We start from the raw sequence: 115343 nt of genomic DNA, 5'->3' as shown, positions 1-115343 counted from the left end.
TTGTCTATTCCTGTTAGTTTTATGTTTGCTGTAAATTCTTGTTGTGAAGAATCTATCCACTTAGCCTGTATAATTCTATATGCATAATTAGATTGTAAAGATATGGCATTTGGGCAATTTTTTGTGTGCACTTTAATACCTTCATTTACACTAATAAAACCAAATACATCATCACCAGGTATAGGGTTACAACATTGTGATAGCTTATACTTTAGTTTTTCTTCTTCTTTACCAAACACTAACTGGTCATACTTTGCAGTAATCTCTTCTTTATCTATATTGTCTGGAGCCGTATTTCTTCTAATTCTATTTTTAAAGAAACTAATAAAGGCGTTGCTATAAGATGATGCAAATTCTTTTATTTGGTTATTATCTATAGATCCAGTGGCAATTCTGTAAAATAAATCTAAGCTGGTTCTTAGTTTAAAATGATACACCATTTTGTTAATGGTATCTTCATTAAAACTAATTTTTTGCGATTTTAATTTACGACGTAAAATTTCTTTGCCTTCTTCTGCAATTTCTTTTTTCTCTTCTCTTAAAGAAGATTTAATTTTAGATCTTGCACGTGCCGTTGTTGCATAGTCTAACCAACTTTGGTTGGGTTTACTTTTTTCTGATGTAATAACCTCTACTTGGTCTCCACTATGCAAAATAGTATTTAAAGGTACAAGCTTACCATTTACTTTTGTTCCTCTGGTTTTTAATCCAATTTCTGAGTGTATATGAAAAGCAAAATCTAAAGATGTAGCACCTTTTGGTAAGGATTTTAAATCTCCTTGAGGTGTAAAAACAAATATTTCTTTAGAGTACAGGTTTAGTTTAAACTCTTCAACAAAATCTACTGCATTTGTATTTGCATTTTCTAATGCTTCTTGTAGTCTGTTTAACCAAACTTCTATACCTTGTTCCTTTTGGTCTCCGTGTTTGTATTTAAAGTGTGCAGCATAACCTTTTTCTGCAATTTCATGCATACGCTCACTACGTATTTGCACCTCTACCCATTTGGCATCTGGCCCCATAACGGTAATGTGCAAGGCTTCATAACCTGTAGATTTAGGAGAAGATATCCAATCTCGTAAACGTACGGGGTTAGGAGTAAAATTGTCTGTTACTACAGAGTAAATTTTCCACGCTAAAAACTTTTCATTTGCTTTATCTGATTTGTAAATAATACGAATAGCAAACTTGTCATAAATTTCATCAAAAGGCACATTTTGTACTTTCATTTTTCTACGAATAGAAAAAATAGACTTCATACGGCCTTTAATGGTGTAATTTAACCCTTCTTTATCTAAAGAGTCTTGTATGGTATGTGAGAAAGAGTCAATGTACTCTTGTTGCTCTTCTTTAGTTTCTTCAATTTTATCCTGAATGTCATTATAGACTTCGGGCTCAGTATACTTTAAACTTAAATCTTCAAGTTCTGTTTTTATGTTGTAAAGCCCAATTCTGTGTGCAAGAGGCGCATAAATATAAAGTGTTTCAGAAGCTATTTTTAACTGTTTATGCTCTGGCATAGAATCCATAGTGAGCATATTGTGGTAACGGTCTGCTATTTTAATAATAATAACCCTAACATCATCATTTAAGGTTAAAAGCATTTTTCTAAAATTTTCTGCCTGTTGGGATACATTCATATCCTTTTTTAGGTGAGCAATTTTGGTTAAGCCATCTACAATTTTAGCTACAGTTTCACCAAACAAACGCTCTATATCTGCCAGAGTATATTCTGTGTCTTCTACAACATCATGTAGTAGGGCAGAGGCAATAGATACAGCATCTAACCCTATTTCTGAAGCTACAATTCTTGCAACAGCTATTGGATGAAAAATATAGGCTTCACCAGATTTTCTGCGCTGATCTTTATGTGCGTCTACAGCAATTTCAAAAGCAGATCTAATGAGTTTTTTATCTTCATCAGAAAGTGTTAAGTAACTAACGCGCAGTAATTCTTTATACTGGCGTGTAATTTCTTTGTTTTCTTTTTCTATTTCAGCTTCTGTCATATAAACTAAAATTACATTAAACTTTGGTAATAATCAACAAAAATTATTTTTTTAAATTGTTAATTCTGTCAATTAGAGTAGGGTGAGAATAGTTCATAAAAACATATGCTGGGTGGGGCGTAAGGTTGCTTAAGCTTGTTTTTGACAACTTTTTTAATGATGTAATTAATGGCATTGAAGCGTATGTTTTTTTAGCATAATCATCTGCTTGGTATTCAAACTTTCTAGATAAGTAGTTCATTATTAAGCTTGTAGTTTCTGATATAGGACTGTACAATATGCCAAAACCTATTAAAGCAGCATGAAAACTAGGTACGGTTACACCAATTGCTAAAGAAATACTAGGTGTATTTATAAAAATTGATAAAATGTACAATGTTAAACCAGTAAGTAAAATTGAAGCAGTTAAATTAAATAAAATATGCTTGCGTTTGTAATGCCCAACCTCATGCGCTAAAACGGCAATTATCTCCTCTTCGTCTAAATCTTTAACAAGCGTGTCATACAACGTAACTCTTTTTTGTTTTCCAAAACCAGAGAAATATGCGTTAGCTTTGGTAGATCTTTTAGAACCATCTATTATAAAAATATTTTGGAGTTCAAAACCAACTTTTTGAGCGTATTCTTCAATTTTAGTTTTAAGACTACCATTTTCTAAAGGCGTTTGTTTGTTAAAAAGGGGTACAATTAACTTGCTGTAAAACATATTCATGAAAATTGAAATAATAGAAATTGCCACCCAAGCATATATCCAAAAATTTGTACCAGCCCAGTTGTAAAACCAAATAACTAATGCTAAAAGAGCACCGCCAATAATGGCAGTTAAAAACCAACTCTTAATTAGGTCTAAAAAAAATAACTTTTTAGTAGTTTTATTAAACCCAAATTTTTCTTCTATTACAAAGGTGCTGTAGTAAGATAAGGGTACATTTAAAATACTGTTGCCTATCATTATAATACCAAAAAAAATAATAGCAACTAAAATAGGATTGTCTGTTATGCTACGCGCAAAATTATCTACCCAAGCAAACCCTCCAAAAATTAAAAACGACAGTGTTAGTAGTACAGAAAAACTACCAGAAAATACACCAAATCTATAGTTTGCAGTTTTGTAACGCTGAGATTTAATGTACTCTTCTTCATTAAAAATGCCGTTTAGCTCCTGTGGTATAGCTTCTTTAAATTTTTTAGCGTTTAAATAATCTACAGCAGCATCTATTACAAATTGCAGTATAATAATGCTTAGTATTACATAAAAAAGAATACTCATAAATATAGTTATTGGTGGTGGTTTGGTTTTGTAAAAATAGTAAATACTAACTTCTTTGTCGTTTTGCTTCAAAAATAACTACAGCAGCAGCTACAGAAACGTTCATGGAGTCTATTTGGCCTTCCATAGGAATTATAATATTTTGGTTAGAGTTGCTTAACCACTCTTTAGATAAACCTGTTGCCTCTGTACCCACTACAATGGCAGATCCGCTGGTATAATCTACAGTTGTATATATTTTTGAAGCGGTTAGCGCAGCACAATACGTAGCAATATTATGTTCTTTTAAGTACGCTATAATTTCAGACGTTGTACCCGTTGCAATTTTAGTAGTAAAAACGCAACCTACGCTAGAACGTATAATATTAGGATTATAAAGGTCTGTCTTAGGATTGGCAATAATAACAGCATCTAAATTTGCAGCATCTGCTGTACGCAATAACGCACCAATATTACCTGGTTTTTCTGGAGCTTCTGCTATTAAAATTAGAGGTTTTTTTGAGCTTAGTTGTAAGTTGTTTATAGTATGATTTTTACTTTTTACAAGTGCTACTACACCTTCTGTAGTAGCTCTGTATGCTATTTTTTGGTACACATCTAAGTTAACCTCTATAACATTTGTAGTGCTATTATTTTTAATTAAGTCTGTAATAGCCTGCTCAGAAATTAAATCTTTACAAAAAAACAAGGTTTCAATACTATAGTTTCCTTTTAAAGCAAGTTGTAACTCTCTGGCACCTTCTAGCACAAAAAGATTACTTTTTTTACGCTCTCTAGACTTGTCTTTTAGTACTAAAGTTTTTTTAATTAGCGGATTTTGTAAGCTTGTTATTTGTTTAAATGTATTCATTACAACAAAAGTAATGTAATATTGTAAATTATAGATTAGCATTACGACGAATTGTAAATTATAACTAATAAATTAAATTTTTTAAAAAATGAAGTATTTAGCATTGGCCTTATTTTCTGTTTTAATTGTTTCTTGCAAACAAGAAAAAAAACAAACTACAACAGAAAAAGCTGAGACAAAGGAAATATTAGAAGTAAAAATTAACGCTTACCCTAATGAGTTGCAACAAGTTTTTGATGCTCACGGAGGTATAAGTGCTTGGAAAAATATGAAAAGTTTGGTTTTTGACATTCCTAAACCAGATGCTAGAGAAACACATATTATAAACTTACACACAAGAGAAGATAAAATAGTTACCCCAAAACATACTATTGGGCATAACGGCTCTAAAACTTGGTTGTTAGATACTGAAGGAGAATTTAAAGGCGATGCTGTTTTTTACCATAACCTTATGTTTTACTTTTATGCAATGCCTTTTGTTTTAGGTGATGATGGTATTGTTTACGGTGAAACAGAACCTGTAGTTTATGAGGGGAAAAGTTATCCTGGAGTAAAAATTAGTTACAACCCTGGCGTAGGAGCATCTTATAAAGATTTATACTTTATACATTTTGATCCGGATACAAAGCAAATGGCTTGGTTAGGTTATAGCGTTAGTTACAGAAGCGGAGAAGTTAGTAATAAGTACAGTTGGATACATTATAATGATTGGGCTACTGTAAATGGTTTATTGTTACCAAAGTCTATTACGTGGCACAATGTAAAAGAAGGTGTTATTAAAGATGCAAGAAATACAGTTACATTTGAAAATATTGAGATTAGTAAAGAGGCAAAGCCATCATCATTTTTTGCTAAGCCAGAAGCTGCAGTTTTTGTAGAGGGTAAAATACAGGAATAAGTTACTGTAACGCACAAAATAAAAAAGCCTCCAAAACATATGTTTTGGAGGCTTTTATTTCTAAGTAGACAAAAGTATTACTCTCCTCTATTATATTTACCCATATATCTTTTATACAATTCTGTTTGGTGTGTTTCTAAAGACACATCTCTACCGTCTATAAAAGCTTTTTGTAGTTTATTAGTACGCATTTCTAAGGCATCTCCTTCAGAAATAAATAAAGTAGCACTTTTGCCAACAGCCAACGTACCGTGTGTATCATCAATTCCTAAAATTTTAGCTGTATTACTAGTAATTAATTGCAAAGCAGCTTCTTTTTCCATACCGTAAGCTACAGCTTGACCAGCGTAAAAAGGTAAGTTTCTGTTCTGGAAATTTGCTTCACCATTATTTTGTATACCAACCAGCAATCCGCCTTCTGTTAATAGCTTAGCCATTTTATATGGTAAGTCATAATCATCATCATTATTACTTGGTAAATTATGCATTGCTCTTACTAAAACAGGAATATTGTGTTTTTTTAGAAAGTCTGTAATTTTATAGGCATTATATCCGCCAACTAAAACAACATTTTTAATGTCATTTTCTTTTAAAGTTGTTACAGCGTCTATAATTTCTTTTTCACCATCTGCATACACATATAATTTTTGTTCTCCAGAAAAAAGTCCTTCCATAGCAGCAAACTCTTGATGAAAAGGTTTGGCTGTGGTTTCATTATAAGCTTTAGCGTTTACAATAAAATCTACCACATTAGAAATGTCTTTTTTGTAATTTTTATTTGGTTGTAAACCTCTTGGTTCACCTAGCCACCAACGGCCTCTTCTGTATGAGTTTGGCCAGTGTAAATGTATACCGTCATCGGTTTTTACAGCAGCATCTTCCCAGTTCCAAGCATCTAATTGTACTACAGAAGATGTACCAGGTATAACACCACCTCTTGGAGCTATTTGTGCCATAAGTACACCATTAGGGCGCATACTCTCTATTACTTTAGATTCTGAGTTATAAGCAATTAAACTTCTTACGTGTGGTATCATTCCACCAATTTCTGCTTGGTCATCACTAGCTCTTACAGCATCTACTTCTACCAGACCTAAAACCGTACATGCGGCAATAAAACCAGGGTATACATGTTTTCCTTTAGCATTAATAACCTTTCCTTTACGAGCAATTCTCATTTTAGCATCTCCTACAAAGGTAATTTTACCACCTTCAAACATAATAAGAGAGTTTTCTATAACTGTACCGTCACCTAAGTGGGCAACTGCACCCTCTATGGTAATGGCTTCTTTTTGTGGGCTAGCTGGTGTTTGTTGTGCAAACCCATTTGCGGTAAAGCAAAATACTAGCAGTATGTATATAATTCTTTTCATTTCTGTTATTTTATATGTTGTCTATTAGGTTTACCACTCAGCATCCATAGTATCACAATGGAACTTAGGTTTTTGTTTCTTAATAGGCTTTTGTGTTGGTTTGCCACCTTCTTTTTCTTCAAGCATCATTGTAATAAGCTTGTTTCTTTCGTTTTTAATAGCAGTTCTTTGTTGTTTGTCTTTTTCTAAATCAAAATATACAACACCTTCTATTAATGTTTTTTCTGCTTTTGCATAAACAGATAGTGGATGGTTGTTCCAAAGCACTAAATCTGCATCTTTACCTTCTTTAATACTACCTACACGATTGTCTAGGTGTAATAATTTAGCAGGATTAATAGTTACCATTTTCCAAGCCTCAAGCTCTGTCATATCTCCGTATTTAACAGTTTTGGCAGCTTCTTGGTTTAACCTTCTAGACATTTCTGCATCATCACTGTTAATAGCAACAGTAACACCTTGACTTTGCATTATAGCTGCATTGTATGGTATAGCATCATTAACCTCATACTTGTAAGCCCACCAATCGCTAAATGTAGATGCTCCAACCCCGTGTTCTTTCATTTTATCTGCAACCTTGTAACCTTCTAAAATATGTGTAAAAGTGTTTACTTTAAAGTTGAACTTTTCTGCAACTTTCATTAACATATTAATTTCTGACTGTACGTAAGAGTGGCAACTAATAAAACGTTCTCCGTTAATTATTTCTGCAATTACTTCCATTTCTTCATCATAACGGTATGGTTCACCACTTTTTTTCTTTTCGTCATATTCCTTACCACGTTGAAAGTAATCTATAAACATTTGTTCTACACCCATTCTTGTTTGAGGAAAACGAGAACGACTGCCCCAGTTGCTTTGTTTTACATTTTCACCTAAAGCAAATTTTATAAATTTAGGAGAATTATCGTAAATCATTTCATCTGCACTTTCTCCCCACTTTAACTTTAATAAAGCAGAACGCCCTCCAATAGGGTTAGCAGAACCGTGTAATAATTGTATAGTTGTTACACCACCAGCAAGATTGCGGTAAATGTCTACATCTTCGTTATCTACTACATCTTCCATTTTTACTTCTGCAGAAGAGTTTTGCCCGCCTTCATTAATACTTAAGCCTGCAATATGTGAGTGCTCATCTATAATACCAGCTGTTAAATGCTTACCAGTTGCATCTATAACTGTTGCTCCACCTGCACTTAAGTTGGTACCTATTTTTACAATTTTACCCTTTTTTACAAGTACATCTGTATTTTTTAAAATACCAGCATCTTCACTTGTCCAAACTGTAGCGTTTTTAAACAATATGTTTTCTTGTTTTGGTTTGTTTGCGTAACCATAACCAACGTTAGGGTAGGTAACCGGCATTAAATCTGGTGTAGTAGTTTCTTTTTTGTTTTTCTCTTTTTTATCTACATCTCCTGTTTTTGTAGCAACAAAAGTAGATTCAGTTCCGTTTGGTAATACTAATTTACCGCTAATATTGTTAGAGTTAGGGGTAACAATACCCGTCATTCTATATCTTTTTTCTCCTTTATTAGTGGCAAAGGCAAGATCTATCCAATTCTCTTTATATGAGAATTTAGACTTAATAGTGGTAGAGTCTTGTTTTAAAGTAGCAGAAGGTTTATCTGTAGCCCCTTTAATTTCTAACTTATAAGTTGTGCCATCTACAGCTAAATTATAGGTTCCATTTATGTCTTTAACATCTTTATCTGTTATTACATTTTTTTGTCCTTGAACCCAGTTTTCGTAAAGTGTAGTGTTTTTGTCAAAAACATCACCAGAAGTAATTAAAAAGTTTGCGTAGCTGCCACTTTTAAGAGAACCTATTTGGTTAGATTTACCAAGTATTTGCGCAGGTACAGTTGTTAAAGCCTCTAGAGCTTTTGTTTTTGGTAAACCGTATGCAATAGCTTTTAATAATTTACTTTTAAAAGCAGCAGGAGATTTAAGGTCATACGTAGTAAACGTAAAAGGAACACTGTTATCTGCAAGTACTTTTGGGTTAGAAGGTGCTTGGTTCCAACGTCTCATATCTGCTAAAGAAACATTATCTGCTTGGTATGGGTTAGATACATCATAAGCATCTGGAAAGTTAATAGGTACAATGTAAGTAGCATTTGTAGCTTTAATATCTGCAATGCTCTCATACTCATTACCACCAGCTAAAATTACATATTGTATATTGTTTGCGTCTCCTATTTTATCTGCTCTTAAAGCGTGACCCTTATCACCAGCTTCAAAAATTTGAACCAAACCTTTATTTTTATTTAAAGCTTCTAAAGACAAATCTTTTGTGTCACTATTGCCATTTGCATACCAAGCAGCATCAGAATACATTTGCCTTAGTAAAGCCAAAGAACCCATTAATGAAGAAGGGTAAGATTGTTTTTTTATGGCGCTTCTAGTTAAAGAAAAATATTGTGCAGATTTGTCATCTAAAATACGATCGCTATTTGTACCATCATCATTTAAAGTAACAAGTATACCTGTACCACGAGCAATACCATCTTGTATATGAGAGTTTACAACACCAAAACCTGCTTTTTGGTATTCAGCAGCTTTTTTAGCATCAAACTTAAAAACAGATATAGCATTATTTTCTGGCATTATATGGTCATTCCAATAATAACCGTGTCTTGTAGCTTCATACTGTGTAGATCTACCGCCAGATGCTTTAGGCTTTTTTACACCAAAGTCTGAGTAAATATCTATAAACGAAGGGTAAATAGATTTTCCTTTTAGGTTTACAGTTACTGTATTTTTAGGTACAGTAACACTTTTACCTACTTGTACTACTTTTCCGTTTTTAATAAGTAGAGTTCCGTTTTCTACAACTTGTGTAGGAGTAACAAATATTTTAGCATTTGTAAAGGCGGTGTAATTGTTGTTTTTAGATTTTACACCAGTGTTTGTAGGGAAATAATCCTGTGCAAACACGGTAGCACTTGCCAAAAATAGGGCAAGCGATAGGAGTCGTATTCTCATATCGGTTTCTTTTTGAGTTGATTAGTAAATTAGTCTGTCTAAAGATATGTAAACAGGCATTTGAAAATCGTAATAAAATGTTAAAATTACTGTGCGTACGTATGTAAATGTACCGCTATTCTATAGATCTTAATATTTTATAATGGGTGTTTTTGATGGTAGGCAACCAATAATGTTACAATTCTGCTGTAGCTTTTCATACCATCTGTTTGGTTGTTTGCTTTTAAAAAAGTGCTGTAAACAGATTTTAAAACAGGCTCCATAGGGTTTTCATAATTACCCCAAAAAGTACTTAATTCTTGATAGTTTTTTTTAACTCCAACATTTAAATTACTATAAAGTTGATTAAATAATTCTGGATTATTGTATCTAATATCACTTAAACAATAGCTTAATGCGTATGAGTAGGCAGCATATTTAAAGTAAATATCTGTATTGTTAGCAGTTACCAAATACCCAATAAAATTGGTTTCATTTTCTGCAGAATATCCAATTTGGTGTCCGGCTTCATGACCTGCAATTACAGGATACCTGTACAGTGGAATTTTACCATTTACCTGAGCTTCATTAGTAAAAGGGTTAAGGTAGCCACCGTAACCTGCATAGCTTAAACCTGTACTATATAAAGAGGTTTTTAAGCTAGGTGTTTGATAATTTAAAAATGGGTATTTTTTTTGTAATTCTGTGTACCCTACGGTTGTTAAATCATAAATCTCTGCTTTGTTATAGGGCATAACAACAGCTTTAGTACTGTCTTCTGTAATAGTTTTATGTATGGTATTTGTTTTTTCTATTAACCTAGAAACAAAAGATTCTAATTCTGCTAAAGAATGATTCTCTTTAATTTGTAATGTTTTGTATAGTGGTTCTCTGTAGTAGTTTAACCCCCAACAAAAATGAAAAGTAAAATAAGCAATAGATAAAACTACCAGAATATTTCTTAAAAAAATGAGAGGTTTTTGCTTTATATATTTTCTTTTTTTAATAACGTATTTAAGAGCAAATATAATTAATGCAGCGTATAAAATATCGCCAACAGAAAATGGTATCCAACCTAATAAATACCTAAAAAACTTAGAAGTGTATTGGTACAAACCATTACTGTAATATTTTTCAATAAATGAAGGATAGTTGGCCAACCATTTTACCAATACTATTTGTATAGGCAACAAAAGAGCAATACCATTTTTTAATTTTGACTTCATTACATCAAAAATAAACAATACAAGACATATAATCGTTTTCTATTATGTAATTTTGAGGCCTAGAAAATAAAAAGAAATGAGTAAAGATATAAGAGAGTTAGAACCAAAAGCAGTTTGGAACAAATTTGCAGACTTAAATGCAGTACCAAGACCTTCTAAAAAAGAAGAACGTGTTATACAGTTTATGTTAGATTTTGGCGCTTCTTTACAATTAGAAACTTTAAAAGATGAGGTTGGTAATGTTATTATTAGAAAGCCAGCAACACCAGGTTTAGAAAATAAAAAAATGGTTACGTTGCAGTCTCATTTAGATATGGTACACCAAAAAAATAACGATACTGTTTTTGATTTTGATACTCAAGGCATACAAATGTACATAGATGGTGACTGGGTTAGAGCTCAAGGAACTACGTTAGGAGCCGATAACGGTATGGGTGTTGCTACAATAATGGCTTTGTTAGAAAGCACAGATATACCACACCCTGCTTTAGAAGCTTTATTTACTATTGATGAAGAAACAGGAATGACTGGTGCTATGGGGTTAAAAGGTGGCGTTTTGCAAGGCGATATCCTTTTAAATTTAGACACAGAAGAAGATGATGAGATTGATATAGGTTGTGCAGGAGGTGTAGATATTACTGCAAGAAGAATTTATGAATTAGAGCCTGTGCAGGCAAACTTTACAGGATATAAAGTAACTGTTAAAGGATTAAATGGTGGTCATAGTGGTATGGATATACACCGTGGTTTGGGCAATGCTAATAAAATAATGAATAGGCTGCTTTATAACATAAGCTTACATACTGATTTGGCCATTTCTGAGATTGATGGTGGTAGTTTGCGTAATGCAATACCAAGAGAAAGCAATGCTATTGTTGCTGTAAAAGTTACAGATGAGTTTTTGGCTAATTTTGAAAAGTTGGTAAATACTATTAAATCTGAATTGAAAGTTACGGAGCCAAATTTAATTATCTCTTTAACAGAGGTTGCCTTGCCAGAAAATGTTATGGAAAAAGAGGCTCAACAAAAAATGTTACGTGGTATTTACACAGCACATAACGGTGTGTATGCAATGAGTGCTAGTATGGCAGATTTGGTAGAGACATCTAACAACATAGCAAGAGTTATAGTTAAAGACGGAGCAATAAAAATAGGATGCCTAACTAGGTCTTCTGTAAACTCTGGAAAAATGGATTTAGCTAACGCATTAAAGTCTGCTTTTGAATTAGCAGATTTTAAGGTAGACTTTAGTGGTGAATATCCAGGATGGAATCCTAATCCAGATTCGGCTATTTTAAAAGTGTTAAGTGCACAGTATAAAACCGTTTTTGGTACAGATGCAAAGGTGGTGGCTTGCCATGCTGGTTTAGAGTGTGGTATTTTAGGTCAGAATTACCCAGATATGGATATGATTAGTTTTGGGCCAACTATAAAAGGAGCTCACTCACCAGATGAACGTGTTAGTATTTCTTCTGTACAAAAGTTTTGGAAATTTACTTTAGAAGTGCTAAAAAATAGTCCGGCTTAAAGCATTATATAACTTTATAAAAAAAAATCCCCGTTTGAAAACATCAAATGGGGATTTTTAGTATTAAGGTTTTATTTAAAAAGTAGGATTCTTTTCTATTAATTCTGTTCGTACTAATTTTCCAGATTCCGTTACTTGATCTAAGCTCCAATTACCATTGCCACTAGCTCCAGGAGTTAATGCCGCAGATTTTTCGTTTTTATCTGCTATAGACCAATTACACCATGATATTTTGTTATCGTCTAAAAATTTCCACCAAGCTTTACTCTCTGCAGTGTCTACATACCCATCACCAGTGTATTCTGTTGTGCCATATTCTGTAACAAAAATAGCCAAGTTGTTGTCTATGGCTTGTTTGGCAATATCTCTTAAATATTGCTTGTGACTAGCTGCATAGTAATGAAGAGTATACGCTACGTTGGCATCATTAATTTCATTGCCAATTACTTCATCAACACGTTGAGACCATACTCTAGTACCACAAACTACAATATTGTCTGGGTCATACTTTCTAATTTCTTTAATAACAGCTTCATGGTATGGCTTAAGTGTGTTGTTCCATGAAACACCATCTAAAGGTTCGTTGTAAATTTCGTAGATAATGTTAGGCTTGTCTCCGTATTTTTGGGCAACTTCTGCAAAAAAACTTTTTGCTTCACTTAGGTGATTTTCTGCGTGGTGACTGTGCCAATCTACAATAACATAAATACCTTGTTCTATAGCGGCATCTATAACTGTAAATATTTTAGCTTTTTCTCTTTCTGGGTTGCTTAGGTAACCATCATTATCTTCTACAGCCATAGCTGCTCTTACAATGGTAACGTTCCAATCCTCTTTTAGCCATGATACGGTGCCTGTTGTGTAGTATTGTGGCATCCATTGGCTCCAAAATAAAGACATACCACGTAATTGTATTGCGTTGTCATTTTTGTCTACAATTTTACTTCCTTTAATGCGTAGTTGTCCGTACGCATCTACAACAGTTTTTGCAGTGTTGTTACTGTTGTTTTCATCTTCATTGGTGTTTTCTTCTTCTTTAGTTTCTTCGTTATTATCATTAATTGCATCTATTAGGTCGTTAGATGAATTGTCACAAGATAAAAAAGATAAAAAAAATACGAGTAATACTGTTTTTAATGCAAATGTTTTCATAGCGTTTTTTATTATTAAAGGTTTACTTGGGGAGAATTATTTGTAGTAAATGTATTACAAATAAAAAAGACTGCCAAAAGCAGTCTTTTAATTTATTGAAACTTTTTTGTTAAGAAACGTGTAGTTTATTGAATACCAGTGATTTCTACATCAAAAATTAAATCGGCGTTTGGAGGTATTGGTCCGCCTCCTTGTTCTCCGTAACCTAAGTGAGGTGGAATAAACAAACGAACTTTATCGCCAACTCTCATACGTAATAGCCCTTCTTTAAAACCAGCAGTTAATCTAGACTCTGGACTGTATTCCATTGGGTATGGGCTTAAATCGTTACCGTGCATTTTGTAAATAATATCATATTTTCCAAACTCTTTAGCAACGTCTTCCATTGTGGTATCAAACAAAGTGCCATTGCTTAACCAACCAGCATAGTTTACCAAAGCTTTTTGTCCAATTTTTGGTTTTTTACCAGTACCTTCTTTTAAAACAAGCACTTTTAAGCCAGAAGGTAAAGTTTCTGCTTTTTTAATTTGCTCGGCAGTTTCTGCAGCAAAAGCAGCTTCTGTTTTTTTAGCTTCTTCAGCTAAAGCAAGTTGTCTTTTTTCTTCTTCTTTTTCTTCTTCAAAGTAAGCTGTCATTACTTTAATTGCATCAAACTTTTTAGCCTCTTTACCTTTTTTTACTATTTCTATGGTAGAGATAACAACATCTTCTATAGGTCTGTTTTTTGCAGCTACTTTTACATTTGCAATAGAGTCTACAACTTCTAAACCTTTAACAACTTCACCAAAAACAGAATGACATCCAACTCTAGGATTATCACAATTTTTTAAATTACCAAACTCATCTAAACCATCTAAGAAAGGAGTAGGAGCGTGAGTAATAAAAAACTGGCTGCCATTAGTTTTGGGTCCAGAGTTAGCCATAGATATAATACCTTTTTTTGTGTGACGAAGAGAATCGTTAAACTCGTCTTTAAATTTATAACCAGGGTTACCCATACCTGTTCCTGTTGGATCTCCACCCTGAATCATAAAATCTTTCATTACTCTATGAAAAATAATACCATCGTAGTATTTTTTACCTTTGTATTCTTCACTAACAAACGGACTTTTACCTTCTGCTAAAGAAACAAAATTAGCAACAGTAACTGGTGCTAAATTGTACTCTAACTTTACTAGCATATCTCCTTTATTGGTTTTTATATCTGCATACAACCCATCTTCTAAGTCTGCATATTGTCCAGATTTACAGCCTACCATTGCAGATACAGCTATTAATAAGATTAAAAAACTTTTTTTCATTTTTACTTTTTTAGTTGATTTTTAATTTAGAATACTATCTTTTTCTACTTTTAATATAGATACTACTGCTTTTAAAGGTATGTTGGTTCCTATTTTATTATCGTCTCCGTGGTAGCCGTAGCCTAAAGAAGAAGGAAATAAAAAGGTAGCAGTCTCATTTTCTTTTAAGAGTTTTACACTTGTACGTAGGCCTAAAAATAGTTCTTGCTTGTCTACTTTATATTGTATGGTCCCAATTTCATTAAAACCATAAATAGTATCATTATTAAGGTCTAATAAACTATAACGCATAGTAACCAAATCATCTGGTTTTATGGTTTGTGTTTGCTCTTGGTTTTTTTTATTGTAAAAATACCAAGCTCCATTTGTGCCACTTGTGTAGTTGTGGGCAGTATCTTTTTTTATTATTCGTTGTATAATTGCTTCTTCTTCTGCAAGTAGTAATTTATTTCGTTTTATAGATTGTTTTATGTAACTACCTGTTTTTACTTCTATAGGTCTTCTTGGTTCTGGACCATCACAACTTATAAAGCAAAGTATTAGTGCTAAGTATATAACTTTTTTCATCCTTTTAATTGATCTTTATAACTGTCTAACAAAGCAACAAATTTTGCTGTGGTTTCTTCTAAAGAAACATTGCTTTTACCACCAGCAGCATTGTCGTGCCCGCCACCTTCAAAATGCGCTCTTGCAAATTCGTTTACAGAAAAATTGCCTTGAGATCTAAATGATATTTTTATAATTCCTTCATCTTTATTTTCAATAAAAATAACAGCAAAAATAATATTGTCTAAAGTAAGTCCGTAATTAACTATACCCTCTGTATCTCCTTTTTTAAATTCATTTTCATCTAACTCTTCTTGGCTAAGTGTAATGTATGCAGTATGGTAATCTTCTAGTATAACCATATTTTTTAGGGCACAACCTAAAATATGTAATCTACTAGGAGAATTGGTGTCAAACACCTTATTGTGTATAGCCATATTTTCTGCTCCTTTATCAATTAAATCTGCAACTACGCGGTGTGTTCTGCTTGTTGTAGATGAGTATTTAAAAGATCCAGTATCTGTCATTATACCAGTATACAAGCAGTTTGCTATTTTACTTGTAATTTTGCTAGTGTCTTGTTCAATGGCTTCAATAAAATTATATACCATTTCACAAGTAGAACTCATATGCACATCAGAATATGTAACTTTTGCGTAGTCTGATGGTGCTTGGTGATGATCTATCATAATAAAGGTACCTTCTGCAGCTTCTAAGGTTTCTTGCATAAAACCAACCCTAGATAAATGATTAAAATCTAGTGTAAAAATTATACTAGCTTCTGTAATATATTTTTCAGCTACTTCTTTGTCATTTTCAAAAATGATAATTTCTTCTTGTCCTGGCATCCATTTTAAAAACTTAGGAAAGTCATTAGGAGCTATTACAACTGCTTGTTGTCCTTTGTTTTTAAGGTAATGCATTAGTCCTAAGGTAGAACCTATGGCGTCACCATCTGGATTTTTGTGTGGTATTATAACTATTTTGTGTGGTGAGCTAAGTAAGGACTTCACCGTTTTACTATCTTCTTTATTCATATGCACCAAAGATAGTGTTTTTAGTAAATGCTCAAAATACCGGTAGCTTTTTATAACTGCCAATCTTATGTTTTGGTTAATACCTTATGTAATGCTTTAGTATGTGAAAAAATAGTCTTAAAATTGTTACTTAAACTATAATTTTAATATTTTGAAGAAAACTATTTTTGTACTTGGTTTATTGGTTGCTTTTAGCGCATGTAAAACAGTAAAACCTGTAGAAACTACTGTAACTACAGAAACTAAGCCAGATTTTACCATTGCTTTTGGATCTTGTAACAAACATGATGAGGTAAACCCTTTGTGGGATGATGTTTTAGCAGCCAATCCTAATTTGTGGATTTGGGGAGGAGATAATATTTATGCAGATACAGATAATATGCAGCAGTTAAGAGCTATATATGCAGCTCAAGACAATGTGCCTGGTTACAAAAAGTTAAAAGAAACTGTACCAGTAATTGGTACTTGGGATGATCATGATTATGGTTTAAATGACGGTGGAGTAGAGTTTAAGGCTAAAAAAGAAAGTGAACAAGAGTTTTTAGACTTTATGGATGTTGCTAAAGATAGTCCGCGTAGACAAAGAGAAGGTGTTTATGCAGTACATAATTACAACTTGCCAAAAGCAAAAGTAAAGGTATTAGTTTTAGATACGCGCTATTTTAGAACAGCACTAACACCAGCTACAGACAACAAAAGGCGTGTGCAACCAAATGTTTACGGAGAAGGAACTATTTTAGGAGAAGAGCAATGGAAATGGTTAACAGAAGAGCTAAATAATTCTGAAGCAGATTTTAATATTTTAATTAGTAGTGTACAATATTTATCTAACAAGCACGGTTTTGAAGGATGGGGAAATTTTCCGCATGAGGTAGACAAACTTAAAAAACTTTTAGTAAAAACTAAGGCTAAAGGCGCAATGATATTATCTGGAGACCGACATATATCTGAGTTTTCTGTAGACACAGTAAAAGATTTAAATTATCCGCTGGTAGATTTTACAAGTAGTGGGTTAACACATACTTACACTGGTTTTTCTGGAGAAGAAAATCCATACAGGGTAGGAGAAGTTGTTTTTGTTAAGAGTTTTGGTTTGTTAAATTTTGATTTTGACACTAAAACAGTAAACTTTAAAATGATAGGTGATAATGGTAAGGTGCTAGGAGAATTAAAACAAACCTACTAAGCAGCTTAATATCATTAACCTAACAATCTATTAACAGTTGCTTTACAAGCTTTTAAACTAATTTGTTGCGTGTTATATTAAAAGCATTATTTTTGCAAAAAATTTAAAAGACGATGATTACAAACAGAACTTTTACAATGATTAAGCCAGACGGTGTAGAAAATGGTCACATTGGTGGTATTTTAGAAAAAATTACATCTGCAGGTTTTAAAATTGTAGCTATGAAATATACGCAGTTAAGCAAAAGAGATGCAGAAGCATTTTATGCTGTACATAGCGAGCGTCCGTTTTTTGGAGAGTTAGTAGAATTTATGACAAGAGGTCCTATTGTTGCTGCTATCTTAGAAAAAGATAACGCTGTTGAAGATTTTAGAGCTCTTATTGGTGCAACTAACCCAGCAGAAGCTGCAGAAGGTACTATTCGTAAATTATATGCAACTTCTATAGGAGAAAATGCAGTTCACGGATCTGATAGTGATGAGAATGCTGCTATTGAAGGAGCTTTCCATTTTTCTGGAAGAGAAATTTTCTAGATATATACCAAAACATAAAAAAACCATCAAGTTTTTGCTTGATGGTTTTTTTTATGTTTTAAAATGAAAAGTATTTAACGTAGTACTAATTTTTTTACCACTTCTTTTCCTAAATCTTCATTTATCATTTTAATAATTTTTGAATTGCCGTGACTTAATTCTTCTCTTAATACAGAAGAACTTAGAGATACGTACAAAGTGCCATTACGTAATTCTACAGCAGTAGTATAATTATTTACACCAGGTCCCATAAGGTTTTTCCAAGCAGCACGTGTATCTACACCGTCTATACCACGGTCTAATCTATTTTCTTTTATAAAATCTTGTAAAAGATCTCCTAATTGCAGATTTTCTTTTTTGCGTTTTGCCATTATTGCTCTATTTGTATAGGTTGGTAGCGTTTGTAAACGTATGTAATTTGCTCTGTATCCTTAACTGTAAAAGAGTTTTTGGTAAGGCTTAATAACTCTTCTTCTCTTTCTGTAAGGTTATTGCTGTATGTTATGGTAAAGGTACTTTGTTTTTGTGTAATAGTAACTTTATCTACATCTTTATTTGTGGTAAAAGTGCCTCCAATTTTTGGCTGTACTTTTGTTCTAAATCCTTTTTGGTTATTAATTTCAAAAAAATCTATAATAGGGCTTGCTTTATACTCTTTGCTTCTGCCATCAGCAAAAAAAACTTGAGTAATTTCCCAGTAGCCATTAAGCAAGTGTATATCTTCTTTTTTTACAGTAGATGAGTTGCTACAGGCTATAAATAGTATTGTTAAACATATAATTGCTAGCTTTTTCATTGTTAAAGTTTCTTGTTTAAAGGATGTACAGTGACTTGGAAAATGCAAATTTAAGTATAAAATAACGGCAACTTTTAATGTTATTTTGTTTTATGAATATAAAATATAAACTGTAAGTATAACTAGTTATATTTTAAATATTTTGTAACTCTGGTGTATATTTTTTACCACATTTTCAGTTCGGTCTGCGTGCGTATCACTAATAAAAATTTGTCCAAAATTATCGTCATCTACTAAAGATACAATTTGTGCTACGCGGTTTTCATCTAACTTGTCAAAAATATCGTCTAACAATAGAATAGGAGTTGTTTTTGCTTGCGCTTTAATAAAGTTAAATTGAGCCAGTTTTAAGGCTATTAAAAAGGATTTTTGCTGCCCTTGGCTACCAAATTTCTTTACAGGGTAATTGTTAATTTCAAAAGACAAATCATCTTTATGAGTACCAACTGTAGTGTATTGCACAGCCCTATCTTTTTCTAAACTTTCATTAAATAATTGCAGTAAATCTTTGTCTAGTAGCTTGCTGTTGTATGTAATTGTTACATCTTCTTTTCCGCCAGATATTGCAGCATATTGTTCTTTAAAAATAGGAATAAATTCATTTAAAAATGCAACACGTTCTTTGTGTATAATTGTACCATATTCTTGTAATTGCTCATTATAAACACTTAGTGTAGTTTTGTCAAAAGTATGGTTTACAGCAAAGTATTTTAAAAGAGAATTACGTTGTAAAAGTATTTTATTATATTTTAAAAGAGCAGTTAAATATTCTTTATTAGATTGAGATATTACACCGTCTATAAACTTACGTCTTGTGTCACTACCTTCTAAAATAAGGTCGCGGTCTGCCGGAGAAATAATTACCAACGGTAAAAAACCAATATGGTCAGAAAACTTATCATATGCCTTACCATTTTTTTTAATAACCTTTTTAGCACCTTTTTTTAAACTGCAAATAATTTTTTCTTCCCTATCGTTTTTAAAAAACAATCCATCAACAACAAAAAAATCTTCACCGTGTTTTATATTTTGTGACGCAATAGGATTAAAGTAACTTTTGCCAAAAGATAAATGGTAAATAGCATCTAAAATATTTGTTTTTCCTACGCCATTACTGCCAACAAAGCAGTTTATTTTAGCGTCAAAATCAAATTCTTTAGAGTCAAAATTTTTATAATTTACAAGCGATAATTTCTTTAAAAGCATTCTGTTTTTGGCAAGTTTTATTTTAAAAATATAAGAGAAGTCGCAAATTATTGAAAAATAACGAATAAATAAGGTTTTAGATTTCAATAAAAACTTTATTTTTGCGCGATTAATAAAATTAACTATGGCTACATATAAAAAGCGAGGATACAAACCAAAGACTAAAGAAGAAGAAGTAGAAATACAAGAACAAGATAGTACAACTGCAGAGGTTTTTAATACTTTAGATGAAAGTGCGTCCAAATCTGAGGAGTGGGTTGCAAAAAATCAAAAAGCAATTTTAGGCGTTATAGGTGTTATTGCTGTTGGAGTTTTAGCTTATTTAGCTTATGTTAATTTTGTTCAAAATCCTAAAATTAACGATGCTAATAACGAAATGTACTACCCACAACAGTATTTAGACCAAGCGTTAAATGATGCATCTGCGAATAAAGATTCTTTATTAACTTTAGCCTTAAACGGGTCTGAAGGTAAATACGGATTTTTAGATATTATAAAAAATTACGGTGGTACACCAACTGCTAACCTAGCAAATTACTCTGCTGGTATGGCTTACTTAAATTTAAAAAACTACCAAGAGGCTATTAATCATTTAGAAGATTTTAGTACTAGTAATGTTACTTTAGGAGCTTTAGCTAAAGGTGGTATAGGTGATGCTTTTATGCAGTTAAACCAAACTGAAGATGCTTTAGAGTATTATGAAAAAGCAGTTGCTCAGGGAGATAACGATTTTACAACTCCAAGATATTTATACAAAGCTGGTGTTGCAGCATTAGAGTTAGGTGAAAAAGATAAGGCATTAAAGTACTTTGAGAGAGTGAAAAATGAATTTTCTACTTCTTTAGAGGCTTCAACAATTGATGCATTTATAGGAAAAGCTAAATAACATAGATATGGCTACGGCTAATAAAAATTTATCAGTATACGATAAAACTTCTATCCCAAACGCGAAAGATTTTCGGTTTGGGATTGTTGTTTCAGAATGGAACACAGAAGTTACAGAAGGGCTATATAATGGAGCTATAGAAGCTCTTTTAGATTGCGGAGCTGTAAAAGAAAGCATTGTAAGATGGGATGTTCCCGGGAGTTTTGAACTTACTTACGGTAGTAAAAAAATGATTGCAACTAAAAAAGTAGATGCAGTTATAGCTATTGGTAGTGTTATACAAGGAGAAACTAAACATTTTGATTTTGTATGTAGTGCAACAGCACAGGGTATAAAAGACCTAAATGTTTTAACAGATACACCTGTTATTTTTTGTGTACTTACAGACAATAACTTGCAACAAGCAATAGACCGTAGTGGAGGTAAACACGGTAATAAAGGAACAGAAGCTGCAATAGCAGCAATAAAAATGGCTGCTTTAGGAAACTAATACTGCCAAATACACTTATTAAATACTCTTAAAAAGTCTTTTAAATAAGATTTTTTAAGAGTATTTTTTTATACATCTTTTTTGTTTTTATGTTAATTTGACTTGTTAACAAGTTTTGGCATAGTATCTGTGCTATTTTTTGTGTTTTTAAGTACCTTTGAAAATCTAGTTATTATGGGAAAATTTACAAGATTACGGAAAAATAAGTCGTACGACTATAAGCCTCGTTACTATGATGATAAAGGTGAGGGTAACCCGTATAAAATTCAGCACAAACTAGATAAATACCGTACAACTGTTGGCCCAAAACAAGGATTAAAAAGTAAGTTTGGAAACGCTTTTTCTGATCTGCGTAAAGAGGGAGACAGAAATATGAAAATACGAATGGCAATTATAATAGCTGTTTTGGTTTTCGCTTTTTTATACATTATAGACTTTGATCTTTCAATATTCTCCATAAAATAATGGCAGATATCATAAAACTTTTACCGGACCACGTTGCAAACCAAATTGCAGCGGGTGAAGTTGTTCAGCGACCAGCTTCTGTAGTTAAAGAACTACTAGAAAATGCAATTGATGCAGGAGCAACTAGCATAAAATTAATAATTAAAGATGGTGGTAAATCTCTAATACAAGTTGTAGATAACGGTATTGGTATGAGTGCTACAGATGCAAGACTTAGTTTTGAGCGCCACGCAACATCTAAAATACAAAGCGCAGAAGATTTGTTTAATCTAAACACAAAAGGGTTTAGAGGAGAAGCTTTAGCTTCTATTGCAGCAATAGCACGTGTAGATTTGCAAACAAAAACTGCCAACGAAGAAATTGGAACTGCTATAGAAATTGAGGGTAGTGAAATTAAATCTCAAGAGGTAGTAGCTACGCCACAAGGAACTTCTTTGGCTGTTAAGCACTTATTTTTTAATATTCCTGCACGTAGAAATTTTTTAAAGTCAGACGCCGTAGAATTACGCCATATTACAGATGAGTTTCATAGAGTAGCTTTAGCTCACCCATCTATAGCATTTAATTACTACAATAACGGCAGTGAACTTTTTAACTTGCCAGAATCTAATTTTAGACAAAGAATAGTAAATATTTTTGGAAAAAAGTCTAATGAGAAATTGGTTCCTGTTAATGAGGATACACAAGTTGTAAAAGTTTCTGGTTTTATATGTAAGTCTGAGTTTGCTAAAAAGAGTAGAGGTGAACAATACTTTTTTGTAAATAACAGGTTTATAAAAAGTCATTATCTTCATTATGCAGTACTTGCTGCTTTTGAAGGCTTAATTAAACCTGGGACTCATCCTGGTTATTTTTTAAATTTAGAGGTAGATCCTTCATCAATAGATATAAATATACACCCAACTAAAACAGAGGTGAAGTTTGATGATGAACAAACGTTGTATGCTATTTTAAGGTCTACTATAAAACATAGTTTGGGGCAATTTAATGTTGCGCCTACTTTAGATTTTGATCATGATAGTAATTTGCAAACACCATACGAGTATAAAAATAAAAATGCTGTTTTACCAAAGGTAACCGTAGATTCAACTTTTAATCCGTTTGCAGAAGAAACCAAGCCAACAACCGCTAGCAATAGCCCTTCGGCGTCTTCAAGTTCTTTTTCATCTTACAAAAAGCCTAGTCCGCAAAGTTGGGAGAGTCTTTATGTAGAAACGCCCAATACAGAGGTAAAATCTACTGGTTTTGAAGGAGTAAGTTTTGAGTCTGAAGTAAGTGCAAAGTCTATTTTTGATGATACAGAAGATGATTTAGATACTTCTGCAATTACTTTTCAGTTAAAAAGAAAGTATATTGTAACTACCATAAAATCTGGTATGGTTGTTATAGACCAAGGAAGAGCCCACCAACGTGTGCTGTACGAGAAGTTTTTAAGAACAGTTACTTTAAATGAAGGTTTAAGTCAGCAGCTACTTTTTCCTATACAATTGTCATTTTCTTTAGCAGAAATTGATATTTTAAAAGATATAAAAGACAATTTAACTACTATGGGTTTTGTTTTTGGACAAATAAATGAAAATATAGTAGAAATAAATGGTATTCCGCCAATGGTTGCAGAAGCAGAGGTAGATACTATTTTTGATGAATTAATGGCAGATTGCCAACAAAATGTTGGTGCAGATGGTTTTTCACAAGCAGATATTTTAAGTAAAGCTTTGTGTAAATCTTTGGCTGTTAAAACAGGAGACGTTCTAGATAAATTATCTCAGGCTGCGTTGGTAAACGATTTGTTTGCTTGTACAGAGTCTATGGTTAGCCCGTTTAACAAACCAATTTATGTTACCATCACAGAAAACGATATTGATAAAAAATTTATGTAATGGGTAGACTTACAGATGTTATAAAACATTTAATAATAATAAATGTTATTTTCTTTTTAGCAACACAAACATTAGGAGACCAAATGTACCAATGGTTTTCTTTGTGGTTTCCAGAAAATGAAAATTTTCAGCTATGGCAGTTAGTATCACATATGTTTATGCACGGTGGTTTTATGCATATAGCATTTAATATGTATGCTTTATATGCTTTTGGTACACCTTTAGAGCAAATGTGGGGTAAAAACAAGTTCTTATTCTTTTACTTTTCTGCAGGTATTGGTGCGGCGTTAATACATACAGGTGTTAACTATTTTTACTTTAACCAAGGTTTAGATGCCATTGTAAACTCTGGTGTTTCTAAAGAGCAAGTAATGGGTATTGTTGCTGAAGGAAAATATATGCCAGATTGGTATAACGTAGCATCTAAAAGTACAATAGATAATTTTTTAAGCGCATATAACACGCCTGCTGTAGGTGCTTCTGGTGCTATTTATGGTATTTTAGTTGCTTTTGGTATGATGTTCCCTAATGCAGAATTAATGATGATATTTTTACCTATACCTATAAAAGCTAAGTACTTTATTCCTGTTTTAATTGGTATAGATTTGTTTTCAGGCTTAACAGGCTATTCTTTATTTGGTGGAGGTATTGCACATTTTGCACATATAGGTGGTGCTATATTTGGTTTTATAATGATGTGGTACTGGAAAAAAAATCAGTTTAATAACAATCGCTGGAATTAAAAATGAACGGAGATTTAAAATATCAATACGCAAGATTAAATATTGCTGAAAAATTAATAGCTATTAATGTTGTTATTTTTCTACTTAATTTAATATTGGTTAATCTTTTTAGATTGCCCAACATTGTAAACTGGTTTAATTTGCCAGAAAATATTGGTGATTTTATTCTGCAACCTTGGTCTATAGTAACTTATTCTTTTTTTCATAGTGGTTTTGGTCATATTTTTTGGAATATGCTAATGCTATACTTTTTTGGAAGAACATTTTTAAATTTATTTGATGCTAAAAAGTTTTTAAATGTATACTTTTTAGGCGTAATAGTAGGCGGGTTTCTGTTTATGATAGGCTATAATACAATACCTGCTTTGCTAAATCAGAATGGAGTATTAATAGGTGCTTCTGCAGGCGTAACTGCAATTTTAATTTATGTATGTACTTATTTGCCAAACCAAACTGTACGTTTACTAATTATAGATTTAAAATTATGGCATTTAGGTGTTATTATTGTTGTTTTAGATTTGTTAAGGTTGTCTAATGGGCAAAATGTAGGAGGTATGCTGAGTCACTTAGGTGGTGCAGCATTAGGTTATTTTTACGCCAAGCAACTTATGAATGGCAAAGATATAGGAGCTGGTTTTGGTAGGTTTATGGATAGCATAGCAAATTTATTTAGGAGAGATAAAAAAGCGCCTATGAAAACGGTTTATAAAAGCGCAAAACCTAAGTCTAAAACTACTGGCTCTACCACAGCTAACGTTGACCGTAAAAAAGCAGATAAACAGCGTAAAATTGATGCTATTTTAGATAAAATTAGCAAATCTGGATACGAGAGTTTATCTAAAGAAGAAAAAGATTTTTTATTTATAGCAGGTAAAGAGGACTAGTGAAAAAGCAATCTTTTTTTAACAGATTTGTGTTTGTTCTCAATTATTTGTTTGCATTACTGCTTTGTATCTCTTATTTAGCACCATATGTTTCGGTCAAAATTCTTCCATTTTTATCAGTTTTTAGTTTGTCATTGCCTTTGTTGGTCTTGGTAAATATTCTTTTTTGCTTGTATTGGCTATTGGCTAAAAATAAAAGAATTTTACTTTCTGCACTTGTACTTTTTTTAGGCTATTTTTTAGTAGATTCATTTATAAAATTTAATTTTTCTACAGAAAAGAATAATGAAACTAGTTTAACTGTAATGACTTACAATACTAGAGGATTTAATAAATATGAATGGTCTAGTGATAAGGCTTTGGGAGATAAAATTATTGACTTTGTACTGAAAGAAGACCCAGACATTATTTGTATACAAGAGTTTAGTAGGGTTCGCTACCACCAATTGAAGCACAGGTATAAATACAATTATGTTGCACCCGGATTTTATGTAAATAAAGTAAACCAAGCTATATATTCTAAATACCCAATACTAAACACAGGTGAGTTGCCATTTAAGCTTACAAACAACATTGCTAGTTTTGCAGATATAGCTTATAAGAACGATACAATAAGGGTTTATAATTTGCACTTAGAGTCTTTAAAGGTTGTGCCAGATATGGAGACAATTTCTAATGAAGAGTCTTCTAAATTATACGGTAGAATTACAAAGTCTTTTAAAAAGCAGCAAGACCAAGCCAAAATTGTACAAGAGCATATAAAGGGAAACCCATATAAAACTATTGTTTGCGGGGATTTTAATAACAATCAATACTCTAATGTGTACAGAACAATTAAGGGAGATTTACTAGATACTTTTAATGAAAAAGGATCTGCTTATGGCAGAACTTATAATTTTAAATATTACCCAGTTCGTATAGATTTTATTTTGGCGAGCAAAGAGTTTGAAGTTATCGCACATAAAAATTATGATAATAAATTATCAGACCATTTTCCTGTAATGGCTAGTTTTAATTTAAGAATTAATAAATAAGCAGTCTACAAAATCTGCAAGCATATGTAGTAATAATGCTATGCCAAAAATTCTTGTTTTCTTAAAAAATAATAAAGAAATATATATACCCATTGCCCAATAAGTATGTAATGGATGAAAGTTAATGCTGCATCTATTGGCTTCAAAAATAGGTGTGGCAAGTAAGTGGTCTAAATCTATTAAAATAGCAGCTAAAAGTATTATAATAGCCCTTAAGCGTTGCTCTTTGTAAAAGAAATAACCAATTACAATAGGCGCTATAAAATGTATACCATAATGTAAGCAGAATCTAAGCATTTTTAAATGCTATATTATGGTTTTGTAAATAGGTCAATGCATTTGTTCCTTCATTAAACAATAAATCTAATATGCTACAGTTTTCTATAAAACCATTACGATCATTAAATACCTGAAAATAATTTTCTTGCTTAAAGTCTATTTTATTTTTAGATGATATTAAAAAGCGCCCATCTATATAGTCTTTAGGTTCTTTTTCAAAAGTAGTAGTTTTCTCTTGTGGCATATCAATTTGCAAACAATCACAAATTAGAGCAGTGGTTTCTAAATTTAGATCTAGTAAAAAGTTATGTTTTTTTTCATAAAACGGAGCAATTTCGTCTTCATAAAACTCAAAAAAAGCAGATGTTCTGTAGGCTGTTTCTAAGGTTCTCCAATGTTGTCTTTGCCAAGCATAATCATTTTCTACCCTTACATCTTTGTATTTTTGCTTGCCTTTATCTTTGCCAACGTGTTTTATAGGTATGTTTAGCATATGTTTGCCTACATCTGCAGAAATATAAGACCTATTTCTAAAGGTTTGTTTTTGGTAATTATCATTTACTTCCCAACATACATTGTTGTTTGCTATAGCAACAAAATTTGCAATATTTAAAAAATATCCAGGATGAAGTAAAACAGACATTATATTTATATGTTAAAGCAATTAAAGGTGAGTATATAAGTAAATCTACATCTTCACCTTTGGTAATTTTTATTTAGTGTGTTGTTAACTGGTTTTCTTTTTCTTTTTTCTAAAATAGTCAAAAGGAAAATACGCTACTAATATTAGTAAAAAGTACTTTAAATAAGAAACTGGTTCTCCAGAGCCACCAACAGTGGTAAAAAAACGGTTCCAACGAGGTTTCCAGTTTGCAAAACCATCATTAATACCATCTATACTCATCCAAATAAATACCGGTTTACCTACAATATGGTTTTCTGGCACAAAGCCCCAGTATCTACTATCTTCAGATTGGTGTCTGTTATCACCCATCATCCAAAAATAATCTTGTTTAAAAGTATACTTATCTGCTACACTACCGTTTATAGTGATTTGGTTGCCAGCTTGTGCAAGAGTATTGCCTTCATACTCTGTTATTATTTTTTTGTAAAGCGGCAAGTTTTTAGCGTTCAAGTTAATTGTAGCACCAGCTTTAGGAATGTAAATAGGTCCTAAGTTATCTTCTGTTCCTGCTAAATTAGCATTTTGTGGAAATATTTTTGTTGATGGCTTTTTAAAGCTAAATTTAGTAATACTTTCTACAGCTGTTAATTTCTGAATCTTTTTAGCTTCTGCCTCAGTAAGGTTAAAAAGGTTCATATTTCTTACGTCTTCAGCTTTTAAATAGTTTTTTATTTTATCACTTGCAAAACTTCCTGTGTAATAGACATAAGCAGAATCTTGTTTAATTTCATCTAAACTTGTGCCTTTTTCCATTAGTTCTGGCACATTGTTTTTTTGTAAAACCTCTTTAGGTATGCGTATGGTATAGCCAGTAAAGTTTTTTCTACCTAAAGCGTTAAGTACATTGTTGTCTAATGCATTTTTGGTAGTTACTACATGAAAAAACATAGGTTTAGCTCTATCTGGCAAAATTGTTTTTTCTCCGTTAATATGTACATAACCATCTACAACAGAGATAGTGTCGCCTGGTACGCCAACGCAACGTTTAACGTAGTTAGATTTTTTGTCTATTGGTTTTCTTACTCCCTTTTCTTTTACAAAAAATTGCCTTACTGTATCTGCTGGCCAGCTAAAAACAACAATATCATTTCTTTTTATCTTTTGAAAACCAGGTAATCTAAAATATGGTAATTGTGGTTTGTTTAAGTATGATTTTAATCCTACAATTGGTAATGTATCATGTACCATAGGAGCGGCAACTGTAGTCATAGGTGTGCGTGCCCCGTAATGAAACTTACTTACAAACAGAAAATCGCCAACTAAAAGCGTTTTTTCTAATGAAGATGTAGGGATTACGTATGGTTGTATAAAATAAGTGTGTACAAAAGTTGCAGCAACAATAGCAAACACAATAGAGCTTACCCATTCTCCCAATCCTGTAGTAGGGTGTAGGCTTCTGTCTTCTATGTATTTAACATCTAATGCGTAGTTTACGTAATAAATATAAAACCCAAGTGTTAGTATCACCAACCAAGTATCTACTAAGCTATTTTTACCATAACTTCTTATGGTTTCAACCCATATAACAGGAAACATTAAAAGGTTAATTATAGGTATAAATAGAAGAATAACCCACCATTTTGGTCTTCTAATAATTTGCATTAAAACAATAGCATTGTATACTGGTACTGCAGCTTCCCAAGCTTTTCTGCCTGCTTTTACATATAATTTCCAAGTTCCTAAAAAGTGTATTACTTGTATAATTAGGATAAAAATGATCCACTGAGTTATATTCATTTTTTTATTTTATGGTTTAAAACCTATTGTTGTTTTAAAAGTTAATATTTAAAACTAAATTATTTTTTGCAAAACCGTAAACTTACGGTCGATTTTTAACTTTTAATTAAGCTCCAGAACATCTTTCATAGAAAAAACACCAGTTTTACCTACAATCCACTCAGCAGCTATAACAGCGCCAAGAGCAAAACCTTCTCTGTTGTGTGCAGTATGTGTAATATCTATACTATCTACTTTACTGTTGTAGCTTACAGTATGTGTACCTGGTACTTCAGGTATTCTTTTTGCTACAATGGGTATATGATTTTCATCAGCGTTATTAAGTTGCCAGCCTTTGTGTTTAGAGTGTTCTAATACGCCCTCAGCAAGTGTAATTGCCGTTCCGCTAGGGGCATCTAATTTTTTTGTGTGATGAATTTCTTCCATAGTAACATTGTACTGCTCTAAAGACTTCATCATTTTAGCTAAGTAGCTATTTAATTCAAAAAAGATATTAACGCCTAAGCTAAAGTTAGATGCATAAATAAAAGCACCTTGCTTTTGCTTGCATAACGTAACAGCTTCATCATACCTGTTTAACCATCCAGTAGTACCAGATATAATAGGAGTGTTATTGTTTATACATTTTTCAATATTGCTAAAAGCAGCATCTGGTAAGCTAAAGTCTATAGCAACATCTATATTAGAAAAGTCTATTTCTTTAGTGTCTGCATCAATTTTAGCAACAATAGTATGGTTTCTATTAATGGCTATTTGTTCTATCATTTTCCCCATTCTTCCGTAACCGAACAAAGCTATATTCATACTTAAAATTTTATTTGTAGAGCAAAACCATAATTAGGATCTGCTGTAATAGTGTTGTATTCTAAATAAGGTTTAATATTAAAGCTAAGGTTGTCATCAACATTAAACTGTCTTAAATGTGCTTTTACATTGGCTTCAATAATATTTAAAGCATAAAGTCCAATTGTAATTAGTAGTGATAAATCTCTGTCTTCTTGGTAGCGTTCTTGTGCTCTTTGTAAATCATCATCATCTAACCTTGGGTTTCCTGGGTCAATTTCTTGCCCATTAAAGGCATAAAACTCATCATCCATAAAACCAGCTTTTCTTCTTTTAAAAGCATCTCTGGTTCTGTTGTATTGCTTGTTGTTAAAACTGTATGCATATACACCAGTACCTATTGCAGCGTAGACCAAAGGAACTTTCCAAACGTCTCCGTTGTAAACTTGTCCTAAACCTGGTAATATGGCAGAATAAAAAGCTGCTTTACTTGGTTCTAGAGGGTCTATTCTTTGATTTTTACTTATAAAAGCTTCATCTACAAGTACACCTTTACCTTTTAAATCTTGCGCAATAGAATCTTTCTCTTGCTTAGGTTTTTCAAGATCTTGAGACCAACCTAAAGCAACAAAAAAACTAAAAAATAGTATAGTAGTTAGGTTTTTAAGCACCAGTAATTAATTTTTTTAATCGATCAAAATCCTCTGCAGAAGTAAACGAAATTGTAATTTTTCCTTTTCCTTTTTCTGTAGCAGTTACGGCTACTTTGGTGGCTAAATGTTTTTCTATTTTAGCAGAGCCTTCTTTTACAAAATCTGGAGATTTAGTAGTTTTTTTTGCAGTAGGTTTTGCAGACTTACCACCTTCTTGGTGTTCTTTTACAGCTTTTTCAGTTTCTCTTACAGATAAATTATTGGCTACAATTTTCTCGTACAAATCTATCTGATCAGATTTTTTCTCAACATTTATTAATGCTCTACCGTGGCCCATACTAACAAAACCATCTCTAATTCCGGTTTGTATAATAGGATCTAATTTTAAAAGACGTAAATAGTTTGTTATGGTAGATCTTTTTTTACCAACACGCTCACTCATTTTTTCTTGAGTAAGTTGTATTTCGTCTATTAATCTTTGGTAGGATAATGCAATCTCTATAGGATCTAAGTCTTGCCTTTGGATATTTTCTACCAAAGCCATTTCTAAGGATTCTTGGTCGTTAGCAATTCTTATGTATGCAGGTATTGTTTCTAAACCAAGTAGTTTAGAAGCTCTAAATCTACGTTCACCAGAAACAAGTTGGTACTTGTTAAATTCTAATTTACGTACAGTAATAGGCTGTATAACACCTAGTTCTTTTATAGATGTAGAAAGTTCTACTAAAGCTTCTTCATTAAAATGAGATCTTGGCTGAAAAGGGTTAACTTCTATTAAATCTAAATCTAATTCAATTATATTACCAACAACCTTGTCTGCATTTTTATCATCAGCAGAATTAATATCATTTTCAGGATCTTTAAGTAAGGCAGATAAACCTCTACCAAGAGCCTGTTTTTTTGTTGCTTTCGCCATTATACTTTCTCCTTATTTTTTTTCATTATTTCGTTTGCCAAATTTAAGTAATTGGCAGCACCTTTACTACTGGCATCATACTTAATAATGCTTTCACCGTAACTAGGAGCTTCACTTAATCTAACATTTCTTTGTATAATAGTATCAAAAACCATTTCGGAGAAATGTTTTTTAACTTCTTCTACTACTTGGTTAGATAATCTTAATCTAGAGTCAAACATTGTAAGTAGTAAACCTTCAATATCTAATTCTGGATTATGAATTTTTTGCACACTTTTAATAGTATTTAACAATTTACCAAGTCCTTCTAATGCAAAATACTCACATTGTATTGGAATTACAACAGAGTCAGACGCTGTTAGTGCATTTAGCGTTAAAAGTCCTAAGGAAGGAGCACAATCTATAAGAATATAGTCGTACTTATCTTTAAGTTCACCAATTGCTTTGCGCATCATATACTCCCGTTGTTCCTTGTCTACTAATTCTATCTCAATTGCAACTAAGTCAATATGAGACGGAATTAAATCTACATTAGGAGATGTGGTAGACATAATTGTTTCAGAAGCAGATTTGGTGTGCTCTAACAATTCATACGTACCAACTTCAACACTTTCAACATCTATACCTAAGCCAGAAGTTGCGTTTGCTTGGGGATCTGCATCTATTAGCAGTACTTTTTTCTCTAGTACGCCTAAAGAAGCTGCAAGATTAACAGAGGTGGTTGTTTTTCCAACTCCACCTTTTTGGTTAGCTATGGCTATTATTTTGCCCATTGTCATAGTAAGTTTAGTGAGGCTAAAAATACACTTTTTTACGACTATATAAAACCGAAGTTGTTAATAGTTTGTAAATAAAAAGCAGCTATACACAGCTGTTTTTGTTTTTATAGCGCCAAAATTACGGTTAAATATTAATTTTTTAACTCATTTTCAGCGCATTTTATTTTAAAACAAGGGCAAAAAATTATGCCATTAAAATTTCTAAAATTTGAATAGCTGCATCACTAATTTTTGTTCCAGGTCCAAAAACAGCAACAGCTCCTGCGTCAAACAAAAACTGGTAATCTTGTTTAGGCACTACACCACCAACAATTACCATTATATCTTCTCTGCCGTGTTTTTTAAGTTCTTTAATAACTGCAGGTACAAGAGTTTTATGACCAGCAGCTAATGAAGAAACACCTAATATATGTACATCATTTTCTACGGCTTGTTTGGCAGCTTCTTCTGGTGTTTGGAAAAGTGGACCTATATCTACATCAAAACCTAAGTCTGCGTAACCAGTAGCAACTACTTTTGCACCACGGTCATGACCATCTTGTCCCATTTTAGCAACCATAATTCTTGGTCTTCTTCCTTCGGTTTCAGCAAAAGCATCTGCCATTGTTAAAGCTTTTTTAAAGCTTTCATCGTTTTTAATTTCTTTAGAATACACGCCTGTAAATGATTGTATTTTTGCTTTGTGTCTGCCATAAACTTTTTCTAAAGCATCACTAATTTCTCCTAATGTTGCTCTGTGTTTAGCAGCTTCTACAGCTAAAGCTAGTAAATTTTTATTAGGTTCTTTACTAGTAGTGTTATTTTTACTTTGTTGGGCAGCTTTAGTTAAATTTTCTAAAGCTTGCGTAACTAACTTAGCATTTCTGGTGCTTTTAATTTGTGAAAGTCTCTCTACTTGTTGCTTGCGTACTTGCTCATTATCTACCTCTAAAATGTGTAAATCATCTTCGTTCTCTAATTGGTATTTATTTACACCAACAATTACATCTTCATTACTATCTATACGAGCTTGTTTTTTTGCAGCGGCTTCTTCTATTCTCATTTTAGGTATACCAGCCTCTATAGCTTTGGTCATACCCCCTAATTCTTCCACCTCTTCAATTAGTGTCCAAGCTTTTTGTGCAATTTCTTCAGTAAGTTTTTCTACATAATAACTACCAGCCCAAGGATCTACAGTTTTTGTAATTTTAGTTTCTTCTTGCAAGTAAATTTGTGTGTTACGTGCAATTCTAGCCGAAAAATCTGTTGGTAGAGCAATTGCTTCATCCAAAGCATTGGTGTGTAAACTTTGCGTACCTCCAAAGGTAGCAGCGGCAGCTTCTATTGTGGTTCTGGCAACATTGTTAAATGGGTCTTGCTCTGTTAAGCTCCAACCACTAGTTTGGCAATGTGTACGTAATGCTAAAGATTTTTGATTTTTTGGGTTAAATTGCTTTACCAGTTTAGCCCATAGCATACGGCCAGCACGTAGTTTTGCAACTTCCATAAAATGGTTCATTCCTATAGCCCAAAAGAAAGATAGGCGAGGAGCAAAACTATCTATATCCATACCAGTTTTTAGTCCGGTTTTAATATATTCTAAACCATCTGCTAAGGTATAAGCAAGTTCTATATCTGCTGTTGCACCAGCCTCTTGCATATGGTAGCCAGAGATACTTATACTGTTAAATTTAGGCATAAACTGGCTAGTGTACTCAAAAATATCTGCAATAATTTGCATAGATGGTGTAGGTGGGTAAATGTATGTATTACGCACCATAAACTCTTTTAGAATATCATTTTGTATAGTACCTGCTAATTGGTCTAACGCAACACCTTGTTCTTGTGCAGCAACAATATAAAACGCTAAAATGGGCAAAACAGCACCATTCATAGTCATAGAAACCGACATTTTATCTAGCGGAATACCACCAAATAAAATTTTCATATCCTCTACAGAGTCAATGGCAACGCCAGCTTTACCAACATCTCCAACTACACGTTCGTGGTCACTATCATACCCTCTATGCGTAGGTAAATCAAAAGCAACAGATAACCCTTTTTGGCCAGCAGCTAAATTACGTCTGTAAAAAGCATTACTCTCTTCTGCAGTAGAAAAACCAGCATATTGCCTTATTGTCCATGGTCTACGCACATACATAGTAGAGTATGGGCCCCGTAAGTTTGGAGCCAAACCAGCAGCAAAGTTTAAATGTTCTACGCCTTTTAAATCTTGTTTAGTGTATGTTTTTTTTACAGGAATACCTTCTGCAGTGTTAAAAATTGAAGTATCAGATTTTTTAGCACTGTTATCTATATTTAGTTCTAAGTGTTGTAAATCTTTTCTACTCATCTTTTAATCTGTTTTGTTCTAGGCTTTCTGCCAATCTCTTTTCAATAATTGGTTCTATTAAAGTTTTACGTGCATTTGTTTTTACAAAAGGGTATAACTCTAAGTCTTCCTTAATTTTGTCTTCCTTATTTTGATATTTATTGGTGCCAACCAAAACTTCTTTTTCTGTATTAAAAAGTTCTTGTTCTTTAGCGGCACTTTCTTTTATTTTTTTCTGTATTTGATGAGATTTTAAGTTTGATAAAAACCCGCCTGTTGCTTCTACAGATTTAAAAAGTTCTAACGCTTTTTCTGCTAATTGATGCGTTAGAGACTCTATATAATATGCACCATCTGCAGGGTTGTTTACCACATCTAAATAACTTTCCTTTTTTAAAATAAGTAATTGGTTACGTGCAATACGTTCTCCAAACTCATTATCTTTATGGTAAATAGCATCATAAGCTAAGTTGTAAATTGTATTTGCACCACCCATACTTGCTGCCATACATTCTGTAGTTGTACGTAGCATATTTACATTATAATCGTACAACGTTTTATTTCGTTTACTAGGCAGAGCTAAAATAGTACAGTCTGCATTTGTGTTGTATTCTGCAGTTAGTGTTTTCCATAATAAACGTAAAGCTCTAAGTTTTGCTATTTCAAAAAAGTAGTTGCCAGATACGCTTACAGTAAATGTTATATTAGGAATGGTACTGTTTTTAAAATGATTTAAGTACTCATTTGCGTGTGCCATTGCATAAGCTAGCTGTTGTACCATTGTTGCGCCTGCATTTTGGTATGTGCTAACGTTTACACCTATAGTATTTTTAGTGCTGGTAATTGCAGCAATTTTATCTAGTTCTTGGTGATCTTTAGCAAGGCTGTGAAACCAGTTTCCAGAGCTAGCTAAATTACCAATAATATCTATATTGTAATGTACGGTTACAGATTGGTCTTTGGTAAATGCATCAATTTTGCTAATATATTCTGATGATAAAAACTGAAAGAAAAAATAAACCGTTCTGTTTTTAAGATCAATGTTTTTTAAAAGCACATCAATCTTAATACTATCATTTGGTATGGTAAAAATTAAATCTTCTGCACCTCTGTCTAATACATCTAAGGCTTTTTTGTTTGAAGCATTTTCATTTTGCACAAAAATAGCCTGACCAATATTCCAATCTGGAGTATTAATATTTGTAGTTTTTCCGTCTAAATCATCTATGTTATAAAACGGCTTAACTTTAATATCTTCTGGAGATTTCCAAACTAGTGTGTTGTTATAGTCAGCACCTTTTAAATCTACCTGAATTTTTTGTTTCCATTCCTTGGTAGTCACTTCAGAAAAATCATTAAATAATTTTGTTTTACTCATCTTCTTTAGTTTTTATGCTGTCTTGGTATTCTATTAAATAAATTTCTTCATCTTTCTTTTTAAGAAAGTATTGTTCACGAGCAAATTTCTCTAACTCTTTAGGGTCGCTTAGTTTTTCAATAATTTTTTTATCCCTTGCTATCTCATCCTTTAAGTATTCTTTTTGCTTTTCTAAACTTTCAATTTGGTTTTGCAATTCGTTGTGGATAAAGAGCGAGTTTGTATCAAAAAAAATCATCCAAATAACAAAAACGGTGAGTACTAGCACATACATATTTGTAGCTATACCAAACCATTTTTTATTTCTAAGCTTTTTAAATATCATCTAAAAGTTACACTAATTTTTCGTTTATAATGGTACGTACAATATCTATAGCAACTGTATTGTGTTTGTTGTTAGGTATAATAATATCTGCATACTCTTTACTAGGTTCTATAAACTCTGCATGCATTGGTTTAATAGTGCTTTGGTATTTTTCTAGAGTTTCATCTAAATTCCAGCCACGTTCATTAACATCTCTTTTTATACGTCTAATTAAGCGCTCATCAGAATCTGCGTGTACAAAAATCTTAATATCCATCATTTTTCTAATTTCAGGATCTGTCATAATTAAAATACCCTCTACAATTACTACTTTTCTAGGCTCTGTAGGCACAGTTTCTGCTGTTCTGTTACACTCTAAAAAAGAATATACAGGCTGTTGTATTGTATTACCTTGTCTTAATTCTTCTAAATGTTGCTTTAATAATTTAAAGTCTATAGAAAGCGGGTGGTCAAAATTTGTTTTTCTTCTTTCTTCTAATGGTAAATGAGAAAGATCATTGTAGTAAGAGTCTTGAGAAATTACGCATACTTCATCATCTGGTAATTCATTAATAATCTGGTTTACAACAGTTGTTTTTCCGCAACCAGTACCACCAGCTATCCCAATTATTAACATAAATTTATTTTTTTTTGTCAAAAATACAATTTTGCAATTATATATTTTTGATTATTACGTTTAGTATTGATTTTATTACGTTAAACGCACTTACTTTAACTTAAAATTTAATGTTGTTAGCCTGTTATTTTAAAGCAAGTAAGTTATTTTTGCAGGATGCAAAAAAACTCTTCAAAAAAACAGTTTGAATTTGTAGCCTTAATGGCATCGTTAATGTCTATTGTGGCTTTAGCAATAGATGCTTTGTTACCTGCAATTTCTTATATAGGAGAAGCTATAAATAGTGTTGACCCCACAAAAAATCAGATGTTAATTACAATGATATTTTTGGGTTTAGGTGTTGGTCAATTGTTTTTTGGACCGCTATCAGACAGTTATGGTAGAAAACCAATAGTGTATACAGGATTTACCATATTTACTGTAGCTAGTATTGTTTGCGTAAATGCAACATCTTTAGAGGTTATGATAGTTGGCCGTATTTTTCAAGGAATAGGGTTGTCTGCACCCAGAACTATTACAATTTCTATAATTAGAGATATGTACAAAGGAGATTATATGGCAAAAATAATGTCTTTTGTAACGGCCTTTTTTATTTTAGTTCCTGTTGTAGCGCCAGCGGTTGGAAAAACTGTATTAAATATGTACAATTGGCAAGCTATATTTTATGTGCAATTATTTTTTGCTTTAATTGTATCTATTTGGTTTTGGAAAAGACAAAAAGAAACGCTTAAGCCAGAATTTAAAATTCCGTTTACGTGGTCTATTTTTTTAGATGGATTAAAGGAGTTTGTAAAATATAAGGAAACTATTGCTTTTACATTAATATCTGGATTAATTACTGGAGCCTTTTTGGTTTATTTAAGTGCGGCTCAACATATTTTTGAAGATCAGTTTAACTTGGTAAATGAGTTTCCGTATATATTTGCTGGTTTGGCAGTATCTATAGGTTCTGCAACTTTTTTAAATGGTACATTGGTATTACGCTTTGGAATGCGAAGATTAATTTTTATTGCACTGAGTTTGTTTTGTGTAATAAGTATAACATATTCTATTTTATTTTGGGGTGCAGCAAACCCACCTTTACCAATTTTAATAGGCTTTTTAGCAATACAGTTTTTTTGTTTAGGGTTTATTTGGGGTAACTCTAGATCGGTAGCAATGGAGCCTATTGGGCATATTGCAGGTGTTGGTGCTGCTATAAATGGTTTTGTGTCTACTTTAATATCTATACCAATAGCAACCCTAATAGGTAGTTATGTGCATACAACAGTATTACCTTTGTTTGTAGGTTTAGCTGTTTGTGGTAGTTTATCTCTTTTTATATTTATGCTTATTAAAAAAACAAGAACAGCTGCTTTGTCTAAATAAGTTTTACTGCGGAATATATATTACACCACAACTAGAATCTTTTTTAGCACCAGTAACAGAGGCTAATGCATTTGGTTGCTCTAAATGACGCAATACTCCCATAAAAGCGAAAATTAATGCTTCTTTAAATTCTATTACAGTTTTAGATGTGGTATCTATTGTAAAACTAGTTCCTAATTTACTTTTTAAAGTATTCATTAAAAAGCCATTTAAAGCGCCGCCTCCAGTAACTAATAATGTGTTATTTTTTTTTGTAGATGCAGCCAACAAATCATTAGAAATGCTACTACATATATGCTGTATTAAAGTGTGTAAAATATTTTCTGTTGTGTCTTTAGTGTTTTCTAAAACAGGAATAATTTCTTTTTTAAACCACTCATATCCTGTAGATTTTGGGTAAGGTAGTTTGTAGTAAGTTAGGTTATTTAAAGTATAAAATAACTCCTTATTTAAAACACCACTTTTACCGAGTTCCCCATTTTTGTCGTAAGCTAAATTTATTTTATTGGTAATATAGTTTAAGGCCATATTAGCTATGCCTATATCATAAGCTACTCTTTTATTGTTTTGTTGAAATGATACATTGCTAATACCTCCTAGGTTAAGACAAAAATCATATTCAGAAAATAAATGCATATCGCCAATTGGCACTAACGGAGCACCTTGTCCGCCAAGGGCAACATCATTACTTCTAAAATCACAAATAGTTTTTATGCCGCAGACATTTGCCAAATGTTGTCCAGATCCAATTTGTAAAGTAAAACCCTTTTCTGGTTTATGGTGTGTAGTATGTCCGTGACTAGCAATAAAGTCTACTTGTAAATTATAGTCTTTAATAAATAAATTTACCTGTTCCCCTAGCCAAGAGCCATAAAAGTTATGCAGCTCTGTAAACTCTGGAACAGCTAAATTTATAGCATTTTTTAATTGCGCTTTAAATTGAGGCGTATAATCTACACTTTTTGTGTTTAGGATTTTAAATTCCCAATCTTTATCCTTTATTAAAAACTGACAATACGCAAGGTCTAAACCATCTAAAGACGTGCCAGACATTAACCCTATTACGTTGTATGTATGCATAAATTAATCTATTGAAACGGATAGTTTTCCTTTAGCATTTACCTTTTCTAAAAAATGTTCTGCAGCATATTCCTGAAAAACAGGAAAGTCTTGGTATGCAACTATTATATTTTTAGCATTACTAGTATCTATTGTAGTTAGTACATAAGGGTTACCAAATACATATAGTATTACATTTTTAGTAGCCATTAAATTGGTTAATAACTGTAATTCATTATCAGAAATTCCAAAGTTATTTTTAGGTTTAATACTTGGCGGATATAAAGCTACAACTATATTTTCTTCAGTTTTTACAGCATCTTTTATTTTAGATACTGTAGTTTTGGTTGTGTTGTAGCTAGTAAATTTTAATTCTTCTTTTATCGTATTAAAAAAAAGATTCTCTTTATTACTAGTTATCTCAATACCAGCAAATCCATCAGACTTAAAATTAGTAATCGTATTGGTATCACCTTTAACAGCAGTTAAACTTTCTGCAGCTAATTTTGTGTTTAAACTTTTTGAAGTGTAATACTCTTTAGACGGACTAACAATAGTATTCATTGCTTTTTCTTTAAGCTGCCACACTCTTTTAAAGCTTTCTTCAATTTGTTGCTCTGTGGCATTTTTTAAAATAGTAGCAATACCTTCTTTAGTATTTTCTGCAAAACATAGTACATCATTACCAGCATCAAAGGCAATCCACTCCAATTCTCCTTTGGTAGGGTATAGTTTAGATACACTACGCATATTTAAGGCGTCAGAAATTACTACATTATTAAAATTCATTTCTCCTCTTAAAAGTCCTTTTATTGTTTTTTTAGATAGGGTAGTAGGTGTATTTTTTTCTTCGGTTAGTGAAGGTACAGCCAAATGGCCTATCATTACGCTTTCTATTCCGTTATTTATAAGTTGCTGAAAAGGGTATAACTCATTTGCTAATAAAGCTTCTTTGGACTTATTTATTACAGGCAATCCAATGTGCGAGTCAGTAGCTGTGTCTCCGTGACCTGGAAAGTGTTTAAGACAGCTAATAATACCTTGGCTTTGCATACCATTAACAAAAGCAATGGCATTTTTAGTTACTAGTTCTTTGTTTTCTCCAAAAGACCTATAGCCAATTACCGGATTTTTAGGATTGTTATTAATGTCTACAACTGGAGCCAAGTTCCAATGTACACCAGCATCTTTACAATCTTTAGCAATGTTTTTGCCAACTTCATATATCAGAGAATCTTTATTCTGCATTGCGCCAAGTGTAATAGCATAAGGGTATTGCGGAGTATTGTCTACACGCATTGCCAATCCCCATTCTGCATCAATAGCAATTAGCAAAGGATATTTAGCAGCTTTTTGGTATCTTTTTATTAAAGATTTTAATCTGTTTAAACTAAGTGTGTCGCTTTTATTTTGTGCGTCGTTGTTAGCAGCTGCGCTAGTTCTACTTTTAAAAAAGCAAAGCGCACCAATGTTTTGGTCTTTTATAAGTTGTTCTAGTTTTACAATTTCTTCTTCAGTGTCGTTAATATAAGCAGCAGGCATAAAAAGTTGTCCAATTTTTTCTGCTGTTGTAAGTTGTTTTGTAGCTGCTGCATAAGCTTCTATTACGTGTAAACTTTTTGGTTTTTCATTTTGGGTAATAGCTGTTTTTTTAGGTGTATTGTTGCAGCTGATAAATAAAATTAATACAAGAAAAAAAGAAATTTTGTTGGTTTTTAAGTCAAATAAAATTTTAGGGTAATTAAGCATAATGTAATAATGTAAGTTGTTATGCTAAAATAGGTTTTTTATAGGTTGATATTAAATCGACTTTTAAAAAAACTAATTAAAAAAGATAAAAAGGGTTAAATTTGATAAAAATTTAGAATAACAACCACACATATTACATGTTAGACTACACTAAAGTTACCGAAACTTCATCAAACTATACAGATTTAGAATTAATGAATACTAGTACCATTTTAACTAGTATGAATAATGAAGACAAAAAAATTGCAGATGCTGTTGCATTATGTATTCCTGAGATTACAAAACTGGTAGATGCATTAACAGAACGCTTTAATAAGGGAGGGCGTTTATTTTATATAGGTGCAGGAACTAGTGGAAGGTTGGGTATTTTAGATGCTTCTGAAATACCGCCAACTTTTGGATTGCCACACACCAAAGTTATAGGTATAATAGCGGGTGGCGACACAGCAATTAGATTGCCGGTAGAAAATGCAGAGGATAATAAAGAGCAAGCTTGGAAAGATTTACAAGCTTACGGTATTAACCAGAATGATACCGTTGTGGGTATTGCGGCATCTGGTACAACACCTTATGTAATAGGTGGCGTAACAAGAGCTAAGGAAAACGGATTGTTAACAGCTTGTATTACTAATAACCCAGGCTCACCACTAACAAAAGCCGTAGAAATTGCAATTGCGGTTATGGTAGGTCCTGAGTTTGTAACTGGTAGCACACGTATGAAAAGTGGAACATCACAAAAATTGGTGCTTAATATGATTTCTACAGCATTAATGATAAAAATAGGTAGGGTTAAAGGAAACAAAATGGTAAATATGCAGCTTAGTAATGATAAGTTGGTAGACCGTGGAGCTCGTTATGTAGTTGAAGAGTTAAATATTCCTTACACAGAAGCTGAAACTTTACTTAAAAAGTACGGATCAGTAAAAAAAGCAGTAGAGTCTTATAAAAAATAATCATTTATAATTTATTTTTTAATATTATAAATGAAAAAGGTGCATTTGCATTACGTTTTATAATTTTAGTAGCAATACATCAAAAAAACAATAAGTTTAAAAACACAGTAACACATTATAAATATATGGGTTACTGTGTTTTTTGTTTTACTTATGTTGTAAATAAAACAAAATATAGTGGTTTAGGTTCTTTGTTTTTTAGGTTGTAAAGTTAAAAAATGTTCTTATTTTTGTAGTTAATTACTTACTGTTTAAAGTTGTGTTATATGGCGTTAACTGTTGTATAATGTACTTTTATAGATTAAATACATAAAATAGGACACTATTTTACATTTTTTGACGTTAATATAGACCTAAGAGTTATAATGATTTAAAAATACAGTTTTTACAAAATTACTCTAAAGTTTATAGCAATTCCCCAAGTTGCCATAATCTTTACAAAAATTGACTTAACCTATGCAACCAAGTAAAAGAAAACTTGCGTTATGTGCTATGCTATTAGTTTTTGGCTTTATAGTATGCACTACCGCTATTGCTAATCCTAAAGTATACGGCTTTATAACAGACGTAATTACTTTTGACGATGCTTTATTTAAAGCATTAACATTGGAGGAGAAAAAAGAAACTCCTGCCAAAGAAAAAGTTAACCTCATATCACCAACAAAGAAAAAAACGGTTAAAGCCAATACGTTGGCAACGCCTGTAATGTTTGCAACTATTATTAATGGAGCAAACGAAGAGAGTACTTGTCCGGATGATGGTAGTACACTTGCAAAATTTTTCTTGTGTGGTACAGGAGATGATAGAACAGTATCATTAAGTACTTCAGGTAGTACTTATGTATGGCAAAAATTGGGGTCTGGTTGTTCATTTGTTGGTTCAGATGATTGTCCTACATACAACAGTGCTTGTAGTGGAGATTGGGTAACAGTAGGTAATGATCCTACGTATTTGTTAGACGCCAGTAATACAGGTGTAGAAGGTGAATATAGAGTGCGCGTAGACTCTGGTGTTTACTATCACTTTAGAGTAACATCTAACCCTTTAGACCCTCAAATTACATCAAAAAATATTATATGTGGTAACCCAGGAAATATAGAGGTTACTAATGTGCCAGCAGGATATGAATATAGTTTAAATTCTGCTTCAGGGCCTTTTCAAGATAGCCCTTCTTTTGATATTACAACACCTGGTAACTACCAAGTGTTTGCTCAGTTAAAAAATGCACCAGCTACTTCTTGTATTTTTCCATCAGAAATAGTAACAATTACTGAGGAGTCTATGACAGTAGATGTTACAAAAACAGATATTATTTGTAGTGGAGAAAAAGGAAATATTGGTGTGTCAGTTTCTGGAGCTACTGGTTTTTACAGTTACAGACTTTTAAAAAATGGTGTAACATTAGATACTTTTGGACCTAGTGCAAATACAAGTCATACTTTTAACAACTTAGGACCAGGAACATATTCTGTTCAGGTAGAAACTAACGACTGTGATGTAACTGTAACAGAAATTGCAGGAGACCCTATTACTATTGGTAATGGTTTAGCGCCTATAGAGGCTACAGCTTTTGCAACCGACAGTTTTGGTTGTGGCGCAACAAGTGTAGATGTTACTTTAGATGTGTCTGGAGGAACCTCTCCTTACCGTTATAGTTTAGATGGCGGAGCAACTTATAGTACTACTTTTGCTAGTTCGGTTGTTTTTGCTGTTAGCTCTGCAGGTACCTATAATATTTTGGTAGAAGATGTTAATGGTTGTACAAAAGACGCTGCTGTAGAAGTACAAAATATACCACCTCCTGTATTTAATGTAACAGCAGAAGATGCCAATTGTGGTGGCGCAAATAATGGAAGGTTAACAATTAATGTAACAAATAGTAATGGGTACGCTTTAGAATATAGTAATGATAATGGTGTAACTTTTCAAAACAGTAATGTATTTTCTAGTTTGGCTCCAGGATCTTATGATGTTGTAGTAAGGTATCAACAAGATACTTTTGTGTGTACAACAGCACCAGTATCAGAAAGTATAGGAACTCCTTCATCAATATCATCATCTACATCAATAACAGCACAACCAAGTTGTGGAAATGAAAATGGAGGAGAAATTACATTTACACCTGCAACTGGTGGTACAGGCCCTTATGAGTATAGTATAGGTTCTGGTTTTGTAACTGGTACTACTGTTTTTCCTGGTTTATCTCAGGGAAGTACATATACACCACAAGTTAGAGATGCTAACGGTTGTGTAGAGACGCTACCAGATGTAACTTTTGCAGCATTAAACAAGCCTACAGATATAGATTTTACGGTATCTAGCATAGACTGTGGAACTGGTACAGCAACTGTTAGTTTAGCAGTAATAGGTGGTGGAACAATAACAGATTATGAAATTATTGCACCAAGCTCTGTATCTAATGGGACAAATAATGTTTTTACAGGTTTAGGAATAGGAAGTTACACTTTTAGAGTAACAGATGCAGGCGGATGTTCTTACACAGAAAGTTTTGCTATTAATGATATTAGTTCTATAAAAGTTACTGCACAATTACAAGACAACGTTACTTGTGTGGGAGATTCTGATGGTCGTGGTCGCTTTGTTGTAGATGGTTTTGCATCTACTTATCGTTATCAAATAGATGCAAATCCTGTGGTAACAGGTCAATCAGACAACTTTATAAGTGTTAGTGGTTTAGCTGCGGGTAGTTATACAATAACGGTTACAGATGAAGAAACTAATTGTGTAGAGACAGCAACACTTACTATTAGTGAGCCATCTGCACCATTAACAATGGCACCTACACTTACACCAATGAGTTGTGCTAATAATAATAGAGGTTCTATTACTGCAAACGCCACTGGTGGTTGGGGTAGTTATAGCTATACTTTAGAAAGACCAGGAGCTTTGTCTGATATAGGTCCAAGAAATAATTCTAATTTCACAGGCTTAAGTCAAGAAGGAGATTATGTTTTAATAGTTGAAGACAGTGAAGGATGCTCTTCAAGTTATAACTTTACATTAACAGCATTAAGTTCACCAACATTAACGATAGATACTAGCGCGTCAGATTTTTGTTTTGATAGTACAGATGCGGCAACTATAAATGTAACAGCTTCTGGAGGTGATGGTAATTATGAATATAGAGTAAATGGTGGTGCTTGGTTTGCAGGTACTGCAAATGAATCTATACCTGCACCAGGTCCAGGTAGCTACCAAATACAAGTTAGAGACGGTAATGGTTGTACAGATTTAGTAGGCAGAAATATTAGACCAGAAATGACTACAACTGTAGCCATACAAAAAGAGTTAACGTGTAGTTTAGTTCCAGGAGACGGAGATGCAGAAATAAGAGTAAATGTATCTAGCGGAAACACACCATATCAAACTTATGAGGTAAGTTTTAATGGATCAGCATATAGTCCTGCTGTAGGTTTTACAGGTTCTTCATTTGTTTATACAGCAGCTGTAGATGGTACATATCAGTTTAGAATAACAGACAATGAAACTTGTACGGTAGAAACAAACGTAATTACACTTAGTCCTACAGAGACTATTGCGGCAACGGCTAATGTAACAGATCCTACTTGTGGAGACGATGCTACAGGTAGTGTGGAGTTGGTTCCAGATACTACGGTTGGTGTTCCTCCTTATCAATATAGTTCAGATAATGTAACATTTACAAACCAACCTGTATTTAGTAACTTATCTCCTGGTAGTTATACATACTACGTAAGAGATAGTAGAGGTTGTGATGTAGCAGTTCCTTTTACAGTTGGTCCTGCAACACCTGGAGTAGATGCTACAGTAGATTTTGTAGGTCCTACTTGCGGTGTAACACCTGCAGACGGAGAAATAAATGTAACAGCAGTGTCTAACGGTACAGCTCCTTACACTTATACTTTATTAGATACAGCAGGTAATGTATTAGCAACTGTAGGTCCTACGGCAGCAACTACAGCAAATTTCCCCGGTTTAGCAGAAGGAGATTATGTAGTAGAAACTAGAGATGCTAGCACTTGTGAAGATAGAGATGTAATTAATTTAAGGCAAAATAATTTAACTATAACACCAATTCCAACAATAGGTCCAGATTGTTCTACGGCTTTTACTTTTCTTGTAGATATTGCAGGTGGTACAGCACCTTATTTAATTGGTTTGGTAGGAGAAACATTGGTGTCTCCTAATGTAGATGCAGATACGCATGATTTTACAGGGCAGGTTGAGTATGGAATAACATATTTTGTAGAGGTTTTAGATGCAGCTGGTTGTACTCATATTCAGCAAATAGATCCTATTCCTACATTAAACCCATTAACAGTAGATGCAACATCATCTGCGGCTTCTTGTGCCACTCCAGATGATGCAGATGTAGATTACACAGTAGACGGTTTACCTAATGGTTCAGATATTATAATTAGTTTAACAGATACAGATACTGGAGCTATAATTAGTGGTCCAACTACAGTAAATAATGTGACTTTTCCTTATACAGGTACTTTTACAAACTTACCTATAGGAAATTATCAGGTAATAGTTACAGAAGATACTGGTGTTGCAAATTATTGTAATGCAAGTGCCTTGGTTTCAATAACAAATGATAACCCAACACCAGTTGTGGAGCGTAATACAAATGCAACCTGTTTAAATCCAAACGGACAATTAGTTTTACGTGGAGTAGGTGGGTCACCAGCATATAATTTTGGAGTAGTGCCAACAGGAGATCCTGCGCCAACTCTTACAACAAATAATATATACGATTTACCTCCTGGAACTTATGATGTTTATATAGAAGATAGTAAAGGTTGTACGTCTTTATTAACTGGAGTAGTAATAGGTACGGATCCAGCCTTGGCAGATCCATTAGTAGATGTAACTAACCAATGTTTTGCTGTAGCAAATTATACTATAGATGTTACTTCGCCTTTAACAACACCAGGCGGACCAGAAACTACGTTTCAATATGATATTGGTAATGGTTTTCAAGATAGTCCAAACTTTACAGTACCTAATGCAGGTACATATACTGTAACGGTTCGTGATGGTAATGGTTGTACAAGTAGTACGGTTGTAGAAGTGTTTGATTTCTTCTCAATATCTGCAAGTGCATCATCACAACCATCATGTAATAATGCAGACGGTATAGTAGAAGTAGAAACTACAGGTGGTAGTGGTAATTTTAGGTATGAATTAGATGATGGCACAACCACTACAACTCATGAACCAACAGACACAGATCCTGAAATTTTTACAGGTTTAGCTCCTGGTAGCTATACTATAACAGTAACAGATTTAGATTCTAATACAACTCCATTATGTTCAGATATTACCACGGTAGATATTATTACAGTAAATACACCAATAATAGATGCTACTGTTGTAGAAAATGTTTCTTGTAACGGAGCAGATGATGGTAGTATTACCGTTGAGTTAGACCCTGCTTCTGCTACAGATGCACCTTTTGAATATAATATTTATGTAGGTACTAGCACAACACCATTACAATCTATAGAAGATGCAACTTTTGAAAACCTTGAACCTGGAACTTACCAAGTAGAGGTAGTGTCAGACAGAGGATGTGCTGTAAGATCAGATGATATTATTGTAGATGAGCCAACAGTTTTAGAAGTAACGCCGGTTGCTCCTGATTTTACATGTAATCCTTCTGCAAACTCATTTAGTACAACAACTATTACTATTTATACAGATGATAACGGAGATGGTACAGGAACTGATACAGGTAATAGTAACTACAGCTACAGTTTAAATGATGGTACTCCTTTTTATGATGGTACTAACTTTCAATCTTCTAATACTTTTGAAATTATAGATAGAGGAGTAGACCAAACTATAGATGTTATTGTAAGAGACGGTAAGGGCTGTGAAACAACAGAGACTATTACAATAGCTACGCCAACAGACTTAACTTTTAACTTTAATATGTTAAATCCTATTACTTGTGATGCCACAGGTTCTGGAGCCTCGGCAGGTCAATTAGAAATTATTGTAGACCAAGGTCCAGGTAATTATGAAGTACAAGTGTTACCATTAGGATCTCAGCCAGCTCAATTTTCTAGCGGATCAGATCGTGTTGTTTGGGATGTTACTGTACCAGGAGATTATATTTTTGCAGTAAGAGATATAGATAGTGGTACCTGTTTGTTTGTAACACCAACAGCTACAGTGCCAGATTTTAATGTTATAAATGCCATAATTAATGAAGTTAAACCTGTTTCTTGCTTTGGAGCAAGTGATGGTGAAATAAGTATAGAGGTAAACGATTATAATGGAGCTTATAATTATGAGGTATTTTTAGTAGATAATACAGGAACAGAAGTTACTACAGGTGTTACAGGATCTTTTGATACTACAGCACCAATAGCAACACCAGAAATTATTACGGGCTTACCTGCAGGTAACTTAATTGTTAGGGTAGAAGCTTTAGAATCTCCTTTTTGTGATACAGCTAGTAATACTGCGCCAGTTAGGTCTCCAGACAGAGCATTAACTACTATGGCAGAGCAAACAGCTTACGTTACTTGTCAGGTTCCAGGATTAGGAGAAATTACAGCAACATCAGACGGTGGTTGGGGTACTTATGAGTATCAGTTAGAAAAAGAAACAGCAACACCAGGCACATATACAGTAGAGGTAGCTTATGGCTCTTCTCCAATATTTAGTAACCTATCTGAAGGAAATTATAGAGTAAGCAGTAGAGATGCTGGTGGTTGTATTGTTTTTGATGATATTACACTGAGTTTACCAGTTGCTATTAATGCAGATATAGAAATTGTACAACCATTACTTTGTCCTGGAGCAAATGATGGTGTAATTAGAGCTTTTAACGTAACAGGAGGTGAAGATTTAGATGGTGATGGTGAAGAGTATTTATTTCAATTAAATAGGTTAGATAGTTCTGGTGCAATTACAAATACAAGTGGACTACAAGAATCTGCTACCTTTCCTAATTTACCTTCGGGGTATTATACAATTACTGTTTTTGACGGTTGGGATTGTAGCTTTACTACGCCACAAATTTATATTGTAGACCCAGAACCTGTAGAGGCAGAGTTAGTAGAAATTACACCTCCTGGTTGTGGAGACTTAGGAAGAATAGGACTTAGTGTTACAAACCCAGTTGCTGGTATGGAGTATTTTTATAGAAGATCTGGAACAACAGACGCTTTTGTAAGCTTTGGAGGTCCAGATGTTACATCTGTTACCATTACTATTCCAGATATTGACGCAGACCCAGGACCATTTCAATATGATGTTCAAAATGGAAATGGTTGTCCAGAACAGCAATCTAATGAAGTTGGTTTAGATAAAGCACTTCCTTTAGTTGTGGCATTAGATTTAGTAGATGCAGAAATTAAATGTCAGGGTGAAGCAACAGCTATAATAAGGTCTGAAGCTTTTGGAGGAATAGGAAACTACAATTATACACTAGTTAATAACGATTTAGGTGGTGTGCCAACAGCACCAACTGCAGCAGACATTGTTAGACCAGAGCAGTCTTCTGGAGTATTTAGAAACTTAAGTCCTGGTACATACTATGTATATGCAACTAGTGGAGGATGTTCTGCAATATCTGATATTATTGAAATAGAACCAAAAATACCATTAGAGGTTATTATGTCTGAGGCAAACCCAGTAAGTTGTACGGGAGATTTTGATGGTAGTATTAGAATTGAAGCAAGAGGAGGTACAGGCCAAATTAAGTTCTCTATATCAGATACTTTAAGTGAGTTTTTTGTAGGTGATGAAGATCCAAACACAATTACTTTTGAAGACTTAGCACCAGGTACATATTCTGTTTTAATACAAGATGAGGTTGGTTGTAGTATTTTAAGAGAAATAACAGTTGAAGAACCAGAGGTATTAGTTGTTGCAGATGTAGATACTACACCAGAGTTGTGTATTAATGCTGCAGATGGTACAGCTACACTTTCTATATCTGGGGGAACACCTTTTGTAGACCCAGTTACTGGAGATGAGTATTATGAGACAAGTTTGAACTCTGCTGATCCAGCTGATTTTGTAAGAAACGATGATTTATTCTTTGATAATTTAGCAGGAGGCGAAACTTATGTTGTCTTTATTAGAGATGCTAATTTGTGTGATACTAACGCTGTAATTAATATAGATTATGGTGTAGATTTAACAGCAACACCAATAATAGAGTATGGTTGTAGTGGTATATTCCCTTTTAGTACAGTTACTATAGATATGGCAGATAGCAGTGTAATGTCTAATTTAATGTTTTCTTTAGATGTAGATGATATTGCAATGGCAACTACACAAAATGTCTTTGGAGATTTAGAGCCAGATACAATGCATACGGTATATATTTACCACAGTAATGGTTGTTCTACTTCTGTAGACTTTACTTTAGATGCTTATGATCCGTTAACTCTTTCAGCAATAAAAACAGGACCTAATGAAATAACTGCTTTAGCGCAGGGCGGATATGGAGGTTATACTTATTTTTTCCAAGGAAACTCTCAAGGAGATAATTCAATTTATCAGCTAAATGAAGATGAAACTGTTACCGTACGTGTAGAAGATGCACAAGGTTGTGTAGCTGAGGTTAAGTTAGAGTTTGAGTTTACTGGTAAAATAGACATACCTAATTTCTTTACACCTAATGGAGATAATGAAAATGATAGATGGGCACCTAAAAACAGAGAGTTTTTTCCAGACATAGAAATTATCATTTATGATAGGTATGGTAGAGTTGTAGCAAGGTTAGATGATGTTACATCTTGGGATGGTACTTATGAAGGTAACGAAGTGCCAACAGGAGATTATTGGTATGTAGTTAATGCTAATGATAAGGAGAAACAACGTTATGTTGGACACTTTACACTATACAGATAGTAAAAAAAAAGGCGCTTTTTAGCGCCTTTTTTAGTTAATAGAATCAAAAGTATTGGGTAATTTTGTACCTAAAGTTACTTACTGGTATGAATGAGGAGAGATTAAATACGGCATCACATGCAATAGGTGCTGTTTTTGGGTTAGTTGGTTTATTTGTGTTATTGTATTTTAATACTAATAAAACTACGTTTGCTTTTTTTAGCTTAGTAGTATATGCAGTGTCAGTAATAATGTTGTATACCGCATCAACTTTATACCACGCAGCTACAACAAAGGCTTTAAAAGAAAAATACAGAATTCTAGATCACAGTAGTATCTATGTTCTAATAGCAGGCACTTATACACCAGTGGCTCTAATAACGTTAGAGAATGGTAATGGCTGGCTTATTTTTTGGGTAGTTTGGGGTATAGCCATTGTGGGCATTATTCTAAAACTATTTTTTACAGGTAGGTTTGAGGCTTTGTCATTATTACTTTATTTAGCAATGGGTTGGCTTATAGTTTTAGACTATTCTAGTTTAGTTGCAAACGTAAGTTCGTTGGCGTTAAACTTATTGTTTTTAGGAGGAGTATTTTATACAGTAGGAATTGTATTTTACGCAATACGCAAAATACCTTACAATCATTTTATTTGGCACCTGTTTGTTTTGGCAGGTAGTGTGGCACACTTTTTCTTTATATTAACGCTAATTTAGTCTGTTTTATCCTTTAATAATGTCGCTATAATCTTCAAAAAAAGCTTCAAACTTTTGCATATTTTCATTTAAGAAAACCATTGTCTCTTGCCAAGTGTTTTTGTTGTGTATGCTAACATTTTCTTTAATCACATAAATTCTAGAAATTTCTTTTTTGTTATCTAAAATGTAAGCGTCTGTAAAAATAGCATCAGGTAAAAAATCTGTAGTAATAATAGATTTTAAGGAAGATAATTTTTCCCAAGTATCTATCTGCTTTTCTAAATCATTATGCTCTAAATCTAAAGTTACCATTGCAGTTTTTTTATCAAAATAAAACTTAAAAGATAAATTTTTAATTCCTGTATTGTAAAGTGTCCATTTCCTAGGAAACGATTTTCCAAAAGAAATCCAGAACTCTTCACGCAATTTTTTAGATTCTTCTCTGCTAAACATATCTTAGATAAAATAAGCAATAGCTATACCAAAAATGATAACTAATAACTTTCTTAAGTTAAACTTATGACCTTCTGAGCTTTCAAACAAAATAACTGTAGAAATATGTAGTAAAACTCCAATAACCAATGCTGTAATTTGTATATGGTACGTCTTTAAAAAAGTTAAATTGGAACTTAATAAACTACCTAATGGTGTCATAAACGCAAATAGCGTAATAAATAATACCGCCTGTGCTAGTTTAATTTTAGAATTAAGTAAAAAAATACTTAAAATTATAGCAATAGGAATTTTATGAACCAATATGCCATACACAAAGTTATGATTGTGGTGGTGACCAAGTGGCATACCTTCTAATAATGAATGTATAGATAAACTAATAAAAAGCATCCAAGGTAAATTAACACTATCTATATTAAGGTGCACGTGACCGTGTTCTGCTCCTTTAGAGAAAAACTCTAAAAATATTTGCAACAAAATACCAAGCATTATAAATACACCAACTTGTTTAGGGTCTCCGTGTTCGTATACCTCAGGAAAAAGTTCAAAAACTGTTATAGCTAATAAAAAAGCCCCACTAAAAGCAAGTAGTAACTTAAATATTTCTTTATTTTTTGGTTTGGTAACGTAGACAAAAATAAAACTAAGCAATACCCCAAGAATAGGTAATATATAAATCATAAATAAATTGGTGTTACACAATTTTGCAGACAAAATGTAATAAGGGGCAAAATTAATGTATTTTTGCGTATTCTTTAAGATACCTATGGATAATTATAAAATGATAGCCAAAACCTTATTTGGTTTTGAAGAGATTTTAGCAAAAGAACTACGCAATTTAGGCGCAGTAAATGTAAAAGAAGGCGTACGTTGTGTCTTTTTTGAAGGAGATAAAGGTTTTATGTACAAAGCAAATTTATGCTTGCGTACAGCTATTAAAATTATAAAACCTGTAACTTCTTTTAAGGTGTATAATGAGCAAGATTTATACAGGAAAATGTATGCTATAGATTGGGGAGAGTTTTTAACTACAGATACTACTTTTGCTATAGATACTACCATTAAGTCTGATATGTTTACGCACTCCTTATACGTGTCTCAAAAAGTTAAAGATGCCATTGTAGATAAATTTAGAGATACAGAAGGCGAAAGACCTAATGTAGATGTTAAATTCCCAGATGTACGTTTTAATATACATATACAGAATGATACTTGTAATGTAGCTTTAGATTCATCAGGTAGATCTTTGCACCAACGTGGTTACAGAACAGCAACCAATATTGCGCCAATAAATGAAGTTTTAGCAGCTGGTTGTCTGTTATTAAGTGGTTGGGATGGTCAGTGCGATTTTATAGATCCTATGTGTGGTAGTGGTACTTTTTTAACTGAAGCTGCTATGATTGCTTGTAATATACCAGCTAACATAAATAGAAAAGAGTTTGCTTTTGAAAAATGGTCTGATTTTGACGAGGATTTGTTTGATAAAATTGTAGACAGTAGCTTAAATAAAACAAGAGATTTTCATTTTAAAATAAAGGGGTTTGATAAAGCACCTTCTGCTGTACGTAAAGCTCAAGATAATGTAGAAAATGCTAATTTAGATGATTATATAACTGTTGAGCGTAAAAACTTTTTTGATACAGAAAAAGAGGTAGACGGTCATTTACATATGGTGTTTAACCCGCCTTACGGGGAACGACTAAATATAGAAATGGAAGAATTTTATGCAAGTATAGGAGACACTTTAAAGCAAAAATACCCAGGTACAGATGCTTGGTTTATAACTTCTAATCTTGAAGCATTAAAACACGTAGGTCTACGTCCGTCTAGAAAAATAAAAGTGTTTAACAGTCACTTAGAATCTAGGCTTGTGAAATATGTAATGTATGAGGGAAGTAAAAAAGCTAAGTTTAATAAAGATAGGGAGTAACCTACTAAAATATAATATTAGTAAAAGGGAGCAATAAACAGTGTTTATTGCTCCCTTTTACTAATAAAAAAGACTGTTTTTTTAGTTAGTATATTACTATCTTTTGGGTTTTAGGCCTTCTTCAGGTTTTGGCTTTTCTTGCTCTTCTAAAGGTTCTTTTTTCTTCTTTTTAGCTCTTTTATATAAAGGTATTAAATAGCTTAAGCTGTAATTATATCCTGTGCCAAAATTACTACCTTCAGTAGTTTTATTAAAGCCAGGAATCCAAATATTTGCAAAACCATCTGCTGTTTTGTTACTTAGTAAATACCCCAAACGAACACTAGCACCCAAATATAAATTTTTAAATATCTCTACTTTAGTACCTAAAACAAACTCTAACCAAGATGCATTTAAACCATCAAACTCAGATAAGTTTTCTGTGCCAGGTAAAAAATCATCTTGCCAATACCTATTACTATCGTAAATTTGGTAACTGTTTATTTTGTGTTTAAATGTGCTATACGCGTATCTACCACCAATGTATATAGAATTGTTCATACCATACCAATTATCATATACATTTAAATCTACACCTAATTTTAAGTAACTACCCGTAGTGGTAAAATTAAAATTGTCCTCATCTCTGGTATTTTCTTCGTTACCAAGTTCTGCTGCAACGTATAGGTTTTGAGATAATCTATAATCCCCTGTAATTTCTAAACCCTTGTAATCTTCTCTGTAGAAATTCTGGGCAAGCCTATTTAAGTCAACACCCAAACGTATACCGTATGGTTGCTCATAAACAAGCGTATCCTTTTTGTTTAAGTCAATGGTTTTACTCTGCGCAAAGCCATTAAAAACAAAACTAAAAATACAAATACTAGTGATAAATTTTAACATGTGTTACGGCTATGTTTTCTACTGTGGTTTCTACTACTTCTACGTTTTTAATCCAATTTTCTGCATCTGCAGTAAGTGTACTAGTTAATTCATTATAATGAATAACATAACCGCAGGCTCTAGAAATATATACTTCATTGGTTGCATAATTAAATGTTACGGTATCTGTATTACCAGTTTCGTCTCCATCTTCATTATCAGCAGAGTTAGAAATTAAATTATAGGTTGTGGTGGTTTCATTTGCACGCAAAGGAATACTAATGGTTGTTAAGTTGGTTCTGTCTATGCTATCTTCATTATCAAAAGGAGAATCTTGTCCCTCACCAACAATTCTAAGTTTAGTAACTGCTTTTTCAGTTTCTTCTTCAGCTTCAAAATCATAAAAATTTACAATTAACAAAGCAGTGTCACCATCTACGCAAATATCATCTTTTTCACAAGATGTAAAGCCTGTAAACAGAAGAATTGCAGCTAATATTCCTATTTTTTTCATCAATATATAGTTTGATTTCTTTTTAATTTGGAACAATTATTATGCCCTCTTTTTCAAAAGTACAACATTTTCTACGTGATGCGTTTGCGGAAACATATCTACAGCTTGCAGTCTTGTAATCTCATACATATCATTCATTAATTCCAAATCTCTTGCTTGTGTAGCACTGTTGCAACTTACGTAAACCACTTTGTTGGGAGCAATAGCTAAAATTTGCTCAACTACATCTTTGTGCATTCCTTCTCTTGGTGGATCTGTAATAATTACGTCTGGTGTACCGTTTTGAGCAATAAACTCTGGATTAAAAATCTTTTTCATATCACCAGCATAAAAAACAGTATTATCTATTTTATTATGCTTAGCATTTGCTTTAGCATCTTCAATAGCTTCTGGTACAGCCTCTATACCAACAACCTTTTTAGCTTTTTTAGAGACAAATTGAGCAATAGTCCCTGTACCGGTATATAAATCATATACTAGTTCATCACCGCTAAGTTCTGCAAAATCTCTAGTAATTTTATACAACTCATATGCTTGTTCTGAGTTAGTTTGATAAAAAGACTTTGGGTTTATTTTAAATTGAAGACCTTCCATTTCTTCAAAAATATGATCTCTACCAGCAAAACAAACAATGTCTTGATCGTAAATAGTATCATTTTGTTTTTGATTAATTACATACAATAAGGCAGTAATTTCAGGGAAAGTAGTAGCCAAGTGATTTAAAAGTGCTTCTCTATTTTCTTTATGATCATCAAAAAACTGAATAAGTACCATAATTTCTCCCGTAGAAGAAGTACGTATCATTAAGGTACGTAATTCACCAGTGTGGTGTCTAGGGTTAAAAAATGTCATATTATTTTTGGTAGCAAATTCCTTAGTTTCTAACCTAATTGCGTTAGATGGGTCTGCTTGTAAATGACATTTTTTAATGTCTAAAATTTTATCCCACATTCCAGGAATATGAAACCCTAAAGCATTACGATCTTCAATTTCCTTATCTGATTTTACTTCATCTAATGTTAACCATCTGCTATCAGAAAAAGAAAACTCCATTTTATTGCGATAAAAATATTGTTTTTCTGACCCTAAAATAGGAGTAATGGCAGGTAATTGTAAGTGTCCAATTCTGGTTAAATTATTTTCTACCTCTTTTTGCTTGTAAAACAATTGATGTTCATAGCCCATATGTTGCCACTTGCAACCACCACAAACGCCAAAATGTTCGCACTGTGGTTCTGTTCTTTTATCAGATAAGGTATGGTAATTTATGGCAGTACCTTCAAAATAAGCCTTTCTTTTTTTTGTGGTTTGTACATCTACAACATCACCAGGCACGGCGTTATTTAAAAAAATTACACGTCCGTCAGGAGCTTTTCCTATAGTTTTTCCTTTTGCACCAGCATCTACTACTTCTACATTCTCAAAAACTACTCTTTTTGTTTTTCTTCGCATAGCGCAAAAATAGTAGAATTATTTGTTATATAAATACTTGCTTATTATTAATTATGAATAAAATTGAGGCTAAATTTAGTTTGATAATTTTAATGTTATTTTGATAAATTATAAATTATAGAGGAATTAATTATTAATGTCTTAAATTTTTTATGCTCCAATAGCAATTTGTAATTTGCAAAATATTAAAAAATAAGGTTGATTTCTCTCCTTTAAGCAGGAATCGTTTAAGTTTTATATTTAAAAGAATTAGATTATGTCAATTATTCAAGGATCGGCATCTGCAGACGCAATTGCATTAGAAGAAAAGCACGGAGCTCACAATTACCACCCTTTACCTGTTGTATTAAACAAAGGAGAAGGTGTGTATGTGTGGGATGTGGAAGGTAAAAAATATTACGATTTTTTATCTGCTTATTCTGCAGTAAATCAAGGTCATTGTCACCCAAAAATTGTAGGTGCAATGGTAAACCAAGCACAAACATTAACACTTACCTCTAGAGCATTTTATAATGATATGCTAGGTAAGTTTGAAAAATTTGCAACAGAAACATTTAACTACGATAAGTTATTACCAATGAATACAGGTGCAGAAGCTGTAGAAACTGCACTAAAATTATGTAGAAAATGGGCATATGAAGTAAAAGGTATTCCTGAGAATGAAGCAGAGATTATTGTTTGTGAAAACAACTTTCACGGACGTACAACCACTATAATTTCATTTTCTAACGACCCTGTTGCTCGTAAAAACTTTGGCCCATACACTAGTGGTTTTATTAAAATTGAATATGATAATTTAGTTGCTCTTGAGGCTGCTCTAGAAAACAACAAAAACGTTGCAGGCTTTTTAGTAGAACCAATACAGGGTGAAGCTGGAGTTTATGTGCCAAGTGAAGGGTATTTAGCAGCAGCTAAAGCTTTGTGTAAAAAACACAATGTTTTATTTATAGCAGACGAAGTACAAACGGGTATTGCACGTACAGGTCGTTTATTAGCTACATGTGGTAATTGTACTTGTGCAGATAAAAATTGCTCTGGAACTCCTGAGGTTAAAGCAGACATTTTAATACTAGGGAAAGCATTGTCTGGTGGTTCTTATCCAGTTTCTGGTGTTTTGGCTAATAATGATATTATGAACGTTATTACTCCTGGTAACCACGGTAGTACATTTGGTGGTAACCCTGTAGCAGCTGCAATTGGTATTGCTGCTTTAGAGGTTGTTAGAGATGAAAAACTGGCAGAAAACGCTCAGGTTTTAGGTGAGTTGTTTAGAGAAGAATTAGGGAAATTTATAGAAACTAGCGATTTAGTTACGTTGGTAAGAGGTAAGGGCTTATTAAATGCTATTATAATTAATGATACAGAAGATAGTTCTACTGCTTGGGATATTTGTATGGCATTAAAAGAAAATGGTTTACTAGCTAAGCCAACACATGGTAACATTATTAGGTTTGCACCACCATTGGTAATGACTAAAGAACAGTTGTTAGAGTGTGTTGCTATTATTACAAAAACTTTAAGCGAGTTTAAAAAGTAATAGTCACTTTTAAATAATAAAATAGAATTAAAGCACGGCTTTTTCTGTGATGGTTAACGTCATAGAAGCCGTGCTTAATTTAGCGTTAACACCAATAGGAAACGTAAAATTTGCAGGTATATGGCCAAAAGACATACCGTATACCGCAGGTATATTTAAAGGCTCTAACCTATCTTTAATAACTTCTTTTAACGTAAATGTTTTTGTTTTTTGTGTTGTTTCACAACCTGCAAAAACTCCTAAAACTAATCCTGCTGCATTTTTAAAAGTTTTACCTTCTATTAATTGCGTTAACATACGGTCTATACGGTAAGGAGATTCTTCTACATCTTCAATACACACAATTTTATTAGTAAAATCTATTTCATGTGGTGTACCAATTAAGGCATTAATTAAAGTTAAGCTTCCGCCAACCAAAATACCTTCTGCATTTCCTGTTGTAATAACATATCTATTATACTCTGTATTTTCTTTTTGCTCTTCAGTTAAGTCAGAATTATGAATTACAACACTTTTTTTAGGGTTAATAACTAGTTGTTCTAGCATAGAAATTCCGTATTCATTATCTAGTGTAGTGCCAACAGGTCCGTGAAAACCAACCAAGCCAGTTTCTATATAAAAACCGTTTAGTAAGGTTGTAATATCACTAAAACCAATAAAAACCTTAGGGTTATTTTTAATGATTTTATAATCTATCAATTGCATAATGCGTGTGCATCCATAACCGCCACGCGCACATAATATACCATCTATATTCGGGTTTGCAAACATTTCATTAAGGTCTGCGGCTCTTTCTGCATCTGTATTACTAAAATATCCGTAATTACCAATAATACGTTCTGTGTGGTATGGTATAAACCCCATTTTACGTAGTGTAGTTTTGGCATGTTCTAATCCTTCTGAAGAAACCGCATATCCAGGTGCAACTAAACCAATTGTATCTCCCTTTTTTAACTGTTTTCCTTTTAGTAAATTGTTATTTTTAGGAGTATAGCTAGTATTGCTAATGGTAATAGGTAGCAAGCTTGTTGCAGCAGTACCTAATGCAGTTGTAATAAATTTTCTTCGTTTAAGCATAGTAGCGTAGTCTAATTTTAGAACTAATATACACTTTTTAAGGTTTTACAGCAGAACCATCTTTTTTTGTTCTTTTTAACTGGCGTTTAATTTTTTTTATCGCAGATTCAATAGATTTTTCTGGTTCTATAATATTATATTCTCCCCAAAAATTAGGGTCTGAAAATCCAACAGCTTCATCACCTAGAATAATAGACATTTTAACTTTGTCTTTACCTTTAGGTAAAACATTACTTGTGTTTTTCTCCCAATCTGTAACTGCCATTTCACAACTCATACTATAAACTGAGTTAAATAAACGGCTATCCCAATCAATTTTAAATTCTAAAATAGCACTACTGTAGCTGTAATACCATTTGTTATTTTTTTCTCTGTAATCTACCCGGTAAGCAACATCTGTTGGCCATACTTTAGCTCTATTAGGCTTTTTGCGCACAAAAAGTTTAGCAGCCTTTTGTTTGTCTATAATATTTAAAGAATAAATAGCACTGGTAAGTATTTTTTTCTCTGCATCTATATATAATTTTCCTTTGTATAGCGGTTGGTTGGTATTGCTATTTTGTTTAAAACTGATAACGTAAATTAACTTGTTGTTTATACGGGTAGTGTGGTCAAAACTAAAATCATAAAAGGGTAAAACATCTAAGCCAAAAATATATTGCGGATACTTCATTACATCAACATATAATGCATTAAATGGGCCACCTTGTAATTTTAAAGCAAGGGTATCCATTTTAGAGTAGTTGGTGCTTTTCCTTGTTTTGTAGAGCTCAACAACATCTTTACGAGAGTTAGAGTATGGAGCTTTATAAATGTTAACTACAGCTTCAGAAAGCGATATGTTTTTTCTTCTTTTTTTAATGCTTTCTCTATAAAAAGCTGTCATTACTGTAGGGTCTTCAAAATAATTTTCACCTCTTTTTTTTAGGGTTTCTAAAACCAATGCTTTTGGATCTTTAGGAGCAGAAATATTTATTTCGCTTAGAGCAGTAACTGTTATGTCTAAAAATATTTTATTGTTGCCAGATTTTTTTAATGTTCTTAAGTCTATTTTTTTTGTTTTATATCCTAAAAAAGACACAACCAAATCACCTGTAGATATTTCATTAGGAACTTTTAAAGAAAACTTACCTTCAGCATTACTAATACTACTAATATTAGAGCCGGCTATAGATAAAGTAGCAAAAACAAGAGGTTTTTTAGAGTCGCTATCTAAAATTTCTCCTTTATATTGATTAAATTCCTGAGCGTTTACAGTTGGTAATCCTAAAAAAAGAAACATAAAACAGAAAAGAAAAGAGTAAAAGACCGACAATTTTATGGGTTTAGTATGTGCGAGTATCATAGCAAAAGTTTTTTAAGTGAGTTAGTTATATACAATCAGAGTCTTTTAAATATACGTTTTTTTAACATATATTAAGGTTTTTTTAGCAATGATTTATCATAATCTATGTCTAAAATAAGAGGGAAACTTACAAATGAATGCTTAGTTTTATCGTTTTTTTTACACAGTTTTTTATATATAATAGATAAGCAAAGAGTTTTATCTTTGCATACATATAATCGTATTTATGAAAGTCAGCAATATTCCGTACCACAAAACAGGTTACTTCTCTAGTTTAATGTGCGATTATTTAGAAGAGAAGAAAGAGTTACAATCTTTTTACAACAGATTTCCCAACTTAGAGAATTTTAAATTACAGATTGAAGAAAAGTCTAAAAATTTTCCTGATAGAAATAGAGAGGTACTAGCAAATGCATTAGTTAACCAGTATGCAAACATTACTGCATCAGAAAAAACTAAAACAAATATATCTTTATTAAAAGAACAAAATACATTTACGGTAGTAACTGGTCACCAGCTAAATTTGTTTACTGGCCCCTTGTATTTCTTATATAAAATAATATCTACAATTAATTTAACCGAGGAGTTAAAAAGGACGTATCCAGAACAAAATTTTGTTCCTGTGTATTGGATGGCAACAGAGGATCATGATTTTGATGAAATTAACTACTTTAACTTTAAGGGGAAAAAGATACAGTGGAATAAAAATGCATCTGGCGGAGTAGGAAGGTTAAATACAGAAGGTTTAGACCAAGTGTTTAATGCTTTTTCTAGTACTATTGGTGGAGGTAAAACAGCAGAAGAGTTAAAAACTTTATTTACAGAAGCTTATTTAAGCCACACTAATTTAACAGCAGCAACACGGTATTTAGCAAATGAACTTTTTACCAGCTACGGTTTAGTTATTGTAGACGGAGATGATAAGGAGTTAAAAAAATTACAAATACCTTATGTTAAAGAAGACCTATTAAACCATACAGGATTTTCTAAGGTAGAAGAAACAAATGCAAGACTTAGTGCAGTTTCTGATAATTATAAAATACAGGTAAACCCAAGAGAAATTAATTATTTTTATTTGGTTGATGATGTAAGAGAACGAATTATTAAAAAAGATGATTTATACCTTATTAATAATACAGAAATAACATTTACTGAAGAAGCTATTTTAAAAGAGCTAAATGAGTTTCCAGAGCGTTTTTCTCCAAATGTTGTTGGTAGGCCACTTTTTCAAGAAATTATATTGCCAAACCTTTGTTACATAGGTGGTGGTGGAGAATTGGCATATTGGTTAGAACTTAAAACATATTTTGAGAGTCAGAATGTAACTTTTCCAATGTTATTGCTGCGTAATTCTGCTTTGCTAATAACAGAAAAGCAATCAGAAAAACTAAATAAACTAAACGTAAGTATTGAAGACTTGTTTTTAAAACAAAATAGTTTAGTAAATAAAAAAATAAGAGAAATATCTAACATAGATATAGATTTTACACCTCAAAAAAAACACCTAGAAGAGCAGTTTAAGCAGTTGTACACGCTTGCAGAGCAAACAGATAAAACTTTTTTAGGAGCAGTAAAGGCTCAAGAAGTAAAACAAAAAAAAGGATTACAAGCTTTAGAAGATAGGTTGTTGCAAGCACAAAAACGCAAGTTAAAAGACCATGTTATACGTTTAACAGATATTCAAAATCAGCTTTTTCCTAACAAGTCTTTACAAGAAAGAAATCAAAACTTTTCTGAGCCCTACTTAGAGTTTGGACCAAGTTTAATTTCTAATTTAATAGCAACTTTAAAGCCTTTAGACGGCAACTTTTTAATATTAGAATTATAAATTAAATGCACAAGATAGATTTAGGTTTAGTAGAAATGACAATGGATGTAATGAAATACGCCATTGATAGAATATCTGCAACTGAACGAGGAGTAGGAAAACCAGTTAAAGCTAAAGAATTAAAGGACTTGGTTGGTGAAACTATTACTAATAAAGGTATAGGCGGTGAAAATGCATTTAATTTATGGAAGAAACATTTGGCTAATGCAAATGTGCAAATAGACCATCCTAGGCATTTAGCGTTTGTACCAGCATCACCAACTAGAGCGGCTGTAATGTTTGATTTGGTTACTTCTGCATCTAGTATACACGGAGCTTACTGGATGGAAGGTGCAGGTGGTATTTTTTGTGAAAACGAAGCAATGAAATGGATTGTTTCTTTAACAGGTATGCCAGAAGGCGCTTTTGGTGTTTTTACAAGTGGTGGTACGGCAGCAAACTTATCTGCATTGGTTACAGCAAGAGAGCATTTTAGAGAAAAAGAAGAAAACAGAGGAAAAAAAGGCTTAATTATAGCATCAATTGGTGCACACTCGTCTGTAAAGGCAATGGCCAAAGTTATAGACGTAGATATTCTTTTAGTAGATTCTGAAGAAAGTTTACATCAATCAGAATTAGAAGAAACAATTGCTGGTTTATCTGTAGAAGAGCGTAACAGACTATTTGCAGTAGTTGCAACTGGAGGCACAACAAATGCTGGTATTATAGATGATTTAAGTGGTATAGCTAACGTATGTAAAAAAGAAAACTTATGGTATCACGTAGATGCAGCTTATGGTGGTGGTGCTTTAGTTGCAGATTCTGTTAGGCATTTGTTTAATGGTATAGAACAAGCAGATAGTATTACCATAGATCCGCACAAGTGGATGTTTTCTCCGTATGATTGTGGAGCGGTGCTTTACAAGGATATGCAGTTGGCTAAAAATGCACACTCACAACAAGGCTCCTATCTAGATATTTTTAAGGATGAAGGAGCTCATGGTTTTAATCCAACAGATTACCAAATACAGTTAACACGCAGAGTAAGAGGACTTCCTTTATGGTTTTCATTAGCAATGCACGGTACAGATAGGTATGAAGAAGCTGTGGAACGCGGATTAGAACTTGCCCAAATAGCAGGTAAAATGATAGAAGCACACCCAGATTTAGAATTGGTAAGAGAGCCAAGTTTGTCTTGTGTCTTGTACAGAAGAAAAGGGTGGAAACCAGAGGATTATACACATTGGACATACGAGAATCACAAAAAAGGATTTGCTTTAGTAACACCAACAAAATATAAATTAGGTAATACTTATGAAACTGTTTCTAGGTTTTGTTTTATTAATCCGGATACTACAGAAAAAGACATTGAACAAATCTTAAAAACAATGGAGTAAAATTTCAATAGTTTCGTTTAGCTTTTTTATAATTAAATATTACTTTTGCGCATGCAACATGACAAGGTATTAATTTTAGACTTCGGATCGCAGTACACACAACTTATTGCGCGTAGAGTTAGAGAGCTTAACATCTATTCCGAGATTCATCCATTCAACAAAATTCCAACAAACTTAGAAGAGTACAAGGCGGTTATCTTATCAGGTAGTCCTATGTCTGTACGTTCAGATGATGCTTTTCATCCTGACTTAAAAGGTATTAGAGGAGAAAAACCAATGCTAGCAGTGTGTTATGGCGCACAATACTTAGCACATTTTTCTGGTGGCGAGGTAGCCCCTTCTAACACAAGAGAATACGGTAGAGCAAACTTAAGTTTTGTAAAAGAAAATGAAACTTTTCTTAAAAACATAAGCGCAGGTAGCCAAGTTTGGATGAGTCATAGTGATACTATTAAATCTCTACCAACAAACGGAACATTGCTTGCAAGTACGCATGATGTACAAAATGCAGCATATAAAATAGAAGGTGAAACTACATATGCAATACAATTTCATCCAGAGGTTTACCACTCTACAGATGGTAAACAATTATTAGAAAACTTTTTGGTAGACATAGCAAATGTTAATCCAGATTGGACACCTAATGCTTTTGTAGAAGAAACAGTAGAAGCGCTACAGCAAAAAATTGGAGATGATAAGGTTGTTTTAGGTTTATCTGGAGGGGTAGATTCTTCTGTAGCAGCAATGTTATTGCATAAAGCCATAGGAAAAAACTTATACTGTATATTTGTAAATAACGGTTTATTACGTAAAAATGAGTTTACAGATGTATTAGAGCAGTACAAAGGTATGGGCTTAAATGTAAAAGGTGTAGACGCTTCGGCACGCTTTTTGGATGCATTATCTGGGTTAAGCGATCCAGAACAAAAGCGCAAAGCTATTGGTCGTGTATTTATAGAGGTTTTTGATGATGAAGCTCATCAAATACAAGGAGTAAGCTGGTTAGCACAAGGTACAATTTATCCAGATGTTATAGAAAGTGTTTCTGCAACAGGAGGACCAAGTGCAACAATAAAAAGTCACCATAATGTAGGAGGCTTGCCAGATTTTATGAAACTTAAAATAGTAGAACCATTAAAAGCTTTGTTTAAAGATGAAGTAAGGAGAGTAGGAGCCTCTATGGGTATGGCAAAAGACCTTTTAGGGCGTCATCCTTTTCCAGGACCTGGACTTGCAATTCGTATTTTGGGTGATATAACACCAGAAAAAGTAGCTATTTTACAAGAGGTAGATGCTGTATTTATAGGAGAACTTAAAAAAAGTGGCCTATATGATAAGGTTTGGCAGGCCGGAGCCATACTTTTACCCGTAAATAGTGTAGGAGTTATGGGAGATGAGCGTACCTATGAAAAATGTGTAGCTTTACGTGCTGTAGAAAGTACAGATGGTATGACCGCTGATTGGGTTAACTTACCATATGAGTTTTTACAAAAAGTGTCTAACAATATAATAAATAAAGTAAAAGGTGTAAATAGAGTAGTTTATGATATTAGCTCTAAGCCACCTGCAACTATAGAATGGGAATAATTATGAATAGTAAATTTTTTAAAACAGTTCTTTCTTTTTTGTTTATCCTTTTGGTTACAGCCAATTCTTATGCACAAAAGTATAAGACACACCCTGTAAAAAGAGGAGAGTCTCTAGAGAGTATATCTAAAACATATAACGTATCTATAGAGGATATTTTGGTCTATAATAAAGAGATTAAAAAAGGGCAAAAACTGACTCCTAATACTATATTAATTGTTCCGTTAGATAAAAAAATGGCAGCTGTAACGGCTTCCTTGTCAGGTGATAAACCTGTAACGGTTACTCAGGTTAAGCAAGAGAAACCAATTCGTTTTATAGAACATAAAGCTAAGAAACGAGAAACTTTATACAGTCTTGCTAAACAGTACAATGTTACAGAAGATGACATTAAAAGATATAACAAACAATTATATGCAGAGCAATTAAAAAAAGGAACTGTTTTAAAAATACCTGTTTATAAAAAAGAGGTTGTAGATACTTCTGTAACTACAACAACTAATTCTTTTTCTGAGGTTTATGAAGATACTCCTTATAAGTTTACAAATTATAAAGTTAAAAAAAGAGAAACATTATATGGTATTTCTAAACAATTTAAAGTTTCTCAGGATCAGATAAAAAAGTACAATACAAGTTTGTATTCTGATGATGTAAAGAAAGGGATGATATTAAGAATTCCTCACTTTAAAAAGGTAGAAATTAAAGAGGTTGTTTTAAAGTCCTATATAGTAAAAGCTAAGGAAACACGCTGGAGTATAGCAAATAAGTATGGTATTACTGTAGATAGCTTGTTGCTACTAAATCCAGATTTACCAAAATCTTCTAATTATTTAGCAGAAGGGCAAGAGCTTAAAATACCAGAGAAAAATATAGTTGTTAGAGATAGCTTGGTTAAAACTGGTTCAGAAAAAGTGCCAGATTTTATAACCTATACTGTACCTGCAAAAATGAATTTTTATAGGTTAGAAAAGGCTTATGGTGTTACAGAAGAAAAAATAAAAGAGATTAATCCTCTAGTAAAGGAAAAAGGGCTTCAAGAAGGAATGAATATAAAAATTCCAACTTTAAAAGGTCAGTCTTCGTCAGATACACAAGTTGTAAATTCAGAAAACTTTATATTTTACGTAGTTCGTCAGGGGCAAGGAGAAATGTCTTTGTCTAGAGATTTAGGAGTATCATTTAGTGAGCTAATAGCATTTAATCCAGCTTTAAAAGATGGTATTAAATCTGGTATGGTTTTAAAGCTACCTAAATCTAGAAGTACCAACTTTACAGTTAAAAACTCTTTAATTTTACCAAAAATTAATTTAGTAGATAGTATAAATGTTGCGGTAAGACCAAAAGTTATGGTTTTATTACCTTTTAGATTAGACAAAATAGATGTAAATAATTCCTCTATAGCTAAAAAGGATATTGATAAAAGACTCGACACTAAAATTAGTTTAGGTTTTTACTCTGGTATGCAATTGGCATTAGAAACAATTAAGAAAAAAGGAGTTTCTGTAGATGTTACTGCCTTTGACACACAGTCTACTAAAAGTGTAGATAGAGTTAAAGAAATTTTAGCACAAGAAAATATTGCGAATTATGGAGCTATTATTGGTCCTTTAGATCCGCAATCTATACAAGAGGTAGCTAAAAAAACTGCAGGTTTACAAATACCTGTTGTGTCTCCTAACTTAACAGAGCAACAAATAGGATTTGGTAATACGTTTTACACTTTGCCATCTAATGAGGTTTTAAGAGCTAAAATTTTAGACTATGTTTCTAGTATTTATACCAATCAGAATATAGTAATTATAGCAGACTCTAAACATAAGGAAGCCTCTGATGCTATTATGGCAAAGTTTCCTAAGGCCAAAAAGGTTAGCTTAATTAAAGACTTAACTATTAATATAAATAAGTTAAAATATTTATTGTCTAAAAAGGTAGATAATTTTGTTTTTGTAGAGACTAGTAATTTGGCACTTTCTAAGCACGCCACATCTGTTGTAAACTCTTTAAATGCTAAGGATACAAAAGTTAGAATGTTTACCACAGACCTAAATAAAGCTTTTGATAGAGATGATGTAGATAACTTACTTTTATCTAATTTAAACTTTACATACCCATCTGTAAATAAAGAAATTACTGATGAAGAGTTTAATAAAATGTACAGATTTAAATTTGGAGCAAATCCAGATAAATACGCAGCAAGAGGTTTTGATATTATGTATGATGTATTGTTAAAACTAGCTTATAAAAATGATTTGTTTGAGGTATCTAAAATAGTAGGAGAAACAGAGTATATTGCTAATAAGTTTAATTATGTAAACAAGCAAAATGCAGGGTTTACTAATACAGCTGTTTATATTATGCAGTATAATGATATGAAAATTGAAGAAGTAGAAAAAGTAGTACCTAAAGTATAATTGGTATGTCTTTCTTTAAAAAAATAGTTTTTTTACTATGTGTGTTTTTAGTTGCTAAAGGCATTGCACAAACTGAAGAAACTATTGTTTGGAGACCAAATTTAAAACTAAATTGGTCTAATTTTAAAGATAAAGCACCAATTAATAATAGAGCGGCAGCTATAACAGCTAGTGGTATCACTTATAAGTATACCACATATTTTGATAAAAAAAAGGGCAATAGATTCACATATGAAGTTGTTGCCCTTTTTTACCCAAATAAATCTTGGTATAAACCAGAGTTATGTACAGATATCACCTTAAGTCATGAGCAATTACATTTTGATATTGCAGAGATTTACGCGCGTAAAATGAGACTTAGCTTAAGTAAAATTAAACCTTCTAAACATACCAGAAATCAGGTGAAAGATATTTATACCGCTATTAATAAAGAATTAAATGCTTATCAGGATTTGTATGACTCAGAAACAAATTACTCTAGAGATATAGAAAAACAGCTTTTATGGCAAACAAAAGTTAAAAAACAACTTCAGTTAAAATAATTTAGATAATAAAAAAGCGACACCCAGTGTCGCTTTTTTATTTTTATCTTATTGCTTAGCTAATGTAATTACCAATGTCCCTTTAGTGTCTAAATCTACACCTCCAGTTGTTACAATCCTATTTACTTCGGTTTGTATAACAAGAGTTTCATCAGTTAAGCTAATTACTCTATAAGTTCCGTTTACAGTGTCATTAGCGTCAAGTTTTAGAGTGTCATTTTCTAATGACCAATCACCAGAACTTAGCGGACTTTCAGATGTTATGGTTTCTGTATAATCAGTTCCTAAAAACGAGAAATTAATTACAGTAGTGTATTCACCTGTGCTAATAATTGTATTAGGGTTTTCTGTAAATGTAGCTGTAGAGTTTTCGTTAGTAGAATTTGCTGTATATTCTAGCGGATAGGTTTGGTTATTAACAACAGTAGTGGCTGTACCATTATCAATAGTAGCACTCACCAATACCCAAGTACCAAGCAAAGGAGATTTTACTTCTGCTTCATCTGCAATTAATGGGTTTGTGCCTGCATTTACTTCATCAATATTAATTATTCCGTCAGCATCACAGTCTAAGTTGTTCCAAGTTTCACTAGTGTCAACTGTTTGACTAGCGAGTAAAAAAGAGCAGTTGCTTAAAGGGTCTGTACTATTGGTTAATTCTGTTCCATCAATTACACCATCCCCATCTGTATCAACAATTAAAGGATTTGTTTTGTTTGCTTTTTCTTCTCCATCCGTTATTCCATCATTATCTGTATCCTCGTTATTTGGATCTGTACCATTTGCTATTTCCTCTTCGTCACTTATACCATCGTTATCTGTATCTAGTATTATAATATCTTCAGTTTGCTCTACCAACTTATATAGTTGTTCACTATCATTGTTGGTACAGGCAAAAAGCATCATAGAAAAAATACATAAGGCAATTACTTTTTTCATAGTTTTACGGTGTTAAAGTTGTTTTATGGTAAGAAAAAAAATGTATGTTGTTGTTAATGTTGTATTTACGTCATAAAATTACTTTTAGACTTTTTAATTATGTTAAAAAACGATAACCAAAAACTTATAGAATTGGCTCATTACAGAATGCCATTTGGTAAATACAAAGGAAGGTATTTGGTAAACCTACCAGAACCATATTTGGTATGGTTTAATCAAAAGGGTTTTCCTGACGGAAAACTAGGTGTTTTGTTAAAATCTATGCTAGAAATTAAAATAAACGGATTGGAAGATATCATTCTAAAAATTCAGAAAGATTTTCCTAAAGAATAGACTGCTTTTGTAATAGCAATTTGCTATTTTTGCTTGCGTTAAGAAAACAACCTAACGCTACATGGCAAACACTAAGTACATATTTGTAACCGGAGGGGTTACATCATCTCTAGGAAAAGGAATTATAGCAGCATCTTTGGCTAAATTATTACAAGCTAGAGGTTACAGAACTACCATTCAAAAATTGGATCCTTACATTAATGTAGATCCAGGAACATTAAACCCTTATGAACACGGAGAATGCTACGTTACTGACGATGGTGCAGAAACGGATTTAGACCTTGGGCATTATGAACGTTTTTTAAACGTAAGAACTTCACAAGCTAATAATGTTACTACTGGTAGAATTTACCAAAGTGTTATAGAAAAAGAACGTAGAGGAGAGTTTTTAGGTAAAACAGTACAAGTAGTTCCTCATATTACCAATGAAATTAAAGAACGTATACAAATACTTGGTAAAAGCGGAGATTACGATATTGTAATAACAGAAATTGGTGGTACTGTTGGTGATATAGAATCTTTGCCATACATAGAAGCAGTTAGGCAATTACTATGGGAGCTAGGAGATAATAATGGTATTGTAATACATTTAACATTAGTACCATACTTGTCTGCTGCTGGTGAATTAAAAACTAAACCAACTCAGCACTCTGTTAAAACATTAATGGAAAGTGGTATTAAGGCAGATATTTTAGTTTGTAGAACAGAACACCAAATCTCTGATGAAATAAAGCATAAGTTAGCATTGTTTTGTAATGTAAAAAGAGAGGCGGTAATACAATCTATAGACGCATCTACTATTTATGATGTGCCTTTACTAATGCAACAAGAAGGTTTAGATACTGTTGTTTTAGAACGATTAGCATTGTCTGATACAGAAAAGCCAGATTTAACTACCTGGAATCAGTTTTTAGAACGTCATAAAAATCCAAAAAATCAAGTTACAATTGGTTTAATTGGTAAGTATGTAGAATTGCAAGATTCTTATAAATCTATTTTAGAAGCTTTTATACACGCAGGAGCAGAAAATGAGGTAAAAGTTGAAGTAAAATCTATACACTCTGAGCATATTTTAGGTAAAAATATGGCAGAAGAATTAAAGGGGTTAGATGGTATTTTAGTAGCACCTGGTTTTGGGGAAAGAGGTATAGAAGGTAAAATTGAAGCTGTACAATATGCAAGAGAAAACAAAATACCATTTTTAGGTATATGTTTAGGTATGCAAATGGCAGTTATAGAATTTTCTAGAAATGTTTTAGGGTTAGCAGACGCTAACTCTAAAGAAATGGATGAAAAAACACCAAACCCTGTTATTAACTTAATGGAAGAGCAAAAAACAGTAGTTAACAAAGGTGGTACTATGCGTTTAGGTACTTGGGCTTGCCATTTAGAAGATAATAGCCTTGTTAAAAATGTATATAGTGGTAAGGCAGATATATCTGAACGTCACAGACACAGGTATGAGTTTAATAATAAATACAAAGACCAAATAACAGCTGCTGGCTTACAAGCTTCTGGTATTAATAAAGATACAGGTCTTGTAGAAATTGTAGAGCTGCCTAAAGATATTCACCCTTGGTTTATTGGTGTACAATATCACCCAGAATATAAAAGTACAGTTGCAAATCCTCATCCTTTATTTGTTGGCTTTGTAAAAGCTGCTCTTGAGCATAAAAAACAATAAAAAAGTGCCACTTTGGCATAAAGTGTACATTTGGACATATATTTGCAAATTGTAATTTATTATTAACATAACTAGATTTATAGTGTTTGCTATAAAATCTTTGACATATTAGAATGGAAGAAAAGAAATTTGATGCAAAAACCTTAATTGGGTTTTTACTAATTTTTGGATTGTTTGTTTTATGGTTTAATACCACACAACCAACTGCCGAGGAACTAGAAGCACAGAAAAAAGAACAACAAAAAACTGAAGCTGCCACAGTAGATAACAAGCAAGAAAAAGAAACTACTGCTCAAGAACCAGTTTTAAATTTATCAGATTCTACAGCGGTTGCTAATTACAAAAGTAAAATAGGAGCTTTTGGGTATACACCAGCTTTAGAAGGAACAACTGTTTTAGAAAACAATGTTCTTTATTTAAGAATTAGTAACAAAGGAGGACAAATTGTAGAGGCAAAGATGAAAAACTTTGTTACTTATGATTCACTTCCTGTACACTTAGTAAAAGACAATAACGCAAGTTTCGGATTAACTTTTTCTACATCAGATAATAGAGTTTTAGATACAAAAGATCTATATTTTGAACCGTCAATCTCTAAAAATGGTAATAATACCGTGCTTTCTATGAAAGCTAAAGTATCTGCTACAGACTTTTTAGAATACAGATATGAGATTAAACCAGATGAATACTTGTTAGATTTTAATATTCGTTCTCAAGGTTTAAACGGAGTATTAAACAGCGCTGCACCAATTGCTTTAGTCTGGAAGCAAAAAGGAATTAGACACAGTAAAAGTGCTACATATGAAAATAGATATACCCGTTTAACATACAACCATGATGATGGTAATATTAGTAAATTATCAGAAAGCAGTGATGATGAAGAAGAAGAGGTAGATGTTAAATGGTTGTCTTACAGGCAACATTTCTTTAGCTCTATATTAGCTACAGATAAACATTTTGAAACAGCTAAATTAAGTTCTGTAAACTTAGTTGAAGATGATACACCAGAAACAAAATTTACTAAAGAGAATACAGCTGTATTACCTTTAAAAGCAGATGCCGGTGAACTATCTTATAATATGAACCTGTATTATGGGCCAACAGATATTAAAGAACTATCTAAATACAAAGAGCTAGGTTTAGAGGACTCTATACCTTACGGTTGGGGAATATTTGGTTTTATAAATAGATATGTGTTTACGCCAGCTTATACTTTTTTAAGTAGCTTTTTACCTTACGGTATTGCAATTATTGTAATGACAATTTTGGTGCGTTTATTAATGTCGCCAGTAACCTACAAGTCGTACTTATCACAAGCAAAAATGAAGGTTTTAAAGCCAGAGATTGCAGAATTAGGAGAGAAGTACAAAGACAATCCAATGAAAAAGCAACAAGAAACTATGAAGCTTTATAATAAAGCAGGGGCAAGCCCAATGAGTGGTTGTTTACCAGCTTTATTACAATTGCCAGTTTTTTATGCCTTGTTTATGTTTTTTCCAACCTCTTTTGCGTTGCGTCAAAAACCATTTTTATGGGCAGACGATTTATCATCTTATGATATTATAGCAGAATTACCATTTCACATTCCATTGTACGGGGATCACGTTAGTTTATTTCCAATATTAGCATCTATTGCCATCTTCTTTTATATGATGATGACATCTGGACAAAATATGCAACAGCAGCCAGGTATGCCTAATATGAAATTTATTCTTTACCTATCTCCATTAATGATGTTGATATTCTTTAATAGTTACGCAAGTGGACTTAGTTTGTACTACTTTGTATCTAACTTAATTACAATATTTATTATGTTGGCAATTAAGAAGTTTATTATAGATGAAGATAAAATACACGCTAAAATTCAGGAAAATAAAAAGAAACCTAAGAAAGAAAATAAGTTTCAGAAGAAAATGCGTGAAATGATGGAGCAAGCAGAAGAGCAAAAAAAGAATAGATAATAGTCTTTTTTAAATTATATTAAAAATCCTGCTTCAGTTTTGAAGCAGGATTTTTTTGTTATGTATTCTTTAAATAAAAAAAAGCTCCTATTTCTAGGAGCTTTTAAGCACTAAGTAGGTTAAACTTAGTAACATTTGGGACTCCAAAGATGCAACCTATTAAAAGGTTAAAAAATGTTTAGTTGTAAAAGCTGCATTTTTGTATGTTAAGCAGAGTCATTTTGTTGTTAAGTTTTCGACTAAGTTTTTAGTCCGTTTTTAATCGGTTTTAAATATCGATAAACGGTATATTTCTTTATGAAAAATTAAAGATTTATGGGTGTTAATAGAAATACAAAGCATTTTAGATTTTTGTATTTTTGCAATTCAGATTATAAAAAATGAAAAAAGTAGTAGTAGGACTTTCAGGAGGTGTAGATTCTAGCGTTACAGCTTATCTTTTAAAAGAACAAGGTTATGATGTTATAGGGCTTTTTATGAAAAATTGGCACGATGATTCTGTTACCATTTCTAATGAATGTCCTTGGTTAGAGGATAGTAATGATGCACTAATAGTTGCAGAGAAATTAGGTATTCCTTTTCAAACAGTAGATTTAAGTGCAGAATATAAAGAACGCATTGTAGACTATATGTTTAATGAGTATGAAAAAGGAAGAACACCAAATCCAGATGTACTTTGTAACAGAGAAATTAAGTTTGATGTGTTTATGAAGATTGCAATGCAATTAGGGGCAGATTATGTAGCTACAGGACATTACTGTAGAAAAACTTCTTTTATAAATGAAGAAGGTAAAGAAATTCATCAACTTTTAGCTGGTAAAGATGGTAATAAAGATCAATCGTATTTTTTATGTCAACTTTCACAAGAACAACTGTCTAAAACGTTGTTTCCTATTGGAGATTTACTAAAGCCAGAAGTACGAAAAATTGCAGCAGATAATGATTTAATTACAGCAGATAAAAAAGACTCTCAAGGACTTTGTTTTATAGGTAAAGTGCGTTTGCCAGATTTTCTTCAGCAAAAACTAAAACCAAAACAAGGTGTAATTGTAGAGGTTTCATCTTCATTAGAACAATACAACAATGCAATACCAGAATTTGCAACCAAAGAAGATGAATTAGCTTTTTACGCAACAAAACCGGTTTATAATTTAAATGATGGTAAAGTTGTAGGAGAACACCAAGGTGCACATTACTTTACCAAAGGACAACGTAAAGGTTTAGCTGTTGGTGGTACCAAGGAACCTTTGTTTGTTATAGAGACAGATGTAGATGAAAATGTAATATATACAGGGCAAGGTAAAAAGCATCCTGGGTTATACCGTAAAACACTTTTTGTATCTAATGAAGAGTTACATTGGGTACGTACAGATATGGCTTTAGAGGTAGATGAAACTATGGAAGTTATGGCACGTATACGTTACAGGCAAGCTTTACAAAAAGCAACATTGTATAAAGTAGATACTGGATTGTATGTAGATTTTAAAGAAGAGCAATCTGCAATGACAGAAGGTCAATTTGTTGCTTGGCATATTGGAGATGAGCTAATAGGCTCTGGGGTAATATCATAATTATAAAAGTTGAAAAAAATAAATATGCAAAACAGAATAACATCATTATTTAATATTGAATACCCTATAATACAAGCAGGAATGATATGGGCTAGTGGTTGGAAATTAGCTTCAGCTGTTTCTAATGCTGGTGGCTTAGGAATAATTGGTGCGGGTTCTATGTACCCAGATGTTTTAAAAGAGCATATTTTAAAATGCCAAAAAGCTACAGATAAACCTTTTGCAGTAAATGTGCCAATGTTATACCCTAACGTAGAAGAAATAATGAAAATTATTGTAGACCTAGGTGTTAAAATAGTTTTTACTTCTGCTGGTAATCCTAAAACTTGGACAAGCTTTTTAAAAGAAAATGGTGTTACGGTAGTACACGTTGTTAGTAGTTTAAAATTTGCATTAAAGTCTGAGGCAGCCGGAGTAGATGCTGTTGTTGCAGAGGGTTTTGAGGCAGGCGGACATAACGGTAGAGATGAAACTACTACTTTAGCCTTAATACCAGCAGTTAAAGAGCAGCTAAAAATACCATTAATTGCTGCTGGTGGTATAGCAACGGGTAAAGCAATGTTAGCGGTTATGATTTTAGGTGCAGATGCAGTGCAAATTGGAAGCAGATTTGTGGCTAGTGAAGAGGCGTCATCTCATCAACTATTTAAAGAAAAAGTTGTAGATGCTAAAGAAGGAGATACTCAATTAACTTTAAAAGAATTGGCTCCAGTACGTTTATTAAAAAACAAATTTTTTAATGAGGTGCAAAATGCATATAGTAACGGAGCTACACCAGAAGATTTAAAAACCTTGTTAGGTAGGGCAAGAGCTAAAAGAGGAATGTTTGAAGGAGATATGGAAGATGGCGAGTTAGAAATAGGCCAGGTTGCGGCTATTATACATAAAATTATGCCTGCAGCTGACATTGTAAAAGAAATAGTAACCGAGTTTAACTTGGCAAAAACACAAATGGCTAACTTGTAATTAATAGTGTAAAGATTTAAAATAGATAAAGGCATCTAGTAGTCTACTACCATACCAAGAAAAATATTCGCCGTCTACCAACTCAACAGTTGTAGATGGCATTATTTTTTTTATTTCATCTATATGATTTCTTTTAAAAGGATACGGCTCAGATGATAATAAAATAGAGTCTGGTTTTAATTCTTTTAAAGCATCTAAGGTTGTTTCTGGATACCGTAAGCTATCACTAAAAACATTATCATAGTTATTAAGTGTAAGCATATGATTTATAAAAGTATTTTTGCCTGCAGCCATAAATGGTTCTTTCCAAATTAAGTAAGCTACTTTTTTACGTGGTTTGTCTTTTATAAAATCTTTAAAGGTATTTGCTTCATTTCTTATAGTGCTAACAATTTTTGTGGCACTAAACATTTTATTAAAAATTGTGCCATATTGCATTATTAGCTCTAAAGAATCTTCTAAATCATTAATATTAGATACGTGTACAGGGTAAAGTTTTTCTAGCGCTTCTACTATTTCTTTTGTGTTTTCTTCTTTATTACACAAAATTATGTCTGGTTTTGCAGCTTCAATTTTAGCTAAAGATATTTTTTTTGTGCCGCCAACCACTTTTTTAGACATACGTAAGTGTTTAGGGTGTACACAAAATTTAGTTACCCCAACAATATATTCTTCTAGACCTAAATCTACCAATAATTCTGTTTGTGAGGGAACTAAAGAAACAATACGTAATGGCTTTTTAGGGCAATTAATTTGCCTTCCCATTTGGTCTATAATCTGTTGCATAAAAGCAAATATACCTTAAAAATTAGGGGATGTCATTATATATCATCAGGAAACAAGAAAAAGCTTTTAAGTATGTCTTTAAGTCCGTCTGGTGTTAGTGGTTTACTTTTAAAATCGTTAATTTGTGTAAAGCTTAAGGCTCTTTCTTTATCATCAGGATTTAATGATGTTGTAAGCATTACTATAACGGTTTCTGCCATTTGGTTTTCTTCAAGCTTTTTGTATTCTTGTAAAAACTCCCACCCATTCATTATAGGCATATTAATATCTAATAAAATTAAACTAGGCTGTGGATATTTACCATCAGTCTCTGTTTTTAGATAATTTATTGCTTCTTCACCATTGGTTTTTACAATGATATTATCTGTACAGTTAACTTTTTTAATGACCATTTTATGCAAAAAATTAGTTGCATCATCATCATCTATTAACAATATACTTTTTAGCTTGTTCATTTTTGTTTTTTAATAGTAAATTTAAATTCGCTTCCCTTATTAGGTTCAGATATTACCCATATTCTGCCTTCATGCATTAATACAATTTTTAAGCAATGAGCAAGTCCTATTCCTACACCATCATAAATGTCTTTAGAATGTAAGCGTTGAAACATAGAAAATATTTTATCCTGATGCTTTTTTTCTATGCCAATGCCATTATCTTTTACACTAAACTCCCAATATTCTCCAATATCTTTTCCTTGTATTTCTACTACAGGTGCGTTTCCTTTTTTTTGAAACTTAATTGCATTGCCAATTAAATTTTGAAAAAGAATACGTAATTCTGTTTTTTGCCCATAAATTTTTGGTAACTTTTTATGTTTAATAGTGGCATTTATATCGTTTAAATTAGGCTGTATTTCTGCAATAATATTTTTTACAAGTTTGTTGGTTTTTACTTTGGTAACATTATTTTTTACTCCAATTCTAGAGTAATCAAAAACGGCTTTAATAAGTAGGCTCATTCTTGTGGTAGCTTGTCTAATAAAATTAAGATATGTTTTACCATTTTCGTCTAACTTATCTGCATATTCTTCTTTAAACAGTTGTGTGAAATTTAGTAATGTACGTAGTGGTTCTTGTAAATCATGAGAAGCAATAAATGCAAACTGTTCTAGTTCTTTATTTTTTTGACTAACAACATAATGGGCATTTTTTAAGGCTGTAACTCTTATTTGCTCTTTTTTATGGGCCGAAATATAATCTAGCATAATACCAATAAAAGGTATAGCGTAGGATATTGCCTTTAAGGTGTGTGCAATGTTAAAATTAGAATCATGTAAATTCTCAGATCCAAAGGCCATATACATTTGTGTAGCAATTGCGGGTATCATACTCCATAAGAGTGTGTTAGAAAAAACACTATTTTCTTTTTTATTTAACTTCGGAAATAAGTAAATAGCCATAAATAAGAAAAGAATAAGCGAAATTAAATCATACGGTCTTGTTACAAAACTGTTATGAAATGTTGTAATTGGTAAGGACTTGCTAGATGCTACAAAGTACATAGTTAAATATGCTAAAAGCACAAAAAATAAGGATACTAGTAAAACAAAACGTCTTCCTCTTTTAGGAATCATTCTTTTTTCTTTTATAAGAAAAATGCTTGCTCCAATAATTAAAATAACACTATTAAAAATTCTTGAGAGTGCCCAAGTAAAGGGTAAAAAGTTATCGTTAGTAGATGCAGAGTCTATTATATTTACAGCAGCTAATGCATGAAAACCATCAATAAAACCAGCACAAAGTAGTGCGGCACCAATTATAGGAGTTGTAGGGTTGTTGGTTATTCGGTATTGTATAAAGGCTAAAATTGCAGTAGATACAGCAATACAAATAGCTGTCCATTCTAAAATTAAGTGAGTAAAAGTACCTCTTAAATGGGTTAAAATTAAATTTTGAGACGCATCATCTAAGACAACTTTATCTCCACTGGCATCTAAAACTACGTTTATACTTCCAAAATTAACTCCAGCTAGCTGAAGAATAAAAGGAATAATACATATAACCAGTAGTGTTACAACTAAAGTTTTAGAGAACTTTAGTTCTTTTGTTATGGGGGGAGTTTTCATATGTAAATAAATACCTACACTAAAAATAAGTAATAATAGTAAGGTATTAAGTGTTTTTATAACTTATTTTTTTATAAAATAAGTTTAGCGGTTATAATTCTTTAATATAATTATTAACTATTTCTAAAGCTTTTTCAGCCTCATCATTATGTACATATAAATCTTGCTCTCCAGGTATAGCTGAAGCAAAACCAGCTAGTCTTCCTGATTCTGACTCATCTTTAACAACGCCTTCAATATTTATTTGTAGCAGCTTTTCTAAAATAGCCTTTACGTTAAATTGGTTTCCGCTATATATTTTTTTGTAGTTAGTTTTTAACATAGGTTTTAGTTCAGGTTTAAAATATATAATATACGGAAAAATAAAGAATTTTTATTTTAAAACCTGTCTTTGTAGTATTTTTTTTAGACCAAACTTGTAAGTGTTTCTTTTACAGTGGTCTGTTTTGTAATATAAGAGGTGCTAGGCAATGTTTTTAGACTAATTGTCTACTATTTTAGGAAGTATAAAGCATTTGTAAATAACATTTTATTATAAAAGTCCTCTCGCCTTAATTTCTAAATATTTATTAATAGTATTAATTGTTAGTTCCTCTGGCTTGGTAAGTATAGTTTGTATGCCATATTGCTGCAGTTCTTTCTGCATTAATTTTTTATCCATACTAAATTTTTCTGCAATAGTTTTGTGGTAAATACCTTGTAAGTCATCAGCACTAGTATTTATGAGTTCTTCTAGCTCGGTATTTTCAAAAAACACAACAACTAAAACGTGCTTTTTGGCAATGGCAAGTAAAAAAGGTAGTTGCCTACGCATAGCTGTAATGTGCTCAAAATTTGTGTAAAGCAGTAATAAACTTCTGTGATTTACTTTTCTTTTAATATGCGCGTAAAGCAATCCAAAATCTGAGTCTGTGTACTCTGTAGAAATATTGTAAAGCTTTTCTAGGATAGAGTTTAAATAGGTTGGTTTTTGTACAGCAGGTAAAAAAGTCTCTATGTTTTTAGAGAATGATATCATCCCAGTTTTATCATTTTTTTTAAGAGCTACATTAGAAAATGCGAGTGTACTATTTATAGCATAATCTAACAGTTTTAGACCATTAAATGGCATTTTCATTACTCTGCCAGTGTCTATAACAGAATAAATTGGTTGCGATTTTTCATCTTGGTATTGGTTTACCATTAACTGGTTACTTTTTGCTGTAGCTTTCCAATTTATGGTTCTAAAGTCGTCTCCTGGAACGTACTCTTTAATTTGTTCAAACTCTTGGGTATGTCCAATACGTCTAATTTTTTTCATTCCAAATTCAGATAATTTATTGCTAATAGCTAAAAAATCATATTTCTGCATTTGTATAATAGACGGGTAAACAGGTACCATTTGGTTTTTTAAATACAAGAACCTACGTTTTACTATGCGTAGGGGAGTAGAGACATAAATATTTAAATTACCAAAATAATATTCTCCACGTTCTACAGGTCTAACTGTATATTCAAAAATTTTAGGTTCTTTTTTAGTAAGTATGGTGTTGTATTTAAAATCTCTTTTTTGAAATTGAATAGGTAATTCCTCTACTACAGTGATACCAGTTTTAAAATCGTATGTGCTTATAAATTCCATAACAATAGGGTTATGGTCACTGTTTGATAATTTTTGAGGCAAGCTTCTGCTGGCTTTTACACTATTTTTTGTAGCGTAAAGTAAAACAATATCAAACAAAAACATTGCTAATAAAACCATAGTACAAATCCACGCAATAGGGTATAGCCATTTGTACCAGTATGATGTCATAAACATTGCTGCTAGTATGGCTAGGTACCAAAAAAAGGTATTGTGTATGTAAAACGATTTTAAAAAGCGCATGTAGTATTATCTAGGTATTTCTACAGATTCAATTATCATATGCACAACACTTTCTGTTGTCATACCTTCCATTTCGCGTTCTGGAGTTAAAATTACTCTGTGGTTTAGCACAGGCTCTAACGCCTTTTTTACATCTTCTGGAGTAACAAAATCTCTACCGTTAATAGCAGCAAAAGCTTTAGCGGCGTTTAAGGTAGCTAAAGAGGCTCTAGGAGAACCACCAAGGTATAGGTGTGGGTGGTTACGAGTTTTTGAAATTATCTCTGCTATGTAACGCAGAATTTTAGCTTCTACAATTACATCTTGTATGTTTTTTTTATACTCTTTAAGTTTAGTAGGAGAAAGTATATCATTAATTAATGTTTGTGGCTTAGCTCCTTTACGTTCATGATGAGTTGTAATTATTTTTATTTCTTCTTCTAAGGTTGGGTACTCTACTTTTATTTTAAACAAAAAACGGTCTAATTGTGCCTCTGGTAATGCGTATGTGCCTTCTTGTTCTATAGGGTTTTGGGTGGCTAAAACCATAAACGGAGCTTCCATTTTGTATGTTTTGCCATCCATAGTAACTTGTGTTTCTTCCATAATTTCAAACAAAGCGGCTTGTGTTTTAGCAGGAGCTCTGTTTATTTCATCAATTAAAATAATGTTAGAGAAAATGGGCCCTTTTTTAAATTCAAACTCAGAAGATTTAACGTTAAAAATAGAAGTACCTAAAATATCACTAGGCATAAGATCTGGAGTAAACTGTATACGACTAAAATCTGTTTTTAAAGTTTTAGCAAATAATTTAGCAGTAACTGTTTTTGCAATCCCAGGGACACCTTCAATTAACACGTGGCCATCTACTAAAAGCGAAACAATTAACAACTCTACAAAACGGTCTTGACCAATAATTACTTTAGCCAGCTCTTGTTTAATACCTGTTACGGCATTTTTTAAATCTTCTAGAGGTATTCTATTATCAAAATTGATATCGTTATTTGCTTCCATTTGCTTTGTCTTTAAATTGTTCTATTTTTTTATCTAATGCTAACAGCTCGTCATTAGTTATGCTGTGTTTATTCATAAGATTATCTAAAAAAAGAAATAAATTTTTAATTTCTTCCTTTGTATGAAAACTTCTGGCAGAGACTGTATTGTAAAAATCATCATTCTTTTCTAAAGTATTTACATGAAATTTAGATCGTACAAAATCCATAAAAAAGTTAATCTTATGTTCCGCAATTTCTTTTTGCCTATTTTTTTGATAATACATATCTGCTATAGTACGTGTAAACGCCAAAGTCTGATTTTTTAAAGGGGTAACCACAGGTATAGCTCGTTGTTTTCTTTTTCCTTCAAAAAACACATAAAATAAAGCACCAATTAGGGCTATGTAATAGGCCCATTTTAATTCTTTAGCACTTAAAAATATGCGCATTGGTGAAGTGTAAAATGTTTTGCCCGTTTTATGATGATTATCTACATACACATTTTTAGTAGTATCTATATAAGCCAATAAAGAAGATGTAAAGTCTGTATTATTTTTATTCTCTAAAATAAAATAATTGGTAAATGCATAAGGAAAATGATTTAAAATAATAGTTCCGTCACCGTAATTCTGTTTTATAATATTTGCATTTTTTATAGATATGGTTTCAAAATTATCTATAACTCCTAATACTTTGGTATTTAATGTGTCTATTTTAGAAAAATAAGTTACATCAGATTTTTTACTAAACACTATAGGTTTATCACTTTTTAAAGAAGGATTAACCAACTGCATATAAAAGTGATGATTTATATCATTTGTATAAAGTGTTTTAGTGCTAAAATTAAGCTCATCTTTTAAAGCGTGACTAAAACTAGAGCCAGCTAAGTATAGTGTATTTCCTTTGGCGGTCCACTCTAAAAGTTTTTTAACTTCACTTTTGTCTATATCTAGGGTGTTGTTTATTAAAACATAAGTGCCAGAAATATTGTTGTTTTTATTTAAAAAAATATAAGGAGGTTCTTGCACTGCGGTTATTTTATCACCTAATCTTTTTTCTAAAATATCATTAAAAACCTTTGTTCCAAATGGTATTTTATGGTGTGTAGTAAAAGAAGGAAACCAATTAACTTCTTTTGGTTTATTGTATTCCAAAGCTAAGTAAGTAACAAATGTTACTACTAAAATTATTATATATGATTTTCCTTTTTTTATCACTTTTTGGTAATACTATTTTGTAGTTTAATAAACTCAGCAGCTGCTTTATTGTATTTTGTTTCGTCTATTGCAAAATCTCCATACCAAATATAATCATATAACCTAGTTATAGTTACAAAAGGTTTAGCGTAAGTAGAGTTGCTTAATTCTTTTTGGTAATCGTCATTAGTTTTTTGTAATTGCCAGTCTATAAGATCTTTTTCACTCATTATTTTTAAGATATACAAGTAGTAATATCTAATTGCTAACCTGTAGTTTTTATCTTCTAATGCATTTTTTATTAACTGCTGAATATCTTCATTTTTTATAATGTTTTCTTCTTCAGATAAGGTAACAGCGCTCTTGTTCTTTTTAGATAAGCTTATGCTGTTCATATTTGTTTTTAAAAAGAATAGTACAGCAACTACAATTAAAATAACCAGTAGTAAATATGGTAATAGCCCTAAAAAAGCAGACAAATAGCCAACAGCTTTTTCACCTCCAAATAGCCATTGAAAAAAGCGCAACCAGTAAGAGTATAACCAAGTTTTAAATTTTTCCCACCAAGAGTTATCTGCTTTTTCTAAGGTGTAATTATAGCTAGAGTCATCTTTATAGGATTGTAAGTCTTCTTCTGTAATTTTCTGTACAGGCATAGAAGCATCATCATACTCTACATTGGTAGAGTCTTGAAAACTGTACGCAGATATAGAAAAAGTAATGCAAATAAGTAAAGAAAAAAGAAGCTTTTGCATATTAAAGATTGGTAGAATTACCTAAATTTTGAATACGCTCCATTGTTCCAGTTAAATTTTTTCTTTCGTTTAAATCAAAATATATAAAAGCGCCAGCAACAACAGTTATAATACTTAATAGGTATTGAAATAAAGCCGTTATAGTATTTATGGCTATTCCTATTGGGTCTATTAAAGTGTCTCCCATATTACTAGGATCTATTTCTGCAGAAAACACACCCATTTTTGCATACATATAAATTGCAGACGGTACACTAAATGCGTAACCTGCTACGGCAACAACAATACCAACAACAAGCATAGTGGCAAATGTTATCCACCAATAATCTTTAATTAAACTAAAACTATAGCTAAAAGCATCACCAACAGGTTTTTTATTAAAAATTAAAATACTAAAAGATAGGGTTAGTGGTACATACAAATATATTCCAGGTATTAAACAAAGCATTAAACCAAGACCCACACAAATACCTACTAAAAATGCTAATCCTATAAACTTCCAAAAAGTACTATATACTTCAGATTTTATCTGATCAAAATTAATAACTCCGTTGTTTTCTACATAATTTTTTATATAGTGTAAGGTAACGGACTGTGCCATTGCATAAGCTGCTCCCATAGATAAAATAAATACCAATGCTGCAACAAAAACCATTAAAACGTTAGTTACTTCATTAGAGCTTTCAATATTAAAATTCATTAGTCCTCCCACGGTATAAGCATAAAAGGCATTGCAAATTAAAAATATAACTAAATAAGGGCCGGCTATTTTAAAAAAGGTATTAAAAAATGGTTTTAACTGAGTTCTTAAAAAAGCAAAAGTATCTCCCAGAATCTCACCTAAGTCTCTTTTCTTTTTAAACTCTACATAATTATTGTTCTGCATGGTTGGTTTTTTTGTGTAATAAATAAGGGTAAATAACGTAATAATATAAAATTAAAGCTAACGAGCTTGTAATAATTAATATTGCAAGCCAGTCTGGCATTTCTGTATGTCTGGTTACAAAGCCTTCTAAAAAGCCAGCAATGATAAAGAATGGTACTGTAGATAACATTATTTTTAATCCGTTTACAGTGCCTCGTTTAAAAGATTCTAACCTTGTATATGTCCCAGGAAAAAGAATTCCTTTAGCTAAAACAAGTCCGGCGCAACCAGCAATTATAATTACAGATATCTCTATAGTCCCGTGTATCCAAATGGTACGTGCAGACTCCCATAGCAGGCCTTTTTCATAAAACATATATTGGAAACTGCCTAACATAATGCCATTTTGCATCATAATAAACAAAGAACCTATACCAAGTAAAATACCATAAATAAAAGCCATTATAGCAACTTTTATATTGTTAATAGTAATGCCTAAAAACATTTTAAATTCACTTTGTTGTTTGTAAACAGCCATAGGGTCATCATTAGCAATATTTTCTAAAGTCATATTTACATATCCATCACCTAAAAATGACCTAACAAAATCACCATCATTAGCTGCAGAGAAAACTCCTACTGCGCAAAAAAATGTAAAAACAAGAAATGCAATTAGCAATTCACGACGATTATGATAAAATAATGTAGGAAATTCTGTTTTCCAAAAGCTGATTATTCTGTTTTTTGGTTCTTTTTTGGTCTTATATATCTTTTGGTGTGCCTCTGAAGCCAAAGAATTTAAAAAAAATGCGGTGTTGCTACCAGGGTAGAAAGTCTTAGCATAGCTAAGGTGATCGGTAATTTCAATATACAAATCAGACAATTTGTTTGGGTCAATTTCCGTTTTCTTTGCCAGGACACTTTCAAAAGTAGTCCATTTGTCTTTATTTTGCTTTACAAAGGCAGCTTCGCGCATTGGCTTTTAAGATTTGTACCAAAGAAACTAAAATATGAACGAAATTCAAATAGAAACTGCTCAAAATATTAGCATTCATCAAAATGCTGCACATTTGGGTGATAGGATGCTAGCCTATATTATAGATAGCATTGTTATTTTTGTTTATACGTTATTAATGATTCTTTTACTGGTATATATGAACATTACTTTTGAAGATATGTGGCATTTGTATTTAATTGTAACATTGCCAGCTTTCTTCTATTATTTGTTGTTAGAGTATTTTATGAATGGCTCTACAGTTGGTAAAAAAATAATGTCTATAAGAGTTGTAAAACTAGATGGCTCTACACCAAATTTTTCTAGTTATTTTATACGTTGGATTATGCGTATTGTAGATGTGTTAATGTCTTCAGGAGGTGTTGCGGTACTTACAATATTGTTAAGAGGTAACGGACAGCGATTGGGAGATATAGCAGCAGGGACTACAGTAATTACTGAAAAGAAAAAGGTAAAGCTGCAAGATACTATGGTAGCTAACTTACCAGATACTTATAGACCTAGTTACCCACAAGTAACCGTTTTTAAAGATGCAGAAATGCAAACCATTAAAGAGCTGTTTAGCTCTGCAAAACGCAATGGAGACCATAATGTTATTGTTTCATTATCAAAAAAAATAAAAGAAGTAACCAATATAACAACCCAAGAGAAGCCTATAGATTTTGTAGCAACTGTTATAAAAGATTACATTTACTACACACAAGAATTATAGCGTATGTTTTATTTGGTTATAGATATTTTAGGAACCATAGCGTTTGCAATATCTGGTGTGTTGGTAGCAATGGATAAAAAACTAGATCCTTTTGGAGTTTTTATAGTTGCTTTTGTAACAGCGGTAGGTGGTGGTACTTTAAGAGATTTATTATTAGGTAATACACCAGTTACTTGGTTATTACAACCCATTTATATTTACACTATTTTAATAACAGTTGTGTTGTCTATATTGTTTAGGAAGCAATTAAAATACTTAAGAACATCTTTATTTTTGTTTGATACTATTGGTATTGGTTTGTACACATTAGCAGGTGTAGAAAAAGGTTTAGACGCAGATTTATTACCCGTAATGTGTATTGTAGTAGGTACAATAACAGCTTGTTTTGGAGGTGTTATAAGAGATATTTTGTGTAATGAAATACCTGTAATATTTAGAAAAGAGGTATACGCCACGGCTTGTATAATAGGGGCAAGCAGTTACTTTTTTTTAATAAAGTTACCCATAAAACCCAACTACATTTATGTAGTTTGCATTTTAATTGTAATAACGGTGCGTTTGTTGGCTGTTAAGTTTAAAATTGCCTTACCAACAATATACCCTCCGGTAGAAAGCAAAAAGTAGTTACTTTACAACCTCGGCTTTAATAATAAAAATGTTTTGCTTAGGCCAATCGCCTTCATCTACAGGTTGTCTGTTAATTAAATCTACCACATCCATACCTTTTATAACTTTTCCAAAAGGAGTATAATCTTTATCTAAATGGTAAGACCCAGGCTTAGTAACAACAATAAAAAACTCATAAGGAGAAGCTAACTTATGTGGGTTGTCATTTTCACTACTAGGCATAGATATAACACCTCTATGGTGTTTGTGTCCTTTTTTTGTATCTGGAGGCAATAAATACCTGCCAATTTCACCTCTTTTTTTAGCGGTTTTTCTGTTGTCAGCATTACCGCCTTGAATAATAAAATTTTTAACTACTCTGTGAAAATAGGTGTCGTTAAAATATCCTTTTTTAGTTAGGTAAATAAAATTTGCCTTGTGGTAGGGTACATTATCAAAAAGTTGTAATGTAAAACTACCAAGGTTGGTTGTAATTTTTACTTTATCTTCTTTTAATGTTTTGTTGTATTCATAAAAAAAAGGAATAGCATTTTCTTCTGTAAGTACAAATTTTTCTTCTTTTTTAGTAACTTTAGAACTGTCTACTGCAACAGTATCATTTTTAACTTTAGTCTGTTTAACTTTTTGTTTGGGTTTGGGTGTATTGTTGCAACCAGTAGTTAAAATTAATAGTAATAGTATAGCGTAAGATAGTATCTTTGTATTCATGAATTTTGATGATTTTACCAAAAGAATTTCAAAAATAAAGAATCTTCCATTATTAGGTGAAGAATCACATAACAAAATGGCTCCGTCTATTAGAATTGATGAGCTAAGTAGAATGAAAAACCAACGCGATAAAGCACGTAAGGCAGCTGTTATGGCATTATTTTATCCTACAAAGGAAAATAGTACTAATTTGCTGTTAATGTTACGTAAAACTTACAAGGGTGTACATTCCAATCAGGTTGGTTTTCCTGGAGGGAAAGTAGAGAAAGAAGATGAGAATTTGTTGCATACTGCTTTAAGAGAAACTTATGAAGAAGTTGGTGTGCCTCAAAATAAAGTTCAGGTTATGGGCAAATTGTCTTCAATTTATATACCTCCAAGTAATTTTGAAGTTCAGCCTTACATTGGTGTGTATCCTAACCCTACGCCTTTTGTAATACAGGAGTCAGAGGTAGAGCATTTGGTAGAGGTTTCTCTACTAGATTTTATGGATGATAGTAAAATTAGTACTCAAAATTTAACAACTTCTTATGCTAAAAATATTGATGTACCTGCTTTTAAATTAAATGGTTACGTGGTTTGGGGAGCAACTGCAATGATTATGAGTGAACTTAAAGAGCTACTAAAACAATTGTTATAATTATATAAATTTGTAGATTTGGCAACACAACAATAATTATGGGTTTATTTAAAAAGAATCCTTTTGGGCATATACTATTTTTAAAAAAATGGTTAATACGCGTTGCGGCAGTAATAACACACCGCAGGTACAAAGGGTTTAATAAATTAGAAATAGAAGGATCACAAATACTTAGAGATTTGCCAGATAAAGGCGTGCTTTTTGTGTCTAATCATCAAACTTATTTTGCAGATGTGGTAGCAATGTTCCATGTTTTTAATGCTAGTTTAAGCGGTAGAGAAGACTCTATTAGAAACATAGGTTACATTTGGAAACCAAAGCTTAATATGTATTATGTAGCTGCTGCAGAAACAATGAAAAAAAGTCTTTTAACTAAGATTTTGGCTTATGCAGGTTCTATTAGTATACAGCGTACTTGGCGTGCAGACGGGCAAGATGTAAAAAGGCAAGTAAAAATGAGTGATATATCTAACATTGGTACTGCTTTAGAAGATGGTTGGGTTATTACTTTTCCGCAAGGAACAACCACACCTTGGAAACCTTTACGTAAAGGAACGGCGCATATTATAAAAAAATATAAGCCAATAGTTGTGCCAGTAGTAATAGATGGCTTTAGACGTTCTTTTGATAAAAAAGGTTTACGTATTAAGAAAAAAGGTATTTTACAATCTATGGTTATAAAAGAACCTTTAGATATAGATTATGAAAACGACTCTTTTGAGTCTATTATAGATAGATTAGGACACGCTATAGAGCAAGATCCATCTTTCTTAAAAGTTATCTCTAAGGCAGATTTAAAAGCTTTGGAAGAAGAAAACGAACTTAGAAAGTGGAAGTTAGATTAGTTTTAGCATTTAACCTCTTTAGAAAAAACAAAAACCATCTGTAAAATTCAGATGGTTTTTTTTGGTTATAAAAAGGGCAGTTTGGTTTAAATTTCCATTTTCTTTAGTTCAAAGTAATTTCTATTAAGCTTTTTAAGTAATAATCCATATAGTAAAAAGTAGATTAATGCAAAAAGTACGGTTGTTACTAGTGCAACCACAATAAAAGTAATTACCATTATAGATTTAAACTTCTCTGGAGATATACCTTGTGGTAACTCTTGGTTGTATACAGTAGTAAGCATATTTGGGTCAAAATAAACAGTAAAAGCTTGTGCAAGCATTGTAAATAATAACATTCCTAAGCTAAATATTATATAGTACTTTACAGTTTTTCTTGTACGTATAATGTTTTTCATTAATGTTTTAGAGTCGTCTAAAACAGATATTTCCTTGTATCTTTTGTAAAACTGAAAAATAAAATAAAAAATACATATGTATTGTATAAAAGTTACAACCATAAAAAATGTGCCGTAGGCATTGCCGTAGTACATTTTTGATACGTGCTCTCTTGTGCTAGGAAAAATAAAAAGTATATTAGGTAGTAAAAACTCTAAAATACTAATTATAAATATCCACTTTACGATAGAAGAAGATCTCTTCCATATCATTTTGTAAATATCATTGTAAGACAATTTAGGAAGCTCATCTCCCTTTTTTTGCCAATCTTTTTTTAAGATATCCAATTCATCCATATATATTAAGGATTTAAAATGGTTTTTAATTTTTTCTTTATTCTATTCATCTTTACTCTGGCATTAACCTCAGAAATACCTAGTGTTTCAGATATTTCCGCATAGTCTTTATCCTCTAAGTAAAGAAACACTAATGCTTTGTCTATGTCTCCTAGCTGCTTTACTGCTTTGTACATTAATTTTAGTTGTAATTCTTCTGTTTCATCATATTCATCGGCCTTAATTTTAAAAATTACAGACTCATAACTTTGTGTACTTACTTTTCTTTTAGATTTTCTGTATAATGTAATTGCAGTATTTAACGCAACTCTGTACATCCAGGTACTAAACTTAGAGTCACCTCTAAATTTAGGGTACGCTTTCCATAACTGTATTGTTATTTCCTGAAACAAATCATTATGAGCATCTTTATCATTAGTGTATAGTGTACAAACCTTGTGAACAATATTTTGGTTGTTCTCTAGTTCTGTTACAAAAGCATGTTCTAATTCTTTACTCACTTTTAAGTAGATAGTTGTAGCCTGTTAGTAGTTGTAATTTTGTATTTGTTACAAATAAATTTAAAATTATTTTCTAGGGTGGTAGTTTTCAATAACTTGGCTTAAGTGTTTTCTATCTATGTGTACGTATACTTCAGTTGTTGTAATACTTTCGTGACCTAACATTTGTTGTATAGCTCTTAAATCTGCTCCGTTTTCTAAAAGATGTGTTGCAAATGAGTGGCGTAGTGTATGCGGACTAATTGTTTTTTTTAACCCAATGGTTTCTGCAAGTTGTTTAATAATTGTAAAAATCATTGCACGGGTTAATTGCCTACCTCTTCTGTTTAAAAATAAAATATCTTCAAACCCTTTTTTTATGTTTAGATGATTTCTTATTTCATCCTTATATATATTAATGTACTTTTTATTAATGTTGCTAATAGGAACAAAACGTTGTTTGTCTCCCTTTCCTGTAACTCTTATAAAGTCTTCTTTAAAAAATAAGTCAGATAGTCTTAAGTTGGTAAGCTCAGATACACGTAGACCGCAACCATATAATGTTTCTAACATAGCTCTATTGCGTTCACCTTCTGGTTTACTTAGGTCAATTGCATCTATTAAATCGTTAATTTCCTCAACAGACAGTGTATCTGGCAGCTTTCTTCCAATTTTTGGAGCTTCTATTAAATCCATAGGATTGTCTGCTCTGTAATCTTCAAAAATTAAATAATTAAAAAAACTTTTTAGGCCAGATATAATTCTTGCTTGCGACCTAGGGTTAATACTTGCAGAAATTTCATAAATAAATTGCTGTGTAGTTTCCTTAGAGATAGAAATAGGAGATTCGGTGATGTTTTTTTTGTTTAAAAATGTAATTAATTTTTCAACATCTAAAACGTAATTCGTAATAGAATTCTCCATTAACCCTCTTTCAATTTTTAGAAAGTGTTGATAATCAGTTAATCCCTGTCTCCATTTCATATAGGTTAAAATTAAGTTAATAATTTGGATAAAAAAAGAGTTTTAATACCCCTATTTTTTATGTTTTTTACTCATCACAAATACTTACATTTACACAACAAAAATTGTAAGTAAACAAAATTAACAAACTATGTTTACTGCATAATTATAAACTAAAAATTAAAATTATTTTTATGAAAAAGTTATTTATTGTAGCTATCACAGCTCTAGGATTTACTTTTGCTGCACAAGCACAAGATGCAGCTACTTCTACTAACGGTGGTCAAACTGCTCAAGGTAAATGGTTAATTGAAGCTAACACTGGTTTTGGTTCTGCTAGTGCTGCTAATACTGGTTTTTCTTTAACATCTGTAGATGGTAACACTAGTTGGAATTTAGGTGCTGAGGGTGGTTATTTTGTAGCTGATGATTTAGCTGTAAAAGTTGGTTTAGGATATGGAGATAATGGATCGGATGGTCCAGCAAGTTCAACATTTTCTTATAAAGTTGGTGCTAAATATTACATCGCTAGTATGATTCCTGTACAAGTTGATTATTCTGGTGCGAGTATTAAAGATTTTGATGAAAATCCAAGTTATTTAGGTTTACAAGGAGGTTATGCTATTTTCTTAGGTGAAAATGTTAGTATTGAGCCAGGTTTACGTTATGACATTTCTATGAATGATGATTATTCTGATGAAGGTATTTTTCAAGTTCGAATTGGTTTCGCTTTACATTTCTAAGCAAAAACTAACTAATAATATTATAGGCTGTCTAATATTTTAGGCAGCTTTTTTATTTATAATCTAATTTTGTTAATTAAATCTTAATTTAATGCTAATACTACAATACTTGTAAGTAGGTTAAAATATTTGTTTATGTTTACGGTATAATTATAAACTAAAAATTAAAATTATTATTTATGAAAAAGTTATTTATTGTAGCTATCGCAGCTTTAGGATTTACTTTTGGAGCACAAGCTCAAGAAGGTTTTGGAGCAGGTGTTAATTTAGGTATTCCAATGGGAGATTTAGATGATTTTTATGGCTTTAATGCAGGTGTTGATATACAGTATTTAGGTGCTGTTTCAGAAACTTTTTATGCTGGGGGTACTATTGGGTATTCTCACTATTTTGGTAAAACTTATGATGCAGGTCCTGGTATTGAAATAGAGCAAGAAGATATTCAGTTTTTGCCAATTGCTGCCGTAGCTAAATTTATGATTACAGAAGATTTTTCTGTAGGTACAGATTTAGGTTATGCTCTTGGCCTTAAGGAAGATGTAGATGGTGGTTTTTATTACCGTCCTAAATTAGGTTATAGAATAGCAGATTCAATTGAGCTTAACTTATCATATGCTGGTATTAGTTTAGATGATGATATAAATGCATCTACTTTTAACATAGGATTTATGTTTCAGTTGTAAAAATAACTGATATAGAATATTTAAAAGGAAGCCAATTGGCTTCCTTTTTTTATGCGTAATATTTAGTATTTTTACCATATGAAAATACTTATAATCAATGGGCCAAACCTAAATCTTTTAGGTAAAAGAGAGCCAACAATATATGGTAACACAACGTTTGTAGATTATTTTGCTAAGCTACAACTTAACTTTAAAAATGTTGAGCTTAGTTATTACCAGTCTAATATAGAAGGTGAACTTATATCTAAAATACAAGAAGTTGGTTTTTCTTATGATGGTATTGTACTAAATGCAGCTGCTTACACGCATACATCTATTGGTATTGGAGATGCAATAAAAGCTATAGAAACCCCAGTTGTAGAGGTGCACATCTCTAATACATTTGGGCGTGAAGAATTTCGTCATCAATCTTATATATCTCCTGTTGCTAAAGGCATAATACTTGGTTTTGGCTTACAGAGTTATGACTTGGCTATACAGAGTTTTTTAGCTACAAAATAAAGCATCTATAATGCATAAAACATATTTTAACTGGAGTAGTGGTAAAGACTCTGCCTTGGCATTGTATAAGATGCAACAGTCTAATGCGTATAAAGTAGATAGACTTGTAACTTCTGTAAACTCTACATTTAATAGGGTATCTATGCACGGTTTGCGTTTACCGCTTTTAGAGGCGCAAGCAAAAGCAATTGGTTTGCCTTTACAGACTATTATGTTAAATGCAGATGTGTCTATGTCTAGTTATAATGAGGTTATGAAAACCACAATGCAAGGTTTAATTCTTAAAGGTTATACACACGCTGTTTTTGGTGATATTTTTTTAGAAGATTTAAAAAAGTATAGAGAAGACAAACTCAAAGAAGTTGGAGTAAAAGGTGTTTTTCCGCTTTGGAAACAAGACACAAAAGCGTTGCTTAAAGAGTTGTTGCAATTGGGTTTTAAAGCAATTACAGTTTGTGTTAATGCTAAATTGTTAGATGAGTCTTTTGTTGGTAGAGAAGTAGATGAAAGTTTTTTTAATGATTTACCAGAGAATGTAGATCCTTGCGGAGAAAACGGAGAGTTTCATACGTTTGTGTATGATGGGCCTATTTTTAAGCAACCTGTGAGTTTTACAGTAGGCGAGAAAGTTAAAAAAGGATATGCGCCAACGACTAACAAAGATGACAATTGCTTTAAAAAAGATGAAGATACTACTTGGGATACTTCCTTTTGGTATTGTGATCTTTTGCCTAAATAAAAAAAGCCCTATGCTTTTAAGGCTTTAGGGCTAAAATATTTTTCTTCAATATAAAATGTACCAAAAGGTAGTAAAGACGCTATAAATAAGATAGCGTACCTTTTAATTCCCCATTTTAGATGTCTGCATACAAAAAATGCTAATATGGCATAAGCTATAAATAGTACACCGTGTGCATTACCAATATAAATGTTAGGGGCTTTAATATCTGCCATATATTTTAAAGGCATGCCAACACCAAATAATAATAGATAAGAAATACCTTCTAGTATTGCAATAAGTCTAAATGCTTTAATCATATTTTAAAATTTAAAAAAGCCTAAAAACTAAGTGTAAAAAACGCTTAGACTTTAGGCTTTGTATATGTAAGTTTATTAATTACTACTACAAGTGTATAACCTCGTCATAAGCATCTGCTACGGCTTCCATAACAGCTTCACTCATTGTTGGGTGCGGGTGTATAGCTTTTAGTATTTCATGACCAGTAGTTTCTAGTTTACGTGCAACAACTGCTTCTGCAATCATATCTGTAACACCAGCACCAATCATATGGCAACCTAACCACTCACCGTATTTAGCATCAAAAATAACTTTTACAAAACCATCTGGAGTGCCAGAGGCTTTTGCTTTTCCACTAGCAGAGAATGGGAATTTACCTATTTTTAAGTCAAATCCTTTTTCTTTTGCTTGTTTTTCTGTTAAACCAACAGAGGCAACCTCAGGAATACAGTATGTACAACCAGGAATGTTACCATAATCTATAGGTTCTACGTGCATACCTGCTATTTTTTCTACACAAAGAATACCTTCTGCAGAAGCAACGTGTGCTAAAGCTGGTCCTGGAGTAACGTCTCCAATTGCGTAGTAACCAGGTATGTTAGTTTGGTAATAATCATTTACCATAATTTTGTCTCTGTCTGTAGCAATACCAACGTTTTCTAAACCAATGTTTTCTATGTTAGTTTTAATACCTACAGCAGATAAAACAACATCTGCTTGTATAATTTCTTCTCCTTTGCTTGTTTTTACGTAAACACTAACTCCGTTGCCAGAAGTATCTACTTTAGTAACCTCTGAAGAAGTTTTAACTTTAATGCCAGCTTTTTTAAAGCTACGCTCTAATTGTTTAGAGATATCTTGGTCTTCTACAGGTACTACATTAGGTAAATATTCTACCACAGTAACTTCTGTACCTATAGAGTTGTAAAAGTATGCAAACTCCATACCTATTGCACCACTACCAACTACTACCATTTTTTTAGGTTGTTCTGGTAAAGACATTGCTTCTCTGTATCCTATAATTTTTTTACCGTCTTGCGGTAAACTTGGTAACTCTCTACTACGTGCGCCAGTTGCAACAACAATGTGGTCTGCGCTATATTCGGTTTCTTTACCATCTGCATCTTTAACAGCTATTTTTTTACCAGCTTTTAAAGTACCGTAACCTTTTATGACTTCAATTTTGTTTTTCTTCATTAAAAATTGAACTCCTTTACTCATCCCTTCAGCAACACCACGACTACGCTTAATAATGGCTCCAAAATCTTTATCAACATTTTCAGCATTTAAACCATAGTCACCAGCGTGTTTTAAATACTCAAAAACCTGAGCAGATTTAATTAATGCTTTGGTAGGGATACAACCCCAATTTAGACATACACCGCCTAAACTTTCTTTTTCTACAATAGCTGTTTTTAAACCTAATTGTGAAGCTCTAATAGCAGTTACATAACCACCTGGTCCACTACCTAAAACAATAACATCAAAATTGCTCATATATATACTTTTTTTTGTCTCAAATTTTAATCTCACAAATGTACAAAACCAATTAGCAATTAGCAATTACCAAAATCTATAAATATGAATAATAACATATTGCTAACTTTTTAGTACTTATCTTTATATTTTATACATAAAAACAAACACTATTTAATGATGAAAACAACAAAATTTGCTTTTTTACTGCCATTTTTAATGTTTGCAGCAATTGTGCAATCACAGTCTAATGACGTAAAAATGCAAGTAGATAAGCTTACGCCGCAAATGTATATGTTAACAGGGCAAGGTGGTAACATAGGTGTTTTTGTTGGAGAAGAATATGTGTTAATGATAGATGACCAGTTTAGTAGGTTAAGCACAAAAATAAAGCAGGCAATAAAAAGCATTACAACTAAACCAATTGTATACTTGCTTAATACGCATATGCACGGAGACCACACTGGTGGCAATGCTAATTTTAACAACCAAACAACTACTATAATTGCACATCAAAAAGTTAGAGAACGATTGGTAAATGAGAATGAAAAGGCACTTTTGTCTAAAAAAATAGATTCTGTTACCGCACATAAGAAATTACCAGAAATTACATTTTCTGATACAATGTTGTTATATGATGCAGATGAAACTATAATGGCTATTCATGTGCATAACGCACATACAGATGGCGATGCGCAAATTTATTTTAGTAAAAATAATGTATTGCATATGGGAGACACCTATTTTTCTGGTAAATACCCTTATATAGATTTAAACCGTGGTGGTAGTGTAGGAGGTTATATAAATGCATTAAAGAAAGCGGCTATTTTAGCTAATGAAGACACAAAAATTATACCTGGTCACGGAAAATTATCAAATAAAAAAGAGTTAGAAAGTTATATTTTAATGTTAGAAACCATTTATGTTAATGTGAAGAAAGAAATTGGCGCAGGTAAAAGCCTAGAGCAAGTAATAGCTAATAAGCAAATTACTGCTAATTATGATGCTACTTATGCGTGGAGTTTTATATCTGCAGAAAAAATTAGAGAAACATTTTATAAAAGCTTAATGAATAAGTAGTGGTTATTTCCCAAACATTTTTTTGTTAAACTCTTCAGATTTTCCTGTAGGTATAGATAGTGATTGCCATTTTTTACCTTTTAACATTCTGCCAACATATGCAATTTGGGCAATGTGGCCAGCATAGTGTGCTAATTGTCTGCTAACTGCTGCCATTACAGAATGCTCTACAGCTCTAATTTTAATTTTAGTATTAAAATTGTCTTCGTTTATATTATCTATTGCAGTAAATAAGCAATCCCAACCCTTGTTCCAGTGTAGTAGCATTTCTTCCTTATTTTGGTATGGAGCAACAAACTCAGATTCTCTATTTCGCCATTCTTTTTCTCCGTCTTCTGTAAAAAAGTTTGTCCACCTGCTGAGCATATTACCTACCATATGTTTTACTATTATAGCTATACTATTGTCTGCTTCACCATAAGTCCAATGCAAATCTTCATTGGTAAGTTGGTCAAATGTTTTTTCTGCCATTGTTTTGTTTCGGTTAAACTCAAACAACATACTTTCTTTATAGTCATCAACAAAACTCATTCTTATTTTTTTAAAGACGGATTAAAATTTAAACTAGCAGAATTTATGCAGTAACGTTGCCCAGTAGTTTCTTGTGGGCCATCATCAAAAACGTGACCTAAATGTCCGCCACAATTAGCACAAACGGTTTCTACTCTTGTCATACCATGACTAGTGTCTTTTATGTATTCAATAGCGCCTTCTACTGCTTCATCAAAAGAAGGCCAGCCGCAACCGCTTTCAAATTTATGATCCGCTTCAAAAAGTTTAGCATTACAGCCTTTGCAATTGTAGCTTCCATCTTTAAAATGAAGATTAAATTCGCCGGTGTGTGGGTATTCTGTTCCTTTGTTTCTTAAAACGTTGTAAGACTGTTCAGGAAGCAGAGCTTTCCATTCTTCTTCGGTTTTTTCTACTGTATATTTTTTACTCATTATTTTGTAGGTGTAAATTTTAAAGCAGCGCCATTAATACAGTGTCTTTCTCCTGTTGTTTTTGGTCCGTCGTTAAAAACGTGACCTAAATGTCCGCCACAAACAGCGCAATGTTCCTCAGTGCGCTTGTATCCAATTTTATAATCAACATCAAAAGCTACATTGCCTTCTATTGTTCTATCAAAACTTGGCCATCCCGTACCAGATTTAAATTTATGTTCGCTTTTAAATAAAGGTGTATTGCATGCAGCACAACTATAAATTCCTTTTTCTTTAATATTTAATAGTTCGCTAGAAAAAGCACGTTCTGTACCTGCTTTACGCAATACGTTATATTGTAATGGAGTTAATTGAGCTTTCCATTCTGCATCTGTTTTTTCAACTTTAGCTAAAGTTTGTTTTTTTGTAGCTTCCTTTGTTTTTTGCGAGTTTCCTTTGCAACTTAAAAATAGGGCTACTACACTTAAAATCAGTAATTTCTTATACATCATCTTTATATTTTAAGGTTATTCAAATTTAGTCGATTTTAAACGCAATTCCTATCAAATTTAAGACATAAAAAAAGCCTCTACTTTTAAAAGCAGAGGCTAGTTATATTGTATAGTATTTTTACTATAAAGAAACGTGTATGATATTTTCTTCTTTAGTATCTAAAATGCCCATAACGTCATTAATATTTCCGGTATCTAATTTACCATTTACAGCTTCTGCAGGTAAAATAGCAACTCTAAATATTTGGTTTGCCGTGTCTGCAGTGTTTAGGGTACCTAACTCAAAGTCCGATTCTAAAAAGAACCTAGCATCTGCAAAAGTATGATCGTAATTATAAATTAAAGTACCTTGGTCTAACAATCTAGTTTGTGGCATTAAACGCCAAACGTCTATAGGTTGTCCGTCCGTTCCATCTACTTGTTCCCATAAAATATACACTAAAACAACGTCAGATTCAAAAACTTCAACAGTGTTAGGGAATTCAAAGGTTAATTCATAATTATTTTCATCAGAGAAAGTTCCGCTAACTTCATATATACTTCCTGTAATGTTTACACCATCTAATCCATCTACACCGTCAATTCCATCAGACCCGCTACAAGCCGTTAAAATTATTGCAAATATTGCTGCTACTGCTAAGGTAATTTTTTTCATAATATATAATTTGTTTCGTTTTTCTTTTTTTGAATGATTCAAAAAGCGTTCCAAATTTAAAATTAGAGAATTTATTTTGTAATTAAACTAAACAATTGAGATATTATCTATGATATTATCAAGACATAGAATATTTTTGTATTTTTAAAAACACACTAAACACATTACTATTATGAGAAAAATATTTTTAGTATTAACTATTTTTATAGCGGTTTCTGCTTGTAAAACAAATCCGTTTACAGGTAAAAAAACATTGAATATGTATCCTAACAGTTCAATATTTCCTACTGCTTTTGCGCAATATGATCAATTTTTAAATGAAAATAAAACAATAACAGGTACTAGCGAGGCAAAAATGATAACTTCTGTTGGGCAACGTATAGCCTCTGCTGCAGAACGTTGGTTAACGGCAAACGGCTATCCGGGTTATTTAAAAGATTATAAATGGGAATATAATTTGGTAGATGATGCAACTGTAAATGCTTGGTGTATGCCAGGTGGTAAAATTGTTTTTTACACAGGTATTTTACCAATTTGTCAAGATGAAACAGGTATAGCTGTTGTAATGGGGCATGAGGTAGCACATGCGTTAGCTGATCATGGGGCGCAGCGTATGTCTGCAGGACAGCTACAACAAATTGGAGCAGTTGCCGGTAATGTTTTAATTAAGGACGAAGGAACAAAAAATACATTTAACCAAGCATATGGCATAGGGTCCCAAGTAGGGGTAATGTTACCTTTTAGTAGAGGTCATGAAACTGAAGCAGACCGTATTGGATTGCAAATTATGGCTATTGCTGGTTATAACCCAGATGAAGCAGCAGAGCTTTGGAAAAGAATGAAAGCAAATAGTGGAGGACAGTCTCAGCCAGAATTTATGAGTACGCACCCATCTAACGACACAAGAATAAATAACTTAACACAATGGGCACCTGCAGCTAAGGAAGAAGCCAAAAAATTTGGAGTAACTTCTTTTAAGTAACATTAGCGTAAAAGTAAAATTCATTAATAATTGTATATTAGAGCTGTTCAAAACTAAATTTGAACAGCTCTAATTTTTTTATTTATGACCAGTATTGCATTAGTAAAAGGAAGCAAAAAACTTTTAAACGCCTGGGCCTTTTATGATTGGGCAAACTCTGTTTACAGTTTAGTTATAGCATCTGCAATATTTCCTATTTTTTATGGAGCCCTATTTAGGGCTGCTAACATAGAAAAAGTAACCGTATTTGGCGGCGAAATTGCCAGGGCTCCTTTAATTAGTTATACCACATCATTAGCGTTTGTTTTTATAGCTATTATTACACCTTTAATTTCTGGAGTAGCAGATTATTTAGGAAATAAAAGGATGTTTATGAAGTTCTTTTGCTATTTAGGAGGTGTGTCTTGTATTGGTTTGTATTGGTTTTCATTAGAAAATATATACTTTGGTTTGGTTTGTTTTTTTATGGGGTTGGTTGGTTTTTGGGTAAGTTTTGCTATAAACAATTCTTATTTGCCAGATGTTGCGCATCCAGAACAAATGGATGCTATTAGTGCCAAAGGTTTTTCTATGGGGTATGCGGGTAGTGTTTTGCTATTACTTTTTAATTTACTTATGGTAATGAGGCCAGAAATTTTTGGTATTGAGACAGATACTAATGGTATTGCAGAACTAAAAGCAATGAAGTATTCTTTTGTTACTGTTGGTATTTGGTGGATAATTTTTAGTCAATATACATTTTATTATTTGCCAAAAGGTAATAAGCAAGAAGGTGACCGCAGTAATGTAATTTTAAATGGATTTAAAGAATTAAAAGGAGTTTGGGGGCAACTTGGAAGTCAGGTTAAATTAAAGCGTTATTTAATAGCTTTTTTTGTGTATAGTATGGCTGTACAAACAGTAATGCTAATTGCTACTTATTTTGGAGAAGAAGAAATTGCTTGGGGGACAGATAAAGAGCGTACAACAGGCTTAATAGTTAGTATTTTAGTGATACAAATAGTTGCCATTCTTGGTGCATTAGTAACAGCAGCAGCATCTAAAAAGTTTGGAAATGTAAAAACACTTGCAGTAGTAAATATATTATGGGTAGTAATATGTGTTTATGCCTTTTTTATGGTAACACCTATAGATTTTTATATTGGTGCAGGCTGTGTAGGTTTGGTTATGGGTGGTATACAAGCATTGTCTAGGTCTACTTACTCTAAGTTTTTACCAAATACTAAAGATACTACGTCTTTTTTTAGTTTTTATGATGTTGCCGAAAAAATTGGAATTGTAATTGGTACTTTTTTATACGGTTTTGTGGCGCAAGTTACAGGTAGTATGCGTAATGCTATTGTGTTTTTAGCAATATTTTTTATTGCTGGGGTTGTATTGCTTTTACGTGTAAATAAGAAGTAATCAATAAAGTAGTATTTGTAATAAAAAAAAGAGAGGTTGTAAATAGCACCTCTCTTTTTTTTGTTTATAGTTTTTTATCCTTTAGAAACACCACCAGAACCAGAGGTTTTACTTTCTATTTTTTTAGGATTACCTCTGTATTTAATATCTCCAGAACCAGATACTCTAGCGTCTATAGTTTCTTTTGCAGTTACCTTAATATCTGCAGAACCAGATACTAATGCTTTTACATAGTCTGCTTCTAAATCATATGCAGAGATGTCTCCAGAACCAGAAACTCTAACAGTAAAGTCGGTAGCAGAGCCACTAAGATTTATGTCTCCAGATCCAGACATACTAGCTTTTAGTTCTTTTGTTTTAACTTTTAGGTTTATGTCTCCTGAGCCAGATATACTAGTTTTAAAAGTATTACTTACTAATGTTGTTTTGCCAATAATATCTCCAGAGCCAGATAATGTGGCTTCATTAATATGTTCTACAGGTACGGTAACTAATAATTTACTGTTTCTAGATGGAGATAAATTCATTCCTTTTTCAGCTTTAATCACAAGTTTACCATTCTTAACTTCGGTTTTAATGTGGCTTATAATATTTTCATCTCCGTGAAGTGTAATTTTTCCTTCTTTACCATCTATAAGTTCTACATCAAAAAAACCAGATACAGATATTACTTCATAATCACCTACATTTCTAGAGTCTGTAATAATGTTTCCGTTTCCTTTAACGCGTTTGCCCCATTGTGCATTTGCTGTAATTGCTATAGATAAAGCTAAGCTAAGTGTTAGTATTTTTTTCATAGTATGTGTTCTTGTTAATTTTTATGTATTGATATGCTTCCGTACTCGGTAGTTATGTTTACAAAGTTATTGCTGTTTTCTGATCCGCAAGAGCCTTTATAATTTTTTTGTGAGTTTTTAACTTCTTTTAAACTTAGGTTGCAATTGTCTACACCACTAATTCCTCCGTATGAAGATTTTAGGTTAAACTTAAAATTATAATTGTTATTGTACCCAACCTTAACACCTGTGTAATCTGCATTTATTATTACGTTGCCACAGTTTTCTGTAAGTTCAGAAATTTTTATAGAACCATAATCTGCATCTAAAGTGACGTTTCCGTTTACTTTACCAAGTTTTATACTAATGTAATCTCCACTACCTTTTATATTTTTAGCTTGGTTTACAGATATGCTACCATAATCACTAGTGTAGTCTATGTCTTGCGCGTTAATTATAGATGCGCTAGTATAGTCTGTGTTTAATATTAAGTTGCCTGCTTTAGTAATAGTAAAACCAGAATAGTCTGCATTAATTTTGGCGCTGTTAACGTAATCTATTTCAGATTTAGAGGTGTAATCAAAATTTAAGTTGTTGTTGCGTCCTCTTAATTCACCAATATCTAGCCTACCATAATCACAGTTTATGGTTGCGTGGCCATCAATCCTATCTAAAGTAATAGAACCATAATCATTAGTTAAGTCTATGTTATTTTTAACAGGTAGTTTAATAGTGTAGTTAATTTGCATATTAACGTTGTTGCTATTTCCCCAGCCCCAACTGCTGCTTTTGGCTATGTTGGTTTTAGCAGAAACGGTACTGCTAGACCCTTCAAAATTTACGGTAATATTGTCTAGTTTACGCTGAACTTTTTCTTCGTTATTACCACTAGTTTTAATATGTACTTCTATTTCTATACGGTTTTGATCCCATGAAGTAATATTAAGGTTGCCGTATTTGTTGTTAACTTTTAGTAATGCATTAGCATTAACAGTAAAGTTTTTTTTAATGGTTTTTTCTTTTGTGTATTTGCCTTTGTCATTATTGGCAGTACTTAGAAAAGGAATGGTAAGTAAGAGTAAAGTTATAATCTTATAGTGTAAAGTTTTCATCATTATAGTTCTTTAAATTTTTAATAGTATCAATTTGTTCCATAACATCTTTTACAAGATCTATTCTGGTTTGGTAATTGGTTATTATGGCGCTTAGTATAAGTTTTGTGTTGCCGCCGTTTACAAGGTTTTGTTCTAGTTTTTTATAGTCATTTTCTAATTTAGTTAACTGTAAAAGAGTATCATCTATAATTTTTTTAGTACTAGGAGATGTTTCTTTTTTTAATTCATTTACCTGATTATTAATTAAACTTGCAAAGTAAAACTTGGTTTCAGTTATTTCTGGGGCTATTTCTGCAATTTGCTCGTTAGTAGTTTGCTTTTGGTAAAAATATGAGAAACCTATTGCACATAAAAAAGCTATAGATGCTGCAATAGCAAATGGTTTCCAAGAGCGTTTATTATGTCTTTTGTTACTAGTGTTAAGCTTCTCTATAAAATTAGCAGTGTGTGTGGTACTAGGTTCTTGAGTGTCAAAACTACCTTTTAACTCTTTAAATAAATTATCTATATCTATATTGTTTTTCATATGCAAGCGCTAGTTAATTGTTTACGCAAACTTTCTTTAGCTCTAGAAATTGTAGTTCTACAATTTGCATAGCTAATATTCATTATTTCACTTATTTCTTCATAGTCATACCCTTCAATTAAATGTAAGGTCAAAGAAATTCTATAATTGTCTTTCAATTGTTTCATGGCGTCCATCACTTTTTGAGCCTTCAATTGTGTTTCACCATTATCTATTGTACTACTATCATTATCTTTGACCCTGTACATTATGTCGTCTAAAGCAACTTCTGTGTTTTTTTGTTGCTTTCTGTATTGGTAAATACTATTGTTAATTACTATTCGTTTTAACCAAGCCCCAAAAGCTACTTCACCTTTATAGGTATGTAATTTTGTAAAGGCACTTAAAAACGATTCTTGCATTATATCCTCTGCTTCAGCGCTGTGTTTTACAATTCGGTATGCAGTATTGTGCATTGCTTTATAATACCTATTATAAATCTCTAGTTGTGCACTTTGCTTACCTTCTTTGCATTGTAGCAATAAAGTATTGATATGTTCTTTTTGTTGGCTCAAAAAAATGTATGGTTTGTTTTATAGATGATAGATTAATTTAATTGTTACAATTTTTTTTAATTCTGTTTGGTATTGGCATAAGAATTGACTTTATATAGGCAATTAAACTACTGCACAAGCTACGTAATATGGGCTTTTGCAATGTATTTATAAAAATAACTAAATTTAAATAATAGATTTCTGTTTTTATTTTATGACAGAATGACTGAAATATAATTATGCGAGATTCAGAATTTGACAATTTGGCGCTACAAGGTATTAATGAAGAAGCAGAGCTTATACCATTATTAACACCTGAAGACGAGGAGGAAATGAGCAAAGAACAATTGCCAGAAATGTTACCTATTTTACCATTACGTAATACGGTACTTTTTCCGGGTGTTGTGGTGCCAATTACGGCAGGCAGAGATGCTTCTATACACTTAATTAAAGACGCTAATGAAGGGTCTAAGGTTATTGGTGTAGTTGCACAAAAAGATGAGCAAACAGAAAACCCAGGAATAGATGATATACACACTTTAGGTACTGTTGCCAGGATATTACGTGTTTTAAAAATGCCAGATGGTAATACAACAGTAATTATACAAGGTAAAAAAAGATTTGAGGTTGCAGAAGTGTTAACAGAAAAGCCTTATATGACAGCAACTGTACGTGAGGCTAGTGAGGTTAGGGCAGAGGAAGATACGCCAGAGTTTAAAGCCATTATAGAGTCTATTAAAGATATGGCTTTAAAGGTAATATCAGAGAGTCCTAACATACCTAGTGAGGCTTCTTTTGCTATAAAAAATATAGAAAGTAACTCATTTTTAATAAACTTTGTTTCATCTAACTTAAGACTGCCGGTTAAAGATAAACAAGAGTTGTTAGAGATAGAGAATTTAAAGGAAAGAGCTTTGGCTACCTTAAAATTTATGAATGTTGAAATGCAGAAACTGCAACTTAAAAACGACATTCAATCTAAGGTGCGTACAGATATGGACCGCCAGCAACGAGAGTACTTTTTGCATCAACAAATGAGAACCATACAAGAAGAATTGGGTGGTGGTGCTACTGCAGAAGATGAACTAACAGAACTTAGAGAAAAGGCAAAAGACAAAAAGTTTACCAAAAAAGAAAGAGAGTACTTTAATAAAGAACTAAGTAAAATGCAGCGTATGAATCCGCAAGTAGCGGAATATGCAATACAGCGTAATTACTTAGACTTTTTTGTGAGTTTGCCATGGGGTGAATACTCTACTGATAAGTTTGATTTAAAAGCGGCTCAAAAAATATTAGACAGAGACCATTATGGCTTAGAAGATGTAAAAAAGAGAATTATAGAGTATTTAGCAGTGTTAAAACTGCGTAATGATATGAAATCTCCAATTTTATGTTTATACGGACCTCCTGGTACGGGCAAAACATCTTTAGGTAAATCTATTGCAGAGGCTTTAGGTAGAAGCTATGTTAGAATGTCTTTAGGAGGCTTAAGAGATGAGTCTGAAATTAGAGGTCATCGTAAAACTTATATTGGTGCAATGCCAGGTAGAGTTTTAAAAAATATTAAAAAAGCAGAGCACTCTAATCCTGTTTTTGTTTTAGATGAGATAGATAAGTTATCTAACAGTCATCAAGGAGACCCTTCTTCTGCCATGTTAGAGGTTTTAGACCCTGAACAAAACAATGAGTTTTATGACAATTTCTTAGAAGTTGGGTATGACCTGTCTAAAGTAATGTTTATTGCTACAGCTAATAATTTAGGAGCAATACAGCCTGCTTTAAGAGATCGTATGGAAATTATTAACGTATCTGGTTATACTATTGAAGAAAAGGTAGAGATAGCTAAAAGGCACTTGTTACCTAAGCAGTTAAAAGAACACGGTTTAAAGCCTAAAGATTTAAAAATTGGCAAAGCACAATTAGAGAAAATTGTAGAAGGTTATACAAGAGAATCTGGTGTGCGTACTCTAGATAAACAAATAGCTAAAATGGTGCGTTATGCAGCAAAATCTATAGCTACAGAAGAAGAGTATGAGGTTAAAGTAACTAATGAAATTGTAGAAAAAGTTCTTGGACCTGCTAGGTTAGAAAGAGATAAGTACGAGAATAATGATGTTGCAGGTGTTGTAACTGGTTTAGCTTGGACAAGTGTAGGTGGAGATATTTTATTTATAGAGTCTATTTTATCTAAAGGTAAAGGCGCTATGAATATTACTGGTAACCTAGGTAAAGTAATGAAAGAATCTGCAACCATAGCTTTAGAGTACATAAAATCTAATGCAGATTATTTTGGTATTAAAGACGATATTTTTGACAAGTATAATGTTCATATACACGTGCCAGAAGGTGCCACACCAAAAGATGGTCCTAGTGCAGGTGTAACAATGTTAACCTCATTGGTATCATTATTTACACAGCGTAAAGTTAAAAAGAGCTTGGCAATGACAGGTGAAATTACACTACGTGGTAAAGTGTTGCCAGTTGGTGGTATAAAAGAGAAAATATTAGCGGCTAAAAGAGCAAGAATTAAAGAAATAATTTTGTGTGAAGATAACCGTAAAGATATTTTAGAAATAAAAGAAGAATATTTAAAGGGGCTTACTTTTCATTACGTAACAGATATGAGTCAGGTTATAGATATTGCTGTTACAAACCAAAAAGTAAAAAATCCTAAAAAAATCTAGATTACAAAAGGCTATTTAATTATATTTAAATAGCCTTTATTTAAGTACATTATTATGAAAAAAATAACAATAGCTATAGACGGGTATTCCTCTACAGGAAAAAGTACTATTGCTAAACAACTGGCAAAAGCTCTTGGCTATGTGTATGTAGATACAGGCGCAATGTATAGAGCTGTAACTTTATACGCCATAAGAAAAGGTTTTGTGTCAGAAACCAGTGAAGATTTTGAATCACTTATAGCTGCATTACCTAGTATTAGCTTAAAGTTTGTACATAATGAAGATTTAGGCTTTTCAGAAATGTATTTAAATAATGAAAATGTAGAAAAAGAAATAAGAACGTTAGAGGTGTCTAAACAAGTTAGTAAAGTTGCAGCTGTAAAAGAAGTACGTACTAAACTTGTAGAAATGCAAAAGGCAATGGGTAAAGAAAAGGGCATTGTTATGGACGGCAGAGATATTGGATCTGTTGTTTTTCCGGATGCAGAATTTAAGGTTTTTATGACGGCTTCTCCAGAAACCAGGGCGCATAGGCGCTATAAAGAATTGTTAGATAGGGGAGACGATGTTACTTATGATGAGGTTTTAAAAAATGTTAGAAGCAGAGATTATATAGATTCTAATCGAAAAGAATCACCATTAATTTTAGCAGAAGATGCCATTGAGTTTGACAATAGTGATATGGGACTTATAGAACAGTTTGAGCGTATGCATAATTACGCATTGCGCATTATAGAAAAACAATAATATAAAAAAACGGCAATCTAAATTTAGATTGCCGTTTTCTTTTAAAACCACTGTATTTTATAAATTTGGTATTACCAAAACTTGGTCAGGGTGTATTACGTCAGGATTTTTTAGAAGATTAGTATTTGCTTCAAAAATCTGTTTGTATTTCATAGGATCACCATAATAGTGCTTTGCAATTTTACTTAAAGATTCGCCACCTTGTACAGTATGTCTGTGGTAAACAGATTCATCAGCAACAGTAATGTTAGCTTTAACATCTGCAGGACTATCACCACCAATTTCTTTAATTTTATCCCAAATTAGGTTTTTTTCGTACTGTGTAGCAGCCTGCCCTTTAATTTTTAAAACGCCACTTTCTTCAGTCACATCTCCGTCTTTAATGGCTAATTTTTCACCAAGGTCTAAAACAGACTGGTATTTCGCTTTTACGCTCATAATGTTTATTATTTATAGTTAATTAATAATGCCTAATATAGTAAATAATACATCAATTTTAAAGTAAAAAACTTAAAAAAGCAATCCGTTTTTGTAATTGCCTGAAAATTAGTTAAAAAGAGTGTTTGTTTTACTAGAGAATAAGTTGTATTTTTGCAGCCCTTTTTAACGGTAGTATAAGAGGAAAAGGGATTAATTAAAACTTATATAACATCTTTTGTAGTGGTAGTATAACTCTTATAACGCTGCAAAATACAAATTTTAATCAGCAAATGGCTGAAGAGAAAAACAACGCCCAAGTAGAGGAATCTACACAGGCACCAGAAGTAAAAACTGCAACACCTAAGCAAGATCCAAAAGAATTTTTGGCAAGTTTTGATTGGGATAAGTACGAAGAAGGAATTGAGCGCGTAGACGATTCTAAATTAGAAGAGTTTGAAGCAATGGTTGCTGAGAACTTCGTAGATACTGCAGATGAAGAAGTAGTTACAGGTAAAGTTGTTCATTTAACTGAGCGTGAAGCTATTATTGATATTAACGCTAAATCTGAAGGTGTTATATCATTAAACGAATTCCGTTACAATCCAGATCTTAAAGTTGGTGACAACGTTGAGGTTTTAATTGATATTCGTGAAGACAAAAGCGGGCAATTAGTATTATCTCACAGAAAAGCTAGAACAATTAAGGCTTGGGACAGAGTTAATAATGCTTGTGAAAAAGAAGAAATCGTTAATGGTTTTGTGAAGTGCAGAACTAAAGGTGGTATGATCGTAGATGTATTTGGAATTGAAGCATTCTTGCCAGGTTCTCAAATAGACGTGAAGCCAATTAGAGATTACGATCAGTATGTTGGTAAAAACATGGAATTCAAGGTTGTAAAAATTAACCAAGAATTTAAGAACGTAGTTGTTTCTCATAAAGCTTTAATTGAAGCTGATATTGAAGAGCAGAAGAAAGAAATTATTGGTCAATTAGAAAAAGGACAAGTATTAGAAGGTGTTGTTAAAAACATTACTTCATACGGTGTGTTTATTGACCTTGGTGGTGTAGATGGTTTAATCCACATTACAGATCTTTCTTGGTCTAGAATTAACCACCCTAATGAGGTAGTTGAGTTAGATCAGAAAATGAATGTTGTAATTTTAGATTTTGATGATAACAAATCTAGAATTCAATTAGGTCTTAAGCAGTTAGAGAAGCACCCATGGGAAGCGCTTAGCGAAGACATGAAAGTTGGTGACAAAGTTAAAGGTAAAGTAGTTGTTATAGCAGATTACGGTGCGTTTATTGAAGTTGCTGAAGGTGTTGAAGGTTTAGTACACGTTTCTGAAATGTCTTGGTCTACTCACTTACGTTCAGCTCAAGATTTTGTAAAAGTTGGTGATGAGATTGAAGCTCAAATCTTAACTTTAGATCGTGATGACCGTAAAATGTCTCTAGGTATTAAGCAATTAACTCCAGACCCTTGGACTGATATTACTTCTAAATACCCAGTACACTCTAGACACAAAGGTATAGTACGTAACTTTACTAACTTTGGTGTGTTTGTAGAAATGGAAGAAGGTATAGATGGTTTAATTTATATTTCTGACCTTTCTTGGACTAAGAAAATTAAGCACCCATCTGAATTTGTAACAGTAGGTGAAACTTTAGAAGTAGAGGTATTAGAGTTAGATGTTGATGCACGTAAACTTAGCTTAGGTCACAAACAAACTACAGAAAACCCTTGGGATAAATATGAGACTGAATTTGCTTTAGACTCTGTTCACAAAGGAACTGTTGATGAAATTGTAGACAAAGGAGCAATTGTTAACTTTAACGAAGATATTGCAGCATTTGTACCTACTCGTCACTTAGAAAAAGAAGACGGTAAGAAAATTGCTAAAGGTGAAGAAGCAGAATTTAAAATCATTGAATTCAACAAAGAATTTAAGAGAGTTGTTGCTAGTCACACTGCAATCTTTAGAGAAGAAGAGCAACGTAATGTAAAAGCAGCTGTTAAAAGACAATCTGCTGCAGCTGATGAAGCTAAACCAACTTTAGGTGATGCTAACGAGGCTTTACAAGCGTTAAAAGATAAAATGGATGCTGCAAACAAAAAGTAAGCAAACATTTTAATAAATTTAAAAAGGTCTAAACGTAAGTTTAGACCTTTTTTTTATGCTTTTTTAGAACATAAATTATTGATAATGTATAACGTAAACACCATCAACCTAAAAAAATAAAAGAATAGTTAAAATAAGAGTTTACTTTATTTAACTAGTTTACATATAAATTCCTATTTTTGTAAAACAAAAGCCTTGGTATCCTAACCTATGAGTAAAAAAGTACTACTTTCCTCAAAAGAAATCCAAATCATATTACATAGATTGGCTTGTCAGTTATTAGAAAATCATACAGATTTTAAAGACACCGTTTTAATTGGTTTGCAGCCTCGTGGTACCTATTTAGCAAAAAGACTAACAACTATTTTAACACAAGAATATGGTGTTAAAGAAATAAACTTAGGCTCGCTAGATATTACATTTTATAGGGATGATTTTAGAAGAGGAGAAAAAACCTTAGAGGCAAGTAAAACCCACATTAACTTTTTAGTAGAAGATAAAAAAGTGGTTTTTATTGATGATGTACTTTATACAGGACGCAGCATTAGATCTGCTTTAACAGCAATACAATCTTTTGGTAGACCTGCAGAAATAGAATTACTAACCTTAATAGATCGCAGATTTAGTAGACATTTACCAATACAACCTAATTATAGAGGTAGGCAGGTAGATGCTATTAATGAGGAAAAGGTACAAGTACTTTGGCAAGAGAATGACGGGCAAGACATTGTCTATTTAATAAATGAATAAAACAACGAAAATGAGCGAGTTGAGTGTTAATCACTTATTAGGAATAAAATATCTTAACAAAAACGATATTAATCTCATTTTTGAAACCGCAGACCATTTTAAAGAAGTAATTAATAGATCTATAAAAAAAGTACCTTCTTTAAGAGATATTACTATAGCAAACATTTTTTTTGAAAATAGTACAAGAACAAAGCTTTCTTTTGAGTTAGCAGAAAAAAGATTGTCGGCAGATGTTATAAACTTTTCGGCATCACAATCATCTGTAAAAAAAGGAGAAACGTTAATAGATACTGTAAACAATATACTATCTATGAAAGTAGATATGGTTGTTATGAGGCACCCAAACCCAGGTGCAGGTGTGTTTTTATCTAAACACGTTAAAGCAGCTATAGTTAATGCCGGAGACGGAGCTCATGAGCACCCAACACAAGCATTATTAGATTCTTACTCTATAAGAGAAAAATTAGGAGATGTAGGAGGTAAAAACGTTGTAATTGTTGGTGATATTTTACACTCTAGAGTAGCTTTGTCTAATATACTTGCTCTAAAATTACAGGGGGCAAATGTAAAAGTATGCGGTCCAAAAACATTAATTCCAAAACACATAGAGTCTTTAGGTGTAACGGTAGAAACAGATTTGAGAAAAGCACTAAATTGGTGTGACGTTGCAAATATGCTGCGCGTACAAAATGAGCGTATGGATATTAGTTATTTCCCTTCTACTAGAGAATATACCCAGCAATTTGGAGTAAATAAAGCTTTGTTGCAAAGTTTAGATAAAGAAATAGTAATAATGCACCCAGGACCAATAAACCGTGGTGTAGAAATTACTAGTGATGTTGCAGACTCTAATCAATCTATAATCTTAGATCAGGTAGAAAATGGTGTAGCTGTGCGTATGGCTGTACTTTACTTGCTTGCATCTAAAATAAAATAATTTACTATGGTTTTTGATAAAGATGGTACAACAACAATTGTAGACCAGGAGAATATCTCTTTGGCTAAATTTTTAGAAAATTTAAACAACGCTTACGAGAAAATAAAAAACGATAATATTATTGTAAATCTTTTTTCGTTTACAGCATTAACAAGTTCAGACGTGTTAGAGTTTTTAGACTTGTCTAATACACACAGAGGCTCTAATAAATCTTTTGTGTTAGTTACTAATAAAGTTTCTTATGATGATGTTCCAGAAGAAATATGTGTGGTGCCAACCATTAAAGAAGCAAGAGATATTATAGAAATGGAAGAAATTGAACGTGACTTAGGCATTTAATTTTCAATTTTACATTGTATTGTAAGTAAATTTATTTGCCATACAGTTAACTTATCAATTACAACTAATTTGCAATTAACAGTACTAGGTTGCCACGCAGCCACACCACGCACACTAGCTAATCCTACATCACAAACATTAGAGATTAAAGGACATTTATTTTTAATAGATTGTGGAGAAGGTACACAAGTGCAACTTAGAAAAAGTAAGCTTAAGTTTTCTAGAATTAAGCATATTTTTATTTCTCACTTACACGGAGATCATTTTTTTGGACTTCCGGGCTTGGTGTCTACCTTTAGGTTGTTGGGCAGAGAAAAAGAATTGCACGTTTACGGTCCTAAAGGTATAAAAGAAGCAATTACTATGTTATTAAAACTTGGGGATTCCTGGACAAATTACCCGTTATATTTTCACGAGTTAACTAGTAAAGAATCTACCGTAGTTTTTGAAGATGATAAAGTAAAAGTATCTACCATACCTTTAAACCACAGAATTTATACAAACGGTTTTTTGTTTCAAGAAAAAGAAGCAGAGCGTAAATTAAATATAGAAGCAGTAGCTTCTTATGAAATAGATAAGTGTTATTATCAGAAAATTAAAAACGGAAAAGATATTATTCTAGATAGTGGTGCAATTGTGCCTAATAAGGAACTTACTTTTAATCCGCCTAAGCCTAAAAGTTATGCATTTTGTAGTGATACTGTTTTTGAGCCAAGTATTGTGCCTATTATAAAAGGAGTAGATGCATTGTATCATGAAGCTACTTTTTTAGACTCTGAAGCAGAACTAGCAACAAAAACAAAACATTCTACAGCTAAACAAGCGGCAACAATAGCAAAGCAAGCAAATGTTGGTGCTTTGGTTTTGGGGCATTATTCTACACGTTACAAATCTACCAACTTATTTAAACAAGAGGCAGAAGAAGTTTTTACTCCAGTGTTATTAGGAGAAGATGGTAAGGCATTCGATTTTTAAGACTCTTTACTGTTATCAATTTTTTAAGTTTTATCTTTGCCGGCTTTTTAGAGTATAAATAGGTGTAAATTTGTGTTGTAATAACACAACTAACATATTGTATTATACTGTAAAAGCTAATAATAAATCTTATATGGAGAAGTTAAGAGGGGTGCTATATGTTCTTATAGGTGCGGCTAGTTATGGTGTGTTGGCAACGTTTGTTAAAAAGGCTAATTTAGAAGGTTTTAGTACTAGCGGATTAAATACATTACAGTATTTAATAGGTTTTGTAGGGGTAGCACTATTGGCATTACTTAGTAAAAAGAATCGTGCAGTTACAAAAACTAAAGAAAATAAAAACGGGAAGCTTAAGCTAGTACTTTTTGGCACAGCTGCAGGTTTAACAAGTTATTTTTATTACTTAAGCCTTAATTATATTCCGGTTTCTGTAGCTATTATTTTTCTTATGCAAGCCATTTGGATGGGTGTTGTTTTAGAAATGTTTTTAAGTAAAAAAGTAGATAAACTTAAACTGTTTGGGAGTTTATTAGTGATTGTAGGTACTTTATTTGCCGTTAATGTTTTTAATGAGAGCAAGGCTATAGATCCAACAGGTTTTGTTTTAGGTGTAATGGCAAGTATGTGTTATACTGCTACATTATATGCATCTAACACTATAGCTGTAAGTTTACCTAATATGGTTAGGAGTAAGTATTTGGTTTTAGGTGGTTTGTTAATTGTATTACTTATTTGGAATACAGATTTACTAACAGAATTTGATTATTCAAGTTGGAGTTTTTGGAAATACGGATTGTTTTTAGGTTTTTTTGGTGCAGTATTGCCGCCAATAGCGTTTAACAAAGGGTTTCCAATTACAGGAATAGGTTTAGGTAGTATTTTAACCTCATTAGAAATACCTGTTTCTATTTTAACAGCTAGTATAATTTTAGGAGAAGAAATTAAAGGTGTACAATGGTTTGGGGTATTTATAATTATAGTGTCTGTAGCAGTTATTAATTATAAGAGTATTTTAAACGATATTAAAAACACTAAAAACCAGTCTGCTTCTGCTTAAATAATTGCTAAATTTGTAGTGATAAAATTGTAATTGTTAAAAGTAGAAAAAAGTATAATTTTTACAATTTAATATTAGAAATTACACTATGAAAAAGGATTTAGGAGACTACAGAAAATCATATCAAAAAAGCGAACTGTTAGAGAATGGTATTTCAGACAACCCTATAGAACTGTTTCAAAAATGGTTTTATGAAGTGGAAGCTACAGATGGAGTAGAGGAACCTAATGCTATGACAATTTCTACCATAGGATTAGATGGTTTTCCTAAAAGCAGAGTAGTATTGCTAAAAAAATACACCCATGAAGGTTTTATTTTTTATACAAACTATAATAGTGAAAAAGGAAAAGCAATAGCTAGTAATCCTAATATGTGTATCTCTTTTTTTTGGCCAAATTTAGAAAGGCAAGTTATTATAAAAGGAAAAGCAGAAAAAATAGCAGAAAACTTATCTGATGGTTATTTCGAATCTAGACCAGATGGTAGCAAGCTTGGTGCTATAGTGTCAGACCAAAGTACAGTTATACCTTCTAGAGCATATTTAGAGCATAAATTAAAAAGCTTAGAAGAGGAATATAATGGTAAAGAAATAGAAAGACCAAAACACTGGGGAGGATATATTGTAAAGCCTGTTTCTGTAGAATTTTGGCAGGGAAGACCAAATAGGTTGCATGACAGAATAAGATATGAGTTGCAAGAAGATTACAATTGGAAGATAGAAAGACTTGCTCCATAAATGGTCTAGAAGTAATTTGTATATTTGCACCCCAATAAAAAATGCTGTAATTAATTAAGGATGAAGAAGAAAGTAGCTTTTTACACACTAGGTTGTAAACTAAACTTTTCAGAAACTTCTACCATTGCACGTAGCTTTGTAGATGAAGGTTTTGATAGGGTAGATTTTGCAGAAGCTGCAGATATGTATGTTATTAATACGTGTTCTGTAACAGAAAATGCAGATAAAAGATTTAAATCTATTGTAAAACAAGCTCAAAAGAAGAATCCAGATGCATTTGTTGCGGCAGTTGGTTGTTATGCACAATTAAAGCCAGAAGAATTGGCGGCGGTAGACGGTGTAGATTTGGTTTTAGGTGCAACAGAAAAATTTAAAATTACAGATTACATAAACGATTTGTCTAAAAATGATTTTGGAGAAGTACATTCTTGTGAAATTGAAGATGCAGATTTTTATGTAGGTAGTTATGCAATAGGAGATAGGACACGTGCATTTTTAAAGGTACAAGATGGTTGTGATTACAAATGTACCTATTGTACAATTCCGCTTGCTAGAGGAATTTCTAGAAGTGATACATTAGAAAATGTATTAAAAAATGCAACAGAAATATCTGCAAAAAATATTAAAGAAATTGTACTTACT

General features: G+C 32.3%; 107 protein-coding genes (2 of these 107 running past the window's edge). 48 read left to right on the top strand and 59 right to left on the bottom strand.

What is annotated here, in order from left to right:
- The 3 genes in view from CELLY_RS01370 to CELLY_RS01360 are tightly spaced (at most 46 nt apart) and all read right to left on the bottom strand, a layout consistent with a single transcriptional unit that may run on beyond the window.
- On the bottom strand, positions 1–2009 hold the 5' portion of the coding sequence (locus CELLY_RS01370; RefSeq protein ID WP_013619860.1) for a RelA/SpoT family protein. It extends 196 nt beyond the left edge of the window; 2009 of the gene's 2205 nt are visible here — the first part of the coding sequence; it begins with the start codon at positions 2007–2009; the stop codon falls past the left edge of the window.
- A gap of 43 nt (positions 2010–2052) precedes the next feature.
- Entirely contained in the window at positions 2053–3279 is a 1227-nt protein-coding gene (locus CELLY_RS01365; protein WP_013619859.1) for a M48 family metallopeptidase, read from the bottom strand.
- A 46-nt stretch (positions 3280–3325) separates the two neighbouring features.
- Positions 3326–4129 carry a TrmH family RNA methyltransferase gene (locus CELLY_RS01360; protein WP_038504509.1) on the bottom strand — a complete coding sequence of 268 codons (804 nt, stop codon included), beginning with the start codon at positions 4127–4129 and terminating at the stop codon, positions 3326–3328.
- Between the two features lie 88 nt (positions 4130–4217).
- On the opposite strand from CELLY_RS01360, the gene CELLY_RS01355 reads away from it, so the two are divergent.
- Positions 4218–5027 (top strand): DUF6503 family protein, encoded by an 810-nt coding sequence (locus CELLY_RS01355; protein WP_013619857.1) that lies wholly within the window; start codon positions 4218–4220, stop codon positions 5025–5027.
- 77 nt (positions 5028–5104) lie between these two features.
- Here CELLY_RS01355 and CELLY_RS01350 read toward each other — a convergent pair whose 3' ends face one another.
- The 3 genes from CELLY_RS01350 to CELLY_RS01340 form a co-directional block, all read right to left on the bottom strand.
- Entirely contained in the window at positions 5105–6400 is a 1296-nt protein-coding gene (locus CELLY_RS01350) for an amidohydrolase family protein (protein ID WP_013619856.1), read from the bottom strand.
- A 30-nt stretch (positions 6401–6430) separates the two neighbouring features.
- Complete coding sequence (locus CELLY_RS01345) at positions 6431–9388, bottom strand: amidohydrolase family protein (RefSeq protein ID WP_013619855.1); 2958 nt, start codon at positions 9386–9388, stop codon at positions 6431–6433.
- A 137-nt stretch (positions 9389–9525) separates the two neighbouring features.
- The gene (locus tag CELLY_RS01340) at positions 9526–10593 is read right to left on the bottom strand and encodes a DUF3810 domain-containing protein (protein ID WP_013619854.1); all 1068 of its coding nucleotides are present in this window, start codon (positions 10591–10593) and stop codon (positions 9526–9528) included.
- A gap of 76 nt (positions 10594–10669) precedes the next feature.
- Here CELLY_RS01340 and CELLY_RS01335 point away from each other — a divergent pair, with 76 nt between their 5' ends.
- Entirely contained in the window at positions 10670–12121 is a 1452-nt protein-coding gene (locus CELLY_RS01335; protein WP_013619853.1) for an aminoacyl-histidine dipeptidase, read from the top strand.
- A 75-nt stretch (positions 12122–12196) separates the two neighbouring features.
- On the opposite strand, the gene CELLY_RS01330 is transcribed toward CELLY_RS01335, so the two are convergent.
- The 4 genes from CELLY_RS01330 to CELLY_RS01315 form a co-directional block, all read right to left on the bottom strand.
- On the bottom strand, positions 12197–13273 hold the full coding sequence (locus CELLY_RS01330; RefSeq protein ID WP_013619852.1) for a glycoside hydrolase family 5 protein: 1077 nt from the start codon (positions 13271–13273) through the stop codon (positions 12197–12199).
- A gap of 125 nt (positions 13274–13398) precedes the next feature.
- A complete protein-coding gene (locus CELLY_RS01325; RefSeq protein WP_013619851.1) occupies positions 13399–14574 on the bottom strand; it encodes a peptidylprolyl isomerase in 1176 nt (391 codons plus the stop codon).
- 21 nt (positions 14575–14595) lie between these two features.
- Positions 14596–15141, bottom strand: coding sequence for a gliding motility-associated peptidyl-prolyl isomerase GldI (gldI, locus tag CELLY_RS01320; protein ID WP_013619850.1), 546 nt, complete (start codon positions 15139–15141; stop codon positions 14596–14598).
- On the bottom strand, positions 15138–16157 hold the full coding sequence (locus CELLY_RS01315) for a DHH family phosphoesterase (RefSeq protein WP_013619849.1): 1020 nt from the start codon (positions 16155–16157) through the stop codon (positions 15138–15140). The genes gldI and CELLY_RS01315 overlap by 4 nt, the downstream gene beginning before the upstream one ends.
- A gap of 151 nt (positions 16158–16308) precedes the next feature.
- Here CELLY_RS01315 and CELLY_RS01310 point away from each other — a divergent pair, with 151 nt between their 5' ends.
- Positions 16309–17343, top strand: a complete 1035-nt coding sequence (locus CELLY_RS01310; protein ID WP_013619848.1) for an alkaline phosphatase D family protein — start codon at positions 16309–16311, stop codon at positions 17341–17343.
- Positions 17344–17456: 113 nt separating this feature from the next.
- Positions 17457–17876, top strand: a complete 420-nt coding sequence (locus CELLY_RS01305) for a nucleoside-diphosphate kinase (RefSeq protein WP_013619847.1) — start codon at positions 17457–17459, stop codon at positions 17874–17876.
- Between the two features lie 74 nt (positions 17877–17950).
- Here CELLY_RS01305 and CELLY_RS01300 read toward each other — a convergent pair whose 3' ends face one another.
- The 3 genes from CELLY_RS01300 to recF all read right to left on the bottom strand — a co-directional run bounded on the left by CELLY_RS01300 (position 17951) and on the right by recF (position 19878).
- Entirely contained in the window at positions 17951–18247 is a 297-nt protein-coding gene (locus tag CELLY_RS01300; RefSeq protein ID WP_013619846.1) for a DciA family protein, read from the bottom strand.
- Positions 18247–18672, bottom strand: a complete 426-nt coding sequence (locus CELLY_RS01295; RefSeq protein ID WP_013619845.1) for a hypothetical protein — start codon at positions 18670–18672, stop codon at positions 18247–18249. The genes CELLY_RS01300 and CELLY_RS01295 overlap by 1 nt, the downstream gene beginning before the upstream one ends.
- 126 nt (positions 18673–18798) lie before the next feature.
- On the bottom strand, positions 18799–19878 hold the full coding sequence (recF, locus tag CELLY_RS01290; RefSeq protein WP_013619844.1) for a DNA replication/repair protein RecF: 1080 nt from the start codon (positions 19876–19878) through the stop codon (positions 18799–18801).
- Positions 19879–20002: 124 nt separating this feature from the next.
- Between recF and CELLY_RS01285 the strand changes: the two genes are divergently transcribed.
- From CELLY_RS01285 to CELLY_RS01255, 7 genes are all read left to right on the top strand, one after another.
- The gene (locus CELLY_RS01285) at positions 20003–20764 is read left to right on the top strand and encodes a tetratricopeptide repeat protein (protein ID WP_013619843.1); all 762 of its coding nucleotides are present in this window, start codon (positions 20003–20005) and stop codon (positions 20762–20764) included.
- Between the two features lie 7 nt (positions 20765–20771).
- Entirely contained in the window at positions 20772–21254 is a 483-nt protein-coding gene (ribH, locus tag CELLY_RS01280) for a 6,7-dimethyl-8-ribityllumazine synthase (RefSeq protein WP_013619842.1), read from the top strand.
- Positions 21255–21428: 174 nt separating this feature from the next.
- The gene (locus CELLY_RS01275) at positions 21429–21719 is read left to right on the top strand and encodes a hypothetical protein (protein WP_013619841.1); all 291 of its coding nucleotides are present in this window, start codon (positions 21429–21431) and stop codon (positions 21717–21719) included.
- The gene (gene mutL, locus CELLY_RS01270; RefSeq protein ID WP_013619840.1) at positions 21719–23599 is read left to right on the top strand and encodes a DNA mismatch repair endonuclease MutL; all 1881 of its coding nucleotides are present in this window, start codon (positions 21719–21721) and stop codon (positions 23597–23599) included. The genes CELLY_RS01275 and mutL overlap by 1 nt, the downstream gene beginning before the upstream one ends.
- On the top strand, positions 23599–24342 hold the full coding sequence (locus tag CELLY_RS01265) for a rhomboid family intramembrane serine protease (protein ID WP_013619839.1): 744 nt from the start codon (positions 23599–23601) through the stop codon (positions 24340–24342). The genes mutL and CELLY_RS01265 overlap by 1 nt, the downstream gene beginning before the upstream one ends.
- Positions 24343–24344: 2 nt before the next feature.
- Positions 24345–25226 (top strand): rhomboid family intramembrane serine protease, encoded by an 882-nt coding sequence (locus tag CELLY_RS01260; RefSeq protein ID WP_013619838.1) that lies wholly within the window; start codon positions 24345–24347, stop codon positions 25224–25226.
- Between the two features lie 182 nt (positions 25227–25408).
- The gene (locus tag CELLY_RS01255; protein WP_235183523.1) at positions 25409–26260 is read left to right on the top strand and encodes an endonuclease/exonuclease/phosphatase family protein; all 852 of its coding nucleotides are present in this window, start codon (positions 25409–25411) and stop codon (positions 26258–26260) included.
- Here the strand turns inward: CELLY_RS01255 and CELLY_RS01250 are convergent.
- From CELLY_RS01250 to udk, 11 genes are all read right to left on the bottom strand, one after another.
- Positions 26243–26557, bottom strand: coding sequence for a DUF6122 family protein (locus CELLY_RS01250; protein ID WP_013619836.1), 315 nt, complete (start codon positions 26555–26557; stop codon positions 26243–26245). The genes CELLY_RS01255 and CELLY_RS01250 overlap by 18 nt on opposite strands.
- Positions 26550–27182: a WbqC family protein gene (locus CELLY_RS01245; RefSeq protein ID WP_013619835.1), complete on the bottom strand. Its 633-nt coding sequence runs from the start codon at positions 27180–27182 to the stop codon at positions 26550–26552. Before CELLY_RS01245 ends, CELLY_RS01250 begins: the two co-directional genes overlap by 8 nt.
- 84 nt (positions 27183–27266) lie before the next feature.
- Positions 27267–28961: a signal peptidase I gene (gene lepB, locus CELLY_RS01240; protein ID WP_013619834.1), complete on the bottom strand. Its 1695-nt coding sequence runs from the start codon at positions 28959–28961 to the stop codon at positions 27267–27269.
- A 102-nt stretch (positions 28962–29063) separates the two neighbouring features.
- A complete protein-coding gene (dapB, locus tag CELLY_RS01235; RefSeq protein ID WP_013619833.1) occupies positions 29064–29765 on the bottom strand; it encodes a 4-hydroxy-tetrahydrodipicolinate reductase in 702 nt (233 codons plus the stop codon).
- 2 nt (positions 29766–29767) lie between these two features.
- Complete coding sequence (locus tag CELLY_RS01230) at positions 29768–30415, bottom strand: DUF5683 domain-containing protein (RefSeq protein ID WP_013619832.1); 648 nt, start codon at positions 30413–30415, stop codon at positions 29768–29770.
- Positions 30408–31313 carry a ParB/RepB/Spo0J family partition protein gene (locus tag CELLY_RS01225; protein WP_013619831.1) on the bottom strand — a complete coding sequence of 302 codons (906 nt, stop codon included), beginning with the start codon at positions 31311–31313 and terminating at the stop codon, positions 30408–30410. Before CELLY_RS01225 ends, CELLY_RS01230 begins: the two co-directional genes overlap by 8 nt.
- A complete protein-coding gene (locus CELLY_RS01220) occupies positions 31313–32086 on the bottom strand; it encodes a ParA family protein (RefSeq protein ID WP_013619830.1) in 774 nt (257 codons plus the stop codon). The genes CELLY_RS01225 and CELLY_RS01220 overlap by 1 nt, the downstream gene beginning before the upstream one ends.
- A 190-nt stretch (positions 32087–32276) precedes the next feature.
- Entirely contained in the window at positions 32277–34424 is a 2148-nt protein-coding gene (gene scpA / locus CELLY_RS01215; protein ID WP_013619829.1) for a methylmalonyl-CoA mutase, read from the bottom strand.
- Complete coding sequence (locus tag CELLY_RS01210; protein WP_013619828.1) at positions 34417–35781, bottom strand: methylmalonyl-CoA mutase subunit beta; 1365 nt, start codon at positions 35779–35781, stop codon at positions 34417–34419. Before CELLY_RS01210 ends, scpA begins: the two co-directional genes overlap by 8 nt.
- Positions 35774–36106 (bottom strand): FtsB family cell division protein, encoded by a 333-nt coding sequence (locus CELLY_RS01205; RefSeq protein ID WP_013619827.1) that lies wholly within the window; start codon positions 36104–36106, stop codon positions 35774–35776. Before CELLY_RS01205 ends, CELLY_RS01210 begins: the two co-directional genes overlap by 8 nt.
- Positions 36107–36113: 7 nt before the next feature.
- Positions 36114–36722: a uridine kinase gene (udk, locus tag CELLY_RS01200; RefSeq protein WP_013619826.1), complete on the bottom strand. Its 609-nt coding sequence runs from the start codon at positions 36720–36722 to the stop codon at positions 36114–36116.
- Positions 36723–36848: 126 nt separating this feature from the next.
- On the opposite strand from udk, the gene CELLY_RS01195 reads away from it, so the two are divergent.
- Complete coding sequence (locus CELLY_RS01195; protein WP_262486354.1) at positions 36849–38090, top strand: multidrug effflux MFS transporter; 1242 nt, start codon at positions 36849–36851, stop codon at positions 38088–38090.
- A 3-nt stretch (positions 38091–38093) separates the two neighbouring features.
- On the opposite strand, the gene CELLY_RS01190 is transcribed toward CELLY_RS01195, so the two are convergent.
- The gene (locus CELLY_RS01190) at positions 38094–39170 is read right to left on the bottom strand and encodes an anhydro-N-acetylmuramic acid kinase (protein WP_013619824.1); all 1077 of its coding nucleotides are present in this window, start codon (positions 39168–39170) and stop codon (positions 38094–38096) included.
- A 3-nt stretch (positions 39171–39173) separates the two neighbouring features.
- Positions 39174–40898: a glycoside hydrolase family 3 protein gene (locus CELLY_RS01185; protein WP_013619823.1), complete on the bottom strand. Its 1725-nt coding sequence runs from the start codon at positions 40896–40898 to the stop codon at positions 39174–39176.
- 137 nt (positions 40899–41035) lie between these two features.
- Between CELLY_RS01185 and murQ the strand changes: the two genes are divergently transcribed.
- The 3 genes from murQ to trhA all read left to right on the top strand — a co-directional run bounded on the left by murQ (position 41036) and on the right by trhA (position 51426).
- Positions 41036–41851 carry an N-acetylmuramic acid 6-phosphate etherase gene (gene murQ / locus CELLY_RS01180; protein WP_013619822.1) on the top strand — a complete coding sequence of 272 codons (816 nt, stop codon included), beginning with the start codon at positions 41036–41038 and terminating at the stop codon, positions 41849–41851.
- A 456-nt stretch (positions 41852–42307) separates the two neighbouring features.
- A complete protein-coding gene (locus tag CELLY_RS01175; RefSeq protein WP_013619821.1) occupies positions 42308–50731 on the top strand; it encodes a T9SS type B sorting domain-containing protein in 8424 nt (2807 codons plus the stop codon).
- Positions 50732–50817: 86 nt separating this feature from the next.
- Complete coding sequence (gene trhA, locus CELLY_RS01170; protein ID WP_013619820.1) at positions 50818–51426, top strand: PAQR family membrane homeostasis protein TrhA; 609 nt, start codon at positions 50818–50820, stop codon at positions 51424–51426.
- Between the two features lie 6 nt (positions 51427–51432).
- Here the strand turns inward: trhA and CELLY_RS01165 are convergent, their stop codons facing one another.
- Both CELLY_RS01165 and CELLY_RS01160 read right to left on the bottom strand, forming a co-directional pair.
- Positions 51433–51861, bottom strand: a complete 429-nt coding sequence (locus CELLY_RS01165; protein WP_013619819.1) for a DUF4268 domain-containing protein — start codon at positions 51859–51861, stop codon at positions 51433–51435.
- Between the two features lie 3 nt (positions 51862–51864).
- Complete coding sequence (locus tag CELLY_RS01160; RefSeq protein ID WP_013619818.1) at positions 51865–52542, bottom strand: ZIP family metal transporter; 678 nt, start codon at positions 52540–52542, stop codon at positions 51865–51867.
- Between the two features lie 85 nt (positions 52543–52627).
- Between CELLY_RS01160 and CELLY_RS01155 the strand changes: the two genes are divergently transcribed.
- The gene (locus tag CELLY_RS01155; RefSeq protein WP_141103694.1) at positions 52628–53791 is read left to right on the top strand and encodes a THUMP domain-containing class I SAM-dependent RNA methyltransferase; all 1164 of its coding nucleotides are present in this window, start codon (positions 52628–52630) and stop codon (positions 53789–53791) included.
- Positions 53792–53887: 96 nt separating this feature from the next.
- Here CELLY_RS01155 and CELLY_RS01150 read toward each other — a convergent pair whose 3' ends face one another.
- From CELLY_RS01150 to rlmD, 3 genes are read right to left on the bottom strand one after another with little or no spacing between them, the layout of a single operon-like run.
- On the bottom strand, positions 53888–54673 hold the full coding sequence (locus CELLY_RS01150) for a DUF6048 family protein (protein WP_013619816.1): 786 nt from the start codon (positions 54671–54673) through the stop codon (positions 53888–53890).
- Positions 54654–55166 carry a DUF6452 family protein gene (locus CELLY_RS01145; RefSeq protein ID WP_013619815.1) on the bottom strand — a complete coding sequence of 171 codons (513 nt, stop codon included), beginning with the start codon at positions 55164–55166 and terminating at the stop codon, positions 54654–54656. The genes CELLY_RS01150 and CELLY_RS01145 overlap by 20 nt, the downstream gene beginning before the upstream one ends.
- 39 nt (positions 55167–55205) lie before the next feature.
- Positions 55206–56618: a 23S rRNA (uracil(1939)-C(5))-methyltransferase RlmD gene (gene rlmD / locus CELLY_RS01140; protein WP_013619814.1), complete on the bottom strand. Its 1413-nt coding sequence runs from the start codon at positions 56616–56618 to the stop codon at positions 55206–55208.
- 256 nt (positions 56619–56874) lie between these two features.
- On the opposite strand from rlmD, the gene rocD reads away from it, so the two are divergent.
- A complete protein-coding gene (gene rocD / locus CELLY_RS01135) occupies positions 56875–58155 on the top strand; it encodes an ornithine--oxo-acid transaminase (protein WP_013619813.1) in 1281 nt (426 codons plus the stop codon).
- A 27-nt stretch (positions 58156–58182) separates the two neighbouring features.
- Here the strand turns inward: rocD and CELLY_RS01130 are convergent, their stop codons facing one another.
- Complete coding sequence (locus CELLY_RS01130; protein WP_013619812.1) at positions 58183–59232, bottom strand: S66 peptidase family protein; 1050 nt, start codon at positions 59230–59232, stop codon at positions 58183–58185.
- Positions 59233–59269: 37 nt separating this feature from the next.
- Positions 59270–60514, bottom strand: coding sequence for a carboxypeptidase-like regulatory domain-containing protein (locus tag CELLY_RS01125; protein WP_244847028.1), 1245 nt, complete (start codon positions 60512–60514; stop codon positions 59270–59272).
- Positions 60515–60803: 289 nt separating this feature from the next.
- On the opposite strand from CELLY_RS01125, the gene bshC reads away from it, so the two are divergent.
- From bshC to CELLY_RS01100, 5 genes are read left to right on the top strand one after another with little or no spacing between them, the layout of a single operon-like run.
- Positions 60804–62405, top strand: a complete 1602-nt coding sequence (gene bshC / locus CELLY_RS01120) for a bacillithiol biosynthesis cysteine-adding enzyme BshC (RefSeq protein WP_013619810.1) — start codon at positions 60804–60806, stop codon at positions 62403–62405.
- A gap of 5 nt (positions 62406–62410) precedes the next feature.
- The gene (locus CELLY_RS01115) at positions 62411–63781 is read left to right on the top strand and encodes a pyridoxal phosphate-dependent decarboxylase family protein (RefSeq protein ID WP_013619809.1); all 1371 of its coding nucleotides are present in this window, start codon (positions 62411–62413) and stop codon (positions 63779–63781) included.
- 51 nt (positions 63782–63832) lie between these two features.
- A complete protein-coding gene (gene guaA / locus CELLY_RS01110; protein ID WP_013619808.1) occupies positions 63833–65368 on the top strand; it encodes a glutamine-hydrolyzing GMP synthase in 1536 nt (511 codons plus the stop codon).
- Between the two features lie 2 nt (positions 65369–65370).
- Positions 65371–67779 (top strand): LysM peptidoglycan-binding domain-containing protein, encoded by a 2409-nt coding sequence (locus CELLY_RS01105; RefSeq protein ID WP_169309914.1) that lies wholly within the window; start codon positions 65371–65373, stop codon positions 67777–67779.
- Between the two features lie 5 nt (positions 67780–67784).
- Positions 67785–68321: a DUF922 domain-containing protein gene (locus CELLY_RS01100; protein WP_013619806.1), complete on the top strand. Its 537-nt coding sequence runs from the start codon at positions 67785–67787 to the stop codon at positions 68319–68321.
- Between the two features lie 48 nt (positions 68322–68369).
- On the opposite strand, the gene CELLY_RS01095 is transcribed toward CELLY_RS01100, so the two are convergent.
- Positions 68370–69260 carry a lipocalin family protein gene (locus tag CELLY_RS01095; RefSeq protein WP_013619805.1) on the bottom strand — a complete coding sequence of 297 codons (891 nt, stop codon included), beginning with the start codon at positions 69258–69260 and terminating at the stop codon, positions 68370–68372.
- Between the two features lie 99 nt (positions 69261–69359).
- On the opposite strand from CELLY_RS01095, the gene CELLY_RS01090 reads away from it, so the two are divergent.
- The 5 genes from CELLY_RS01090 to CELLY_RS01070 all read left to right on the top strand — a co-directional run bounded on the left by CELLY_RS01090 (position 69360) and on the right by CELLY_RS01070 (position 75775).
- Entirely contained in the window at positions 69360–69593 is a 234-nt protein-coding gene (locus tag CELLY_RS01090) for a DUF3820 family protein (protein WP_013619804.1), read from the top strand.
- A 61-nt stretch (positions 69594–69654) separates the two neighbouring features.
- The gene (locus CELLY_RS01085) at positions 69655–71277 is read left to right on the top strand and encodes a CTP synthase (RefSeq protein ID WP_013619803.1); all 1623 of its coding nucleotides are present in this window, start codon (positions 69655–69657) and stop codon (positions 71275–71277) included.
- Positions 71278–71390: 113 nt separating this feature from the next.
- Positions 71391–73238: a membrane protein insertase YidC gene (gene yidC / locus CELLY_RS01080; protein WP_013619802.1), complete on the top strand. Its 1848-nt coding sequence runs from the start codon at positions 71391–71393 to the stop codon at positions 73236–73238.
- Between the two features lie 380 nt (positions 73239–73618).
- The gene (mnmA, locus tag CELLY_RS01075; protein WP_013619801.1) at positions 73619–74809 is read left to right on the top strand and encodes a tRNA 2-thiouridine(34) synthase MnmA; all 1191 of its coding nucleotides are present in this window, start codon (positions 73619–73621) and stop codon (positions 74807–74809) included.
- Between the two features lie 24 nt (positions 74810–74833).
- Positions 74834–75775 (top strand): NAD(P)H-dependent flavin oxidoreductase, encoded by a 942-nt coding sequence (locus CELLY_RS01070; protein ID WP_013619800.1) that lies wholly within the window; start codon positions 74834–74836, stop codon positions 75773–75775.
- Here the strand turns inward: CELLY_RS01070 and CELLY_RS01065 are convergent, their stop codons facing one another.
- The 10 genes from CELLY_RS01065 to CELLY_RS01020 form a co-directional block, all read right to left on the bottom strand.
- Positions 75776–76561 carry an ABC transporter substrate-binding protein gene (locus tag CELLY_RS01065; RefSeq protein WP_013619799.1) on the bottom strand — a complete coding sequence of 262 codons (786 nt, stop codon included), beginning with the start codon at positions 76559–76561 and terminating at the stop codon, positions 75776–75778.
- A gap of 35 nt (positions 76562–76596) precedes the next feature.
- Entirely contained in the window at positions 76597–77016 is a 420-nt protein-coding gene (locus CELLY_RS01060; RefSeq protein ID WP_013619798.1) for a response regulator, read from the bottom strand.
- A complete protein-coding gene (locus tag CELLY_RS16590; RefSeq protein ID WP_013619797.1) occupies positions 77013–78629 on the bottom strand; it encodes an ATP-binding protein in 1617 nt (538 codons plus the stop codon). The genes CELLY_RS01060 and CELLY_RS16590 overlap by 4 nt, the downstream gene beginning before the upstream one ends.
- A gap of 91 nt (positions 78630–78720) precedes the next feature.
- Positions 78721–78951, bottom strand: a complete 231-nt coding sequence (locus CELLY_RS01050) for a putative signal transducing protein (RefSeq protein ID WP_013619796.1) — start codon at positions 78949–78951, stop codon at positions 78721–78723.
- Positions 78952–79161: 210 nt separating this feature from the next.
- Positions 79162–80493, bottom strand: coding sequence for a DUF58 domain-containing protein (locus tag CELLY_RS01045; RefSeq protein WP_013619795.1), 1332 nt, complete (start codon positions 80491–80493; stop codon positions 79162–79164).
- 6 nt (positions 80494–80499) lie between these two features.
- Positions 80500–81486: an AAA family ATPase gene (locus tag CELLY_RS01040; RefSeq protein ID WP_013619794.1), complete on the bottom strand. Its 987-nt coding sequence runs from the start codon at positions 81484–81486 to the stop codon at positions 80500–80502.
- The gene (locus CELLY_RS01035; protein ID WP_013619793.1) at positions 81473–82684 is read right to left on the bottom strand and encodes a DUF4350 domain-containing protein; all 1212 of its coding nucleotides are present in this window, start codon (positions 82682–82684) and stop codon (positions 81473–81475) included. Before CELLY_RS01035 ends, CELLY_RS01040 begins: the two co-directional genes overlap by 14 nt.
- Positions 82681–83418 (bottom strand): DUF4129 domain-containing protein, encoded by a 738-nt coding sequence (locus tag CELLY_RS01030; RefSeq protein WP_013619792.1) that lies wholly within the window; start codon positions 83416–83418, stop codon positions 82681–82683. Before CELLY_RS01030 ends, CELLY_RS01035 begins: the two co-directional genes overlap by 4 nt.
- A gap of 1 nt (position 83419) precedes the next feature.
- On the bottom strand, positions 83420–84304 hold the full coding sequence (locus CELLY_RS01025) for a YciC family protein (protein ID WP_013619791.1): 885 nt from the start codon (positions 84302–84304) through the stop codon (positions 83420–83422).
- A complete protein-coding gene (locus tag CELLY_RS01020) occupies positions 84291–85259 on the bottom strand; it encodes a stage II sporulation protein M (RefSeq protein WP_013619790.1) in 969 nt (322 codons plus the stop codon). Before CELLY_RS01020 ends, CELLY_RS01025 begins: the two co-directional genes overlap by 14 nt.
- Positions 85260–85293: 34 nt before the next feature.
- Here CELLY_RS01020 and CELLY_RS01015 point away from each other — a divergent pair, with 34 nt between their 5' ends.
- Both CELLY_RS01015 and CELLY_RS01010 read left to right on the top strand, forming a co-directional pair.
- Positions 85294–86010: an RDD family protein gene (locus tag CELLY_RS01015; RefSeq protein WP_013619789.1), complete on the top strand. Its 717-nt coding sequence runs from the start codon at positions 85294–85296 to the stop codon at positions 86008–86010.
- A 3-nt stretch (positions 86011–86013) separates the two neighbouring features.
- On the top strand, positions 86014–86634 hold the full coding sequence (locus CELLY_RS01010) for a trimeric intracellular cation channel family protein (protein ID WP_013619788.1): 621 nt from the start codon (positions 86014–86016) through the stop codon (positions 86632–86634).
- On the opposite strand, the gene CELLY_RS01005 is transcribed toward CELLY_RS01010, so the two are convergent.
- A complete protein-coding gene (locus CELLY_RS01005; RefSeq protein WP_013619787.1) occupies positions 86635–87345 on the bottom strand; it encodes a peptidylprolyl isomerase in 711 nt (236 codons plus the stop codon).
- On the opposite strand from CELLY_RS01005, the gene CELLY_RS01000 reads away from it, so the two are divergent.
- Together CELLY_RS01000 and CELLY_RS00995 are read left to right on the top strand one after the other, a co-directional pair.
- Positions 87344–87985 carry an NUDIX hydrolase gene (locus CELLY_RS01000; protein WP_034644558.1) on the top strand — a complete coding sequence of 214 codons (642 nt, stop codon included), beginning with the start codon at positions 87344–87346 and terminating at the stop codon, positions 87983–87985. The two genes, CELLY_RS01005 and CELLY_RS01000, sit on opposite strands and share 2 nt — an antisense overlap.
- A gap of 38 nt (positions 87986–88023) precedes the next feature.
- Complete coding sequence (locus CELLY_RS00995) at positions 88024–88830, top strand: lysophospholipid acyltransferase family protein (RefSeq protein WP_013619785.1); 807 nt, start codon at positions 88024–88026, stop codon at positions 88828–88830.
- Positions 88831–88916: 86 nt separating this feature from the next.
- Here the strand turns inward: CELLY_RS00995 and CELLY_RS00990 are convergent, their stop codons facing one another.
- From CELLY_RS00990 to xerD, 3 genes are all read right to left on the bottom strand, one after another.
- The gene (locus CELLY_RS00990; RefSeq protein WP_013619784.1) at positions 88917–89564 is read right to left on the bottom strand and encodes a hypothetical protein; all 648 of its coding nucleotides are present in this window, start codon (positions 89562–89564) and stop codon (positions 88917–88919) included.
- A 5-nt stretch (positions 89565–89569) separates the two neighbouring features.
- On the bottom strand, positions 89570–90064 hold the full coding sequence (locus CELLY_RS00985) for an RNA polymerase sigma factor (protein WP_013619783.1): 495 nt from the start codon (positions 90062–90064) through the stop codon (positions 89570–89572).
- A 66-nt stretch (positions 90065–90130) separates the two neighbouring features.
- Positions 90131–91027, bottom strand: coding sequence for a site-specific tyrosine recombinase XerD (gene xerD / locus CELLY_RS00980; protein WP_013619782.1), 897 nt, complete (start codon positions 91025–91027; stop codon positions 90131–90133).
- A 173-nt stretch (positions 91028–91200) separates the two neighbouring features.
- Between xerD and CELLY_RS00975 the strand changes: the two genes are divergently transcribed.
- The 4 genes from CELLY_RS00975 to CELLY_RS00960 all read left to right on the top strand — a co-directional run bounded on the left by CELLY_RS00975 (position 91201) and on the right by CELLY_RS00960 (position 93672).
- Positions 91201–91749: a hypothetical protein gene (locus CELLY_RS00975; RefSeq protein WP_013619781.1), complete on the top strand. Its 549-nt coding sequence runs from the start codon at positions 91201–91203 to the stop codon at positions 91747–91749.
- A gap of 179 nt (positions 91750–91928) precedes the next feature.
- Positions 91929–92432 carry an outer membrane beta-barrel protein gene (locus tag CELLY_RS00970; RefSeq protein ID WP_013619780.1) on the top strand — a complete coding sequence of 168 codons (504 nt, stop codon included), beginning with the start codon at positions 91929–91931 and terminating at the stop codon, positions 92430–92432.
- Between the two features lie 78 nt (positions 92433–92510).
- On the top strand, positions 92511–92933 hold the full coding sequence (aroQ, locus tag CELLY_RS00965; RefSeq protein ID WP_013619779.1) for a type II 3-dehydroquinate dehydratase: 423 nt from the start codon (positions 92511–92513) through the stop codon (positions 92931–92933).
- Positions 92934–92943: 10 nt separating this feature from the next.
- The gene (locus CELLY_RS00960; RefSeq protein WP_013619778.1) at positions 92944–93672 is read left to right on the top strand and encodes a Dph6-related ATP pyrophosphatase; all 729 of its coding nucleotides are present in this window, start codon (positions 92944–92946) and stop codon (positions 93670–93672) included.
- Between the two features lie 8 nt (positions 93673–93680).
- Here CELLY_RS00960 and CELLY_RS00955 read toward each other — a convergent pair whose 3' ends face one another.
- Positions 93681–93971: a DUF3817 domain-containing protein gene (locus CELLY_RS00955; RefSeq protein ID WP_013619777.1), complete on the bottom strand. Its 291-nt coding sequence runs from the start codon at positions 93969–93971 to the stop codon at positions 93681–93683.
- An 85-nt stretch (positions 93972–94056) separates the two neighbouring features.
- Positions 94057–95448: a dihydrolipoyl dehydrogenase gene (lpdA, locus tag CELLY_RS00950; protein ID WP_013619776.1), complete on the bottom strand. Its 1392-nt coding sequence runs from the start codon at positions 95446–95448 to the stop codon at positions 94057–94059.
- A gap of 156 nt (positions 95449–95604) precedes the next feature.
- On the opposite strand from lpdA, the gene CELLY_RS00945 reads away from it, so the two are divergent.
- The gene (locus tag CELLY_RS00945) at positions 95605–96507 is read left to right on the top strand and encodes an MBL fold metallo-hydrolase (protein ID WP_013619775.1); all 903 of its coding nucleotides are present in this window, start codon (positions 95605–95607) and stop codon (positions 96505–96507) included.
- A 3-nt stretch (positions 96508–96510) separates the two neighbouring features.
- Here the strand turns inward: CELLY_RS00945 and CELLY_RS00940 are convergent, their stop codons facing one another.
- From CELLY_RS00940 to CELLY_RS00925, 4 genes are all read right to left on the bottom strand, one after another.
- Positions 96511–97038 (bottom strand): DUF1572 family protein, encoded by a 528-nt coding sequence (locus CELLY_RS00940; RefSeq protein ID WP_013619774.1) that lies wholly within the window; start codon positions 97036–97038, stop codon positions 96511–96513.
- 2 nt (positions 97039–97040) lie between these two features.
- Positions 97041–97451, bottom strand: coding sequence for a peptide-methionine (R)-S-oxide reductase MsrB (msrB, locus tag CELLY_RS00935; protein WP_013619773.1), 411 nt, complete (start codon positions 97449–97451; stop codon positions 97041–97043).
- Positions 97451–97939, bottom strand: coding sequence for a peptide-methionine (R)-S-oxide reductase MsrB (gene msrB, locus CELLY_RS00930; RefSeq protein ID WP_013619772.1), 489 nt, complete (start codon positions 97937–97939; stop codon positions 97451–97453). Before msrB (CELLY_RS00930) ends, msrB (CELLY_RS00935) begins: the two co-directional genes overlap by 1 nt.
- A 124-nt stretch (positions 97940–98063) precedes the next feature.
- Complete coding sequence (locus tag CELLY_RS00925) at positions 98064–98597, bottom strand: hypothetical protein (RefSeq protein ID WP_013619771.1); 534 nt, start codon at positions 98595–98597, stop codon at positions 98064–98066.
- A 172-nt stretch (positions 98598–98769) separates the two neighbouring features.
- On the opposite strand from CELLY_RS00925, the gene CELLY_RS00920 reads away from it, so the two are divergent.
- Complete coding sequence (locus tag CELLY_RS00920) at positions 98770–99579, top strand: M48 family metallopeptidase (protein WP_013619770.1); 810 nt, start codon at positions 98770–98772, stop codon at positions 99577–99579.
- A gap of 84 nt (positions 99580–99663) precedes the next feature.
- Entirely contained in the window at positions 99664–100983 is a 1320-nt protein-coding gene (locus tag CELLY_RS00915) for an MFS transporter (protein WP_013619769.1), read from the top strand.
- 74 nt (positions 100984–101057) lie between these two features.
- Here CELLY_RS00915 and CELLY_RS00910 read toward each other — a convergent pair whose 3' ends face one another.
- Genes CELLY_RS00910 through CELLY_RS00895 form a run of 4 tightly spaced genes read right to left on the bottom strand, consistent with a single transcriptional unit; the run spans position 101058 to position 103954 of the window.
- Positions 101058–101780: a head GIN domain-containing protein gene (locus CELLY_RS00910; RefSeq protein WP_013619768.1), complete on the bottom strand. Its 723-nt coding sequence runs from the start codon at positions 101778–101780 to the stop codon at positions 101058–101060.
- Positions 101781–101794: 14 nt separating this feature from the next.
- Complete coding sequence (locus tag CELLY_RS00905; RefSeq protein WP_013619767.1) at positions 101795–102871, bottom strand: hypothetical protein; 1077 nt, start codon at positions 102869–102871, stop codon at positions 101795–101797.
- On the bottom strand, positions 102852–103400 hold the full coding sequence (locus tag CELLY_RS00900) for a hypothetical protein (RefSeq protein ID WP_013619766.1): 549 nt from the start codon (positions 103398–103400) through the stop codon (positions 102852–102854). The genes CELLY_RS00905 and CELLY_RS00900 overlap by 20 nt, the downstream gene beginning before the upstream one ends.
- Positions 103397–103954 carry an RNA polymerase sigma factor gene (locus tag CELLY_RS00895; RefSeq protein ID WP_013619765.1) on the bottom strand — a complete coding sequence of 186 codons (558 nt, stop codon included), beginning with the start codon at positions 103952–103954 and terminating at the stop codon, positions 103397–103399. Before CELLY_RS00895 ends, CELLY_RS00900 begins: the two co-directional genes overlap by 4 nt.
- A 218-nt stretch (positions 103955–104172) precedes the next feature.
- Between CELLY_RS00895 and lon the strand changes: the two genes are divergently transcribed.
- The gene (gene lon, locus CELLY_RS00890) at positions 104173–106617 is read left to right on the top strand and encodes an endopeptidase La (RefSeq protein ID WP_013619764.1); all 2445 of its coding nucleotides are present in this window, start codon (positions 104173–104175) and stop codon (positions 106615–106617) included.
- A 54-nt stretch (positions 106618–106671) separates the two neighbouring features.
- Complete coding sequence (gene cmk, locus CELLY_RS00885) at positions 106672–107364, top strand: (d)CMP kinase (RefSeq protein WP_013619763.1); 693 nt, start codon at positions 106672–106674, stop codon at positions 107362–107364.
- Between the two features lie 57 nt (positions 107365–107421).
- On the opposite strand, the gene CELLY_RS00880 is transcribed toward cmk, so the two are convergent.
- On the bottom strand, positions 107422–107802 hold the full coding sequence (locus CELLY_RS00880) for a LysM peptidoglycan-binding domain-containing protein (protein WP_013619762.1): 381 nt from the start codon (positions 107800–107802) through the stop codon (positions 107422–107424).
- Between the two features lie 272 nt (positions 107803–108074).
- On the opposite strand from CELLY_RS00880, the gene rpsA reads away from it, so the two are divergent.
- From rpsA to mtaB, 8 genes are all read left to right on the top strand, one after another.
- Positions 108075–109907, top strand: coding sequence for a 30S ribosomal protein S1 (gene rpsA / locus CELLY_RS00875; RefSeq protein ID WP_013619761.1), 1833 nt, complete (start codon positions 108075–108077; stop codon positions 109905–109907).
- A gap of 210 nt (positions 109908–110117) precedes the next feature.
- Positions 110118–110657, top strand: coding sequence for a bifunctional pyr operon transcriptional regulator/uracil phosphoribosyltransferase PyrR (gene pyrR / locus CELLY_RS00870; RefSeq protein WP_013619760.1), 540 nt, complete (start codon positions 110118–110120; stop codon positions 110655–110657).
- A gap of 10 nt (positions 110658–110667) precedes the next feature.
- Positions 110668–111594 (top strand): aspartate carbamoyltransferase catalytic subunit, encoded by a 927-nt coding sequence (locus tag CELLY_RS00865; RefSeq protein WP_013619759.1) that lies wholly within the window; start codon positions 110668–110670, stop codon positions 111592–111594.
- Positions 111595–111600: 6 nt separating this feature from the next.
- Positions 111601–111933: a hypothetical protein gene (locus CELLY_RS00860; RefSeq protein ID WP_013619758.1), complete on the top strand. Its 333-nt coding sequence runs from the start codon at positions 111601–111603 to the stop codon at positions 111931–111933.
- A gap of 69 nt (positions 111934–112002) precedes the next feature.
- On the top strand, positions 112003–112908 hold the full coding sequence (locus CELLY_RS00855) for a ribonuclease Z (RefSeq protein ID WP_013619757.1): 906 nt from the start codon (positions 112003–112005) through the stop codon (positions 112906–112908).
- A 133-nt stretch (positions 112909–113041) separates the two neighbouring features.
- Entirely contained in the window at positions 113042–113965 is a 924-nt protein-coding gene (locus CELLY_RS00850; RefSeq protein ID WP_013619756.1) for an EamA family transporter, read from the top strand.
- A gap of 88 nt (positions 113966–114053) precedes the next feature.
- Complete coding sequence (pdxH, locus tag CELLY_RS00845; protein WP_013619755.1) at positions 114054–114701, top strand: pyridoxamine 5'-phosphate oxidase; 648 nt, start codon at positions 114054–114056, stop codon at positions 114699–114701.
- Between the two features lie 60 nt (positions 114702–114761).
- A protein-coding gene (mtaB, locus tag CELLY_RS00840) for a tRNA (N(6)-L-threonylcarbamoyladenosine(37)-C(2))-methylthiotransferase MtaB (protein ID WP_013619754.1) crosses the window boundary here: on the top strand, positions 114762–115343 show its 5' portion. It continues 747 nt past the right edge of the window; only the first 582 of its 1329 coding nucleotides appear in the window; its start codon is at positions 114762–114764; the stop codon falls past the right edge of the window.

The organism is Cellulophaga lytica DSM 7489, assembly GCF_000190595.1.
Lineage (GTDB): Bacteria > Bacteroidota > Bacteroidia > Flavobacteriales > Flavobacteriaceae > Cellulophaga > Cellulophaga lytica.
This window is presented reverse-complemented; position numbering and strand designations above follow the sequence as displayed.

Bases quoted from the DNA above. Each gene is read 5' to 3' on its own strand.
- CELLY_RS01060 (WP_013619798.1), bottom strand. From the start codon at position 77,016: ATGAACAAGCTAAAAAGTATATTGTTAATAGATGATGATGATGCAACT.
- msrB (WP_013619773.1), bottom strand. From the start codon at position 97,451: ATGAGTAAAAAATATACAGTAGAAAAAACCGAAGAAGAATGGAAAGCT.
- CELLY_RS01190 (WP_013619824.1), bottom strand. From the start codon at position 39,170: ATGCATACATACAACGTAATAGGGTTAATGTCTGGCACGTCTTTAGAT.
- CELLY_RS01065 (WP_013619799.1), bottom strand. From the start codon at position 76,561: ATGCAACAGATTATAGACCAAATGGGAAGGCAAATTAATTGCCCTAAA.
- CELLY_RS01145 (WP_013619815.1), bottom strand. From the start codon at position 55,166: ATGAAAAAAATAGGAATATTAGCTGCAATTCTTCTGTTTACAGGCTTT.
- CELLY_RS01045 (WP_013619795.1), bottom strand. From the start codon at position 80,493: ATGCGCTTTTTAAAATCGTTTTACATACACAATACCTTTTTTTGGTAC.
- CELLY_RS01095 (WP_013619805.1), bottom strand. From the start codon at position 69,260: ATGAAAAAAGTAATTGCCTTATGTATTTTTTCTATGATGCTTTTTGCC.
- mutL (WP_013619840.1), top strand. From the start codon at position 21,719: ATGGCAGATATCATAAAACTTTTACCGGACCACGTTGCAAACCAAATT.
- CELLY_RS01010 (WP_013619788.1), top strand. From the start codon at position 86,014: ATGTTTTATTTGGTTATAGATATTTTAGGAACCATAGCGTTTGCAATA.
- CELLY_RS01130 (WP_013619812.1), bottom strand. From the start codon at position 59,232: ATGCTTAAACGAAGAAAATTTATTACAACTGCATTAGGTACTGCTGCA.
- rpsA (WP_013619761.1), top strand. From the start codon at position 108,075: ATGGCTGAAGAGAAAAACAACGCCCAAGTAGAGGAATCTACACAGGCA.
- CELLY_RS01250 (WP_013619836.1), bottom strand. From the start codon at position 26,557: ATGCTTAGATTCTGCTTACATTATGGTATACATTTTATAGCGCCTATT.
- CELLY_RS00925 (WP_013619771.1), bottom strand. From the start codon at position 98,597: ATGAAAAAAATTACCTTAGCAGTAGCAGCAATATTTGCAATAATTTTA.
- CELLY_RS01355 (WP_013619857.1), top strand. From the start codon at position 4,218: ATGAAGTATTTAGCATTGGCCTTATTTTCTGTTTTAATTGTTTCTTGC.
- CELLY_RS01105 (WP_169309914.1), top strand. From the start codon at position 65,371: ATGAATAGTAAATTTTTTAAAACAGTTCTTTCTTTTTTGTTTATCCTT.
- CELLY_RS00990 (WP_013619784.1), bottom strand. From the start codon at position 89,564: ATGGATGAATTGGATATCTTAAAAAAAGATTGGCAAAAAAAGGGAGAT.
- CELLY_RS01015 (WP_013619789.1), top strand. From the start codon at position 85,294: ATGAACGAAATTCAAATAGAAACTGCTCAAAATATTAGCATTCATCAA.
- CELLY_RS01285 (WP_013619843.1), top strand. From the start codon at position 20,003: ATGGCTACATATAAAAAGCGAGGATACAAACCAAAGACTAAAGAAGAA.
- CELLY_RS01005 (WP_013619787.1), bottom strand. From the start codon at position 87,345: ATGAATACAAAGATACTATCTTACGCTATACTATTACTATTAATTTTA.
- CELLY_RS01115 (WP_013619809.1), top strand. From the start codon at position 62,411: ATGCACAAGATAGATTTAGGTTTAGTAGAAATGACAATGGATGTAATG.
- msrB (WP_013619772.1), bottom strand. From the start codon at position 97,939: ATGTATAAGAAATTACTGATTTTAAGTGTAGTAGCCCTATTTTTAAGT.
- CELLY_RS01360 (WP_038504509.1), bottom strand. From the start codon at position 4,129: ATGAATACATTTAAACAAATAACAAGCTTACAAAATCCGCTAATTAAA.
- dapB (WP_013619833.1), bottom strand. From the start codon at position 29,765: ATGAATATAGCTTTGTTCGGTTACGGAAGAATGGGGAAAATGATAGAA.
- CELLY_RS00920 (WP_013619770.1), top strand. From the start codon at position 98,770: ATGAGAAAAATATTTTTAGTATTAACTATTTTTATAGCGGTTTCTGCT.
- CELLY_RS16590 (WP_013619797.1), bottom strand. From the start codon at position 78,629: ATGAAAACTCCCCCCATAACAAAAGAACTAAAGTTCTCTAAAACTTTA.
- CELLY_RS00865 (WP_013619759.1), top strand. From the start codon at position 110,668: ATGAGCGAGTTGAGTGTTAATCACTTATTAGGAATAAAATATCTTAAC.
- ribH (WP_013619842.1), top strand. From the start codon at position 20,772: ATGGCTACGGCTAATAAAAATTTATCAGTATACGATAAAACTTCTATC.
- pyrR (WP_013619760.1), top strand. From the start codon at position 110,118: ATGAGTAAAAAAGTACTACTTTCCTCAAAAGAAATCCAAATCATATTA.
- CELLY_RS01210 (WP_013619828.1), bottom strand. From the start codon at position 35,781: ATGAGTAAAACAAAATTATTTAATGATTTTTCTGAAGTGACTACCAAG.
- CELLY_RS01300 (WP_013619846.1), bottom strand. From the start codon at position 18,247: ATGGCAAAACGCAAAAAAGAAAATCTGCAATTAGGAGATCTTTTACAA.
- yidC (WP_013619802.1), top strand. From the start codon at position 71,391: ATGGAAGAAAAGAAATTTGATGCAAAAACCTTAATTGGGTTTTTACTA.
- CELLY_RS01245 (WP_013619835.1), bottom strand. From the start codon at position 27,182: ATGTCTGTTTTACTTCATCCTGGATATTTTTTAAATATTGCAAATTTT.
- CELLY_RS01050 (WP_013619796.1), bottom strand. From the start codon at position 78,951: ATGTTAAAAACTAACTACAAAAAAATATATAGCGGAAACCAATTTAAC.
- CELLY_RS01155 (WP_141103694.1), top strand. From the start codon at position 52,628: ATGGATAATTATAAAATGATAGCCAAAACCTTATTTGGTTTTGAAGAG.
- guaA (WP_013619808.1), top strand. From the start codon at position 63,833: ATGCAACATGACAAGGTATTAATTTTAGACTTCGGATCGCAGTACACA.
- CELLY_RS00970 (WP_013619780.1), top strand. From the start codon at position 91,929: ATGAAAAAGTTATTTATTGTAGCTATCGCAGCTTTAGGATTTACTTTT.
- CELLY_RS01295 (WP_013619845.1), bottom strand. From the start codon at position 18,672: ATGAAAAAGCTAGCAATTATATGTTTAACAATACTATTTATAGCCTGT.
- CELLY_RS01340 (WP_013619854.1), bottom strand. From the start codon at position 10,593: ATGAAGTCAAAATTAAAAAATGGTATTGCTCTTTTGTTGCCTATACAA.
- lepB (WP_013619834.1), bottom strand. From the start codon at position 28,961: ATGAATATAACTCAGTGGATCATTTTTATCCTAATTATACAAGTAATA.
- CELLY_RS01100 (WP_013619806.1), top strand. From the start codon at position 67,785: ATGTCTTTCTTTAAAAAAATAGTTTTTTTACTATGTGTGTTTTTAGTT.
- trhA (WP_013619820.1), top strand. From the start codon at position 50,818: ATGAATGAGGAGAGATTAAATACGGCATCACATGCAATAGGTGCTGTT.
- CELLY_RS01175 (WP_013619821.1), top strand. From the start codon at position 42,308: ATGCAACCAAGTAAAAGAAAACTTGCGTTATGTGCTATGCTATTAGTT.
- CELLY_RS01085 (WP_013619803.1), top strand. From the start codon at position 69,655: ATGGCAAACACTAAGTACATATTTGTAACCGGAGGGGTTACATCATCT.
- CELLY_RS00995 (WP_013619785.1), top strand. From the start codon at position 88,024: ATGGGTTTATTTAAAAAGAATCCTTTTGGGCATATACTATTTTTAAAA.
- bshC (WP_013619810.1), top strand. From the start codon at position 60,804: ATGAAAGTCAGCAATATTCCGTACCACAAAACAGGTTACTTCTCTAGT.
- CELLY_RS01205 (WP_013619827.1), bottom strand. From the start codon at position 36,106: ATGATATTTAAAAAGCTTAGAAATAAAAAATGGTTTGGTATAGCTACA.
- CELLY_RS01000 (WP_034644558.1), top strand. From the start codon at position 87,344: ATGAATTTTGATGATTTTACCAAAAGAATTTCAAAAATAAAGAATCTT.
- aroQ (WP_013619779.1), top strand. From the start codon at position 92,511: ATGAAAATACTTATAATCAATGGGCCAAACCTAAATCTTTTAGGTAAA.
- mnmA (WP_013619801.1), top strand. From the start codon at position 73,619: ATGAAAAAAGTAGTAGTAGGACTTTCAGGAGGTGTAGATTCTAGCGTT.
- CELLY_RS01220 (WP_013619830.1), bottom strand. From the start codon at position 32,086: ATGGGCAAAATAATAGCCATAGCTAACCAAAAAGGTGGAGTTGGAAAA.
- CELLY_RS01070 (WP_013619800.1), top strand. From the start codon at position 74,834: ATGCAAAACAGAATAACATCATTATTTAATATTGAATACCCTATAATA.
- CELLY_RS01020 (WP_013619790.1), bottom strand. From the start codon at position 85,259: ATGCGCGAAGCTGCCTTTGTAAAGCAAAATAAAGACAAATGGACTACT.
- scpA (WP_013619829.1), bottom strand. From the start codon at position 34,424: ATGAGTAGAAAAGATTTACAACACTTAGAACTAAATATAGATAACAGT.
- lon (WP_013619764.1), top strand. From the start codon at position 104,173: ATGCGAGATTCAGAATTTGACAATTTGGCGCTACAAGGTATTAATGAA.
- CELLY_RS00860 (WP_013619758.1), top strand. From the start codon at position 111,601: ATGGTTTTTGATAAAGATGGTACAACAACAATTGTAGACCAGGAGAAT.
- CELLY_RS01305 (WP_013619847.1), top strand. From the start codon at position 17,457: ATGATTACAAACAGAACTTTTACAATGATTAAGCCAGACGGTGTAGAA.
- CELLY_RS01185 (WP_013619823.1), bottom strand. From the start codon at position 40,898: ATGCTTAATTACCCTAAAATTTTATTTGACTTAAAAACCAACAAAATT.
- murQ (WP_013619822.1), top strand. From the start codon at position 41,036: ATGTTAGACTACACTAAAGTTACCGAAACTTCATCAAACTATACAGAT.
- rlmD (WP_013619814.1), bottom strand. From the start codon at position 56,618: ATGCGAAGAAAAACAAAAAGAGTAGTTTTTGAGAATGTAGAAGTAGTA.
- lpdA (WP_013619776.1), bottom strand. From the start codon at position 95,448: ATGAGCAATTTTGATGTTATTGTTTTAGGTAGTGGACCAGGTGGTTAT.
- CELLY_RS01265 (WP_013619839.1), top strand. From the start codon at position 23,599: ATGGGTAGACTTACAGATGTTATAAAACATTTAATAATAATAAATGTT.
- CELLY_RS00915 (WP_013619769.1), top strand. From the start codon at position 99,664: ATGACCAGTATTGCATTAGTAAAAGGAAGCAAAAAACTTTTAAACGCC.
- CELLY_RS00975 (WP_013619781.1), top strand. From the start codon at position 91,201: ATGAAAAAGTTATTTATTGTAGCTATCACAGCTCTAGGATTTACTTTT.
- CELLY_RS00850 (WP_013619756.1), top strand. From the start codon at position 113,042: ATGGAGAAGTTAAGAGGGGTGCTATATGTTCTTATAGGTGCGGCTAGT.
- CELLY_RS00945 (WP_013619775.1), top strand. From the start codon at position 95,605: ATGATGAAAACAACAAAATTTGCTTTTTTACTGCCATTTTTAATGTTT.
- CELLY_RS01040 (WP_013619794.1), bottom strand. From the start codon at position 81,486: ATGGAAGCAAATAACGATATCAATTTTGATAATAGAATACCTCTAGAA.
- CELLY_RS01160 (WP_013619818.1), bottom strand. From the start codon at position 52,542: ATGATTTATATATTACCTATTCTTGGGGTATTGCTTAGTTTTATTTTT.
- CELLY_RS01090 (WP_013619804.1), top strand. From the start codon at position 69,360: ATGTTAAAAAACGATAACCAAAAACTTATAGAATTGGCTCATTACAGA.
- CELLY_RS01330 (WP_013619852.1), bottom strand. From the start codon at position 13,273: ATGAAAACATTTGCATTAAAAACAGTATTACTCGTATTTTTTTTATCT.
- CELLY_RS01125 (WP_244847028.1), bottom strand. From the start codon at position 60,514: ATGTTTCTTTTTTTAGGATTACCAACTGTAAACGCTCAGGAATTTAAT.
- CELLY_RS01165 (WP_013619819.1), bottom strand. From the start codon at position 51,861: ATGTTTAGCAGAGAAGAATCTAAAAAATTGCGTGAAGAGTTCTGGATT.
- CELLY_RS01275 (WP_013619841.1), top strand. From the start codon at position 21,429: ATGGGAAAATTTACAAGATTACGGAAAAATAAGTCGTACGACTATAAG.
- CELLY_RS00955 (WP_013619777.1), bottom strand. From the start codon at position 93,971: ATGATTAAAGCATTTAGACTTATTGCAATACTAGAAGGTATTTCTTAT.
- CELLY_RS01030 (WP_013619792.1), bottom strand. From the start codon at position 83,418: ATGCAAAAGCTTCTTTTTTCTTTACTTATTTGCATTACTTTTTCTATA.
- CELLY_RS00910 (WP_013619768.1), bottom strand. From the start codon at position 101,780: ATGAAAAAAATACTAACACTTAGCTTAGCTTTATCTATAGCAATTACA.
- udk (WP_013619826.1), bottom strand. From the start codon at position 36,722: ATGTTAATAATTGGGATAGCTGGTGGTACTGGTTGCGGAAAAACAACT.
- gldI (WP_013619850.1), bottom strand. From the start codon at position 15,141: ATGAAAAAAGTTATATACTTAGCACTAATACTTTGCTTTATAAGTTGT.
- CELLY_RS00900 (WP_013619766.1), bottom strand. From the start codon at position 103,400: ATGAAAAACAATATAGATATAGATAATTTATTTAAAGAGTTAAAAGGT.
- CELLY_RS01025 (WP_013619791.1), bottom strand. From the start codon at position 84,304: ATGCAGAACAATAATTATGTAGAGTTTAAAAAGAAAAGAGACTTAGGT.
- pdxH (WP_013619755.1), top strand. From the start codon at position 114,054: ATGAAAAAGGATTTAGGAGACTACAGAAAATCATATCAAAAAAGCGAA.
- CELLY_RS01345 (WP_013619855.1), bottom strand. From the start codon at position 9,388: ATGAGAATACGACTCCTATCGCTTGCCCTATTTTTGGCAAGTGCTACC.
- cmk (WP_013619763.1), top strand. From the start codon at position 106,672: ATGAAAAAAATAACAATAGCTATAGACGGGTATTCCTCTACAGGAAAA.
- CELLY_RS00905 (WP_013619767.1), bottom strand. From the start codon at position 102,871: ATGAAAACTTTACACTATAAGATTATAACTTTACTCTTACTTACCATT.
- CELLY_RS01325 (WP_013619851.1), bottom strand. From the start codon at position 14,574: ATGAAAAAAAGTTTTTTAATCTTATTAATAGCTGTATCTGCAATGGTA.
- CELLY_RS01260 (WP_013619838.1), top strand. From the start codon at position 24,345: ATGAACGGAGATTTAAAATATCAATACGCAAGATTAAATATTGCTGAA.
- CELLY_RS01150 (WP_013619816.1), bottom strand. From the start codon at position 54,673: ATGTTAAAATTTATCACTAGTATTTGTATTTTTAGTTTTGTTTTTAAT.
- CELLY_RS00960 (WP_013619778.1), top strand. From the start codon at position 92,944: ATGCATAAAACATATTTTAACTGGAGTAGTGGTAAAGACTCTGCCTTG.
- CELLY_RS00880 (WP_013619762.1), bottom strand. From the start codon at position 107,802: ATGAGCGTAAAAGCGAAATACCAGTCTGTTTTAGACCTTGGTGAAAAA.
- CELLY_RS00940 (WP_013619774.1), bottom strand. From the start codon at position 97,038: ATGAGTTTTGTTGATGACTATAAAGAAAGTATGTTGTTTGAGTTTAAC.
- CELLY_RS01350 (WP_013619856.1), bottom strand. From the start codon at position 6,400: ATGAAAAGAATTATATACATACTGCTAGTATTTTGCTTTACCGCAAAT.
- CELLY_RS01335 (WP_013619853.1), top strand. From the start codon at position 10,670: ATGAGTAAAGATATAAGAGAGTTAGAACCAAAAGCAGTTTGGAACAAA.
- CELLY_RS01225 (WP_013619831.1), bottom strand. From the start codon at position 31,313: ATGGCGAAAGCAACAAAAAAACAGGCTCTTGGTAGAGGTTTATCTGCC.
- rocD (WP_013619813.1), top strand. From the start codon at position 56,875: ATGTCAATTATTCAAGGATCGGCATCTGCAGACGCAATTGCATTAGAA.
- CELLY_RS01365 (WP_013619859.1), bottom strand. From the start codon at position 3,279: ATGAGTATTCTTTTTTATGTAATACTAAGCATTATTATACTGCAATTT.
- recF (WP_013619844.1), bottom strand. From the start codon at position 19,878: ATGCTTTTAAAGAAATTATCGCTTGTAAATTATAAAAATTTTGACTCT.
- xerD (WP_013619782.1), bottom strand. From the start codon at position 91,027: ATGAAATGGAGACAGGGATTAACTGATTATCAACACTTTCTAAAAATT.
- CELLY_RS01315 (WP_013619849.1), bottom strand. From the start codon at position 16,157: ATGAATAAAGAAGATAGTAAAACGGTGAAGTCCTTACTTAGCTCACCA.